This is a genomic window from Pseudomonas fluorescens, assembly GCF_040448305.1.
GTDB lineage: Bacteria > Pseudomonadota > Gammaproteobacteria > Pseudomonadales > Pseudomonadaceae > Aquipseudomonas > Aquipseudomonas fluorescens_BH.
Genome location: NZ_CP148752.1, coordinates 4,537,798 through 4,653,140, shown reverse-complemented (window position 1 = coordinate 4,653,140; position 115,343 = coordinate 4,537,798). Strand labels below are relative to the sequence as shown.

Sequence of the window (115,343 nt, the reverse complement as noted above, 5' to 3'; positions counted from 1 at the left end):
CAGCGACCGCTTCTTCGATGTACCACCGATGCCGGGTTCAGGTGCCTCGGCGCTGGTACGCTTCGACATCATGGAAGGCCTGTCGGGTTCATCCCACGGTGACTTCCTGCGCGGTGACAGCACAGATGCGACATCGCTGCCCACCGCGGGTGCAACCGGCAGTGTGCTGACCAACATCAGCCTGATCAACGGTCTGTCTGATTTGCTGGCAGCCGGAGCTACGTTCTTCGACGGCGGCAACATCATCCTCGGTGGCAGCGGCAGCGACCTCATCGAAGGTCGCGGCGGTGACGACATCATCGACGGTGACAAGTGGTTGAACGTACGCATCAGCGTACGGGCAAACGCTGATGGCACCGGCGCGGAAATCGCCACGTTCGACAGCATGGAGCCGTTGGTGCCGTTCATGCTGAACGGTACCTACAACCCGGGCCAGCTGGTCATCGTGCGGGAGATTCTGACCGGCACTGACAGCTTCGACACCGCGGTGTACTCCGGTAATGCGTCGGAGTACACAGTCGCTGTCGATGGCAACGCTGTCGTTGTGACCGACCTGGTGGCGGGCCGTGATGGCGTCGATCGCCTGACGGGCATCGAGCGCCTGCAGTTCGCTGACCTGGCGCAGTCGTCCGGTGTTGGCACCGTCTTGAACAGCGGTCCCGTGGGACGTCTGGCAATCCTCGATGCTGCCACCGGTGCGCGTAGCGATGCACCTGTCGCCGGCCAACTGTTGCGCGTCAGCTCTCAGTCGATACGCGACGCCAACAGCGCGAGTGCGGCCAATCCGACCGGCGCGATTTTCGGTCCGGTGTCTTACTACTGGCAGGTCGAAACCATTGCCGGTTCGGGCATCTATGATGACATCACCATTCTCGCCGCCGGCGAGGCATCGCGGGTGACGGGTGCCACCTACCAGGTGGCGGACGATGTCGCCGGCCTGAACATCCGCGTTCGGGCGGTGTATCAGGATGGCAGCAGTACGCTGGAGATCGTCGACTCGTCGGGGAACAACGCACCGACCGCTGGGCCGGGCATCCTCGGGTTTGCGTTTCTGAACCAGGTGTTGACCGCGGACCTGTCGACCATCGTCGACGTCGATGGCCTCAGCAATCCGCAGTTCACCTTCCAGTGGCAGGAGACCAATGGGGTCACCTTCGTCGACATCGCCGGAGCCACCGGCAGCACGCTCACGCTTGGCCAGGATCAGGTCGGTGATCAAGTGCGCGTGGTGGTCAGCTACGTGGATGACTTCGGAGTGGCCGAAAGCATTGCGTCCGACGCCACGGCCCCGGTGGCCGTCGGTGTAGTGTTTGTCGGTACCCCCGGTGTCGACATTTTTATCGGCACGCCAGGCGACGACGTGGCCAGCGGAGGTGATGGCAACGACATCCTGAACGGGCTGGGCGGCAACGACATCCTCAATGGTGACGCGGGCAATGACATTCTCATCGGGGGTGCGGGTGCCGATACCATGTCTGGAGGTCTCGGCGACGATATCTTTGAAGTCACCGACCTTGGGGACGTGGTGACCGAACTCGTCGGTGCCGGCAACGACACGGTCTGGACCTCGCTCGCGAGCTACACCCTGAGTGCCAACGTCGAAAATCTGTTTTTCGGCGGCAGCGGCAACTTCGCGGGCACCGGCAATGCGCTCGACAACACGCTCGTGGGCGGTGCGGGTATTGATGTCCTCATCGGTGCCGCAGGTGCCGACACGATGGCCGGCAGTGGCGGCAACGATGTCTACGAAGTCACCGACCTTGGGGACGTGGTGATAGAGCTCGCCGGTGCCGGCACCGACACGGTCTGGACCTCACTTGCGAGCTACACGCTGGGTGCCAACGTCGAGAATCTGTTTTTCGGCGGCAGCGGCAACTTTGCGGGCACAGGCAACGCGCTCGACAACATAATCGTGGGGGGGGCGGGTAACGACGTCCTCATCGGTGACGCAGGTAACGACACCATCATCGGTCGCGCAGGTGCCGACACGATGGTCGGTGGCGTCGGCAACGATACCTATGAAGTCGCCGACCTCGGGGACGTGGTGACCGAGCTCGCCGGTGCAGGCATCGACACGGTATGGACCTCGTTTGCGAGCTACACGCTGGGTGCCAACGTCGAGAATCTGTTTTTCGGCGGTAGCGGCAACTTTGCGGGCACAGGCAACGCACTCGACAACATAATCGTGGGCGGTGCGGGTATTGATGTCCTCATCGGTGGCGCAGGTAACGACACCATCATCGGGCGCGCAGGTGCCGACACGATGGTCGGTGGCGTCGACAACGATACCTATGAAGTCGACGACCTCGGGGACGTGGTGACCGAACTCGCCGGTGGCGGCAGCGACACGGTCTGGACCTCGCTCGCGAGCTACACCCTGGGTGCCGACGTCGAAAATCTGTTTTTCGGCGGCAGCGGCAACTTCGCGGGCACCGGCAACGGGCTCGACAACATAATCGTGGGAGGGGCGGGTAACGACGTTCTCACCGGCGGTGGCGGTAACGACGTGATGAGTGGCGAAGTCGGCAACGATACGTTCGTGTTTGCTGCCGCGGGTTTCGGCAACGATACGATCCTGAACTTCGGAGCCAATCCGGCCGGGCAGGACTTGCTCAATATCACGGCGCTGGGGATCAACAGCGCGACGTTCGCTGCCAACGTGACCATAACGGCTAACGGGGCGGACACGGTGGTAGGGATCGGGGCGGACACGATTCACCTTGTCGGCATCAACAGCGCGGCCGTTGATCAGACGGACTTCATTCTGGCCACTTGAGGTCCTGGTCAGTACTGTCGCAAGGAGCGTGGACAGCGGAGGGGAGGGCAATGGATGCCCTCCCTTTCTCCTTCCATTCAATTGCCCATTGGCTATCGGGGTGCCAGCAGCGTACTGGAACTCATCAAAGCAGGTTGGAACCGAACTGCGAAATCAAAGAAACAATGGAAAAAGGAAACCCGGCCTTGAACATTTCAGCCATCTGCGTCTTGAGCAGTCTATTGGTTTCGGTTGCGGCTTTTGCTAGTGGGGTTACTCCGCTCTTCGACCTGGATTTCACCAGATCAGCCACGGAAACACTGAAAAAACTGGACATCAACGACGCTTGTATTATCGCCGTCTCAAGTCCTGCTGCGTTTACCTTCTGCCGAGACGGATCGTCAACACTCTGGAAGTATCAGGCGTTGGATCTAGAGCAACAGGCGGCGATCCAGATTGGTCAAAAGCGCTCTTCGGCGGATGATCAGCGAATTACCGTTGAAGAAATCGATAGCGCTGCCTGCGAGGAGGATCACCTTGAGCTATTGGTTAATCCGACTATTACGCGTGGACTTGTCCTTGGCCTGATCACCCTGTTTCTGGTGCTAGGCATCCGACACACTTACCGGGCAATCCTGTATTGCCGTTATGACCACACCAGGTTTTCGAAGTCCGGCTGGCAGCGGTTGAGTGAATCCCGGTTACCGCACAATTCAACGGTTATGGCATTGGCCGCGTGGGGTGTAGTTGCAACTATGGCGTTTGCTTACTTTGGATTTTGGGCATGACCACAGATGACGATTAAGTAACTTGATTCACGCCCTGATTGATTCAATTGATACTGCGTTGCGGCCTGCTTGACGTGGTGGCCGGATTACCGCGGAATACGCAGTTGGAGCTGGCTCTGGATGAGAGTCGCTCGCTATTGTGCATGTTATGGGATGTATAATAACTAGCGGATCCAATATGCAGTTGTAAAAGTGCATGTAGTCAAGCAGGCCAGTTGTGGTGGGGCATAGAGTGAAAGTTGGCTCATTACTGTCGCTTCAGGCGCACTTGCGCTACGCACCGTTTGTCGGTGGTTTGCTCAAGAAATGAACATTGGAGCGTCTGTGGCCTCTGATTCCTAAGCACGTCAGTCATGACCTGCCCCTGCAGTCGAAAAAAAGAAGTGGAAGTTGAATCTCAAGTGCAGTGAATGCACATGGGGGGTATCTGAAACTCATGGAGGTGATAAACCAGCCAGTCATTGATTTGCCAGGCGAGTCAATGAGGTTAACAGTGCCGAGTCCATGATTTGGCTTATCTTTTAGAAGTAAGGTCGTACAGAATTTTTAATAATTAAAGATTCTGTCAAGTGGTCGATCCGTACTCTCGAATAAGGTGGAGAAAATACCGTGGCGATAAATACCATTATGAGTCTGCTGGAAAATAAAGAATTCCTGGAGTTTTTGCGTCTGGGCGTTATTTACGTTCATTTGGTGGCGTGTTGTGTGGCCATCGGTTTGGTGTTGACCAGTGATGTCGCTATGGTTAGAAACCTGTTAAGGCGAAAAGTATTCGTTGAGCATGATAATGCTCACATGGAAAGTCTTCAAAGATCTGTCATCGTTTCACTAATAGCGCTGTGGATAACTGGCATCGCTGTCGTCGGTATCGATTACCTGGAAAAAGGTGTCGAGTACTTTATGAATCCAAAGCTTCAAGCCAAAGTCATTATTGTCGCGTTGCTGAGTTACAACGGCGTCCTGTTGCATCGCATGGTACTGCCAGCACTGCAAAAGGTAGGCTCCTTGCTCAATCTCGGGTTCAGTGCACGAATGCTGGCGTTGGCCTGCGGCTCGTTATCGGCAGTGTCCTGGATGTATGCCGCCATGCTGGGTGTCGGACGTCCTTTGGCCTGGAAGTATTCCCTTTCCGAACTGTTGATGGCTTATCCGGTACTGATTGCGCTGGGGTTCCTGACGATGCTGGTGTTGACCCAGCGAGCGAAACATCAGGACGACTACGTTGCGCCTGCGCGGACCGTAGCAAGCGCATGTTAAGCCGGTTCTGCGTGTAAACCTTGCGGGCTTGTCCAGAGTCCGAAAGGTAGCGACCTTCCTGGAGCAGGTTTCAACCCGGACCTGCACCGGAAGGTCGTTTTAGTTTTGAGTTGTAGCTGCTCACTTCGATCATTAAGTTGTCAGTTATGGTCATTGAGCGACAGCGTCGTGACTCTTAGTCTGTCGAACATGACTGATGGGGGCCGTAGAGCTTCCGCACTTTCCGTGATCGCTCGATGTGGAGTTACCGATGACCGCCGCTCAATACCCGCACCTGTTGGCTCCGCTGGACCTGGGTTTCACCACGCTGCGCAATCGCACCCTGATGGGGTCGATGCACACTGGCCTTGAAGAGAAACCGGGCGGCTTCGAGCGCATGGCGGCGTACTTTGCCGAGCGTGCCCGTGGCGGTGTCGGCCTGATGGTCACCGGCGGTATCGGCCCGAACGATGAAGGCGGCGTGTATTCCGGCGCGGCCAAGCTGACGACCGAAGAAGAAGCGCTGAAACACCGCATCGTGACCCGTGCCGTGCACGACGCAGGCGGCAAGATCTGCATGCAGATCCTCCACGCCGGTCGTTATGCCTACAGCCCGAAACAGGTTGCGCCAAGCGCGATCCAGGCGCCGATCAACCCGTTCAAGCCCAAGGAGCTGGACGAGGAAGGCATCGAGAAGCAGATCAGCGATTTCGTCACCTGCTCGGTACTGGCACAAACCGCCGAGTACGACGGCGTGGAAATCATGGGTTCGGAAGGCTACTTCATCAACCAGTTCCTCGCGGCCCACACCAACCACCGTACCGACCGCTGGGGCGGCAGCTACGAAAACCGTATGCGCCTGCCGGTGGAAATCGTTCGTCGCGTGCGTGAAGCGGTCGGCCCGAACTTCATCATCATTTTCCGCCTGTCGATGCTCGACCTGGTCGAAGGCGGCAGCACCTGGGAAGAGATCGTGCAACTGGCCAAGGCCATCGAGCAGGCCGGCGCGACGATCATCAACACCGGTATCGGCTGGCACGAAGCGCGGATTCCGACCATTGCCACCAAAGTGCCGCGCGCGGCCTTCAGCAAGGTAACGGCCAAGCTGCGTGGTTCGGTCAATATTCCGCTGATCACCACCAACCGCATCAACACCCCGGAAGTGGCCGAGCAGATCCTGGCCGAGGGCGATGCCGACATGGTGTCCATGGCGCGGCCGTTCCTCGCCGACCCGGATTTCGTCAACAAGGCCGCTGAAGGCCGCGCCGATGAAATCAACACCTGCATCGGTTGCAACCAGGCCTGCCTCGACCACACCTTCGGCGGCAAGTTGACCAGTTGCCTGGTCAACCCGCGTGCCTGCCACGAAACCGAACTCAACTACCTGCCCGTGCAGCAACTGAAGAAAATCGCTGTGGTCGGTGCCGGCCCGGCCGGTTTATCCGCCGCGACCGTGGCCGCCGAGCGTGGCCATCAGGTGACGCTGTTCGATTCGGCCAGCGAAATCGGCGGTCAGTTCAACATCGCCAAGCGCGTTCCGGGCAAGGAAGAGTTCTTTGAGACCATTCGCTACTTCAACCGCAAGTTGCAGACCACCAACGTCGAGGTGTGCCTGAACACCCGCGTCGACGTAGCCGGGCTGGTCGAGGGCGGCTACGACGAGATCATTCTGGCCACCGGCATTGCGCCGCGCCTGCCGGCCATTGCGGGGGTGGAAAACGCCAAGGTGCTGAGCTATCTGGACGTGATCCTGGAGCGCAAACCGGTCGGCAAGCGCGTCGCGGTGATTGGTGCCGGTGGTATCGGTTTCGACGTCTCCGAGTTCCTTGTGCATGAAGGCGTCGCTACCAGTCAGGATCGCGCCGCGTTCTGGAAGGAGTGGGGCATCGATACACACCTTGAAGCGCGCGGCGGTGTTGCCGGTGTCAAGGCTGCGCCCCATGCCCCGGCCCGCGAGGTGTTCCTGCTGCAACGCAAGAAATCCAAGGTCGGTGATGGCCTGGGCAAGACCACCGGCTGGATTCATCGCACCGGCCTGAAGAACAAACAGGTGCAGATGCTCAACAGCGTCGAATACCTGAAGATCGACGACGAAGGCCTGCACATCCGCATCGGCGAAACCGGCGAAGCTCAGGTGCTGCCAGTGGACAACATCGTGATTTGCGCCGGGCAGGATCCGCTGCGCGAGTTGCATGACGGTCTGGTGGCGGCGGGGCAGAGCGTGCACCTGATCGGCGGTGCGGATGTCGCGGCAGAACTGGATGCCAAGCGGGCGATCAATCAGGGTTCGCGGTTGGCGGCGCAGTTGTAATCCACATCGTTTGGGTTCACACCACAAGTCGGCTGTTAAGATGCCGGATCTTTCCATAGATCCGGCATCATGCTTTCTCCTCCAGACAATTGGCTTCTTCAAGCCCCCCTCGACCCCCTTTACCTCGACTGGCTGACTCAAGCCGGCATCGAAGTGGCGATCCTGCGCCTGGACCAGATCGACCCGCTGATCAGCGGCAACAAATGGTTCAAGCTCATCGAACACCTGAAAACCGCCGACCGCCTGGGGGCCGAAGGCATCATCAGTCTCGGTGGCGCGCACTCCAATCATCTCCACGCGTTGGCGGCAGCGGGCAAGCGTTTCGGCTTTTCCACCGTCGGCCTGTTGCGCGGGCATCCTCAGCAAACCCCGACGGTCAAGGACTTGCAGGCGTTCGGCATGCAGTTGCACTGGCTGGGCTACGCAGGCTATCGAGCGAGGCATGAAGCGGGCTTCTGGCAACCCTGGCAAACCCGCTATCCGACGTTGCATCCGGTGCCTGAAGGGGGCGGTGGTTTGCCTGGCGCCCTGGGTTGCATGCAATTGCGGGCCAGCGTTTGCGCGCAATTGGAGGGCTTGGGCTGGAGCGACTATGACGGCTGGTGGCTGGCCTGTGGAACCGGCACGACGCTGGCCGGCCTGGTGCTGGGTGAAGCGGGGGATCATCCGGTGTACGGCGCCCTGGCAGTGCCTGATGACCACGGGGTAGCGCAGCAGGTCGAGAGAATCGTGCAGGAAGCGGGTGTGGTCGATGCGGCGTATGAGCTGTTCGAGGCCAGTCGCGGCGGGTTTGCCAAGGTTGATCCGCTGCTGCTCGACTTTATCGAACAGACAGAGCAGGCGGGAAATATTCCACTGGAGCCGCTGTATACCGGCAAGGCACTCATGGCCCTCAAGCAACAAGTCGAGGCGGGGAAGTTCGCCCGGGGCACTCGGCTGATATTCGTCCACACGGGCGGCTTGCAAGGGCGGCGGGGGTTCAACTCACAAGTCTGAAAGTCACCGAAAACCAATGTGGGAGCGAGCCTGCTCCGGGCGGCGTTCCGACGATGGCGGTATATCAGTCGACAAATGCGCCGAATGCAACACCCTCATCGCGAGCAGGCTCGCTCCCACATTGGAATTCATTGGTCTCAGGTATCGCGGTTCACCCGCTTGGGCATCATCCGCAGCAAGGTGTTATCGCCCACCACATAATGGTGATACAGCCCAGCCACGGCATGCAGGCCGATCAGCCAATAGCCGATAGTGCCGCCGAGTTCGTGCCAGCCCTGGAGTTGTTTGGCCAGGTCCTTGTTTTCCGCGATCAGCATCGGCAGGTCGACACCGTAGAACATCACCTGATTGCCTTTGGCGCTGGTGACCAGCCACCCGAGAATCGGCGTGACGATCATGAAAATGTACAGCGCCCAGTGCATCAGCCTGGCCAGCGTCGTTTGCCAGTGCGGTGAGGCCGGGAAGATCTGCGGCGCCGGGCCGAGGCTGCGGGCGAACAATCGCAGCCAGACCAGAACGAATACGGTCAGGCCGAGCATGAAGTGTGATTCGACGATCAGCGTGCGCCCGCCACTGCCCTTGGGAAAGAACCCGCGAAACTCGATACAGGCGTAAACCAGCACCAGCAGGACCAGCATCAACCAATGCAGCGCGATCGATACGGTGCTGTAGCGCGACTCGGAGTTTTTCCACGGCATACGGTGTTCCTCAGAGGTCCGGTTTAAAGCCACCGTTCTTGTCCGACGGTGTGCTCTAACTGTAATCCTGTTTCACCGGGTTTGCCTGAGGCGATTGGTCGCTGGATGCTCGAATACACGGAAAAAAACCTGTAGGAGCGAGCCTGCTCGCGATGGTCGTCAACGATGACGCTGGCAGCCTGACACCCAGCGGTGTCCTGGCGTTCATCGCGAGCAAGCTCGCTCCTACAGGGAGTTGCGTTTTTTAGCTCGACTGCGGCATTTCACCGTTGGCCAGGCGCCTGTTGATGTCGGCGATCACTTCCGGCAGATCAGTGATGGTGTCGATCATGTAGTGCGGGCGCGAACCTTCGAACATTGCGTGGATGCGCTTGCGCTCGCTGTCCAGTTGGTCGCTGCCCAGGGCGCGATAACCTTCGTAGTCCAGGCCCAGGGCGTTACCGGAGCAGATCAGCGCGACGGTCCACATGCCGGCGCGGCGACCCTCGAGAATGCCCGGCACGGTGTCATCGATCTTCACGCATGCGGCGACATCGTCAATGCCCAGGGCGATGACGTTGGCCAGCGCCTGGGCGGGCCATGGGCGGCCATTCGGGACTTCGTCGGTGGCGACCACGTGATCGGCGACGTAGCCGTTGGTGGCGGCCAGTTCGACCACTTTGTCCATGACCTGCTTCGGGTAACCGGAGCAGGAACCGATCCTGATCCCTTGCTGGCGCAGGTTGGCGATGGTCTCCAGCGCCCCCGGAATCAGCGCCGAGTGTTCGGCGATTTTTTCGATCTGCAGCGGCATGAAGCGTTGGTAAATCGCCGTGACGTCATCGTCGGTCGGCGTGCGGCCGAACACTGCGCGATAGCGTTCGGCAACTTGCGGCTGATCGCACAGGGTGCGGATGTGGTCCCACTTGCCCATGCCCATCGGGCCACGGGCCTCTTCGATGGACACCTGGACGTCGAACTCGGCGAAGGCCTCGACGAAAATCTGCGTCGGAGCGAAGGAGCCGAAGTCGACCACGGTGCCGGCCCAGTCGAGGATGGCGGCTTGCAGTTTGGTTGGGTTGGAGTAGTTCATGGCAATTAAATTCCTGTAGAAACTGACTATTGGAGAGCAGCTTTTACTGTGGGAGCGAGCTTGCTCGCGATGGCGGTCTTTCATCCAGCATGTGTGTCGACTGACCTGGCCTTATCGCGAGCAGGCTCGCTCCTACAGGGGGATTGCGGTGTGGATCAGATTTCCAGCACTTCCATCTCACGCAACACTTCAGCAATCGCCGCCACCGCTTCGCGCATTTCGGCGGGTTGGACATGGCCGATGCAGCCGACGCGGAAGGTTTCGACCTGGGTCAGTTTGCCGGGGTAGAGGATGTAACCCTTGGCCTTGACCCGTTCGTAGAATTCCTTGAACGCGTAGCGCGGATCTTTCGGGGCGTGGAAGGTGGCGATGATCGGCGCCTGGATAGCCGCCGGCAGGAAGCTGCGCAGCCCCAGTCTGCCCATCTCTTCCATCAATGCCTGGCAGTTGGCGGCGTAGCGTTCGTGCCGCGCCGGCAAGCCGCCTTCTTCGTTGTATTGCAGCAGGGCTTCGTGCAGCGCCGCGACCACATGGGTCGGCGGGGTAAAGCGCCACTGGCCGGTCTTGGCCATGTAGGCGTGCTGGTCCTGCAGGTCCATCGCCAGCGAATGCGAGTTACCGACGGCGTTGGCCAGGGACTCTTTGCGAGCGAAGACAAAACCCATGCCCGGCACGCCTTCCAGGCATTTGCCCGAGGCGGCGATCAGTGCGTCGAACGGCACTTGTTGCGCATCCACTGGCAGGGCGCCGAAGGAGCTCATGGCGTCGATGATCAGGCGCTTACCGTGTTGCGCAATGACCTGGGCGATCTCTGGCAGCGGATTGAGGATGCCGGTGCTGGTTTCGCAGTGAATCAGGGCAACGTGGGTGATGTCTTGATCGGCACGCAGCAGGCGGTCGACGTCGGCGGCGGTGGTCGGTTCGTCTTCGGCGGTTTCGAAAGTGCTGTAGGAGCGGCCGAGCACTTCACAGATTTTCGCCAGGCGTTTGCCATAGGCGCCGTTGATCAGTACCAGAATCTTGCCGTCCCGAGGCACCAGCGTGCCGATCGCTGCCTCGACCGCGAAGGTGCCGCTGCCTTGCAAAGGCACACAGTGGTGGGTGGCGGCGCCGTTGATGATCGCCAGCAGTTGCTCGCAGAGGCTGGCGGTCAGTTGATTGAAACGGTCATCCCATGAACCCCAGTCAACCATCATTGCCTGACGGGTGCGGGCCGACGTGGTCAACGGGCCGGGGGTGAGCAGGATGGGTTCGGCAGTACTCATTCTCGTGTCCTCGCAATCGATGGGATGAAGCGTTGGTGCCTAAATTGCAATTTGCCGTGTTATCAATCAAATTGTTTGTTGTTATGCCAGTCATCAGTGAGGGTTATTAATGAACCTGTTTCAGCTGCGCGCCTTCGATGCCGTGGCCCGGGAAGGCAGCTTTACCCGGGCGGCGGCGCGGCTGTTCATCAGCCAGCCGGCGGTTACCGGGCACATCAAGGCCCTTGAGGAGCACTACCAGATCACCCTGCTGCGCCGCACCGCCCGACGCGTGGAACTGACAGAGGAGGGCACCAAACTGGCGGCAATCACCCGGGCGATGTTCGGCCTGGCCGAAGAGGCGCAGGTGATGCTCGAAGCCAACCGGCAATTGCTGACCGGGCGCCTGGAGGTGGCGGCGGATGGTCCGCACATGGTCATGCCGATGCTCGCCAGCCTGCGGGCGCGTTATCCAGGGATCACGGTGAACCTGCGCCTGGGCAACGCCCAGGAAACCCTGGCGGCGTTGTTGTCCGAACATGCCGACGTGGCGGTGCTGACCGAAGTCGAGCCGCGCAAGGGCTTGCATCTGCAGGCGCTGAACGAATCACGGATTTGCGCGCTGGTGCCCGATGGGCATCCTTGGGCGCAGAAAACCAAAGGCGTGCAGCTCAAGGAGCTGGATCAGGTGATCATGGTGCTGCGCGAACCGAGTTCGATTACCCGGCGCACCTTCGATGAGGCGTGCGCCCAGGCCAAGGTCAATCCACGGGTGTTGCTGGAACTGGACAGCCGCGAAGCGGTGACCGAGGCGGTGGCCGCCGAACTGGGGGTGGGGGTGGTGTCGTCGGTGGAGGTCAGCCACGACCCGCGGGTGGCGGCGGTGCCGATCATTGGCGAGGGGTTGGTGAATCGGCACATGATCGGGTGCATGGAGCGGCGACGGGATTTGCGGTTGATACAGGCGTTTTTCGGGTTGGCGCCTGCCAGGTAGATCGAGTCGCCTGCATCGCTAGCAGGCTAGCTCCCACAGTGGTCCTGTGTTGCCTGCATAATCTGTGGTCAACGCAAATCTCCTGTGGGAGCTAGCCTGCTAGCGATGGGGCCGGGCCTGCTTATACAAGACTCTCGCGCACCATCTCCAGAAAAGTCGCCACCACCCGCCGCGAACTCTGCTCGCGCAAGCACACCAATGTCTCGGTCAGCCTGCGTTTGCAATCAGTAATCGGCAACGCACACACCCGCGAATCCGCACCAAACTCGGCAGCCGACACAACGCCCACCCCAATCCCGACCACCACCGCCTCTCGCGCCGCCTCCCGACCTTCAACCTGAATTGCCGGGCGAATGCGGAACCCGGCACCGGCCATTTCCTCCTCCAGCGTCTGCCGGGTCACCGAACCGATTTCCCGCAACACCAGTGGCGTGTCATCGAGGTCCGCGAGGGTGATGGATTCGCGCTCAGCCCACGGATGATTACGCGACACGAACGCCACCATCGGGTCGTTACGCAGGGGCAGGGAAATCAGGCGTTCATCGCTGACGTCACGGCCCAGCAACGCCAGGTCGGCCTGATAGTTGAACAGTCGAAACAGCGATTCATCGGTGTTGCCGGTTTCGATCTTCACGCTGATCCCAGGGTAGCGTTCGCAGAATCGGGCGATCTGCGGCAGCACGTGGATCGGTGCATCCACCGCCAGAATCAGGCTACCGGTCTGCAGGGCCTGGGAGTCCTGAAGCAGTTCCTGGGCCTCGGCTTCGATGACAAACAATTTCTGCGTCACGCCGAGCAGGCGCTCGCCCAGATCAGTCAGGCGCACGGAACGCTTGTTGCGGTGAAACAGCAAAACCCCGTAGCGCTCTTCGAGTTTGCGCACCTGGTCGGAAATCGCCGGTTGCGTCAGAAACAGGCGCTCGGCGGCCTTGGTAAAGCTTCCATGCACCGCCACGGCATGGAAAGCTTTGAGCTGGGCGTGGGACACCGACATGGGAATCTCCAGTAACAAGCTGAGCTTATATTTGAAATACGATAAATCGATTTCACTTATTAATCAGTAATTGTTTTTATCCACCTCAGCCCCGCTGACTGGTCAGTCGAACAGCAGCGGGTGCCATGAGCCTGTGCGTGCAACTACAGGACTCATCTGACCGGTATTCGCCGTAGGGACAGGGCGATATCGCAGTGCTCAACAATAAAAACACAGGCGTTTTCTTCCAATTCTGCCGGCACACTCACACCCTGAGGTCAGAACCACAATGAACAAGCACATCGGCACCATCAAGCGTTGGCGCGTGCAGATCTTCGCGATCACCTGGCTCGCCTACGCCGCGTTCTACTTCACCCGCAAAGCCTTCTCGGTCGCCAAGCTCGGTATTGGCGAAGACCCGACCTTCATGCTCGACAAAATGACCATGGCCAACCTCGACGCCATCTACCTGACGGCTTACGCCGTCGGTCAGTTCACCTGGGGCATCCTGGCCGACCGCTTCGGGCCGCGGGTGGTGGTGCTCGGCGGGTTGGTGATTTCCGCCGCCGCGGCGCTGGTGATGGGCAACTTTGCAACGATACCGATTTTCGCTACCTGCATGCTGATACAAGGCCTGGCGCAGTCCACCGGTTGGTCGGGGCTGTGCAAGAACCTCGGCAGCTTCTTTCCCTCCGAACAACGCGGACGGGTATTGGGCCTGTGGAGTTCCTGCTACGCCTTTGGCGGTCTGGTGGCCTCGCCGTTTGCCGGTTGGTGGGCGTACACGCTCATTGGCAGCTGGCATGCGGCGTTCATTTCCAGTGCGGCGGTGGTTGGGCTGGTCGCCGTGCTGTTTTTTATTTTTCAACGCAACAAACCGGAAGACGTCGGCTTGCCGGCGGTGGAGCCGGAGCCTGAGCTGACCGCCGAACAGGCCGACGCGCAAAGCAAAATCAGCATGTGGGAGCCGTTGAAGGAAATCCTGCGCAACCGCACCGTGCTGGTGCTGGGGTTGGCGTACTTCATGCTCAAGCCGGCGCGTTACGCGATTCTGCTGTGGGGGCCGGTGATCGTCTTCGAGCAGATGCCCTCGGTGGGCAAGGTCGGCGCGGCGATCATTCCGACCGCGTTTGAACTGGCCGGGTTGCTCGGGCCGATCCTGATTGGCCTGGCCTCGGACAAATTGTTCGGCGCCCGGCGCATGCCGGCCTGCGTGATCAGCCTGTTGGCGCTGACGGTGTCCCTGGCGTTTTTCATGGGCGCCCTGCATACCGGCAGCGTGCTGCTGGTGGTGGCACTGCTGTTCGTCATGGGCCTGACCCTCTACGGGCCGGACTCGATGATCAGCGGCGCGGCCGCCATCGACTTCGGCACCGCCAAGGCCGGCGCCACGGCAGCCGGTTTCGTCAATGGCTGCGGCTCGGTCGGGGCGATCCTCGGCGGGCTGCTGCCGGGCTACTTCGACACCGTTACCGTGTTCATCGTCTTCGCCGGCTGCGCCATGTTCTCGGCGCTGGTGTTGATCCCGCACTGGAACAGCCGCCCCGGTGGCCTGGGTACTCACTTCGCCTACGTACCCAATAAAGCGATGACCATCAAACCCCTGCGTACCTGAATCCTGTCCCTCGTCGCCTGCTGCACCTGCGGCAGGCTGGCGTGTGGGCCACTGACCGGAGATTGACCCCATGAGACCCTTTTGGCTGGACCAGGCCTTGAAGGCTGATGCATCCGAAACCTGTCCGCCACTGGAAGGCGACACCCGCGTCGACGTGTGTATCGTCGGCGGTGGGTACACCGGGTTGTGGACCGCGATCATGCTCAAGGAGCAGAACCCCGAGCTCGATGTGTTGCTGATCGAAGCGGACATCTGCGGTGCCGGGGCCAGTGGACGCAATGGCGGTTGTGCGTTGTCGTGGTCGGCCAAGTATTTCACCCTTGAGCGTTTGTTTGGCGTCGAAGAAGCCGTGCGCCTGGTCAAGGAGTCCGAGCGCAGCATCCATGCCATCGGCGCCTTCTGCGAACAGTATGCGGTGGACGCCGATTACCGTCTCGACGGTACCCTCTACACCGCGACCAACCGCGCTCAGGTCGGCTCGACCGACGCTGTGATCGCGGCGCTGGAGCGCAACGGCATCAACTCGTTCACCCAGCGGCCGGTGGCCGATGTGCAGCGCATGGCCGGTTCCAGCAAGCACCTGGAAGGCTGGTTTTCCCCGGCCGCGGCCAGTGTGCAACCGGGAAAACTGGTGCGTGGCTTGCGCCGGGTAGCCCTGCAACTGGGGGTGAAGATTCATGAAAACACCGCGATGACCGGGTTGGAGGAGGGCCGGCCGGCGGGTATTCAAACCCGCAACGGCACCATTCGTGCCGACCGCGTGGTGCTGGCGATGAACGCCTGGATGGCCCGGGCGTTCCCGCAGTTCGAACGTAGCGTGGCGATCGTTTCCAGCGACATGCTGATCACCGAGCCTCGACCGGACCTGCTCAACGACATCGGCTTGACCAGCGGCGTCACGGTGCTCGATTCGCGGATTTTCGTGCACTACTACCACAACACCCCGGACGGCCGGATCATGCTGGGCAAGGGCGGCAATACCTTCGCCTATGGCGGGCGCATGCTGCCGGTGTTCGATCAACCTTCGCCTTACGCCGGTTTGTTGCAGAACAGCCTGGCGGATTTCTTCCCGGCGTTTGCCGACGTCAAGGTCGAAGCGACCTGGAATGGTCCGTCGGACCGTTCGGTGACCGGGCTGCCGTTTTTCGGACAGATGAGCGCCAGTGGCAATGTTTTCTACGGTTTCGGCTACTCCGGCAGCGGCGTCGGGCCCTGCCACATGGGCGGGCAGATTCTGGCATCGATGGTCCAAGGCCTGGACAACCCCTGGACCCGTTCGCCGCTGGTCAACGGACCGCTGGGCTTTTTCCCGCCGGAGCCGATTCGCTACATCGGCTCGCTGATGGTGCGCAACGCCATCCGCCGCAAGGAGCGCGCGGAGGATCACGGGCGTCGGCCACGGCATCTGGACGTGCGCCTGGCGAAGTTCGCCGCGGCGGCCGGCAAGGCTGACAAGGGCTGAGCGTCAGGGCGCAAAGTCCGAGCGGGTGAGCAGCCAGTCGAACAGTAGGCGGGTATCGCCACGGGGTTCATGCGGACGAGGGCGGCGAGGTTGTGGCCGAGGGCCCATGGCCGTACAGAGCACCGGGCGGTCCGGGTCACTGTCGAGGAAAATCACCAGTACCTCGCTGCCAGCCACGGGCAAGCGGGCCGGATCGATCCAGTCCTCGGCGGTGGTCAGCGCCAGCGGTAGCCACAGGCCGTCGGACGCCTCTGCGGCTGATGGTGTGGCGGGCCAGAGGTTCACCTGAACCCGGCCATCCTCGTCCACTGTCGCCGGTTGCCCGATCGGGCCGCACACCTGGCCGGGCTGATACCCGGGGATACTCGGCCTGGGTTGTTTGAGCGCTGGCCTGAACACGGTCGACCAGGGGATGGCGCTGAATTGATTGCGGTAACCCGGGGCCATGTCGGGTGTGTCGTCGAGCAGAATGGATGAATGACGACCCTGATGGCGGATTTCGGTGACCAGCCATTGATCATTGAAATTCGCCAGCGGGTGCTCGGCCACCTGCAGGATCCAGCCACTGCGTAATGCCCCCTGGTTGCTTTGACCGTGGATCTGCAGGTGTCGACAGCGCAGGCGTTCCAGTTGTCGACGGCTGAGCTGGTCGCGATGTTGTTGTTCGCCAGCGAGACAGTGCCTCGCCGTGGCGAACGAGTGATTGGCTGCGCCTTCGCTGATGTCCGCTGCACCCGGATTCCTGGCGCCTGGGCGCACAGGTGAGAGCGGGGCATCATGGCGCTGGAACAGTTCGCTGATCACAGGTTCGCGGTGTTCGCCGAGGGCGTCGCTGCTCATCGACATGAGCAGTGGTTCCTGGGGAAAACTCAGGCTGTCATCGGCCAGCACCAGCACATGGCCGTTGCGTTGATGCTCGAAGTGATAGTGGATGCCTTCTTCCTCGCACAGCCGTTGCAGCAGCGCCAGGTCGGTTTCTTCGTACTGAATGCAAAAAGGTCGCAGGGGATAGTGCCCGGTTGCCAGTTCAAAGCGATAGCTGCCGGCGGTCAACCCATGCTCCTCCAGCAACTGGCGCAGGATCATGGGCACGCTGGCACGCTGGAAAATACGTCGGCATCGTTGCTGTTCCAGCGACTGGACACGGGGCACCAGCACCAGTCTGTAAGCGACCCGGTACGCGCTTCGATGTTCACAACTGGCGCTGTGCAGCACGCCATGAATGCCTTGGTCGTGGCCGAATTCGAGGAACGCCGGTTGTTGCAGTAATTGTTCAAGGTTCAGGGCCGGTGCCAGCCCGATAACCTCGATGTCGAATCGATAGGGCTGGTTGAGTGCTTCATGACCACTGAACCGGACCACCTGAAAACTCAGGTCGTCGTCGAGAAGCGTCAGGGTGGTAGGACTTTCCTTGTCGTTGTGCATCGAACACGCTGCTGCCGTGGAATTAGGGCGCAAAGCGTACGAAACCCCAGCGCTTTGCGGGCATCGCAAATCGACATTTCAGAATCGCCCTACAACCGCTGGTGAAGATGTCGATGCAAGTCGGGATTTTTTGGTCGATTGCCAACTTTAGGCCGTATAAACTTGTGCAAAGCGTCGGCCAAAAGATGTCTCGGCGCCACAGATGCCACAGATAAGAGAGTGAGAAATGGGCGCACAGTGGAAGGTTAAACACAAAGAAGCGGCAGCCAATGCCAAGGGCAAGATCTTCGGCAAACTGGTGAAAGAAATCACCATTGCTGCGCGCAATGGCGCTGATATTGCTACCAACGCGCACTTGCGCCTGGTGGTTGAACAGGCCAAGAAAGCTTCGATGCCCAAGGAAACACTGGATCGCGCCATCAAGAAGGGCGCGGGCCTGCTGGGCGAAACCGTGCAGTACCATCGCGTGACCTATGAAGGGTTCGCCCCGCATCAGGTACCGTTGATCGTTGAGTGCGTGACCGACAACATCAACCGCACCGTCGCCGAGATCCGCGTGGCGTTCCGCAAGGGCCAGCTGGGGGCATCCGGTTCGGTGGCCTGGGACTTCAACCACGTCGGCATGATCGAAGCGTCGCCCGACACCCCGGACGCCGATCCGGAAATGGCCGCCATCGAAGCCGGTGCACAGGATTTCGAGCCGGGTGAAGAGGGTGCAACCCTGTTCCTGACCGAGCCGACCGACCTCGACGCGGTACAGAAAGCCCTGCCGGAACAAGGCTTCACCGTGCTGTCGGCCAAACTGGGCTACCAGCCGAAAAACCCGGTCAGCGGCCTGAGCGATGAGCAGATGGCGGAAGTCGAAGCGTTCCTCGAAGGCCTCGATAACCACGACGACGTGCAGGACATGTTTGTCGGCTTGGCGGGTTAAGTCTTTGTGTCAAGACGGCTCTGTTGTCTGGCAGGCCGTCATCGCGAGCAGGCTCGCTCCCACAGTTGACCGAGTTGCCTGGTCGGGCGCGATCTAATGTGGGAGCGAGCCTGCTCGCGATTGACCGCGCAGCGGTCACCAACCATTCAATTCCTGAACGATCTCGTCAAAACCAGGCCGCGCCAACACTTGCGGCTGACAGCAACGCTGTTCCAGATCTTCCAGCACCCTCCGCTGTTCAGCGCTCAGACCCGAATCAACCCGCTCCAGCAATTCCCCCAACAACACCCCGAACGCCCGCACCTCGATCCGTTGCAAGGCACGGCTTTCCAGGCTGTCGGAAATCCCGTGGAACGACGCCGCGCCAAAATCCCCCAGCAAGCAGTCACCCTGTTCATTCCACAGAATATTATGCCCGTAGAGATCGCCGTGGGTGATGCCATGGCCGTGCAAGTGTTCGGCCACCGAGGCAATGCCCGAGGCAATGCGCAGCGCCACCGCCGCACTGAAACGCAAGTCATCGGGGTAAATGTCGCGGCTGCATGATGCCAGGCTCGGCAGGCTGGCGAGGTTGCGAAAACTCGGCGGGATCAACTGCATGACCAGCCCGGCGGTTTGCTGCGGGTGATCGACAATCCGCCCTTCGACGCGAATCAGGTTCGGGTGCAGGCCGGCGGTGATGCAGGCGTTCATCTCGTGCAGCGGTGAGCCATCGCTGGTCATTTCGCCCTTGTAGAGCTTTACCGCAACGGCCATGGGCGGCTGGTCGGCCGGTTGCCAGACGGCCTGATGAATCACCCCGGACGCCCCTTCGCCGAGTTTTTTCTCCAGGTGCAATGCCGACCAGTCAATGCGCGGTGTGGCGCCGAGGGCGGCGGCATCGGCTTCGGTTTCCAGCGGGTTACCGGCATAGGCCAGCCAGGTCAGGCTCGGCAGCGTCAGCAGCCATTGTGGCAGCTCGGTAAGCTGGTTGGCGGCGATGCGGATCAGTTCCAGTCGATGACAATTGCGCATCGACTCCGGCAATGCCCGCAGGCGGTTACCGGCAAGCATGAGCTTTTGCAGGTATGGCCGCTCTCCCAACTCGCTCGGCAGCGTCTCGATGCAGTTGTCGGTCAGGATCAGCCAGCGCAGCAGCGGTGGCAGTGCCGCTGCGGGCACGTGGGCGATACGGTTGGCCTTGAAGCCGATCATCGTCAGTGCAGCGCATTGGCCCAGGCAGGCCGGAAGCTCGGTGAAGCGGTTATCGGAACAGAACAGCACGCGCAAACGGGTCAGGCGATGCAAATCCTCTGGTAGCGCGCTCAGAGCATTGCCGCTGAGGTTGAGCACTTCCAGCGAATCCGCCAGATCGAAGATCTCCTGGGGAAACTCGGTCAGGCCTTCTGCCAGATCCAGCCGCGTGATGCCCGACAACTCGCCGGCGCGCAATTGAGCAAGGGTATGCATGAGCAGATTCGCCATTAACCAAGGGGAGGGCGCGGGGCCCCGGAAATGCGCGACATGATACCGGGAAAGATGTGGGAGCGAGCCTGCTCGCGAAGAGGCCATTCAATACAACAAAAAAATATCGCTTATGCCGGTTCGCTGACTTCTACCAGTTGCCCCAATCGGCTGCGGGTGCGCGCCAGATCAATGGCATCGCCACCCAGGCTTTCGCGCAATGAGTGCTGCCCGAGCAATGTCAGGTGCTTGTCCTGGTCGTACAGCACGTCGATGAGATTGATAAAACGCTGCTGGGCGGCAATCGTGCAATCGCCCAGCAGTGGCAGTTCATCGATAATCCAGCAGTCGAACTGGCGGCACAGCTCCAGATAATCCATCACCGCCGTGGGCTGATCGCACAACTCGGTGAAGGTAAAACCGATGCCGCGCCCTTCGCACAATTGCGCTCGCAAGTGCCGGGTGCCAACCGGCAACGAAATCGGCATGGTATTGCGCTTGGGCAGGTTCAGCGATTGTCGCTGCGCCACGCTCGCCGGCCAGACGTAGTGACCTTGAGTGAACAACTGATGCGCATGGGTCCGGGCCTGGCTGCGATAGTCGTGCGGCCCGCCGACTTCCATCACCTGCATGCGCGCATGGATCAAGTCGATCACCGGTTTGAAGCGTGCGTGATACAGCGGATTGGGCAGCAGGCCTTCGGGCGGATAATTGGAGGTCACCAGCAACAGGATGCCGCGCTGGAACAGTGCCTTGAACAACCGGGTGATGAGCATCGCATCGCCGATGTCGTGCACATGGAACTCATCGAAACACAGCACCCGGCAATCGCTGAGCAGTTCATCGAGGGTGATCGCCAGGGCGTCGGCCTGTTCGCGGTGCTCAAACATGCCCTGATGCAGCTGGGCGAAAAACTGATGGAAGTGCAGGCGTTGTTTTTGCGCGAGGGGAATGGCCCGGAAAAAACCGTCGAGCAGCCAGCTTTTGCCGCGCCCCACGGCACCATGCAGGTAAAGACCCGGAAGGGGTTTCGCCGCAGCACCCATCAGCATGCAGGCATGCCGGGTCATGCAGTCGATCACCCGCTGTTGGCTGTGACTGAGGGTGTAGCCCTGGGCATGGGCCTGTTGGTGAAAGTAGTCGTGGATGACTTGGCCTGCCGCAGCGCTGCCAGCAGCCGGTGCCTTGCCGAGAAGGCGACGCAACGTTTGCCAGCGCGATTTGATTGGCGAACGGTTGGGCGGTCGAACGGCCACTGGGATATCACCTCTGGTGTGCGGGCAGGTTCTTTGTGCTGCGGCGGCATAGTGTAACCAGAGCAGGGAATCTGCTTCCAGCGGTGTCGGCATATCCGGGCGCCGTCATTGGGTTCTAAAGGAACACCGCAAACCCTGTGGGAGCGAGCTTGCTCGCGATAGCGGTCTGTCAAGCAACATCTCAGTGATTGTCAGGCCGTCATCGTCGGAACGCCGCCCGGAGCAAGCTCGCTCCCACAAGGTTATGCCAATGTCCAGGCCACTGTGCCTGGCCAGTGACCTAGCGCTCGATACTGCGGTTCCATCGCGCACTCCATGCCGGACGTTGTTCGTTGACCTGATCCCAATCCACGGCAATCGCCGTATCGAGGTACTGTTTCATGGCTTCGACCTGACCATGGGTTCGCTCGGTGGTCGGGGTGTTGGGGTTGGACGGAATCTGGTCGCCATCCTCGAGTGCGACGGCCTGGGCTTCGGGGGTCAGCAAGAAGGCGGCAAGTTTTTGCGCCAGCTCCGGTTGCGTGTTGTTGGCGATTGCGCATTCGGCGACGTTGAGTACCACGGCGCCTTCCTTCGGCTGTGCGTATTCCACTGGCATGCCCTTGAGCTTCAGAGCCGTCACCTGGGTGGGCGTCAACGGGAACAGCGCCGCTTCGTCGGTCTGAAGCATTTCGGAGATCTTCGCCGAGCTCGGAATGTATTCCAGCACGTTACGCCCAACGGTGTTCGGCCAGGCCTTGAAACCAGGGTCGACATTGGTTTCAGTGCCGCCCTGAATCCGGTTGAACATCAGGAAACCGTGCAAGCCGAACGTCGAAGAGGCCATTGACTGGAACACCAGTTTGTCCTTGAAGCGCGGGTCGGCCATGTCCATCCAGGAGGTCGGCGCGCTCCAGCCTTTTTCTTTGAACAGCCGGGTGTTGTATGCCAACCCGGTGACCCCCAGGCTGACCGCCACGGCCTGGTCCTTGATCCGTCCCTTGGCCGGAATCTGTTCCAGCGTCGGGCTGTCTTCGAGTTTGTCGCACAGGCCCATGGAGATCGCGCGGTACATGATGCCGTCGTCGAGGAACATCACGTGCATCTGCGGGTTGCCCTTGCTGGCCTGGACCTTGGCCAGGATATCGGCTGAAGTGCCCGGCACGATCACCACTTTGACGTTGTTCGCCTTCTCGAAAGCCGGCAGCACCTTGTCGGCATAGAGCCGCTCCATGGTCCCGCCGTTCATGCCCAGATAAAGTGTCGGCTCGGCCTGGGCCTGAGTGACCGTGAGCAGAGCGCTCACGCAAGACAAACCGAGCAGTGCACTGCGTTTGACGTTATTCATTGGCGCGACCTTCCTCTATCAAGCTACGGAGATGGAGTGAAACCGGGTGATGGAAAACGCATCCAGCGACGTCTTTGACGCGCCGCTACAGATGATTTCGGTGAGCGCCTGGCCCACCGCGGGACCGATCTGGAAACCGGCGCCGGCAAAGCCGAACGCGTGCAACAGACCGGGTTGGGTACCACTGTGGCCGATCACCGGTTGGCGATCGGGTAGATAACCTTCGGTGCCGCTCCAGGTACGAATCGCCTGGGCACCTTCAAGAAACGGATAGAGCTCGACGGCCTGGCGGAGTATTTCCAGCACTGCGCCTTGACCGGGGCGGGCGCGGGCCTCGTCGAGGGCAAAGCCCTGGCCGCCGCCCAGTACGCAATTTCCCCGGGTAACCTGACGGGCATAAATACCTCCGCCCTCGACGCCGGTGCTGGCATCCATCACCAGCGGCAACGGTTCGGTGACCAGCATCGCCGGGTGACCTGAATACATCGGCACCGGTTCGCCGAACTGCGTGGCCAGGCTGCCGGCCCAGGCTCCGGCGCAGTTCAACAGCCAGGGTGCACGCCATTCCAGGCCAGTTTGCGTACGTACACGAAATCGTTGCCCGTCATGTTCTACAGCGCTCACCGCGCATTGTTCGTAAACCTGCGCACTCTGTTGCCGCGCCGCCCGAGCGAACGCCGGAGACACCAGGCGCGGGTTGGCGTGACCATCGTCAGGGCAATAGGACGCGCCTGTCGCCACGTCTCCAACCCACGGAAAACGTGCGCGCAATTGGGTTCGGTCGAGCACTTGCAGATCGAGACCGAAACCCCGACTGCTATCGGCATAGTCCTGCAGGGCTTGCAGATCGTTGAGGCTGCGGGCCAGTTTGAGGTGACCGCTACGCTGGTATTCGCCGTCGATGCCGATCAGTTGTGGCAACTGCGCCCAGATTTCGTGGGCCTTTTGCGACAGTGGCAATTGCGCCAGGGGACGACCCTGACGCCGCACACCGCCGTAGTTCACGCCGCTGGAATGTGAGCCGCAAAAATCCCGTTCCAGCAGCGCCACGCGCCGGCCGGCCCGACTGAGAAACAGGGCGGCGCTTGCACCAACAATGCCACCGCCAATGATGACTGCATCGACCTCGCTCAAGGCTCGATCTCCAGGCCAAACGGCAGCGGTTTGATCGGTGCTTGGGCGCGCAACCGGCCGATATCGGACACGGCGCGCTGGCTCTGGCAGGCAATGATTTCTGCTGCTGCGGCACCGCACATCCGACCCTGGCAACGACCCATGCCGACACGACAATGAGCCTTTACCCGGTTTATTTCCCAATGACCTTCGCGCACCACGTCGCGAATATCCCCGGCGCGTACTTCTTCACAGCGACAGACCATCACGTCATCGGCGAGACCCGCGGCCCAGTTGTCGGGAAATGTAAAGGCGCGTTCGAGGCCCTGACGAAATTCGCCAATGCGTTCCAGGCGGTGTTCCAGTTGCGCAGGGCGCTGCGCCGGAATCAGGCAACCCATATCTTCGAGCAATGCCAAAGCGGCGCGCTCACCGGCCATTTCCGCCGCGTCCGCACCCATGATACCGGCGCCGTCGCCCGCCAGATAAACCTCGGCGACACTGCTGCGGCCCGCACGGTCACGCTGGGGCAGCCAGGCGCGATTGAGCGGGTTCCAGGCGAACTCACAGCCGAGCAGATCGGCCAGTTGGGTTTCACTGCGCAGGCCGTGAGCGAAGGCCACCGCGTCGCAGTCGAGTGAATGGTTGCCCTTGGCGTTGGACCAGAACAGCGATTGCACGCGTTGCTCGCCGTGGATGGCTGCCAGTGTCGCGCCTTGATGCACAGAGATGCCGTGCGCGGTCAGCCAGCCGCGGTAATAAATGCCTTTGGCCAACGTGGACGGTTGCGCCACCAGTCCGGGCAGGGCGCGAGCTTGTGCGCTGAAGGGTGAGCTGTCGAGCACCGCGACCACGTTGGCGCCAGCCTTGGCGTATTGATAAGCGACCAGGTACAGCAACGGGCCGCTGCCGGCAAACACCACGTGTTCGCCGATGGCGCAGCCCTGGAACTTCAAGGCGATTTGCGCCGCGCCGAGGCTGTAGACCCCCGGCAATGTCCAGCCCGGTACGGGCAGAATCCGGTCGGTGGCGCCGGTGGCGACGATCACCCGGGAGAACTCCAAGCGTGCTGCGCGGCCGTTCTGCAAGGTGTCGAGGGCGCCGTCTTCGGCATTCCACACCAGGGTTTCGGGGCGGTAATCGATTAGTTCGCGCAGTGCGTCAATCGTCTGATGCAGCGCATTGGCTTTGCCTGCTTCAAAACCATACAGCTTGACCGGCGATCGTTTGAAATTGGCCGGTTGACGCCGATAAATCTGCCCGCCGCCGCGTGCGGCTTCGTCCAGCAGCACCGGACGCACGCCATGGGCAACCAGCGTTTGTGCCGCACGAATGCCCGCCGGACCGGCGCCGACGATGACCACAGACTTCATACTCTCATCCCCACAAGGGATTCGGTTTCTGCAGATGGAATGTTTGTTCATAACGATCGCCCCGGTTCGCGACAGACCTGCTGCCCGGCTTCGAGCAGCGTCGAGCAGGCGCGCACCCGGCGGCCATCGCCCAGTCGCACCCAGCAGTCCTGACAGGCCCCCATCAGGCAGAAGCCGGCGCGGGGTTCGGCGCTGAAGTCGCTGCCGCGCAGGTGTTCGCTGCAAGTCAGCACGGCGGTCAGCACGGTATCGCCGAGCAAACCGCTGGCGGGATGGCCGTCGAGGGTAAAGTCCAGGGCCGGGCGGTCAGCTTCGGCCAGTCGTTTCAGCAGAGCCATGGCGCCCTCATTGTTTACCCACCAGAACCCGATCCAGGCCGTAGACCCGATCAAGCAGAATCATCGTCAGCGCGGTCAACGCAATCACCAGTGCCGACACCGCCGCCATCATCGGGTCGATGGATTCAGTGGCGTACACGTACATGCGCACCGGCAGGGTTTGTGTGGCCGGCGAGGTGACGAAAATCGACAGCGTGACTTCGTCGAAACTGTTGATGAACGCCAGCAACCAGCCACCGGCCACCCCCGGCAGAATCATCGGCAGGGTGATCTGGCGGAACAGCGTGAAGCGCCCGGCACCCAAGGATTGCGCGGCGTGTTCGGCGCTGCGATCCAGGCCAATGGCCGAGGCCAGCACCAGACGCAGCACATACGGTGTAATCACCAGCACGTGGGCAAAGATCAGCCAGACGAAGCTGCCATTGACACCCAGCAACGCAAACAGGCGCAGCAACGCCACACCGAGTACCAGGTGCGGAATAATGATCGGCGACAGAAACAGGCCGTTGAGAAAGTCTCGACCGGGAAACTCGAATCGGGTGATCGCCAGCGCGGCGGGCACCGCGATCAGCGTCGCCAGGGTGGCGGCACTGAACGCTAGGATCAGGCTGTTGTAGAACGCATCGACAAAATCGGCACGCTCGAACACCGCGCGAAACCAGCGTAGAGAGAACTCCGTGGTCGGCAGGCTCAGGGTGTTTTCCGGAGTGAAGGCCACAAGGCAAACCACCACCAGCGGCGCCATCATGAACAACACCACCAGGGTATGAAACAGCAGGGCGAAAGGACCGTTCCTGGACATGACGAATTATCCCAATGACTTCTTGTAGCGGCCTTCGATCATGCGATTCCACGACAGCATGATCAGCAGGTTGATGAGCAGCAGAGCCACGGCAATGGCCGCGCCCATGGGCCAATTGAGTTCCGACAGGTACTGGTCGTAGATCAGCGTGGCAACCATCTTCAGCCGACGACCGCCGAGTAGTCCGGGGATCGCGAAAGAACTGGCGGCCAGGCCAAACACGATCAATGTGCCGGACAACACACCGGGCATGACCTGTGGCAGCACGACCTGGCGAATTACCGTGAAGTGACTGGCGCCCAGCGACTGCGCGGCTTGTTCGGCGGCGGGATCGAGTTTCTGCAGCGAGGTCCAGACCGGAATGATCATGAACGGCAACATCACATGGACCAGCGCAATCACCACCGCGAACGGCGTGTAGAGCAGCTTCATCGGTGAGCCGCCGAGGGCTTGCAGGGTCTGGTTGACCAGGCCGTCGGCGCCGAGCAACAGGCTCCAGCCGAAGGCGCGCACCACCACCGAAATCAGCAGCGGAGTGAGGATCAGAATCAGAAAAATCGAGCGCCAGGGGGTGCCCATGCGGCTGAGGATGTAGGCCTCGGGCACGCCGATCAGCACGCAGAGCAATGTGGTCAGGGCGCTGATCCACAGGGTGCGCAGAAAGATCTCGTAGAAATACGGATCGCCCAGCAGGTTGCTGTAGTGCTCGACGGTGTAGGCGTCGCCGTTGATCCCCGAGTTGTAGTCAAAGACGTTGAATGACAGCACCAGGGTCAATCCCAGCGGGATGATCAGCAAACTGAGGTACAAGGCCAAGGCCGGTGCAGACAGCCAATACCCCTGGCGTCCCTGGCGGGTGGCGGTGATCGTACTCATGCTGGCACCTCGTCGACACTCAGCACTCGCAGCAGCGCCGCGTCCCAGTCCAGACCGACTGCAGTGCCTTCGTTCAACGGTGCCGAGCCATCGTTGCGGCGCACCACGCAGAGTTCGCCCAGGCTTGTCCCGACGCCGTACAGCCATTGGCTGCCGAGGAAAAACCGACTGACGATCTTGCCTTGCAAACGACCGTGGCCAGCATCGCGCAGATCGATTTTTTCCGGCCGCAGGCTCAGGGTCAGATCGCCATTGCCAACACTGCACACCTGAACCATACCGGCACCATTGCGCTCGCCGGGCAACAGATTGGCCTTGCCGACGAATCCGGATATGAACTCGGTGCGCGGGTGTTCGTAGAGGGTGTAGGGCGCGTCGATCTGGGTGATGCGCCCGGCCTGCATCACCACGACACGGTCGCTGATGGACAGCGCTTCCGACTGGTCGTGGGTGACCATCAGCGTGGTGATTGCAACTTCGCGCTGGATGCGGCGGATCTCGAATTGCATCTCTTCGCGTAGATTGGCGTCGAGGTTGGACAGTGGTTCATCCAGCAAAAGCACCGGCGGCTGAATCACCAGGGCGCGGGCCAGGGCGACGCGCTGGCGCTGGCCACCGGAGAGCTCCCGCGGGTAACGCTCGGCGTGCTGATTCAGGCGCACCAGTTTCAGTACCCGGTCGACTCGCTGCTGGATATCAGCGTTCGGCACTTTGCGCATGCGCAGGCCGAAGGCGACGTTGTCCTTGACGGTCATGTGCGGGAACAGTGCGTAGCTCTGGAACACCACCCCCAAACCCCGGCTGGCGGGTTTGGCGTGGGTGATGTCGCGGCCATCGAGCACGATGCGCCCGCTGGTGACTTCGACGAAGCCGGCAATCATTTGCAGGGTGGTGGTCTTGCCGCACCCAGAGGGACCAAGCAAGGACACGAATTCACCTTTCTCGACCGAGAGGTCGGTGGCGACGACGGCGTCGATTTCGCCGTAGCGTTTGCAGAGTTTTTCAAGTTGCACAAAAGCCATGACTGCGCTCCACCTGAGATTGTTATGCGTCACCCAAAGGCGCGCTTTTTTGTATGGGCAGATACGAAAAGATGTTGCCGGGGTGCGTGGCGCTCAACTTGAGTCGGCTGCCGCTGTTGTTCGAATCGCCCCTGTCTGGACGCAGAGTAGGACGAAGACTAGGATGGGCTCAATGGCCTATTTCACTGAGGCGATGACTATTTTAAGTTTTATTCGATCAGTAAATTAATAATCGGAAAACAAGATGCCAGATTCCATTGAGCGGAATGAAAACAAAAATGAAGTCGGTGTCGGCGCCGTCTCAAGATTGTTTGCGGTACTGCGAACACTGGGTGATACCGTCGAGGGCGGCGAGCGGGTGACGCAACTGGCGCAGCGCATCGGTTTATCGCAACCGACCACGCACCGGTTGCTGCGCAGCCTGATGGACGAGGGCATGGTCGAGCAGGATGCGCGCAGTAAACGCTATCGCCTGAGCCTGGATTTTTTCGCTCTGGCGGCTCGTGCGGGCAACACCGGAAACTTGCGTGAACTGGCACGGCCGGCGCTGCTTAGACTCTCGGCGTCGCTGGGTGATTCGTTGTTTTTGCTGGCGCGCTGCGGCTTTGATGCGATCTGTCTGGACCGCAGCGAAGGGCCGTTCCCGATCCGCACCTTTACCGGGGATATCGGCGGGCGTGTGGCGCTGGGCGTGGGGCAGGGCAGCCTGGCGATTCTGGCGTTTCTGCCGGAGGAGGAGCGCGACACCGTCATCCATTACAACTTGCCGCGCCTGAAAGACTTCCACCTGTATGACGAGGTGTTCCTGCGCTCGGAAGTCGAAAACGTGCGCGCCCTGGGTTACGCCGGGCGCAATACCGGCGTGCTGCAGGGCATGGCCGGGGTGGCCGTGCCGATTCTCGATCGTGAAGGTCGCGCGGTGGCGGCGTTGAGTGTGGCGACCGTGAGTGACCGATTGGGACCGGATCGCCTGCCGACGGTGGTGGACATGCTCAAGCGCGAAGCGGCGCTGATCGGGCCGCGGATCAATCCGTTCGACCCGCTGTTGCGCCGGCCTTCGCAGGTGTTTGGGCAAGGATGAAAAGATCGCAGCCTGCGGCAGCTCCTACAGGTTCATGTGTACATCTGTAGGAGCTGCCGCAGGCTGCGATCTTTTGATCTGTCAGAACTGGGTGGTCTGTTTAAGCATCTGCGCCGTCGCTGTATCCGCCGGGCTGACCATCGCATAGTTGTAGCCACTTCCGGACCAGTACTCGGCCTGCAACTCGCCATCACTGCGACTGCCCCTGGGCAGCAGGAAGTTTTTCGGCCCTGGCGGGCGCACGTAGAAGCTGATTTTCTGCCCGCTCTGGTTCTCGTAAATCACCATCGCCGCAGGGCCTTGCTCGGTACTCAGCAAACGCCCGCTGGCCGGCTTGAACCCGGCACCCGAGAGGTCGGGCAGGCGATTGGCCTGGGTGAAGTAGCGGTCGAGCCAACCCTGCATGTCGCCGTCGTCGCCGACTTTGTAATCCGCCGGCAGGATGCCTTGCTGGGCAATCAGGCGATACGCCTGCAGGGCATCGGTCATTGGAAGCTGGGGGGGCGCCAGTGTCATCTCCCGCGCTTGCCAACCGCTGAAACCGCCAACGCTGACGGCAACGAGCAACACCGCGGCACTGGCCAGGTGTCGACGGGATTGGCGTTTGAGGCGCTGGCGAATCACGGCCGGATCCAGGTCCGGGTTCGAGGGTTGTTGCAAGGCACCACTCAGGGCTGCGCGCAGTGTCTGGGCATCCTGCTGCCAGGCGCGCACTTGCGCGGCCACCTCCGGTTCAGCGGCCAGAAAAGTCTCCACCAGACGTCGGTCGGCGTCGCTCAGTTGGTGGTCGACGTAGGCGTGCAGGTCTCGTTCGCTGGGGGGCATGCTGATCATTTGAGTCTCCGCAGGGATGGGCGGTTGATTTCGCCATCGCTGAGTTGGCGCAGGGCCTGGCGAGCCCGGGACAGGCGGGACATCACGGTGCCGGTGGGTACGTCGAGAATCCCGGCGACCTCTTTGTAGCTCAGGCCTTCCACCGACACCCAGAGAAGCAGCGCGCGTTGCTCGGTGGGCAGTTGATCGAAAGCGCTGAGGGTCGATTGAGCGATAACGGTGCGCTCCACCGAGGGTTGGGCATCGTCACGCCCGGTGAAGAATTCAAGCATGCGCGCATAGCGCCGGGAGCGGCGGTGCGCATCGAGAAACTGCCGATAGACAATCGAGAACAGCCAGGCGCGCAAGTCGCCCTCGGCGCGTTTGCCAGCCCAACTCGACAGTGCCCGCTCCAGGCTTGCCTGCACCAGGTCGTCAGCGCTGCTGGTGTTGCGCGTCAACGACACGGCAAAACGTCGCAATCTTGGAATGATTTCCCTCAGTTGTTCGTCGATATCGTTCATGAAGTTCTGACTAGTCGCTACGCTTGGGACTAGGAAGACGTCCGGTACCGGAGGTTATTCCACGTCAGAAAAAATAAACACCGCATGTGGGAATAAACCTGCATGCGGTTCGTCTGCTTGATTCTTCTCATTTGTGGCCGATGGCCCTGGAGTCTTTCATGGTAGATCGATCATCACCGCCAACCCGGCCACCCTTGAGTGCGGCGAGCCTGACGTTGCGTCTGGCTGGCATCGCCGTGGTCGTTGCCGCCGTGGCGGGGGCGTTTGCCTACGTCAACGGCACCTTTGACCCACAGCGCCTGACCCCGAAGAAACTGATCAATGTGCTGGAAACCAACAATGGCGTGCATCCGGGCTTCCGTCGCAACCATTCCAAAGGTGTGTGCGTGATCGGGCATTTCGAGAGCAGCCTTGATGCGCGCAGCTATTCCACCGCTCAAGTGTTCAACGAAGCACGGACACCGGTGGTGGGGCGTTTCGCCTTGGGGTCCGGTAACCCTTACGCGCCGGACAGTGCCGTGCCGATCCGCAGCATGGCCTTGCGCTTCACTCAGGCCAACGGCCAGCAGTGGCGCACCGGGATGAACAGCATGCCGGTGTTCCCGGTGGGCACGCCCGAGGCGTTCTATCAATTGCAGCAGGCGCAGTCGCCGGACCCGGCTACCGGCAAGCCAAACCCGACCGCGGTTCCGGCGTTTTTCGGTGCGCATCCGGAAGCTGCACCGTTCCTGGCCTGGATCAAGACCGCCAAGCCGTCAGCCAGTTACGTCACGGAGACCTATAACAGCGTCAACGCGTTTTATCTGGTGAGCGCCGCCGGACAACGCCAGGCCGTGCGCTGGAGCATGGTGCCAGTGGCTCAAGATACGCCGGGTGCAGCGGCGCCGGAGGGGGCCGATTTTCTGGAGAAAGACCTGGTTCAGCGTATAGCCGCAGGGCCGTTACGTTGGCAGTTGAACATCATCCTGGCCAATCCCGGCGATCCAGTGAACGACGCCAGCAAAGCCTGGCCTGAAGGGCGCAAAGTGTTGAACGCGGGCACGCTGGTACTGGAAAAAACCCAGCCGCAACTCAATGGCGAATGCCGTGACATCAATTACGATCCGCTGGTGTTGCCTGCCGGGATCGAAGGTTCCGAAGACCCGTTGCTCGCAGCTCGTTCAGCCGGTTACGCCAATTCCTACCTGCGTCGCACCAGCGAAGTCAGCCAGTTGCCCGCCGCCAAACAGGAGGCCCAGCAATGAGCACTCAACCGAACCACTTCGCTCCATTGGCGCGTCTGCTGCACTGGCTGATGGCGCTGATGATCATCGCCATGCTGTTTATCGGCGCCGGCATGGTCGCCTCGGTGTCCGAGCGGCATGAATGGCTGATTCATCTGCACAAACCCTTGGGCGTCGCGATCTTGCTGTTGGTGATCGTGCGCCTGGTGGTGCGTTTCTCCACCACGCAACCACCTCTGCCGGCGGACATGCCGGGTGTGCAAGTACTCGCGGCCAAGGCCTCGCATGTCTTGTTGTATGCATTGATGCTGGTTTTGCCGCTGCTGGGCTGGGCGATGATTTCGGCCTCTGGCGAACCGGTGATGCTCAGCAGCTCGCTGCAATTACCGTCGATTGTGCCGGCCAATGCACAGGTGTTTGCGTTTTTGCGCAAGGCGCATGGGTATCTGGCGTATTTGCTGTTTCTGACCGTGTTACTGCATTTGGCGGCAGCGTTGTTTCACGGCTGGGTGCGTCGCGATGAGGTGCTGGACAGCATGTTGCGGGGTAAGGATCGAGGGTGATCTCGCTGGACTGTGATTTGGCTTTTGTCACACAGCGATCATCTGCCCACCTGTCAACTCTGACAGTTTCGCTGATCTGAAAAAGCACGTTCAATGCTCAAAGACTGCAGTGGTCCCGAACGGGGCCAGTCGAACAGCACTGATCGTGCCATTCAGGGAGACGAACCATGTTCAAGACTGCAGGTGTGGGTTCCATGCGACGCGCTTTTTCCGGGCTGTCGTTAGTGTGTTTGGCTGTGATTCTCGGTGCCTGTGCACATCCGCCGACGACTGATTCCGTGGAACCGAAAAGCCGGGTTGTCGAAAATGTTGCGAGTAAATCGACAGCAGAGTTATATGCGGATTTGATTGCGCCAGCGGTTTTCGAACGTTCGAGTTCAAAGGTCATTGGTGGTTACACCGTTGAGAGCGGTAAGTTGCGGATGCGGGATAAGTCCGAGGGTTCGCTGGTAACGGTGCGTTCGTCTGATGGAAGCTTGATGGCATTGATTAATAGGCCGGGACTATTCGGTTCTTTACACGTTGATAGTAAGGGCGCAAGTAGTTTCACTCCAGAACCTGAGGTTAATACTGATATAGAGGACGTTGTCCCCAATCCGAATGAAAAAATCGCCACTGCACCTGTGGATTCAACTATAGCAGAACACTATGTTGTCGATGTGCTAATGGGGTATTCCAAGGCAGGGGTTATTAGAGCAGGTGGTGATGCGCATGCGGATGCGCTGGCCAAGATAGAATTAGTCAACCTGATGCTACGCAATTCATTGGTGGACAATGTTTCACTGAGACTGGTGGGTATTCAGATTGTTGAGGATGATTACCCCATTACATCAGAAACTCTAGGGAAAATACGTACAATTTTTGCCGAGGGTATGGCCAAGTTTGAGCCAGACGTTACGTACGGCAATTTTGCTTATATTGTGCCAGGAGGGGCAATCGGATGGGGATGGACGCCTGGTGGTTCTGCTATCGGTGTATCTAGTAGCGCTTCGACATTCGCTCATGAGATTGGCCACAATGCGGGCAGTAGTCACTGCAACGTAAACGGCGTGAATAACTATCGTTTTGGATATTTTAATGGAAAATCGCGAAGTATCTTATGTAGTGGCCCAAACTCACTTTATTATTCGACACCGGCCGTTATCGATCAGTACGGTTTGCCGTTAGGGAATGCTGTAACCGCCGATACAGCACGTGTCTGGCGCGAAAATGCTGTGCGGCTATCCTCTTACGCTCCACCCCAATCCCCACCAACCGCTCCAGCTGACTTTGCCAAAGTGAGCTCAACCGCTAGCACAATTACATTTATCTGGAGTGCATCACCTAAAGCAGTTCGATATGAAATATACAGCGTGAAAAATATTGGGAGCCCGCTGCCAAAAAAAATTGGAGACAGTACGGCGTTAACGTTTACCGCAACCAATATTTTAGGGGAGGCACTGTACTTCGTTAAGGCTGTCAGCTTTGTTGAAATGGTTTCACCGCCGAGCAATTCCGTCGTTACAACGCCGTAAAGCTCAGGAGGGTGACATGACCTTGTCAGTTCATGTCACCGTTAAACCAACTAGCGCAAGCTCTCGACGATATCCGCCACCGTGGTCAACACATCCTTGCCCAACTGCTTCGAACGCTTGCCCGACCAACCGGTTTCCGCGTTCGGATGGTCGTCGTGATCTTTGAACGGCATTTCCAGGGTCAGCGACAGGCAGTCGTATTTCTGACCCACACTGTTGCAGGCCAGCGTCATATTGGCCTGACCCGGTTCGTCTCGGGTGTAGCCGTACTTGGTCTGGAAGTCTTTGGTGGTGTGCTTCAGGTGGCTGCGGAAGTGCTCTTCAAGCTTTTCGATCCGCGGTGTGTAACCCGGATTGCCTTCGCACGCAGCGGTGAAGACGTGGGGAATTTCCTCGTCACCATGCACGTCGAGGAACATATCGACGCCGTACTTTTCCATCTGTTGCTGAACGAACAGGACTTCCGGGCTGGTCTCCTGGCTGGCGTTCTGCCAGGCGCGATTGAGGTCCTGGCCCATGGCGTTGGTGCGCAGGTGGCCGTGGAAAGCACCATCCGGGTTCATGTTTGGCACCAGGTACAGGTCGGCGCTGGACAGCAGTTTATTCAGCACAGGGTCGTCGTGTTTTTCCAGACGTTCGATCACGCCTTCCATGAACCACTCGGCCATGTGTTCGCCCGGATGTTGCTGGGCAATCATCCACACCTTGCGTCGGCCTTCGGCCCCGGTGCCTTTGCGCAACAACTGGATGTCGCGGCCTTCGACACTTTTGCCGGTGGACAACAACTCGGTACCGGCCTTGCTCAGCGCCTGCTCGATCAGCCAGTCGTGGCGGCCACGGCTGTAGGGTTCGAAGTAGGCAAACCAGGCGTGAGTCTGTTCGGCTTCGAGGCTGAAGCGCAGGCAGTCGCCTTCAAAAATGGTCGGTACGCGGAACCAGTTGACGTGATCGTAGGACGCCACCGCCTGATAACCGGTCCAGGCCTTGTTATAGGAGGATTGGCTGGCATTGTTCAGGCGAAACCAGTGCTCCTGACCGACGTGCAGGCCGCTGGCCTTGAAGTGGAACCACTGGAAATGTGCACTGCGGGTGTCCGGGCGAATGGCCAGAAGCGGTTTGAGCGGATCGCTGATGTCGATGACTTGGATATTGCCGCTGTCGAAGTTGGCACTGATGTCGAAAGAGGATTTAGCCACGGCCATAATCGGGTCCTGAATATGATTATTATGGCGGCTACTTTACACGCAAGAGTGGGGTGAAACCGAGGGAAATTGCGGGGTGCAGAGGTGGGGGGCGTCTTCCTTGACGCCGTCGCAGCTTAGAGACTGTGCGATTGATTCTCAAGTGCTATCTGTCGCTGGTTTCAACCCATGATGCCGGGCTTCTCTTGCCAATCGGCATTCTTTTGATATCATCCGCGCGCATCGAATTTGCGGTACCCAAAGACTTCATTAGCCTGAAGCCAAAGCCAGAAAACTGGCAAAAAAAGACCCGGCAAAAAGCCGGGTCAAAAACCGTGATTAGCCTGATGAGGAGATAGTCCGGGAGACCGACCTAAGGTCACCTGGTCCATCGACTGATCTCGCGATCAGTTGGTGCAATAATAATCATTCTCGTTTGCAGGTCAAGCGTTTTTACCTGCCCAACAGGAAAATTCTTTCCTGTCCTCTCGATTTGCCTTCTTACCTCAACCGTTTTCATACTTCTCCAGTGATCGATCGACCATCGCCTTGGCCATGTCGATCATGTGCACCGTCGAAAACGCCAGGTCGCGATTCGCACCTTGCAGGTGATTGGCTGACTCGTACGCGGTGGCGGCAGCACAGCGCAACAGGTCCAATGCATGGACCAGCGCCTCTTCGCCGCTGATATTGCGGTTCACATCAAAAAAACGCGGCTCGGCCACTTCCTCCGAAATAGCTGGTTTCAAGTAATAGTCCAGCGCGCGTTGTGCCGCCGCTGAGCCCAGGGGGGAAGTGAAAGTGGTGTCGATTTGCATGTCCGGCAGGTCATTGGTGGGTTGGTTCATGGCGATGGCAAGCTCCGTGTTAGATTCAGATCCGTGAATCGATCCTAATACGAACTGTATTTGTGACGATAATTTAAATACTACATTTTGTGTTTTGATGGCCGGAGTCGCCCACGTATCGTGCCGCACATGGATAAATGGATTGAATTGGTCAAGGCCAAGATGAGTGAACTCAAAATCACTCAAGAGATACTCGCCGAGCGCCTCGGGATGTCCCAGGGCGGCATTGGCCACTGGCTCAACAAACGTCGTGAACCCGGCATCGAAGACATGAACCGTGTGCTGCGGGCGCTGGGCCTTGAGTTTCTCGAAGTGGCGCTGGTGATCCGGGAACCGCAGGCGTCAACGGATGACGAAATCCCCCTGACACAGAAGTACAACCCGTACTTTCGCTACCCGGTCAGTGACTGGCGCGAACCTGCCGAAGTGCGCGACGGCGAGGTCCCGGCGTACGGAAAAGGGCACTTTGAACTGTCCGATTACCACGCCCGGGGGCCGGCATTCTGGTTGAGAGTGGCAGGCGATGCGATGACCGCACCCAGTGGCATCAGCATCCCGGAAGGCATGCTGATTCTGGTGGACCCGGCGGTGGACGCCGAGCCTGGCAAACTGGTCATTGCCCAGTGGCCGGGCAGCGCCGAAGCCACGTTTCGCAAGCTCATCGAAGAGGGCGGGCAGCGTTATCTGGTCCCGCTCAATCCGACGTATCCGAAAGCCTTGTACGCCGAAGAATGTCGAATCATCGGCGTAGTGGTTCAGGCAACAGCCAGGTTCTGATCAGATCGGTCCTCGCGGTGTGTAGGACCGATCTTCATTTCACGCTTCTTCCAGTTCTACCAGTGCACTGCCTTCGCTGACCATCTCGCCTTCCTGGCAATATAGCGCCTTGATCACCCCTGCATGGGGCGCGCGGATGCTGTGCTCCATCTTCATGGCCTCAAGTACCACCAATTGCGCCCCGGCTTCGACCGATTGCCCGGCCTCCACCAACACACGGACGATGCTGCCGTTCATGGGTGCGGTCAGCCCGCCGTGATGGCTGTGGCTGGCCTCGACGGCGCTGATCGGGTCGTAAGCCTCGATGCGGTGCAACTCGCCATCCCACTGCAAGTACACATGTTCGCCACGGCGTATTGCGCGGTGTTGACGGCGCACGCCAGCCTGCTCGGTCAGCAGATGCTCGCCCGTGAGCCGAGCGCTGTGGGCATTGATGTCGCCCAGCGTCAGCGCCCGGTCCTGGCCTTCACAACTCAGATGCAGGGTGATCTCTCTCGGCAATCCAGCGCGCAGCCCGTTACCCGCCGCCCATGGCGAACTCGGGTCATCGGCGCGGGTGGCAGGCGGCTGGCTCTGGGCAAACGCCTGGGCGGCGGCTTGCCAGAAGTCATCGCTGAGTTCCGCTGGGGCCGGCAGCAACTGCTCCTGATAGCGCGGAATGAAGCCGGTATCCAGTTCGGCTGCGGCAAATGCCGGGTGGCCGATGATGCGTCGCAGGAAGTTGATGTTGGTCTTCAACCCGCCAATGGCGAATTCGTCGAGCATGCTCAGCAGGCGCAAACGCGCTTGTTCACGATCCTCGCCCCAGGCAATCAACTTGCCGAGCATCGGGTCGTAGAAGGGCGAAATTTCATCGCCTTCTTCAACGCCGCTGTCCACTCGTCGTCCCGGCCCCTGGGCGGATTCGCGATACAACTCCAGACGACCGGTCGCCGGCAGGAAATCATTGCCCGGGTCTTCGGCATACAGCCGCACTTCGATCGCGTGACCCACCAGCGGCACCTGGTCCTGAGTCATCGGCAAGGCTTCGCCACGAGCCACGCGAATCTGCCAGGCCACCAGGTCGAGGCCGGTGATGGCTTCGGTGACCGGGTGTTCCACTTGCAGACGCGTGTTCATCTCCATGAAGAAGAATTCGCCGCGCGCATCCAGCAGAAACTCCACGGTGCCGGCACCGACATAACCGATGGCCTGGGCCGAACGCACGGCGGCTTCACCCATGGCCTGACGTAATTCCGGGCTCAGGCCCGGTGCTGGCGCTTCTTCGACGACTTTCTGGTGTCGACGCTGAATCGAGCAGTCACGTTCGTTGAGGTATAGGCAGTTGCCGTGTTGGTCGGCGAACACCTGGATTTCCACGTGACGCGGTTTGAGCAGGTACTTCTCCACCAGCATCCGCGAGTCGCCGAACGACGATTGCGCTTCACGCTGGGCCGAGGCCAGGGCTTCGGCCAGTTGGCTGACGTCCTCGACCACTTTCATGCCTTTGCCACCGCCACCCGCGGTGGCTTTGAGCAGCACCGGGTAGCCGATGCGTTCGCAGGCGGCGCGGAAGGTTTCCAGGTCCTGGGCTTCGCCGTGATAACCGGGCACCAGTGGCACGCCAGCGGTTTCCATCAAGGCTTTGGCGGCGGACTTGCTGCCCATGGCGTCGATGGCCGAGGCGGGCGGGCCGAGGAATATCAGGCCGGCGTTTTCGATGGCGCGGGCGAACCCGGCGTTCTCGGATAAAAAGCCATAGCCGGGGTGAATCGCCTGGGCGCCGCTGGCCTTGGCGGCGGCGATCAGTTTGTCGATCTGCAGATAGCTGTCGGCGGCTTTGCTGCCACCGAGGTCGACCCGAATGTCAGCTTCGCGGCTGTGCCGGGCGTCACGGTCGGTGGCGCTGTGCACGGCCACGGTGGTCAGGCCCAGGGCCTTGGCGGTACGCATCACCCGGCAAGCGATTTCGCCACGGTTGGCCACCAGCAGGGTGGTGAGGACAGGTGCGCTCATCAACGGGGCTCCTTGGTGGTTTGTGCTTGCCAGTTCGGCGGACGTTTTTGCAGGAAGGCGCGCAGGCCTTCCTGGCCTTCGGGGCTGACGCGGATGCGGGCGATGGCGTTTTCGGTGTAGCGGCGCAATGCCGGGGTCAGTGAGCCGTCGCCGACTTCGCGCAACAGGTCCTTGCTGGCGCGCATCGCGGCCGGACTGTTGAGCAGCAGATTGTCGATCCACTGCTCGACTTTCTGTTCCAGTTCGGCACTTGCATAGCTCTCCGACAACAAACCGATTTCCCGCGCCCGTTGCCCGCCGAAGCGCTCAGCGGTCAAGGCATAGCGACGGGTCGCGCGCTCGCCAATGGCTTGCACCACGAACGGGCTGATCACCGCCGGTGCCAGGCCGATGCGTACTTCCGACAGGCAGAACTGCGCATCATCGGCACCGATGGCCATGTCGCAGCAACTGATCAGGCCCAGCGCGCCACCAAAGGCTGCGCCTTGCACCACCGCCAGGGTCGGAATTTTCAGTTTGGCCAGGTTGTACATCAACTCCGCCAGTTCCCGGGCGTCATCGAGGTTGGTGGCGTAATCGAGCTCGGCCGATTGCTGCATCCAGGCCAGGTCGGCGCCGGCGCTGAAATGCTTGCCGCGACCGCGCACGATCAGAAACCGAAGGCTGGCGTCACTCGCGACTTTGTCGAGGGCGAGGATCAGTTCGCGGATCATTTCGGCATTGAAGGCGTTGTTCTTTTCTTCACGGCTGAGCCACAGCGTGGCAAAACCACGGGGGTCGGTCAGCAGTTCGAGGGTGTTGAAGTCGCTCATATTCGTCCGTCTCCACGGTCCTTGTAGGAGCGAGCTTGCTCGCGATGGTTTACAGGGCGGCGCGTTTATTCAGAAAACACGCGTTATCGTTAACGTCCATCGCGAGCAAGCTCGCTCCTACAAAAAAATCACATCCGGAACACGCCGAAGCGGCTCGGTTCGATTGGCGCGTTCAACGACGCGGACAAGGTCAGGGCCAGTACGTCTCGGGTCTGGGCCGGGTCGATGACACCGTCGTCCCACAGGCGCGCGCTGGAATAGTAGGGGTGACCCTGTTCTTCGTACTGGTCGAGGATCGGTTGCTTGATCTCGGCTTCCTGTTCGGCGCTGAAACCCTGGCCGCTGCGTTCAGCCTGTTCGCGCTTGACCTGCACCAGCACGCCGGCCGCCTGTTCGGCGCCCATCACGCCGATGCGCGCATTCGGCCACATCCACAGAAAACGCGGATCGTAGGCGCGACCGCACATGCCGTAGTTACCGGCGCCGAAGCTGCCGCCGATGATCACGGTGAACTTCGGCACCTTGGCGCAGGCCACGGCGGTCACCAGTTTTGCGCCGTGCTTGGCGATGCCGCCGGCCTCGTACTTCTGGCCGACCATGAAGCCGGTGATGTTCTGCAGGAACAGCAGCGGGATGCCGCGCTGGCACGCCAGTTCGATAAAGTGCGCGCCTTTTTGCGCGGCTTCAGCGAACAGGATGCCGTTGTTGGCGAGGATGGCGATCGGGTAACCGTGCAGGTAAGCAAAACCGCAGACCAGTGTCGTCCCGAACAGCGCCTTGAACTCGTCGAACACCGAACCATCCACCAGCCGTGCAATCACTTCGCGCACGTCAAACGGTTGCTTGGCGTCGGCCGGGACCACGCCGTACAACTCGTCGCTGCTGTAGAGCGGGGCGATCGGCGTGCGTTGCTGAACTTCACCCAGCTTGCGCCAGTTGAGGTTGGCGACGCTGCGGCGTGCCAGTGCCAGGGCGTGTTCATCGCTCTCGGCGTAATGGTCGGCCACCCCGGAAATCTTGCAGTGCACATCGGCCCCGCCAAGGTCCTCGGCACTGACCACTTCACCGGTTGCGGCTTTCACCAGCGGCGGGCCGGCGAGGAAGATCGTCGCTTGATCGCGGACCATGATCGCTTCGTCGGCCATCGCCGGTACATAGGCGCCGCCAGCGGTGCAGGAACCCATGACCACGGCAATCTGCGGAATGCCCATGGCGCTCATGTTGGCCTGGTTGAAGAAGATCCGCCCGAAGTGCTCGCGGTCCGGAAACACTTCATCCTGGCGCGGCAGGTTGGCGCCGCCCGAATCCACCAGATAGATGCACGGCAGGCGATTCTGCTGGGCGATGGTCTGGGCGCGCAGGTGTTTTTTCACCGTCAGCGGGTAGTACGAGCCACCTTTTACCGTGGCGTCGTTGGCGACGATCATGCACTCGACGCCTTCCACACGGCCGATCCCGGCAATCACGCCAGCGGCGGGGACGTCTTCGCCATACACCTCGTACGCCGCCAGTTGGCTGATCTCCAGAAACGGCGAACCCGGATCGAGCAGGCGGTTGATGCGCTCGCGAGGCAGCAGTTTGCCCCGCGAGGTGTGGCGTTCCTGTGCCTTCGGGCCGCCACCTTGCGCCACTTGGGCGAGCAGGGTGTGCAACGCGTCGACCTGCTTGAGCATCGCCGCGCTATTGGTGGCGAACTCCGCTGAACGGGGGTTGAGCTGGGTATGCAGGGTAGCCATGGACAGCTCCGTTTAGCGGGTTTCGTTGAACAGTTCGCGACCGATCAGCATGCGACGGATCTCACTGGTGCCCGCGCCGATTTCGTACAGCTTGGCGTCACGCAACAGACGGCCGGCGGGGAATTCATTGATGTAGCCGTTGCCGCCGAGAATCTGGATCGCGTCGAGGGCCATTTGCGTGGCGCGTTCGGCGCTGTAGAGGATCACGCCGGCGGCGTCCTTGCGTGTGGTTTCGCCGCGCTCGCAGGCCTGGGCCACAGCGTACAGGTAGGCGCGGCTGGCGTTGAGTTGGGTGTACATGTCGGCGACCTTGCCCTGGATCAGCTGGAATTCGCCGATGCTTTGGCCGAACTGCTTGCGGTCGTGGATGTACGGCACGATCAGGTCCATGCACGCCTGCATGATCCCGGTCGGGCCGCCTGAAAGAACGACGCGCTCGTAGTCGAGGCCGCTCATCAGCACTTTCACACCGCCGTTGAGCACACCGAGGATGTTTTCTTCCGGCACTTCGACGTCATCGAAGAACAGCTCGCAGGTGTTCGAACCGCGCATGCCGAGCTTGTCGAACTTGTTGCTGCGGCTGAAGCCTTTCCAGTCGCGCTCGACGATGAAGGCGGTGATGCCGTGGGGGCCCTTTTCCAGGTCGGTTTTGGCGTAGATCACATAGGTGTTGGCGTCCGGACCGTTGGTGATCCAGGTCTTGCTGCCGTTGAGCACGTACTTGTCGCCACGTTTGTCGGCGCGCAGTTTCATCGATACCACGTCGGAACCCGCATTCGGCTCGCTCATGGCCAGGGCGCCGATGTGCTCGCCGCTGATCAGCTTGGGCAGGTACTTGGATTTCTGTTCGTGGTTGCCGTTGCGGTTGATCTGGTTAACGCACAGGTTGGAGTGAGCGCCGTAGGACAACGCCACCGAGGCCGAGCCGCGGCTGATTTCTTCCATGGCCACCACGTGGGCCAGATAACCCAGGCCGGCACCGCCGTACTCTTCCGGCACGGTAATGCCCAGCAGGCCCATGTCGCCGAACTTGCGCCACAGGTCGGCGGGGAACAGGTTGTCGATGTCGATCTGAGCGGCGCGCGGGGCGATCTCCTTGGCGACGAAGGACTGGACCTGATCGCGCAGCATGTCGATGGTTTCACCGAGGGCAAAGTTCAGGGATGGATAGCTCATGGGTCACCTTTTGGCTTTTTTGTCGGTTGGTGAGACTGTCAATGGGTTCTCACCTTTACGTTAACGTAAGCCTGTGACGAATGGCTGTCAATCACCCTTTACGTTAACGTCAACTTGAGCGAGAGTAGAGCCAGTTCAAGATAGAACGCGGACCCATCCTGTGGGACCGCCGGTAGCCCATAAATAAAGACAATAGGGGTCGTCATGGATCAACCCAGTGCAAGCCCGCAACGCAGTTACACCCGTGGTTCCCAGGACAAAGCCTTGCTGGCGATGACCATTGGCCAGGCATTCGACAACACGGTTGCGCAGTACCCGGACGGGGAGGCGCTGGTGGTGCGCCATCAGCAGCTGCGTTACACCTGGCGGCAATTGGCCGAGGCTGCGGATCTGAACGCCAGAGCACTGCTGGCGCTGGGGCTGCAAGCCGGGGACCGCCTCGGTATCTGGGCGCCGAACTGTGCGCAGTGGTGCATCAGCCAGATTGCCACTGCGAAAATCGGCGTGATCCTGGTCAACATCAATCCCGCGTATCGCAGTTCCGAACTCGAATACGTGTTGAAGCAGTCCGGCTGCCAATGGCTTGTGTGTGCCGGGGCCTTCAAGTCCTCGGACTATCACGCGATGCTGCAAGGCCTGGTGCCGGAGTTGGCCGAGCAATCCATTGGCAAGTTGCAGAGTGAGCGGTTGCCGGAGTTGCGTGGCGTCATCAGCCTGGATGCGCAGCCACCGTCGGGATTCCTGCCCTGGTCGCAACTGGCCGATCTGGCGGGCAGCGTGACGGTCGAGCGACTGCATGAACGCCAGGACAGCCTGCATTTCGATCAGCCGGTGAATATCCAGTATACCTCCGGCACCACTGGTTTCCCCAAAGGCGCGACCCTCAGTCACTACAACATTCTCAACAACGGCTACATGGTCGGCGAAAGCCTCGGCCTGACCGCCGCAGATCGCCTGGTGATCCCGGTGCCGTTGTATCACTGCTTCGGTATGGTCATGGGCAATCTTGGCTGCATCACCCATGGCAGTACGATGATTTACCCGAACGACGCATTCGATCCGTTGCTGACCCTCGGCACCGTGGCCGAAGAAAAAGCCACTGCGCTGTACGGCGTACCGACCATGTTCATTGCCATGCTCGATCAACCTCAGCGTGCCCAGTTCGACCTGTCGAGCCTGCGCACCGGAATCATGGCAGGCGCAACCTGTCCTATCGAGGTGATGCGCCGGGTCATCAGCGAAATGCACATGAGCGAAGTGCAGATTGCCTACGGCATGACGGAAACCAGTCCGGTGTCGTTGCAGACCGGTCCTTCAGACGACCTGGAACTGCGCGTGACCACCGTCGGCCGCACGCAGCCGCAACTGGAAAGCAAGATTATCGACGAGGCGGGCAACCTGGTACCGCGCGGCACCATCGGCGAGCTGTGCACCCGCGGTTACAGCGTGATGCTCGGCTATTGGAACAACCCCGAAGGCACGGCAGACGCCATCGATCAGGCAGGGTGGATGCACACCGGTGACCTGGCGAGCATGAACGACGAGGGTTACGTGTGCATTGCCGGGCGCAACAAGGACATGATCATCCGTGGCGGTGAGAACATCTACCCACGGGAGCTGGAAGAGTTTTTCTTCACTCACCCGGCTGTTGCGGATGTGCAGGTGATCGGCATTCCTTGCTCGCGCTACGGCGAAGAGATCGTCGCCTGGATCAAGTTCCACCCCGGCCACAGCGCCACCGAACAAGAGCTGCAAACCTGGTGCAAGGAGCGCATCGCGCACTTCAAGACGCCGCGTTACTTCAAGTTCGTCGAGGAGTTTCCGATGACGGTGACTGGCAAGATCCAGAAATTCCGGATGCGTGAGATCAGTATCGAGGAGTTGCGCGGGACTCGGGGCTGACCACAATCCCCTGTGGGAGCGAGCTTGCTCGCGATAGCGGAAGTACATTCAGAAGATCTGTCGACTGAACCACCGCAATCGCGAGCAAGCTCGCTCCCACAGTGTCTTGCACAGTTTTCAGAATCGCAGACAGCACAAAGGGGAGCCGAAGCTCCCCTTTAATTTTCGTTGCGCGTGCTCTTTTTTTATTATTGAGGGTCGGTCTGTTGTTGTTTTTGGCAACCGTTGCCCTTTACCGCTGTTTTTGGCGATCCCCATCCGGGATCAAGAGCAAACGTATTTTTTTGAGCGCTGATCTACTTTTTCGCTAAGCGATCCAACCAGTACGGGAGCTACCTGAGGGTAGTTTTATTATTCTCTGTCCGGTTGCGGGTAACTCCGAAAAGCACCCTGAAAAGCACATCTTCTCCAAAAAAATCTGTTAGCTGCGTCTCTGCCGTGTTGTTTTTGTTATGTCAGAGTCGTTACGTCTTGTTTTTATTAGGTTTGCCGCAATTTTTTTTATTCTTGTTGTGCGATAGAGATAGCAGGAGGCGTGCCAACTTTTAAAAAGCCTTTAAAATCAATGCTTTACGAATTTGTAGGGTTTTGCGTCTCAGGCAAAACCCTACATTTTGTTTCCGTGTTACTCGCTTACGCCCACGTTTCAGACACAGCGGTAACACCAGGACACACTCGGCGCACTCACTGTGCGCTGCGGGCCTTGGCCACGCGGGAGCCGGTAGGGCGACCCAGTACGGTACAAATCTGCTGACCAGCGAGCAGCAAGGCGTCGAGGTCGATTCCGGTGTCGATGCCCAGGCCGTTGAGCAGGTAAACCACGTCTTCGGTGGCGACGTTACCGCTGGCACCCTTGGCATAGGGGCAGCCGCCGAGACCGGCGATGGAGCTGTCGAACACCGAGATGCCTTCCAGCAGGCTGGCGTAGATGTTGGCCACTGCCTGGCCGTAGGTGTCGTGGAAGTGCCCTGCGAGCTTCTCCCGGGGCACATCCTTCGATACCACTTCAAACATCCTGCGGGTTGCGCCAGCGGTGCCGGTGCCGATGGTGTCCCCCAGCGAGACCTCATAGCAGCCCATGGCATAGAGCTCGCGGGCGACCACGGCGACCTGCTCCGGGGCGACGTTACCTTCATAGGGGCAGCCCAGCACACAGGACACATACCCGCGCACGGTCACACCATGTTGTCTGGCGGCCTCCATGATCGGCCCGAAACGCTCCAGGCTTTCGCTGATCGAGCAATTGATATTGCGCTGGGAAAACGCTTCGGATGCCGCGGCGAATACGGCCACTTCCTTGACCCCGGCGGCGAGGGCATCTTCGAAGCCGCGCAGGTTGGGGGCGAGCGCGCCGTAGACCACGCCCGGTTTGCGCTGGATCTGCGCGAAGACTTCGGCGGAGCCGGCCATCTGCGGCACCCACTTGGGCGACACGAAACTGCCGACTTCTATATAGCCGAGCCCGGCTGCGGTCAGCGCATCGACCAGTTGTACCTTGTCGGTAACACTGATGGGTTGGGCTTCATTTTGCAGGCCATCGCGTGGGCCGACTTCGACGATGCGTACGTGGGTGGGGAGGGACATGGGGTTCGACCTGTTGTTATTGTCTGAATGCGCTGAGAACCCTGTGGGAGCGAGCTTGCTCGCGATGAGGGCATCACATTCAACATTTTTGGTGACTGACACTCCGCTATCGCGAGCAAGCTCGCTCCCACAGTGGATAGTGTGGATTTACTGAACCGATTCCTGGCTTTTGAGCGTCTGCTCCAGCGCCTGCACGCAGCGCTCTTCGGCGGTATCCAGTTCAAGCTTCATCTGTTCGATGTCCAGCAACTGCTGTTCAAGCTGTTCACGGCGCTCGCTGATTTTCGCCAGCATGCTGTGCAGTTGCTTGGTGTTACCGCTGGACGGGTCGTAGAGCTCGATCAGCTCGCGGCATTCAGCCAGGGAGAAACCGATGCGCTTGCCCCGCAGGATCAGTTTCAGGCTGACCTTGTCGCGGGGCGAGTAAATGCGTTCCTGGCCGCGGCGCTCGGGGCTGAGCAGGCCTTGCTCTTCATAAAAGCGAATGGCGCGGGTGGTGATGTCGAGCTCGCGGGCGAGATCGGAAATGCTGTAGGTCTGGCTGCTCATGGGCGCGCTCGCAAAAGGTCATGGCGCTAAGCTAATGGCAGGTTGACGTTTACGTCAAGGGGCATGGATTTTCGCTGCTCTTGCTGGCCTCATCGCGAGCAGGCTCGCTCCCACAGTGGTTCTTCATTGAACTCAATATCTGTGTACGACAAATATCCCTGTGGGAGCGAGCCTGCTCGCGATAGGGGCACCTCGGTATCAAGCCCTATACCTTCTCGAGCTTTTTCTCCTGCGCCGTCACCTGCTGGCACAACTCGATCATCTGCTCGCGCATCCAGCGGTTCGCCGGGTCCTGGTCAGTACTTTCGTGCCAGTAAAGGTGGGTTTCCACCGGCGGCACATCGTTGACCGGCAGATAAAAGGCGTGCAGGTCGTTACGGCGGGCGAAGCGTTCCGGCACGGTCATGACCATGTCGGTCTGCTGCAACACCTGCGAGGCCATCAGGTAATGCTGGGAGCGCAGGGCGATCTTGCGCTGGATGCCCATCTTGCCCAGCGCCAGGTCGACATAGCCGAGGCCGCTGCGGCGGCTGGAAATATGGATGTGGGTCAGGCCCAGGTAATCATCCAGCGTGAGTTTCTCCTTGCCCGCCAGCGGATGCCCCTTGCGCATGGCGCACACGTAGCGGTCCTCCATCAACTTGACGTGACGCACCTGCGGGTCGGTGTTGAGCGGCGCATCCACCGCGAAGTCGAGGCGACCGGCCGCTAGCTCCTTGGTGGTTTCGCGGCGTTTGGACAGGAAGCTTTCGATGATCACCGCCGGCGCCAGGCGACGCAGGCGCTGGAACAGTAGCGGCAGGATCACCGCTTCTGTCAGGTCGGTCATGCTGATGCGGTAAGTCTTGACGGCTTGCTGCGGGTTGAAAATGCGGCTTTCCTGCACTGACACGCGCAGCAGCGAGAGCGCGTTACGCACCGGGCCGATGATGTTCTGGGCCATTGGCGTCGGCACCATGCCCTGGGCGGTGCGCACGAACAACGGGTCGTTGAAGGTCTCGCGCAGCCGGGCCAGAGCGTTCGACACCGCTGGCTGGGTAATGCCCACAATCTGCCCGGCACGGGTCAGGTTGGCTTCGGTGTAGATCGCGTCGAAGACGATGAAAAGGTTGAGATCGACCTTGCTCAGATTCATTACGCGGCTCTCTTATTGTGTGGGCGGGCTGGTCTTGATGATCAGCCGATCATATATCGGTGATGAATGTTTATACACGCCGAGAATAGGCTAGGTAAATTATCAACGCTGTTCTAGCATCGATTGCATGACCTAAACAACCTCCCCCAAGAAGGTATCTCGCTCATGGATTTCGCTTATTCGCCCAAGGTTCAGGAACTGCGTGAGCGCGTAACAGCGTTCATGGACACCTACGTTTATCCCGCCGAAGCCGTGTTCGAGCGTCAGGTCGCTGAGGGCGATCGCTGGCAGCCGACCGCGATCATGGAAGAACTCAAACTCAAGGCCAAGGCCGAAGGCCTGTGGAATTTGTTTCTGCCTGAGTCCGAACTGGGTGCCGGGTTGACCAACCTCGAATACGCGCCGCTGGCGGAAATCATGGGCCGCTCGTTGCTGGGACCAGAGCCGTTCAACTGCTCGGCTCCGGACACCGGCAACATGGAAGTGCTGGTGCGTTACGCCAACGAAGAGCAGAAACAACGCTGGCTCGAACCCTTGTTGCGCGGCGAGATCCGCTCGGCATTCGCCATGACCGAACCGGATGTCGCATCCTCCGACGCCACCAACATGGCCGCCCGTGCCGTGCGCGATGGCGACGAGTGGGTGATCAACGGCAAGAAGTGGTGGACGTCGGGTGCTTGCGACCCGCGCTGCAAAATCCTGATCTTCATGGGCCTGAGCAATCCGGATGCGCCGCGTCATGCCCAGCACTCGATGATTCTGGTGCCGGTGGATGCACCCGGTGTGAAGATCGTGCGTCCGCTGCCGGTGTTCGGTTATGACGATGCACCTCATGGGCACGCCGAAGTGCACTTTGAAAACGTGCGGGTGCCGTACGAAAACGTCCTGTTGGGCGAAGGACGCGGCTTCGAAATCGCACAAGGTCGCCTCGGCCCTGGCCGGATTCACCACTGCATGCGTTCGATCGGCATGGCCGAGCGCGCGCTGGAACTGATGTGCAAACGCTCGGTGAGCCGCACGGCGTTCGGCAAGCCGCTGGCACGCCTGGGCGGCAACATCGACAAGATCGCCGACTCGCGGATGGAAATCGACATGGCACGCCTGCTGACGTTGAAAGCGGCGTACATGATGGACACCGTCGGCAACAAAGTGGCGAAAAGCGAGATCGCGCAGATCAAGGTCGTCGCGCCGAACGTTGCGTTGCGGGTGATCGACCGGGCGATCCAGATCCATGGCGGGGCAGGGGTTTCCAACGATTTCCCGCTGGCCTACATGTACGCGATGCAGCGCACCCTGCGCCTGGCCGATGGCCCGGACGAAGTGCACCGTGCGGCGATCGGCAAGTTCGAAATCGGCAAGTATGTGCCGAAGGAGATGATGCGTAGCGGGCATTAAGACCGCGGCGCCTGCCATTCGCGAGCAGGCTCGCTCCCACAGGGTTATCACTGGACCTGTGGGAGCGAGCCTGCTCGCGAAAGCGTCAGCCGATTCAACACAACAGTATCAGACTCAATACACCCAAACCTCAACCCGCCGATTCTTGATCCTTCCCTCATCGGCGCTGTTGGCCGCCACCGGCATCTGCGCGCCGAATCCGCGAATCTCGCGAAACACCACGCCGCTCTTCACCAACTCCCGCCGTACCGCCATGGCCCGCAGCTTCGACAACAGATCGGCGCGTGCCGGGTCGCTCTTGGCATCGCCAAACCCCACCAACGTGACCTGACCATCGGTCTTGCCGTGCTGCTTTATATAGTCGAGCACTCGCGTCAGGTCTTGCCGCGCCTTGTTGTCCAGGCTGGCACTGCCTTCCTCGAAGCGAAAATTCACCGACAGCCGTTGAGCATGTCGACTCAGCGCCTGATAACCCTCGGGCATCAACGCATTGGGGGTAACGGCCATGGCCTGGACGGTTTGGGCAACAAAGCCGTTCGCTGCGACTATGGCCTGGCCGTTGCTGCTTTGGGCAAAGGCCACCAGAGCGTCAGCCCAGGGATTTTTCCCGTTGGGTGGCAGGTAGAAGAACAACCGACGGGACAGCGGATAATCTTCCGTGGCAATCAAGCTGTTGAGCGGCAGCATGGCTTGTGATTGACCGTCGACAATGGCCACGGCCCTGGCCTGGCGCACATAGGGCAAACCGATAAAACCGATGCCTTGCGGGTCTGCGCTGACCGCATCAGAGAGTTGTTCGCTGGACTCGAAGCGTTTCGCCGCGCTGCCGAGGGTTTTCCCTCGGCCGCTGAGGACCAGTTCCTTGAAGGTGTCGTAGGTCCCGGACTGATCATCCCGCGCATATAGATGAATCGGCCCGCCGCGACCGCCGATGTCTTCCCAGGATTTCACCTCACCACTGAAAATACGCGCCAGTTGCAGGGTGTCGAGCTGGATCAGCGGATTGTCCGGGTGAAGGATGATCGCCAGGCCGTCGATGGCAATGACCTGTTCGGCGCTCGGGCTTTTCAGGTCACCGAGCGATTGCAGGCTGGCCAGTTCGCTGTCCTTGATCGGGCGTGACGAGGCGGCAAGATCGGCGCTGCCTGCTTTGAGTGCAGTGAAACCGGTGCTGGAACCATGGGCCGCCACCTCCACCACGACCCGATGGCCCTCAGCGGTTTCGCCGACGATGCGCAGTTCGTTGGCGGTGTCCCGGGTTTCGCGGTGGATCCTGCGCAGGCCCTGTTCACTCAGCAGACCCTCGACCAGCGCCGGTCCCAATGCCGCGCCGATGGTGTTGGAGCCCTGAATCCGCAGCACCGGGCCGTGTTCGGGTGTCGGCAAGTCTCCGGCCGAGACCGCCTGCGGCCAGCCCGTGCACAGCATCAACAGGAACAACACGCGCAGCATCATGCCGGCACCTTACATAGCCAAAGGAGGTGCCGGGAGATTAAGTCAGTAACGTTTCCGAAAAATGACACTTTCTCATGTGGGGGGTGATGCAGCCGTCAGGGATCAGCTCAACTCAAGCCAGATCGGCGCATGGTCCGAGGGTTTTTCCATGCCGCGCAGTTCGTAGTCCACCCCCGCGGCCTTCACCCGTGGCAGCAAGCCGTGGGAGGCGAGGATCAGGTCGATACGCAGGCCACGCTTGGGTTCGTCCTCGAAGCCACGGCTGCGGTAGTCGAACCAGCTGAAGGTGTCGGTCACGTCCGGGTTCAGGTGGCGGAAACTGTCGACCAGGCCCCAGTTCTTCAGGCGGGCCATCCACTCGCGCTCTTCCGGCAGGAAGCTGCATTTGCCGGTTTTCAGCCAGCGCTTCATGTTGTCCGGGCCGATGCCGATGTCGCAGTCTTCCGGGGAAATGTTCACATCGCCCATCACCACCAGCGGCTGGTCGTTCTTGAACTGGCTTTCCAGCAATTGCTGCAAGTCGCTGTAGAAACGTTCCTTGGCCGGGAATTTGGTCGGGTGGTCGCGGCTTTCGCCCTGTGGGAAGTAGCCGTTCATGATGGTCACCGGCACGCCGTTGGCGTCGGCGAAGGTGCCCCAGATGAAGCGCCGCTGAGCGTCTTCTTCATCGGTGGCGAAGCCTTTATGCAGGGCCAGTGGCTCCTGGCGCGAGAGCAGGGCGACGCCGTAATGGCCTTTTTGCCCGTGGAAGTACACGTGATAACCCAGGGCCTGCACCTCGGCCAGCGGGAACTGTTCGTCGTGGACCTTGGTTTCCTGCAAGCCGATCACATCGGGCTGGTGCTTTTCGATCAGCGCCGCCAGCTGATGGGGACGGGCGCGCAGCCCGTTGATGTTGAAGGAGACGATCTTCATGGTCGGCAGTCCTGGCAAAAGGGCGATGCTAGCTGACATGTGGGAATCGGGCCAGTGTGGGGTGAGGGGATTTACTGGGTTCTGTCAGATCTGTGTAGGCAGTCCTGGCCCCTTCGCGAGCAAGCCCGCTCCCACAGTGTGTTGTATCGTCCACAGAATTTGCTCACACCACGGCACCTGTGGGAGCGGGCTTGCTCCGGGCGGCGTTCCGACGAAGGCGATTTCATTGCCTACACTCATTTCGGATCTGTAAGGAACTGTGTCAGCACCGACAGGCTCGTAACAACAAGAGCGCAGCCACCCGAGCTGTGCCAGGGAGATCATCCGTCATGCCCGAAACCGCCATCGCCGATATTCACATGCTCGACAGCGGCTACACCCGCGAAGCGCGTTCGCTGCTGTACCAGGCTTATCGACACGAGCCGACTTTCGGCTATTTGTTCGAAGCCGAACGCCCCGGTTACGAACAGCGGGTTCGCGCCACCGTGCGTGAGCTGGTGACCCAGCATTTTCTCCAGGATCTGCCAGCCATTGGCCTGCTGGTCAACGACCGCTTGATCGGCATCGCCCTGATCGCACCGCCGCAACGCCGCCTTGGCGTCACCGAAAGTTGGGCCTGGCGCCTGCGCATGGTGCTCAGTACAGGGTTTCGCTGCACCCGTCGCTACCTCGAATATCACGCTGCCGTGGAGGCCTGCGTGCCAAACGACTCGGTGCACGTCCTGCCATTGCTGGGGGTGCATCCACAATTCCAGGGCAAACATTTCGGCGAGCAGTTGCTGCAAGCCGTGCACAACTGGTGCGCGGTGGATGAAAACTCCCAGGGCGTGATCCTCGACACCGGGAATCCGCGTTATCTGGAGTTCTACAAGCGTCAGGGCTACGAGGAAATCGGTGAGGTCGCCGTAGGACCGATTCGCGAGCACGTATTTTTTCACCCCAATCCCCAGGTGTTGCATACCGCATCGGCTTAAGTGACGAACTTTCCGGGCATGTCAGGCTCTATCACGCTCTCAAGCTCGTGATAGCATCCGCGCCTATGAAGTTTCCAGGAAGAATTACCAGCGGTGTGCTGATGCTGATGACCAGCTGCGCAGCGCTGGCACAAAGTGAATTGGATGTACGGATCAAGCCGTCCAATGATGAGCTGAAAGCCAATATCGAAGGCTATATCGGCAGCCTCGGCGATCGCGATGAAGAAGCGTTGCTGCGCTTCAGCCGTGGCGCCGAAGAACAGGCGCGCAAGGCCTCCCAGGCCCTGGGTTATTACCAGCCGCACATCGACAGTGAAGTGAAGGGCGGCGAAAAGCCGCGCCTGGTGCTTACGGTCGACCCCGGCGAGCCGGTGCACCTGCGCAACGTCACGGTGCGTGTCGACGGTCCGGCAGCCTCCCTCAAGTCCTTTCGAATCCCCAAGAACGACGCGCTCAAGCCCGGCGCCGTGCTCAATCATGGGCATTACGAGGACGCCAAGCGGCTGATCCAGAATCAGGCTTCGCGTTATGGCTTTTTCAGCGGCCGGTTCACCCGTTCAAAACTGTCGGTCGACCCGCGTGCCGGCGTCGCCGATATCGAACTGATCTATGAAAGCGGTCCGCGTTATACCTTGGGCAAGGTTAGTTTCGAGGGCGATACGCCGTTCGATGACGAGCTGCTGCAACGCATGGTGCCGTTCAAGGCCGGTACGCCGTATGACTCGGAACTGATCGCCGAGCTCAATCAGAACCTGCAATCGAGCGGCTACTTCGAAGGCGTGCGCGTGGACGCGGCGCCCGCGGCGTCCAAGGACGATGCGATCCCGGTGGACGTCAAGCTCGAAACCCGCAAGCCCCGGACCATGAGCCTGGGCCTTGGCTTTTCCACCGACGTCGGTCCACGGGCCAAGGCCAACTGGACCCGGCACTGGGTCAACGCGCAAGGGCACAGTTATGGCTGGGAAACCGAAGTCTCGGCACCTCGGCAAAACGTCGGGCTATTCTACGACATTCCGCTGGACCCGCCACTGACCGACAAACTGCGTTTTGCCGGTGGTTACCAGAATGAAGAAATCGCCGATAAGGACAGCCGCAGCAAGCTGCTGACCCTGGGCCCCGAGTGGCACAGCAAATTGCCCAGTGGCTGGCAACGGGTAGTGTCGCTGAAGTGGCAGCGCGAGGACTACCAACTGGGCGACGACTCGGGACTGAGTACCTTGCTGATGCCAGGTGTGAGCTATTCGTACCTCAAAAGCGACAACCGCATCGACCCGCATAACGGCTATCGCCTGCAATTCGAATCCAAAGTGGCCAAGGAAGGCCTGGGTTCCGACAGCAACCTGCTCTACGGCACGGCATTGGTCAAGGGCCTGACCACGGTGTTTGACAACCATCGTTTCCTCGGGCGGGTGCAGGTCGGCGGCAGTGCCACCAACGGCTTCAAATCAGTACCGCCATCGCTGCGCTTCTTCGCCGGTGGCGATCAGAGCGTGCGCGGTTACGACTATCAGAGCCTGTCCCCGGAAAACTCCGACGGTGAGCGCATCGGTGGCCGCTACATGGTGGCCGCCAGCGCGGAGTATCAGTATTCCATCGCCGAAAAATGGCGGATCGCAACCTTTGTCGATCAGGGCAACTCCTTCAACACTCTCGAACTGCCGAACCTCAAGACCGGGGTCGGTATCGGCGTGCGCTGGGTCTCGCCGGTGGGGCCGATCCGCCTCGACCTGGCCCATGCGCTGGACGACGATGGCGGCATTCGACTGCACTTTTCCATGGGGCCTGAGCTGTGAAGCGTGGTTTGAAAGTAACGCTGCTGACGATGGCGGCACTGTTGATGCTGGTTGTCCTGACGCTGGCCACGGTGCTAGGCACGGCGACGGGCAGCCGCTGGGCGTTGGGCTTCGTTCCGGGGTTGACCCTGGAAAACTTCCAGGGCCGGTTGGGCGGGCAGTGGAGTGTCGACCGGGTGCTGTGGCAACGGGCCGACAACCGGGTTGAGCTGAGCAAGGTGATTTTTGCCTGGTCGCCGTTGTGCCTGACGCGCATGACTTTGTGCATCGAGCAATTGCAGGCCGATCAGGTCAGCCTGACGTTCCCGCCGGGTGCCGAAGAGCCAGACAGCGGCCCGATCACGCTCCCGGAGCTCAAGTTGCCGTTGGCCATCGAACTGGGGGAGATCAAGGTCGGCAGCCTGTTGTTCAACGGCAGCGAAGAACTCAAGGGTTTGCAACTGGCGGCGCACTGGACGACGGCCGGTTTGAAGATCGACGCGGTGTCGATACAGCACGATGACCTGAATCTGAACCTGTCCGGTCTGCTGCAACCCTCCGGCGACTGGCCCCTTAGCGCCGAAGGCAAGCTGACCCTGTTGTCGACGCCTGAACCCCTGGCGCTGGCATTGAAGATCGACGGCGACCTGCTGAAGACCCTGAGCCTGAAAGCCGACAGCAGCGGTTACCTCAACGGGCAACTGAGCGGCGAACTGCAACCGCTGGTGGAAAACCTGCCGGCCAAGGTGCGGATCACCGCCGACGGCTTCAAGCCCGGTGCCGATCTGCCGGACACCCTGCAACTCAATCAGCTTGAACTCACGGGTGCTGGCGACTTGAAGAACGGCTACGCGCTGCTCGGCAAAGCCACGTTGCCCGCCGAGCAAGGGCCAGTCGCCCTGGCGCTGCAAGGCAAGGTCGACGCCAATGGCGCACAGATCGCTGTGCTGGACCTGATCGCCAACGACAAGCAAAGCCTCAAGCTCACAGGGCTTGTGGATTGGAGCAAGGGCCTGAGCGCCGAGGCGAAGATCGACTGGCTGGACTTCCCGTGGCACAGGCTCTATCCGCTCATCGACGAACCGCAAGTAGCGCTTCGCACGTTCACCGGCGAAGTTTCTTACACCGACGGCAAGTACCTCGGTCATTTTGACGCGGCGGCGGATGGCCCAGCCGGCGCTTTCACCCTGGCCAGTCCGTTCGCGGGCGACCTGACGAAAATCTACCTGCAACAGATTCAACTCCAGGCCGGGCAGGGCAAGGCCGAAGGGCACCTGAACCTGCAATTCGCCGATGGCATTGCCTGGGACACCGCGCTGGACTTGTCGGCGATCAACCCGGCGTACTGGGTCGCGGAGCTGCCGGGCACACTGGCCGGGCCGTTACGCAGCACCGGCGAAATGAAGAATGACACGCTCAGCCTCAATGCCGACCTGGACCTCAAGGGCAAACTGCGCGGGCAACCGGCGGTGATCCAGGCCAAGGCCGATGGCCGTGGTGAGCAATGGAACTTCAACGCCCTGCAAGTTCGCCTCGGCGATAACAGCATCACTGGCAAGGGCAGTCTGCAACAGAAACTCGCCGGCCAGATCGATCTCAAGCTGCCGCGCCTGGCCCAGCTCTGGCCGCAGCTGCGCGGCCAGCTCAATGGCCGCGTGGATGTCGCCGGCACGCTCAAGGCGCCCCAAGGCAAGTTTGACCTGCAAGGCTCGCAACTGGCTTTCCAGGACCATCGCCTGCAAAGCCTGAACCTGGACGCCACGCTGGACAGTGCGCAACGGGCGAAAATCGGCCTCAAGGGCAGCGGCATCCGGGCGGGCGACACTTCACTGGGAACCCTGACCGCCAGCGGCCAGGGCGACATCAAGAACCAGAAGTTGAGCCTCGATCTGCAAGGGCCAAAGCTGAAACTGGCGCTGGGGCTGGACGGTGCGCTGGACAAAGGCAATTGGCGCGGACGCCTGGCCAGCGGTGATATCCAGGCCGGTGGCCAGGACTGGAAGCTGCAAGGGCCGGCGAAACTCGAACGCCTGGCGGACGGCAAAATCAACTTTGGCGCCCACTGCTGGGCATCCGGCCAGGCCAGCCTGTGCGGTGAGGACTCGCGCCTGATGCCCGAGCCGAAGCTGCGTTATCACCTCAAGCAATTCCCGATCGACAGCCTCGCGCAGTGGTTGCCGAAGGATTTCGCCTGGCAGGGCCGACTCAACGCCGACCTGCAACTGGACCTGCCGGCCAGTGGCCCGAATGGCCAGGTCAGCGTCGATGCCGGCGGCGGCACGTTGCGCATCAAGGACAAGGACCAGTGGCTGGACTTCCCGTACCAGACCCTGAAACTCACCAGCAAACTCACGCCCAAGCGCATCGACACCGAGCTCAATTTTGTCGGCGGCAAACTCGGCGAGCTGATGGTGCAGGCGCAGCTCAATCCATTGCCGCAAAACAAACCGTTGAGCGGCTCGTTCCGCTTGAGCGGGCTGGACCTGTCGGTGGCGCGACCGTTTGTGCCCATGGTTGAAAAGCTGGCCGGGCGCCTGAATGGCAGTGGCACGATTTCCGGTGGGCTGTTGGCGCCACAGGTCAATGGCAGCCTGCAACTCAGCGACGGCGTAGTTGCCGGGCCTGAATTGCCGATGGAACTGCAAAACCTGCACGTTCAAGCGCTCATCGCCGGTGAAAGCGTGCAACTGAACGGCGGCTGGAACAGCGGCAAGGCCGGACAGGGCAGCCTGAACGGCAACATCGCCTGGGGCAAGGTGCTGGCGGTGGATCTGGCGCTCAAGGGTTCGCAGTTGCCGGTCACCGTCGAGCCTTACGCCAAGCTTGAGGTCGCACCGGACCTGAAAATATCGATGAAGGATGGCGAGTTGGCCATCGCCGGCAAAGTGCTGGTGCCCAAGGGCGAAATCACCATTCGCGAATTGCCGCCATCGACGGTCAAGGTCTCCGATGACACGGTGATCATTGGTCAGCAAACCGAGGAGGGTAAACCGCCGCTGGCGATGAAGATGGACATCGAAGTGCTGGTCGGCGAGGACAAGCTGAGCTTTGCAGGATTTGGCCTGACGGCGAATGTGCAGGGGCATGTGCACATCGGCGACAATATGGACACCCGTGGCGAGCTGTGGCTCAACGACGGGCGTTATCGCGCCTACGGCCAACGGCTTTCGGTGCGCCGGGCACGCTTGCTGTTTGCCGGACCCATCGATCAGCCGTACCTGGACATCGAGGCCATTCGCAAGACCGGCGACATCATCGCCGGCATTCGCCTCAGTGGCAGCGCTGAGCAGCCGACCACACAGATCTTTTCCGAACCGGCCATGAGCCAGGAGGAGGCCCTGTCCTATCTGGTGCTCGGGCGTCCGCTGAGCAGCAATGGCGAGGACAACAACATGCTCGCCCAGGCGGCCCTCGGTCTGGGCTTGATGGGCAGTTCCGGGGTGACCAGCGGCATCGCCAAGAACCTGGGCATCCAGGACTTCCAGCTCGACACCCAGGGTAGCGGTACTGCCACCAGTGTGGTGGCCAGCGGCAATATTTCCGAGAAGCTCAGCCTGCGCTATGGCGTCGGCGTGTTCGAACCGGCCAACACCATTGCCTTGCGCTACAAGCTGAGCAAAAAGGTCTACCTCGAAGCCGCCGGCGGCGTGGCCAGTTCGCTGGACATCTTCTACAAGCGGGATTTCTAATTCTCAATCAAGCGGCGGTTCGGCAATCCGGTTTGCCTGCTCAGGCGGCCTGATAGCCGGCGTTTGCTTTGTTGACTGAGTACATATCCGTTTCTTCGGTAACGGCGGCTTATGGTTTCGCCCTGACGGCGACTCACTTTTTTTACAAACGCCTAAAAAAAGTAAGCAAAAAAACGCTCGCCCCGAACGTACGGCCCCTCGCTAAGGCTCGGGGTTCCTTCGCTCCGGCATTCATCCGGGGGGGGCGGGTGGATCAAGATCAAGAGCTGCAGGCGAGCTAACGCTCGGCCTGTTGAGTGGTGAAAAGTGTGGGGGGGGACGCCGAACCGCTTTTGCTCTTCTGTAGGAGCGAGCTTGCTCGCGATGGCGGTGGATCAGTCAACAAAGATGTTGAATGTTAATCCGCTATCGCGAGCAAGCTCGCTCCCACAGGGATCTCCTACAGCCTTCAGTTCGCGGGGGCTGCCAGTTGGGGGGGCGGAGTGAAATCAAACGGCGCCAGCGCAAACCCTTGCTCATCCACCTGCAACGCCCACCCCTGGCGATCCCAATCCCCCAGCACAATGCGCCTGGCCGCTTGCTCGCCAAGCTGCAACTTGTGAATCGCCGGACGGTGGGTGTGGCCATGGATCAAGGTCTTCACGCCGTATTCCTGCATGATCCGCGGGATCTCTTCAGGCGTGACATCGACGATGTCGTTGGCCTTCATCCGCGTTTGCGCGCGGCTTTCACTGCGCAGCTTGCGCGCCAGCTTGTGCCGGGTGCGCAGCGGCAGATGCCGCAGAATGAACAGGGTGATCGGGTTGCGCAGGTAGCGACGCAGCTTCATATAGGCTTCGTCGCGGGTGCAGAGGCTGTCGCCGTGCATCAGCAGCACCGGCTCGCCGTTGAACTGCACGACACTCGGATCCTTCAACAAGGTGCAGCCGGCTGCTTTGCAGAAGGCCTTGCCGAGCAGGAAGTCGCGATTGCCGTGCATCAGGAAAATGACCGTGCCGCTGTCGCTGAGGTCGCGCAGGGCCTGGCAGATGGAACGCTGGAAGGGTGTCATGGCGTCGTCGCCAATCCACACTTCGAAAAAATCGCCCAGGATGTACAACGCACTCGCCGAGCGGGCGCGTCCGGCGAGCAAATCCAGAAACGCCCGGGTAATGTCCGGGCGCTCCTCTTCCAGATGTAAATCTGAAATAAGCAGTATCACTCAATGATCTCGGCTTTCTCGATGATCACGTCGTCTGCTGGTACGTCCTGGTGGCCGGACTTGGAAGTGGTGGCCACGCCTTTGATCTTGTCGACAACGTCGGTGCCAGCGGTCACTTTACCGAATACCGCGTAGCCCCAGCCCTGAACGTTCTTGCCGCTGTGGTTCAGGAAGCTGTTGTCCGCCACGTTGATGAAGAACTGTGCGGAAGCCGAATGCGGCTCCATGGTGCGGGCCATGGCGACGGTGTACTTGTCGTTGGAAAGACCGTTGTCAGCTTCGTTCTGGATGCTTGGGCGCTTGTCTTTTTTTTCTTTCATGCCTGGCTCGAAACCGCCGCCCTGGATCATGAAGTTACCGATGACACGGTGGAAAACGGTGTTTTCGTAGTGACCGGCTTTAACGTACTCAACGAAGTTGGCCACGGTGATCGGGGCTTTGTCGGCGTTCAGTTCGAGGACGATGTCGCCATGGTTGGTAGTCAGTTTGACTTGGGTCATGATCGGTACTCTTTTGAGATGAAGCATATCTAAGGAATTCGTGGTGTTGGAACATCACGTCCCGCCACCGGTTCAGCCTTTTTGGCCAAGGTGCGCAGTTTAGCGTGCCAGACGCGAAATTCGAGGCTGTTTTTTCATTTGCGGCCTATTAAATGCGACGGTTTACAGAGTGCGCTCTGTCAGGTACTTGACGGCATCGGCTATGATAGCGGCTTTGTTTTGTCCGGCCTTCATTACGGCCACGCACTTGTACGTTCAAGGATCCTATGAGCAAGCCCACTGTCGACCCTACCTCGAATGCCAAGACCGGCCCTGCCGTGCCGGTCAACTTCCTGCGGCCGATCATCCAGGCAGACCTGGACTCGGGCAAGCACACGCAGATCGTCACCCGTTTCCCGCCTGAACCCAACGGCTACCTGCACATCGGCCACGCCAAGTCGATCTGCGTGAACTTCGGCCTGGCCCAGGAGTTCGGTGGCGTCACGCACCTGCGTTTCGACGACACCAACCCGGCCAAGGAAGACCAGGAATACATCGACGCGATCGAAAGCGACGTCAAATGGCTGGGCTTCGAATGGTCCGGCGAAGTGCGCTACGCCTCGCAGTATTTCGACCAGTTGCATGACTGGGCGGTGGAGTTGATCAAATCCGGCAATGCCTACGTCGACGACCTGACCCCTGAGCAAGCCAAGGAATACCGTGGCAGCCTGACCGAGCCGGGCAAGAACAGCCCGTTCCGCGACCGCAGCGTCGAAGAGAACCTGGACCTGTTCGCCCGCATGAAAGCCGGCGAGTTCAAGGACGGTGCACGGGTGCTGCGGGCCAAGATCGACATGGCCTCGCCGAACATGAACCTGCGTGACCCGATCATGTATCGCATCCGTCACGCTCACCACCACCAGACCGGCGACAAGTGGTGCATCTATCCGAACTACGACTTCACCCACGGACAGTCGGACGCCATCGAAGGCATCACCCATTCGATCTGCACCCTGGAGTTCGAAAGCCACCGTCCGCTGTACGACTGGTTCCTCGACAACCTGCCAGTGCCGGCGCACCCGCGCCAGTACGAGTTCAGCCGCCTGAACCTGAACTACACCATCACCAGCAAGCGCAAGCTCAAGCAGCTGGTCGATGAAAAGCACGTCAACGGCTGGGACGACCCGCGCATGTCCACGCTGTCGGGTTTCCGCCGCCGTGGCTACACGCCGAAATCGATCCGCAACTTCTGCGAAATGATCGGCACCAACCGTTCCGACGGCGTGGTCGACTTCGGCATGCTCGAATTCAGCATCCGTGACGACCTCGACCACAGCGCCCCGCGCGCCATGTGCGTACTGCGTCCGCTGAAAGTCGTGATCACCAACTACCCGGAAGGCCAGGTCGAGAACCTCGAACTGCCGTGCCACCCGAAAGAAGACATGGGCGTGCGCGCACTGCCGTTCGCCCGTGAAATCTACATCGACCGTGAAGACTTCATGGAAGAGCCGCCGAAGGGCTACAAGCGCCTGGAACCGGCCGGTGAAGTGCGTCTGCGTGGCAGCTACGTGATCCGCGCCGACGAAGCGATCAAGGACGCCGATGGCAACATCGTCGAACTGCGCTGCTCGTACGATCCGGACACCCTGGGCAAGAACCCTGAAGGCCGCAAGGTCAAAGGCGTGGTCCACTGGGTACCGGCTGCGGCCAGCGTCGAGTGCGAAGTGCGTCTGTACGATCGTCTGTTCCGTTCGGCCAACCCCGAGAAGGCCGAAGACAGCGCCAGTTTCCTGGACAACATCAACCCTGATTCGCTGCAGGTACTCACCGGTTGTCGTGCCGAGCCTTCGCTGGGCAACGCACAGCCGGAAGACCGTTTCCAGTTCGAGCGCGAAGGTTACTTCGTTGCTGATTTGAAGGACTCGAAACCAGGTCAGCCGGTATTCAACCGTACCGTGACCCTGCGTGATTCGTGGGGCCAGTGATTCAAGGACTTAACGTGCTAACGATCTACAACACGCTCACCAAGAGCAAAGAAGTCTTCAAGCCGCTCGATGGCAACAAGGTGCGCATGTACGTGTGCGGCATGACCGTGTACGACTACTGCCACCTGGGCCACGGCCGCAGCATGGTCGCGTTCGACCTGGTGACGCGCTGGTTGCGCTTCAGCGGTTACGACCTGACCTACGTGCGTAACATCACCGACATCGACGACAAGATCATCAACCGGGCCTTTGAGAACGGTGAGTCGTTCGAAGCGTTGACCGAGCGCATGATCGCGGCGATGCACGAAGATGAAGCGCGCCTGAACATCAAGAAGCCGGACATGGAGCCGCGTGCCACCGATCACATCCCGGGCATGCACGCGATGATCCAGACCCTGATCGACAAGGGTTACGCCTACGCCCCGGGCAATGGCGACGTGTACTACCGCGTCGGCAAGTTCATGGGCTACGGCAAGCTGTCGCGCAAGAAGATCGAAGACCTGCGCATCGGTGCCCGCATCGAAGTCGACGAGTCCAAGCAGGACCCGCTGGACTTCGTGCTGTGGAAAGCTGCCAAGCCGGGCGAGCCAAGCTGGGAATCGCCTTGGGGCGCCGGGCGTCCGGGCTGGCACATCGAATGCTCGGTGATGTCCACCTGCTGCCTGGGTGAAACCTTCGACATTCATGGCGGCGGCAGCGACCTCGAGTTCCCGCACCATGAAAACGAAATCGCCCAGAGCGAAGCGGCCACCGGCAAGACCTACGCCAACGCGTGGATGCATTGCGGCATGATCCGTATCAATGGCGAGAAGATGTCCAAGTCCTTGAACAACTTCTTCACCATTCGCGACGTGCTCGACAAGTACCACCCGGAAGTCGTGCGTTACCTGCTGGTGTCGAGCCACTACCGCAGCGCGATCAACTACTCGGAAGACAACCTCAAGGACGCCAAGGGTGCCCTGGAGCGTTTCTACCATGCGTTGAAAGGCCTGCCGAACGTTGCACCTGCTGGCGGCGAAGCTTTCGTCGAGCGTTTCACCCAGGTGATGAACGACGACTTCGGCACGCCGGAAGCCTGCGCGGTGCTGTTCGAGATGGTCCGCGAGATCAACCGCCTGCGCGAGAGCGATCTGAACGCAGCGGCCGGTCTGGCAGCCCGTTTGAAAGAACTGGCCAGCGTGCTGGGTGTGTTGCAGCTTGAGGCTGATGATTTCCTGCAAGCCGGTGCCGAAGGGCGCGTGGATGCAGCCGAAGTCGAGGCGTTGATCGCAGCGCGCCTGGCGGCACGTGCCGGCAAGGACTGGGCCGAATCCGACCGCATCCGCGACCAGCTCACCGCCATGGGCGTTGTGCTGGAAGACGGCAAGGGCGGCACGACCTGGCGTCTGGCTGACTGATTGCTTGATCCGCTGTAAAACAAAACCCGCCTTGTGCGGGTTTTTGTTTTTTGGGGGGGCTGCTGTTTTTGAGGTGCCTGAGCTGACGTAATCGCGAGCAGGCTCGCTCCCACATTGGATTTTCGCCAGGTTTGAGTTCTGTGGACGACACAGATCCCCTGTGGGAGCGAGCCTGCTCGCGATGGACTCAAGCCAAGTACCGCCAGTGCGGCTCACCTGTCATTCAGCCTGCCGCAACCGCTTGTAAAGGGTATTGCGGCTGACCCCTAGGCGCCTTGCCAGATACGAAATATTCCCCCCCGCCGCCTGCAACTGCCGGTTCAAATCCTCGGCATCATTCAGATCCACGGCCAACGGTTCCGGCGTATCGACCGGCTCCATTTCCAGGTCGACAAAAAAATCATCCGGCAAATGCTCCGGCTTTATCGGTTGTTCCTCCGCCATCGCCAGCGCTACCTGCATCACACTGCTGACCTGGCGCAAATTCCCCGGCCACGGGTGACGGTCGAACAGCTCCAATACCTCGCGGCTCAGTCCAGCCCATTGGCTGGGTTCGCGATGCTGTTCCCAGAGACGTTTAAACAGCGCCTCTTTATCGCTGCGCTCTCTTAACGGTGGCAGTTCCAGGGTCAGGCCGCCGATGCGGTAATACAGGTCTTCACGAAACCGCCCCAGTTGTACCTGTTCGCGCAACGAGCGATTGGTCGCGGAAATGATACGCAAGTCCACCGGGAACAACTCGCTGCTGCCCACTGGCTGCACGCAACGCTCCTGCAACACCCGCAACAGTCGTGCCTGGGTCGGCAGCGGCATGTCGCCGATTTCGTCGAGGAACAGCGTGCCTTTGTCAGCCTTGCGGATCAGCCCGATGCTGCCTTTCTGATTGGCACCGGTGAACGCGCCTTTCTCATATCCGAACAACTCGGACTCCACCAGTTCGGCGGGAATCGCTGCACAGTTGACGGCGATGAACGCTTGTTTGCTGCGCGAGCTGGCCTGATGCAGGGCTTTGACGAACACTTCCTTGCCGACCCCGGTTTCACCGTGGATCAGCAACGGAATGTCTTTTTCCAGCAAGCGCTCGGCCTGACGCACGGCTTTTTCCACGCGACTGTCGCCGAAATGCAGGGAGTTGAGGCTGATGGCCGCGAGTGCAGTTACAACCGGCTCGGTGAATACTCGTGGTTGAATTGATGCCTGTTTCGGCCGCTTCAACAGGCACTGAAAGCGGTTGCGCCCCGAGGTTTGCAGGGCGAAGGGCAGGCCTTCTGGCTGGTTGAGCAACTCCAGCAGCGAGACCTTGAACAGGCTTTCGACACTGACCCGCGACAGGCTGATGCCCAGCAGATTGTCGGCCCGGCGATTGGCCGACAGCACCTGGCCGGTCTCATCGAAGATCAGTAACCCGGCCCATTGGCTGTCGAGGTTGTTCAGCCCGGTGTTGAACGTCAGCTGGAAATGCTGGCCATGGAACAGGTTGAGGATCAGCCGGTTTTCCACGGTCTGGCTCATCATCTTGACCATGCCCAGGGTGTGGGAGGGCGGCAGGTAGCTGTCGCTGGAAACGTCCAGCACCGCGATCACCTTGCGCTCGGCATCGAAAATCGGCGCGGCGGAACCGGTCATGAAGCGGTTGGCCTTGAGGAAATGTTCATCGTGCTCGATGTGTACCGCTTGTTCGCAGGCCAGGGCGGTGCCTATGGCGTTGGTGCCGGTGCAACGTTCCATCCAGCTGGCGCCGGCGCTGAAACCCCGGGCCAGTTTGGGTTCGATAAAGCGCTGGGTGCCCCAGGACGTGAGCACCTGGCCCTGATGGTCGGCGAGCATGATCAGGCAATTGGAGTTGCTCAGGATGTTCTCGTAGTAGGGCAGCACTTCCTGATGGGTGGTTTGCACCAGTGAATGCTGGCTCTCCAGCAGTTGCGCGATGCCCGCGGCCGGCAATTGGTCGAATGCCGGCGCGCTCTGATGACTGAGGCCGAACGCGCGGCAACGGGACCAGGAGTCCTGGATGATGGCGTCGTGGGACAACGGCGATGCGGGTGCGGCCATGGCAGTCGATCTCTGGGCAAGCTTTTATTGTTGTTATGGGTAGTACTGCAGCATAAATCTATGAAGGCGGTGAGTTCCATGTGGGAGCGAGCTTGCTCGCGATGAGGCCGTGCCAGACAACATTAATGTCGTCTGACCCACCGCTATCGCGAGCAAGCTCGCTCCCACAAGTACTGCCAAGCCAGTCCAAAGTATCCGTAGAGTGTTGTTCACTATTGTTCACTGTCAATGGGTGAACTGTTCAATTGTTCATTTCAGATTGTTCATTTGTGTTCAGCAACGAACGTGTTTTTGCCGTCTTCTTCTGGAATTTCAAGCTGAATCAACAGCTTGAGTTTTTTGGCACGGATGTCGCTTTAGAGCTCCGGTCGCTTGACTCCAATAATAAAAAGGCCGAGCCATGTCACTCACCCTGGAGCACGTCAGCCGCACCGTCGAGGGCCAGACCTGGATCGACGATGCCAACCTGAGTTTTGAACCCGGTTCCTTCAACGTTTTGCTGGGGCGCACCTTGTCCGGCAAGACCAGCCTGATGCGCCTGATGGCCGGTCTGGACAAGCCCGACAGCGGCCGCATCCTGATGAACGGCGTCGACGTCACCCAACGCCCCGTGCGCCTGCGCAATGTGTCGATGGTCTATCAGCAGTTCATCAACTACCCGACCATGACGGTGTTCGACAACATCGCCTCGCCGCTGCGTCAGGCCGGTGTATCCAGCGAAGTGATCCAGAACAAGGTGCTGGAAACCGCGAAGATGCTGCGCATCGAGAAGTTTCTCAAGCGCTATCCGCTGGAGCTTTCCGGCGGTCAGCAACAACGCACGGCCATGGCCCGGGCGCTGGTCAAGGATGCCGAGCTGATCCTGTTCGACGAGCCGCTGGTCAACCTAGACTACAAGTTGCGCGAAGAACTGCGCCAGGAAATGCGCGAGCTGTTCAAGGCGCGCCACACCATTGCGATCTACGCCACCACCGAGCCCAACGAAGCCCTGGCCCTGGGTGGCACCACCACCATTCTTCACGAAGGCCGGGTGATCCAGAGCGGCCAGTCCGCCTCGGTCTATCACCAGCCGCAAACGGTGCTGGCGGCGGAGCTGTTCTCCGAGCCGCCGATCAACCTGATGCCGGGACGCATTGCCGGCAACGAAGTGAGTTTCGCCAACTTCGTGCATTTCCCGCTGAACGTCGATCTGCGCCCGGTGGGCGAGGGCGAGTTCCGTTTCGGCGTGCGGCCCAGCCATATCTCGCTGGTGCCGAGCAACGACGATGACCTCGAATTGGCGGTGACCGTCGAAGTCGCGGAAATCAGCGGCTCGGAAACCTTCCTGCACGTGCGCAACGAGCACTTCCTGCTGGTGCTGCACTTGCCGGGTGTCCACGAATACGACGTCGATGCGCCGATCCGCATCTACATCCCCACCCATAAACTGTTTGTGTTCGATACGCAGGGGCGGCTGGTCCAGGCGCCGGGCCGGCGTGTCACGAGGGTTGCCTGATGGCCGAAATCCGTTTGCAGAACCTCGCCCACAGCTACACCAAGACCCCGGCGGGACCGGAGGACTATGCGATCCGCGAGATGGACCACATCTGGGAACAGGGCGGCGCCTACGCGTTGCTCGGTCCATCGGGCTGCGGCAAATCGACCTTGCTCAACATCATTTCCGGTCTGCTCAGCCCGTCCCAGGGCCATGTGCTGTTCGACGGCAAAGCGGTCAACAACCTGACCCCGGAAAAGCGCAACATCGCCCAGGTTTTCCAGTTCCCGGTGGTCTACGACACCATGACGGTGTTCGACAACCTGGCCTTCCCGCTGCGCAATCAGGGCATGGCCGAGGCCAGGGTGCATAGCAAGGTGCAGGAAATCGCCGAAGTCCTCGACCTGCAGAACCTGCTGAGCAAAAAGGCGCGCAACCTCACCGCCGACGAAAAACAGAAAGTTTCCATGGGCCGCGGGCTGGTGCGCGACGACGTGTCGGCGATCCTCTTCGACGAGCCGCTGACGGTGATCGACCCGCACCTGAAGTGGAAACTGCGGCGCAAGCTCAAGCAGATCCACGAGCAGTTCAACATCACCATGGTCTACGTCACCCACGATCAGCTGGAGGCCTCGACCTTCGCCGACAAGATTGCGGTGATGTACGGCGGGCAGATCGTGCAGTTCGGCACGCCAAGGGAATTGTTCGAGCGCCCGAGTCACACCTTTGTCGGCTACTTCATTGGCAGCCCCGGGATGAACCTGATCGAGGTGCAGCCACAACCGGGCGGTGTCGGTTTCGCCTCGACGCACCTGCCGCTGTCCGAGGCCATGCAGCAGCGTATTGCTGAATCGGAGTGGAAAACCCTGAAGGTCGGCATTCGTCCGGAGTTCGTCCATGTGTGGGACGAAGCCTTTGATGACGCGCTGCGGGCACAGGTCGTACACGTCGAAGACCTGGGCACCTACAAGATCATGAGCCTCGACCTCGATGGTGCGCCCCTGAAGGTGCGCCTGGCCGAAGACAAACCGGTGCCGCAAGGCACGGCGTACATCAGTTTTCCGGCGCAGTGGTTGATGGTCTACGCCGATGAATTCCTGCTCGAAGCCAATGCCAACCAAGAGGCGCAGCCATGAACAAGGTGCAGAACAACAAGGCCTGGTGGCTGGTGCTGCCGGTGTTCCTGCTGGTGGCGTTCAGTGCGGTGATCCCGATGATGACCGTGGTCAACTATTCGGTGCAGGACATCTTCGACCAGTCCAGCCGCTACTTCGTCGGCGCCGACTGGTACAGGCAGGTGCTGCTCGATCCACGCCTGCACGACTCGTTGCTGCGCCAGTTCATCTACTCGGCCTGCGTGCTGCTGATCGAAATCCCCTTGGGCATCGCCATCGCCCTGACCATGCCGACCAAGGGCCGCTGGTCGTCGGTGGTGCTGATCATCCTGGCGATTCCGTTGCTGATCCCGTGGAACGTGGTCGGCACCATCTGGCAGATCTTCGGTCGGGCCGACATCGGTCTGCTGGGGGCGAGCCTCAAGGCCATGGGCATCAGCTACAACTATGCGGCGAACACCATGGACGCCTGGGTCACCGTGCTGGTGATGGACGTCTGGCACTGGACGTCGCTGGTGGCGCTGTTGTGCTTCTCCGGCCTGCGGGCGATTCCGGATGTGTATTACCAGGCGGCGCGGATCGACCGGGCTTCGGCCTGGGCGGTATTCCGGCACATTCAGTTGCCCAAGCTCAAGAGTGTGCTGCTGATCGCCGTGATGCTGCGCTTCATGGACAGTTTCATGATCTACACCGAGCCGTTCGTGCTCACGGGCGGCGGTCCGGGCAATTCCACGACCTTCTTGAGCCAGACCCTGACGCAAATGGCGATCGGGCAGTTCGACCTGGGGCCGGCAGCGGCATTCTCGCTGGTGTACTTCCTGATCATCCTGTTGGTGTCCTGGCTGTTCTACACCGCCATGACTCACTCCGACGCCAACCGCTGAGGCCCGCCATGAGCAAGAGAAAGCTTGTTCCACTGCTGCTCTACATCCTGTTCCTGCTGGTGCCGATCTACTGGCTGCTGAACATGTCCTTCAAGAGCAACAGCGAAATCCTCGGCGGTCTGACGTTGTTCCCCCAGGATTTCACCTTCCACAACTACAAGGTGATCTTCACCGACCCGAGCTGGTACACCGGTTACCTCAACTCGTTGTACTACGTGAGCCTGAACACGATCATTTCCCTGACCGTGGCCTTGCCAGCGGCCTATGCGTTCTCGCGCTACCGCTTCCTCGGTGACAAGCACCTGTTCTTCTGGCTGCTGACCAACCGCATGGCGCCACCGGCGGTGTTCCTGCTGCCGTTCTTCCAGCTGTATTCCTCGATCGGCTTGTTCGATACCCACATCGCCGTGGCCCTGGCCCACTGCCTGTTCAACGTGCCGCTGGCGGTGTGGATTCTCGAAGGCTTCATGTCCGGCGTGCCCAAGGAAATCGACGAAACCGCCTACATCGATGGCTACAGCTTTCCCAAGTTCTTCGTGAAGATTTTCATCCCGCTGATCGGCTCCGGCATCGGCGTCACGGCGTTCTTCTGCTTCATGTTTTCCTGGGTCGAACTGCTGCTGGCGCGAACCCTCACCTCGGTGAACGCCAAGCCCATCGCGGCGGTGATGACCCGCACCGTCTCGGCGTCGGGCATCGACTGGGGTGTGTTGGCGGCGGCGGGGGTGTTGACCATCCTGCCGGGCATGCTGGTGATCTGGTTTGTTCGCAACCACGTGGCCAAGGGCTTTGCCCTGGGCCGGGTATGAGGAACTGATGATGGAATGGATGAGTTGGACCGTCCCGACGGCTGCATTCTTCAGCGTGATTGCCCTGATCCTGGTGGTCATGACCACTTGGGAGTTGCGTTCGCCGAGCATCCTTCGGCGTGGTTTTCTGCCGATTGCCACCACCCGTGGTGATCGCTTGTTCATCGGTCTTCTCGGCAGCGCCTACCTGCACTTGCTGGTAATCGGCGTCACCGACTGGAGCATCTGGGTCGCCTTCGCGATGTCCCTGGTGTGGCTGTTGGCTGTGATGCGTTGGGGCTAGTCGAATCGCTCGGCAATGTTGCTCCGAAACTCAATAAGGAGGTCTCTATGTTCGACAAAAACAATAAGCTGCGACATAGCATTTCATTGGCAGCCATGCTGGCACTCAGCGGTTTGAGCGCGTCTGCCTGGGCCGATGCCTATGAAGACGCCGCGAAGAAATGGATCGGCAGTGAATTCAAGCCATCCACCCTGACGGCCGATCAACAACTCGAAGAGCTGAAGTGGTTCATCAAGGCGGCCGAGCCGTTTCGCGGGATGAGCATCAAAGTGGTCTCGGAAACCATTGCCACCCACGAGTACGAATCCAAGGTGCTGGCCAAGGCCTTCACCGAGATCACCGGGATCAAGCTGACCCACGACCTGCTGCAGGAAGGCGACGTGGTGGAAAAGCTGCAGACCCAGATGCAATCGGACAAAAACATCTATGACGGCTGGGTCAACGACTCGGACCTGATCGGTACGCACTTCCGCTACGGCAAGACCGAATCGATCACCGACCTGATGGCCAACGAGGGCAAGAACTTCACTTCGCCAACCCTCGACATCAAGGACTTCATCGGCATCTCCTTCACCACCGCGCCGGACGGCAAGATCTATCAGTTGCCCGACCAGCAGTTCGCCAACCTGTACTGGTTCCGCGCCGACTGGTTCGAACGCGCGGACCTCAAAGCCAAGTTCAAGGAAAAGTACGGCTACGAGCTCGGCGTACCGGTGAACTGGTCGGCCTATGAAGACATCGCCAAGTTCTTCAGCGAAGACGTCAAGGAGATCGATGGCAAGCGCGTCTACGGGCACATGGACTACGGCAAGAAAGACCCGTCGCTGGGTTGGCGTTTCACCGACGCCTGGTTCTCCATGGCCGGCGCTGGCGATAAAGGCATACCCAACGGCTTGCCGGTGGACGAGTGGGGTATCCGCGTCGAGGATTGTCATCCGGTCGGCTCCAGCGTGACCCGCGGAGGCGACACCAACGGCCCGGCAGCCGTGTATGCGACCACCAAGTACGTGGACTGGATGAAAAAATACGCGCCACCGGAAGCGGCGGGAATGACTTTCTCCGAATCAGGTCCCGTGCCATCCCAGGGCAACATCGCCCAGCAGATCTTCTGGTACACCGCGTTCACCGCCGACATGACCAAACCGGGCCTGCCGGTGATGAATGCCGACGGCACGCCGAAATGGCGCATGGCGCCTTCGCCGAAAGGTCCGTATTGGGAGGAGGGCATGAAACTCGGTTATCAGGACGCCGGTTCCTGGACGTTCATGAAGTCCACGCCTGAGAAACAGAAACTCGCGGCCTGGCTCTACGCGCAGTTCGTGACCTCGAAAACCGTGTCGCTGAAGAAAACCATCGTCGGCCTGACGCCGATCCGCGAATCGGACATCAACTCGCAAGCCATGACCGACCTGGCGCCGAAACTCGGTGGCCTGGTGGAGTTCTACCGTAGCCCGGCCCGCGTGCAATGGACCCCGACCGGGACCAACGTGCCTGATTATCCTCGCCTGGCACAACTGTGGTGGAGCCACATCGCCGAAGCCGCCAGCGGCGAGAAAACCCCGCAACAGGCACTCGACGGCCTGGCCAAGGATCAGGACGCAATCATGACCCGTCTGGAACGCTCGAAGGCACAAGCCACCTGCGCCCCGAAAATGAACCCCGAGCGTGACGCGCAATACTGGTTCGACCAGCCGGGCGCACCGAAGCCGAAACTGGCGAACGAGAAGCCTAAGGGCGAGACCGTGAGCTACAGCGAACTGCTGAAATCGTGGGAGGCGGCGCGTAAGTAAGTTGGTTGTATTGTGAAAGGCGAACGGCACCGGAAGGTGCCGTTTTTGTTGGTGTCTGTTACACCGTCATCGCGAGCAAGCTCGCTCCCACAGTGTCCGAGGGTGACCGCAGATTTTGTGTACGACACAAAACCTGTGGGAGCGAGCTTGCTCGCGATGAGGGCATTGAGGGCAGTAGGGCTCTCTGAGCAGCATTACTTCTCAAAAACAATGACCCGTGGCGAGGGAGCTTGCTCCCGCTGGACTGCGCAGCAGGCCCCTTTCGCAAGTTCCGGTCTATCTGGTAGAGAGCGAAGATCTCAAATTCTGGCGACTGCTTCGCAGCCGAGCGGGAGCAAGCTCCCTCGCCACAAAAAACGGCACCCGAAGGTGCCGTTTTTGTTTACTGCCGAATGACTCTAAGCGATCAACCCGCAAGGCCCGACTGTTGAACCAGGTTCAGCAGCGGTTGTGGGTACAGGCCGAGGAAGAACGCCAGTACCGCAATCGCCAGCAGCATCACGCCGCCTGCGCGTTGTTCCCAGTGCAGTTGGGCGTCGACGCGACGCAGGTTTGGCTCGATCAGGAACAGGGTGACCATCACACGCAGGTAGTAGAACACGCCGATGGCGCTGCCCAGTACCAGGGAACCGACCAGCCACCACTGGTGCGACTCGACACCGGTGGCGATGATGTAGAACTTGCCGATGAAGCCCGCGGTCAGCGGGATACCGGCCAGGGACAGCATCATCACGGTCAGTACGGCGGTCAGGTACGGACGGCGCCAGAACAGGCCGCGGTATTCGTACAGGGCGTCTGCGTCACGGCCTTTGTACGGCGAGGACATCAGGGTGATCACACCGAAAGCGCCGAGGCTGGTGATCACGTAGGTGACCAGGTACACGCCGATGGCTTCCACGGCCAGACCCTTGCTCGCCACCAGGGCGATCAGCAGGTAGCCGAAGTGGGCGATGGACGAGTAACCCAGCAGACGCTTGAGGTTGCTCTGGGTCAGGGCCAGCAGGTTACCGAACAGGATCGACGCGATGGCGATGATGGTCAGCACGTTGCTCAGCACGCCGCTGCTCGCCACTGGCGAGATCTGGAACAGGCGCACCATCACCGCGAACACAGCCACTTTGGAAGCGGTAGCCAGGAACGCTGCGACCGGCGCCGGAGCACCCTCGTAAACGTCCGGAGTCCATAGGTGGAAGGGTACCAGCGACAGCTTGAACGCCAGACCGATCAGCATCATGCCCAGGCCCAGTTGTGCCAGCGAGCTTGGCAGACCGGTAGCCGCCAGCGCCTGACCGATGCCGACGAAGCTCAGGGAACCGGCGTCAGCGTAGAGCAGGGCCATACCGAACAACAGGAACGCGGAACCTGCCGCCGACAGCACCATGTACTTGATACCGGCTTCCAGCGAGCGCTTGTTGAAGAAGGCATAGGCCACCAGACCGTAGACCGGTACCGAGAGCAGTTCCAGACCGATGAACAACCCGGCCAGGTGCTGCGCGCTGACCAACACCAGGCCACCGGCGGCGGCCATCAGGATCAGCAGGTAAAGCTCTTCACGGTTGCCCGGGTAGCCCGTGCCGCCATCGCCGAGGTAGGCGTGGGCGAGGGTTACACAAGCGAGGGTGGCGACCAGGATCAGCGCCATGTACAGGCAGGCGAACGAGTCGATCTGCAGCAACGGAGTCACAGCCAGGGGCGCGACTTTTAAGGCAGGCAGGATCGACAGCAATGCCAGGTTCAGACCCGCCACCGACAGCAGGAAGGTCTGGGAGTGGTTGCGGCGCCAGGCAATCGCCAGCATCACCACGATGATCGTGGCGCTGGTGATCAACAACGGCGCTAGCGCGATAAAGTGTTGAGTCGTGAATTCCATAGCGCTCTTACCGGGCCGAAGCGAGTTGAGTGAAGGCGGTGCCGATCCACTGCTGCACGCCATGCATCGTAGCGGCAGAGGTGTCGAGGAACGGTTGCGGGTAAACACCGATGTAGATCACCAACGCCGCAAGACCGGCTACCATGATCAGTTCGCGACCGTCCATGCCATGCAGCACCGCGTCCGATTTGGACGGGCCGAAGAAGGCACGGTGGATCATGATCAGCGAGTAGACCGAACCGAACACCAGGCCGGACGTCGCGATCACGGTGACCCATGGGGCACTGGCAAAGGTGCCGATCAGGATCAGGAACTCTCCGACGAAGTTACCGGTCGCCGGCAAGCCCAGCGACGCGGCGGCGAAGAACAGGCTGAGGGCTGGCAGGTAAGCGATCTTCGACCACAGGCCACCCATTTCACGCATGTCGCGGGTGTGGGTGCGTTCGTACAACTGGCCACTCAAGATAAAGAGTGCCGCGGCCGACAGGCCGTGCGCCAGCATTTGCATCACCGCGCCCTGCAGCGCCAGTTGGCTGCCGGAGTAGATGCCGATCAGAACGAAGCCCATGTGGGAAACGGACGAGAAGGCAATCAGACGCTTGATGTCAGTTTGCGCGAAGGCCAGGAACGCACCGTAGAAGATCCCGATCAGACCCAGAGTCATGGCGATCGGCGCAAACTCGGCCGACGCATTCGGGAACAGCGGCAGGGCGAAACGCAGCAGACCGTACGCAGCAGTCTTCAGCAAGATACCGGCGAGGTCGACGGAACCTGCGGTCGGCGCCTGGGCGTGAGCGTCAGGCAGCCAGGAGTGGAACGGTACGACCGGCAACTTGACCGCGAAAGCGATGAAGAAACCGAGCATCAGAATGTACTCGGTGGTCAGCGACATCTTGGTTTTCAACAGATCGGCGTAGTTGAAGGTAATCACGCCGGTGTCGTTGAAGTTGACCAGTACCAGGCCCAGGATCGCCACCAGCATGATCAGGCCGGAAGCCTGAGTGAAGATGAAGAACTTGGTCGCCGCGTAGATCCGGGTTTTCTTGCCGTCCGAAGAACTGTGACCCCAGAGCGCGATGAGGAAGTACATCGGCACCAGCATCATTTCCCAGAAGAAGAAGAACATGAACAGGTCGAGGGCGAGGAACACGCCGACGACACCGCCCAGGATCCACATCAGGTTCAGGTGGAAGAAGCCCACGTGACGCTGGATCTCTTTCCACGAGCAGAGTACCGAGAGGACACCCAGCAGACCGGTCAGCAGGATCATCAACAGGGACAGGCCGTCGAGGGCCAGGTGCACATTGATGCCGAAACGCTGGATCCAGACGTGTTTGAACTCAATCACCCAGGTCGGATCGGCGCCTGGCGCCGGGGCAAATGAATAGTCACCGTTGGCCCACAGCCAGAGGCCGAGGGAGAGCAGCAGGGACATGGTGATCAGCGCAATCCAGCGCGGGAGAGTGGCGCCGAAGCGCTCACCCATCCAGCACAGCAGGCCGCCGATGAAGGGGATCAGGATTAGCCAGGGCAGAATCATGACGGGCTCGTTTCCTTTCGCAAATTCGCAAGGTTCATATCAGACCGCTACCAGCACGACGGCGCCAATGACCAGCACGGCACCAGCAGCCATCGAGGCGGCATACCAACGCAGTTGACCGGTCTCGGTACGGCTCAGGGCGGTGTGACCGCCTTTGGCCATGCGCGGGATCAGACCGATGGTCTGGTCGAGCGGGTCTTTGCGCAATACATGGATGATCGCAAGGTAAGGCTTGACGAACAGTTTGTCGTAGATCCAGTCGAAGCCCCAGGCAGCGAACCACCAGGCCGAAAGGAGGCGGCCGATGCCGCTGTTGGCGACGGCAGTGACGAAGCGACGCTTGCCGAGGAACAGCAGCGCGGCCAGCAGGATACCGGCCAGGGCGATGGCGCCCGAAGCGATTTCCAGGCTGTGCTTGGCTTCGCCGCCAGCATGGCCGACGCTTTCCGGCAGTACGCCGTGCAGCGGTGGAACGATCATCGCGCCGATGGCGGTGGACAATACGATCAGCACCGACAGTGGCAGCCAGTGGGCAATGCCGTGACCGGCGTGGGCTTCGGTCTTCGCTTCACCGTGGAACGCGATGAAGATCAGGCGGAAGGTGTAGAGCGAAGTCATGAACGCGCCGACCAGACCTGCATAGAGCAGACCGTTGTTGCCGCTGGCGAACGCTTCCCAGAGGATTTCGTCCTTGGAGTAGAAGCCCGCAGTCACCAGAGGCAGGGCCGCCAGGGCCGCGCCGCCGACGATGAAGCTGGCGTAGGCCAGTGGCAGTTTCTTCCACAGACCGCCCATCTTGAAGATGTTCTGCTCGTGGTGGCAGGCAACGATCACCGAACCGGACGCAAGGAACAGCAGGGCCTTGAAGAAGGCGTGGGTCATCAGGTGGAAGATCGCGCCATCCCAGGCACCAACGCCCAGGGCCAGGAACATGTAGCCGATCTGGCTCATGGTCGAGTAGGCGAGGATACGCTTGATGTCGGTCTGGACCAGGGCTGCAAAGCCTGCGAGAACCAGGGTCACGCCACCGACGATTCCTACTAGATGCAGGATCTCCGGCGCCAGGGTGAACAGGCCGTGGGTACGGGCAATCAGGTAGACGCCAGCGGTTACCATGGTTGCGGCGTGGATCAGTGCCGAAACCGGAGTCGGGCCGGCCATCGCATCCGCCAGCCAGGTTTGCAGCGGCAGTTGTGCGGATTTACCGACAGCACCGCCCAGCAGCATCAGGGTGGCCATGACCATCCAGAAGTCACCGGACTGGAATTTCTGCGGAGCCAGCACCAGCAGTTCCTGAACGTTCAGGGTGCCCAGTTGGGCAAACAGAATGAACAGGCCGATGGCCATGAACACGTCACCGATACGGGTCACGATGAAGGCTTTGAGTGCGGCGTTACCGTTGTTGCGATTGCTGTAGTAGAAACCGATCAACAGGTACGAGCACAGGCCCACGCCTTCCCAGCCGAAGTACAAGAACAACAGGTTATCGCCCAATACCAGGAACAGCATGCTGGCGATAAACAGGTTGGTGTAGGCGAAGAAGCGCGAGTAACCGGCTTCACCGCGCATGTACCAGGAGGCGAACAGGTGGATCAGGAAGCCGACGCCAACCACCACACCGAGCATGGTCACGGACAGACCGTCCAGGTACAGGGCGAAGTTCGGCGTGAAGCCTTCCACCGCCATCCACTGCCACAACACCTGGGTGTAGTGACCGCCTTCCGGCGGGGCGACGTTGAACTGCCAGATCACATAGGCCGCGACGATCGCCGACAGGCCAATGGAGCCGACGCCGATCAGCGCCGAGAGGTTTTCCGAGAGGCGTCCCCGGGAGAACGCCAGCAGCACAAAACCGATCAGAGGGAACAGGAAAGTCAGATAGAGAAGGTTCATCCGCGCATCTCACTGGCAGCGTCGATATCGAGCGTGTGGAAGCGGCGATACAGTTGCAGCAGGATCGCCAGGCCAATACTGGCCTCGGCGGCTGCCAGGCTGATCACCAGGATGAACATGATCTGTCCATCCGGCTGCGCCCAGCGGCTACCGGCAACGATGAACGCCAAGGCGGAGGCATTCATCATGACCTCCAGGCTCATCAGCACGAAGAGAATGTTGCGGCGGACCATCAGGCCGACCAGACCGAGGCAGAACAGGATGCCGGCGACCGCCAGACCATGCTCCATGGGGATAGCAGGCATCGTCATTGCTCCTTGGCTTCGTTGCGGCCCAAGTGGAACGCCGTGACGGCTGCGGCGAGCAGCAGCATCGAGGCGAGTTCGACCACCAGCAGGTAAGGACCGAACAGGCTGATGCCCACGGCCTTGGCGTCTACGGTGGTGTGGCCGATGGCTTCACCGGTCTGGTGGGAGAACAGCACATACAGCAGTTCCACCAGCAGCAGCGCGGCGAGGAGGACCGGGCCGCCCCAGATACCGGGCTTGAGCCAGGCGCGCTCTTGCTGAGCCGAGGCCGGACCCAGGTTCAGCATCATCACCACGAACACGAACAGCACCATGATGGCGCCAGCGTAGGCGATCACTTCCAGTACACCGGCGAACGGCGCGCCGAGGGCGAAGAACGTCATCGCCACGGCGATCAGCGAAATGATCAGGTAGAGCAGGGCGTGCACAGGGTTGGTGTTGGTGATCACGCGAAGCGTGGACACCACAGCGATACCCGATGCGAAATAGAAAGCGAATTCCATCTTTCTTCCTTAAGGCAGCAAGCTCTTCACGTTGATCGGTTCGGCTTCATTCTGCGCGGAGCCTTTCGGCTTCCCGGCAATCGCCATACCTGCAACACGATAGAAGTTGTAATCAGGGTTTTTGCCGGGGCCGGAGATCAGCAGATCTTCTTTCTCGTAAACCAGGTCCTGACGTTTGAACTCGGCCATCTCGAAATCCGGTGTCAGCTGGATCGCGGTGGTCGGGCAGGCTTCCTCGCAGAGGCCGCAGAAAATGCAGCGCGAGAAGTTGATGCGAAAGAACTCCGGGTACCAGCGACCGTCTTCGGTTTCAGCTTTCTGCAGCGAGATGCAACCGACCGGGCACGCCACGGCGCACAGGTTGCAGGCTACACAACGCTCTTCGCCGTCGGGGTCACGGGTCAGGACGATACGCCCACGAAAGCGCGGCGGCAGGTACACCGCCTCTTCCGGATACTGCAGCGTGTCGCGCTTGCGGAAGGCATGGCTGAAGATCATCACCAGGCTGCGAAGCTGGGTGTAGAAGCCATGCACGATGTCAAATATGTACTTCATGATTCTCTATCCTCACTGAGCCGCGACGGCGGGCGTGTTGAGCAACACGATCGCAGCGGTCACCAGCATGTTGATGAGGGTCAGCGGCAGGCAGAACTTCCAGCTGAAATCCATCACTTGGTCATACCGTGGGCGCGGAATCGAGGCGCGCAGCAGGATGAAGAACATGATGAAAAACGCGGTTTTCAGAGCGAACCAAATGAACGGGATCTGCGGCAGGATGCCGAACGGACCGTGCCAGCCACCGAAGAACAGGGTTACCAGCAGAGCCGAGATCAGCACGATGCCGATGTACTCGCCGACGAAGAACATGCCCCATTTCATGCCGGCGTATTCAATGTGGTAACCGTCGGCCAGTTCCTGTTCCGCTTCCGGCTGGTCGAACGGGTGACGGTGAGTCACGGCGACGCCAGCGATGAAGAAGGTCAGGAAACCGAAGATCTGCGGAATGACGAACCACAGGTTCTGCGCTTGATACTCAACGATGTCGCGCATGTTGAACGAGCCAACCTGGATCACGATGCCCATCAGCGACAGGCCCATGAACACTTCGTACGACACGGTCTGTGCCGAGGCCCGCAAGCTGCCCAGCAGGGCGAACTTGTTGTTGCTCGACCAGCCGGCGAACAACACCGCGTAGACCGACAGGCCCGCCATGGCGAAGAAGAACAGGATGCCGATGTTGATGTCCGCGACACCCCAGGTCGGGGTGATCGGGATGATTGCGAAGGCAATCAGCAAGGCGCTCATGGCCACGACCGGCGCCAAAGTGAAGATCACTTTGTCGGCGAACGGCGGAGTCCAGTCTTCCTTGAAGAACATCTTGATCATGTCGGCCGCGATCTGGAACGCGCCGAACGGACCGACGCGGTTCGGACCGTAACGGTCCTGCCAGAGGGCGAGCAGACGACGCTCGACCCAGCTCAGCAGAGCACCGCAAACCACTACGGCGAGCAGAATCACCACGGCCTTGAGGACCGCGATGATCACGTCGATCACTTCAGGAGTGAACAAGGTCATTGAGCTGCCTCCTGCAGACCGTCAACGGATTTGCCAAAGATCGCTGGCGGAATGCCGGCGATGCCCGCAGGCAATGCCACCAGACCGGCGCCCAGCTCTTCATTGATACGCAGTGGCAGGCGCAGGGTCTGGCCAGCCACATTCAGGCTCAGCATGGCACCGTCATTGACGCCCAAACGGTCGGCTTCAGACTTGGCCAGTGCAACATAAGCAGCTGGAATGCGTTCCTGAACCGGAGCGGCTTTCGAAGAGTTCTCTTCGCTGCCGAACAGGTGGAAGAACGGCACAACCTGCCAGGTGCCCTGGGCTGGGTTGAACGCGCGCGGAACACTGGCGAACCAGTTCAGCGAGTCACCAGTGCTTTCGATCAGGCGGGTGCCCGGGTCGCCAGCGCGGATATGACCACCGACTTCGTCCTGGAACTTGTTCCAGGCTTGCGGCGAGTTCCAGCCCGGAGACCAGGCGAATGGCACTTGCTGACGCGGCTCGGCCGAGCCCGAGTAACCTTCCATGGAGAAGGCGAACGCGGTGTCCTTGTCCTGCGGGGTACGTGGCTCGTGCACGCTGATATCGGCGCGCATGGCGGTACGACCAGAGTAACGCAGCGGTTCACGGGCCAGTTTCATGCCCTTGATGCGGAACGCGGCGGACGGTGCGGCATCGACGATGCGGTTCAGGATCGAAGTGCTGGAAGCGACGGCGGCGGTGGCGTGGTCCAGTTGGGTCCAGTCGATCGGCTGGTTCAACAGGGTCGCGCGCAGGGCATGCAGCCAGCGCCAGCCTTCGTGAACCAGGATGCTCGCGTCCATGTACTTCGGATCGAAGACCTGGAAGAAGCGCTGGGCGCGCCCTTCCTGGCTGACCAGGGTGCCGTCGCCTTCAGCGAAGCTGGCGGCTGGCAGAACCAGGTGCGCGCGATCGCTGGTGGCAGTCTTCTGATGGTCGGCGACGATCAGCACTTTGGCGGCGCTCAGGGCAGCATCGACCTTGGCTTTGTCGGTACGGGTGTACAGATCGTTTTCCAGCACGACAATGGCGTCGGCCTTACCGTCGATCACCGCTTGCAGCGCGGCGTCGACCGATTCGCCACCGAGCATGGCCAGGCCGAGGCTGTTGGCCTCAGGCACGATCAGGCTGATGGAACCGTTCTTCTCGCGCAGCTTCAGGGCCTTGGCGATGTTCGCGGCGGCTTCGATCAAGGCTTTGGAGCCCAGGGACGTACCGGCGATGATCAGTGGACGCTTGGCTTTGATCAGGGCGTCGGCAATGCGCTTGGCCAGCTCGAGTGCTTCGCTGTCCAGGCCTTCAACGGCTGGAGCGTTGGCGTCGAGGGCGTGAGCCACGGCGAAACCGATGCGGGCCAGGTCGTCCGGAGCGGCGTGAACGCACTCTTCGGCGATGTCGTCGAGCTTGGTTTCAGCCAGGCTTGCGATGAACAGCGGGTTCAGCGCGTGCTGGCCGATGTTCTTCACGGCGGCGTCGAGCCAAGGCTGGACGCGCATGGCGTCGGCCATGTCTTCGGCCTTGCCCTTGACCGATTGACGCAGGGACAGGGCCATACGCGCAGCAGTCTGGGTCAGGTCTTCACCGAGGACGAACACGGCGTCGTGATCTTCGATGTCACGCATGTTCGGCACTGGCAGCGGGCTGTCTTTGAGCACTTGCAGGACCAGACGGATGCGCTCCAGCTCGGCAGCTTCGATACCCGAGTAGAAATGCTCGGCGCCCACCAGTTCGCGCAGCGCGTAGTTGCTTTCGAGGCTGGCGCGGGGCGAACCGATACCGACGATGTTGCGACCGCGCAGCAGGTCGGCGGCTTTATCCAGCGCTTCGTCGAGGCTCAGCTTGGCGCCATTGGCCAGCAGTGGCTGACGCGGGCGGTCTTCGCGGTTGACATAGCCATAGCCGAAACGGCCACGGTCGCACAGGAAGTACTGGTTCACCGAACCGTTGAAACGGTTTTCGATACGACGCAGTTCACCGTAACGCTCGCCCGGGGAGATGTTGCAACCGCTGGAGCAGCCATGGCAGATGCTCGGCGAGAACTGCATGTCCCACTTGCGGTTGTAGCGCTCGGAGTGAGTCTTGTCGGTGAACACACCGGTCGGGCAGACCTCGGTGAGGTTGCCGGAGAACTCGCTTTCCAGGGTGCCGTCTTCAACGCGACCGAAGTACACGTTGTCGTGGGCGCCGTACACACCGAGGTCGGTGCCGCCTGCGTAGTCTTTATAGAAGCGCACGCAGCGGTAGCAAGCGATGCAGCGGTTCATCTCGTGGGAAATGAACGGGCCCAGTTGCTGGTTCTGGTGGGTACGCTTGGTGAAGCGGTAACGGCGCTCGTTGTGGCCGGTCATTACCGTCATGTCTTGCAGGTGGCAGTGACCGCCTTCTTCACAGACCGGGCAGTCGTGAGGGTGGTTGGTCATCAACCATTCAACAACACTGGCACGGAAGGCCTTGGATTCTTCATCTTCGATGGAGATCCAGGTGCCGTCGGTGGCAGGGGTCATGCAGGACATGACGATACGACCACGGGTGTCGTTCTCGTCGGTGTACTGCTTGACCGCGCACTGGCGGCAAGCGCCAACGCTGCCCAGGGCAGGGTGCCAGCAGAAATAAGGGATATCGAGGCCTAGCGACAGACATGCCTGTAACAGGTTGTCTGCCCCGTCGACTTCGAGCTCTTTGCCGTCTACGTGGATAGTGGCCATGGTTCAAAGTTCTTCGTTGGCCCGGTGTCAGCGGGCGTGGCTAATGGAATCTTGTTATCCGCGTGAATCAACACAGCCGTTAAAGGCGTCATCACACGAAAAGCGAAGGGCACGGACCCTTCGCCTTTTTTAAGCGTTTACGCGCCGACCAGGATCGGCCTTGCCAGAGGCGGGACGGCGGCGCTGACAGGCGCGATACCGGCTTCGAACTCTGGACGGAAGTATTTGATTGCGCTGCCCAACGGCTCCACGGCGCCCGGTGCGTGAGCACAGAAGGTCTTGCCTGGGCCGAGGAAGCCGACCAGACCCAGCAGGGTCTCGATGTCGCCTGGCTGGCCTTCACCGTTCTCGATGGCCATCAGGAGCTTGACGCTCCATGGCAAGCCATCGCGGCACGGGGTGCAGAAGCCACAGGATTCGCGAGCGAAGAACTGCTCCATGTTGCGCAGCAGGGACACCATGTTGACGCTGTCGTCCACCGCCATGGCCAGGCCGGTACCCATGCGGGTGCCCACTTTGGCGATGCCGCCGGCGTACATTTGTGCGTCCAGGTGTTCCGGCAACAGGAAGCCGGTACCGGCGCCGCCAGGCTGCCAGCACTTGAGCTTGTACCCGTCGCGCATGCCGCCGGCGTAGTCTTCGAACAGTTCGCGACCGGTGACGCCAAACGGCAATTCCCACAGACCAGGGTTCTTGACCTTGCCGGAGAAGCCCATGAGCTTGGTGCCCATGTCTTCGCTGCCTTCGCGGGCCAACGATTTGTACCAGTCCACGCCGTCGGCGATGATCGCCGGCACGTTGCACAGGGTCTCGACGTTGTTCACGCAAGTCGGCTTGCCCCACACGCCAACGGCGGCAGGGAAGGGCGGCTTGGAGCGCGGGTTGGCGCGACGGCCTTCGAGGGAGTTGATCAGTGCGGTTTCTTCACCGCAGATGTAACGCCCGGCGCCGGTGTGGACGAATAGCTCGAAATCAAAACCCGAACCCAGGATGTTCTTGCCCAGCAGGCCCGCTGCCTTGGCTTCTTCCACGGCACGGTTCAAGTGCTTGGCCGCGGTGGTGTACTCGCCACGCAGGAAGATGTAGCCACGGTAGGTTTTCAGTGCGCGGGCACTGATCAGCATGCCTTCGATCAGCAGATGGGGCAGTTGCTCCATCAGCATGCGGTCTTTCCAGGTGTTGGGCTCCATTTCATCCGCGTTGCACAGCAGGTAGCGGATGTTGATGGACTCGTCCTTGGGCATCAGGCCCCACTTAACACCCGTGGGGAAGCCTGCACCGCCGCGACCCTTGAGGCCGGAATCTTTCACGGTCTGGACGATGTCGTCCTGAGCCATGTCGGCGAAGGCCTTGCGCGCAGCGGCGTAACCGTTCTTGGCCTGGTACTCGTCGAGCCATACGGCTTCGCCGTCGTCACGCAAACGCCAGGTCAGCGGGTGAGTCTCGGCCGAACGCTTGATGAGGTTGGCCGGACCGAAGGAAGTCAGGGTCATACGTAGCCCTCGAGCAATTTGGCAACGCCTGCTGGCTGCACATCACCGAAAGTGTCGTCGTCGATCATCAACGCCGGCGCCTTGTCGCAGTTGCCGAGGCAGCAGACCGGCAGCAGGGTGAAACGACCGTCGGCGGTGGTCTGACCCAGGCCGATGCCGAGCTTGCTCTGGATTTCGCTGACCACGGACTCGTGGCCGCCGATGTAGCAGACCATGCTGTCGCAGACGCGAATGATGTGACGGCCCACTGGCTGACGGAAGATCTGGCTGTAGAAAGTGGCCACGCCTTCAACGTCGCTGGCCGGGATGCCGAGGATCTCGCCGATGGCGTACAAAGCGCCGTCCGGCACCCAGCCACGTTCCTTCTGGACGATCTTCAGGGCTTCGATCGACGCCGCGCGCGGGTCTTCGTAGTGATGCAACTCGTGCTCGATGGCCGAGCGCTCGGTTTCACTCAAGGTGAAACGGTCTGTCTGGATAAGCGTGCTGTTCATGCTTAGCGGTCCACGTCGGCCATAACGAAATCGATACTACCCAGGTACGCAATCAAGTCCGCGACCATGCTGCCTTTGATCACCGAAGGGATCTGCTGCAGGTGCGGGAAGCTTGGGGTGCGAATCCGGGTGCGGTAGCTCATGGTGCCGCCATCGCTCGTCAGGTAATAACTGTTGATGCCCTTGGTCGCTTCGATCATCTGGAAGGATTCGTTGGCCGGCATGACCGGGCCCCACGAAACCTGCAGGAAGTGCGTGATCAAGGTTTCGATGTGCTGCAGGGTGCGCTCTTTCGGAGGCGGCGTGGTCAGCGGGTGATCCGCCTTGTACGGGCCTTCCGGCATGTTGCGCAGGCACTGGTCGATGATCTTGATGCTCTGGCGCATCTCTTCGACGCGCACGATGCAACGGTCGTAGGCATCGCCATTGGCCGCCAGCGGCACTTCGAACTCGAAGTTCTCGTAGCCGGAGTACGGGCGCGCCTTACGCAGGTCGAAATCGCAACCAGTGGCGCGCAGGCCGGAACCGGTGACGCCCCATTCCAGGGCCTCTTTGGTGTTGTAGTCGGCGACGCCGATGGTCCGGCCGCGCAGGATGCTGTTGTCCAGTGCGGCTTTCTGGTATTCGTCCAGACGCTTTGGCATCCACTCGACGAAATCCTTGACCAGTTTTTCCCAACCGCGCGGCAGGTCGTGGGCGACGCCACCGATGCGGTACCAGGCCGGGTGCAGACGGAAGCCGGTAATGGCCTCGATCACCGTGTACGCCTTCTGGCGGTCGGTGAAGGTGAAGAACACCGGGGTCATGGCGCCGACGTCCTGGATGTAGGTACCCAGGAACAGCAGGTGGCTGGTGATCCGGAAGAACTCGGCCATCATGATGCGGATGACGTCGACCTTCTCCGGCACCTTGATGCCGGCCAGCTTCTCGACCGAGAGCACGTACGGCAGGTTGTTCATCACGCCGCCGAGGTAGTCGATACGGTCGGTGTACGGGATGAAGCTGTGCCAGGACTGACGCTCGGCCATCTTCTCGGCACCACGGTGGTGGTAACCAACGTCAGGCACGCAGTCGACGATTTCTTCGCCGTCCAGCTGCAGGATGATGCGGAACGCACCGTGCGCGGACGGGTGGTTCGGGCCGAGGTTGAGGAACATGTAGTCCTCGTTCGGGCCGGAACGCTTCATGCCCCAGTCTTCAGGCTTGAAGCGCGCGGCTTCTTCCTCGAGCTGTTGCTTGGCCAGGGTCAGGCTGAACGGATCGAACTCGGTGGCACGGGCCGGGAAGTCCTTGCGCAGCGGGTGACCTTCCCAGGTCGGCGGCATCATTATGCGCGACAGATGCGGGTGGCCTTTGAAGTCGATGCCGAACATGTCCCAGACTTCACGCTCGTACCAGTTGGCGTTCGGCCAGATGCTGGTGACGGTCGGCAAGCTGAGGTCGCTCTCGGACAAGGCGACTTTGATCATGACGTCACTATTACGTTCGATCGACATCAAGTGATAGAACACGGAGAAGTCGACGCCGTTCGGCAGCCCTTGACGCTTGGTGCGCAGACGCTCGTCCACGCCGTGCAGGTCATAGAGCATGACGTACGGCTTGGGCAGGTTGCGCAGGAAGCTCAGGACTTCGACGAGTTTGGCGCGGGCAACCCAAAGCACCGGCATGCCGGTGCGGGTAGCCTGGGCGGTGAACGCCTCCGGGCCAAAACGGTTGTTCAGTTCGACGACCACATCCTGGTCGTCTGCCTTGTAAGGCGGGATGTACAGAGCACTGCCTGTAGTCATGGTTATTTTATCGCTTTCGGTCAACGTAAAGAATGAAGCCAGTTTCTCGTTCTATTAAAGAAGCAGATCTGGATCAGACTTCGTCGGGGCTGCGCAGGTTGGTTACCTGAATACGCTGTTCGCGGCGCTTTTCCTTTTCGGAAGGCATCTCGGCGCGGTACACGCCTTGATCGCCAACGACCCAGGAAAGTGGACGACGCTCCTGGCCAATCGACTCCTGCAACAGCATCAAGCCTTGCAGGAAAGCCTCAGGGCGGGGCGGGCAGCCAGGCACGTAGACGTCCACGGGCAGGAACTTGTCCACCCCTTGAACGACGGAGTAGATGTCGTACATGCCACCGGAGTTGGCGCACGAACCCATGGAGATGACCCATTTAGGCTCGAGCATTTGCTCGTAGAGACGCTGAATGATCGGCGCCATCTTGATGAAGCAGGTACCGGCGATAACCATGAAATCCGCCTGACGCGGCGATGCCCGGATAACCTCGGCGCCAAAGCGCGCGATGTCGTGGGGCGCCGTGAAGGCGGTGGTCATTTCCACGTAGCAGCACGAAAGACCGAAGTTATACGGCCACAGGGAGTTCTTGCGCCCCCAGTTGATCGTGCCGTTAAGCACGTCTTCGAGCTTGCCCATGAAAATGTTTTTGTGGACTTGATCTTCTAACGGATCGGAAACGGTTTCCCGCTGGCCAATCGGATACTGCTCGTTAGGAGCATCGGGGTCGATCCTGGTGAGATTGTATTGCATTGCCAAAGCCTCATTGTTTCAGCTTCGCTTGCCGCTTGCGCCGAGCTTCCGGAGCCCAGTCAAGGGCGCCCACTCGGAATAGGTAGACAAGGCCTGCCAACAGAATTGCTATGAAAACGAGAGCTTCGACGAATCCGGTCCAGCCGCTTTCGCGGACGGACACAGACCATGCAAAGAGAAAGAGGGCTTCGATATCGAAGATCACGAAGAGCATCGCGACCAGATAGAATTTGGCTGAGAGCCGCAAGCGGGCGCCACCTGTAGGTAGCATGCCGGACTCGAACGGTTCGTTTTTGCTGCGGCCCCAGGCTTTTGACCCGAGGAGGCTGGAAACACCGAGCATGAAGGCACAGAGGCCGACAACGCCTAGAAGGAAAATGGCAAAGCCCCAGTTGTGGGCCATGAGTCCTGTCGCTTCGGGCATGCTGGTAATCCTTAACAGAGAGCAAAGGTCTCTGAGCTTGAAAAGAAACAAAAGCAGTGACGATATGTCGCAGCAATCAATCCCGCTGATTTTATGGCTAAACACCCGGCAAGTAAAATTCCTATAGCGAAATTTATTATAGGAATAAGGACATAGCGCGATTCAAAAACCCCGCAGGCCTTGCGCCTTGGGCATTAGCCGGCATTTCGTCAATTATGTTTTGTAGGGAATGTAACGAACATTGTTTGCGCTAAATGATAATCAGTATTGTTTGGCGTGGTTTTTAAACTGCTTGTCCGCCGGGTACTCGGGAAGTTGTCTTATATGTGCGTAACTGCAAGTAGCGGCGGAGTGCGTTTTAGCGGATTTTTCTGACAGTCGCACCGCTCTGGATCAATGATTTGCTGCAAGCACCACCGCCTCCCCTGTGGGAGCGAGCCTGCTCGCGAAAGCGGTCTGTCAGGCAATATCTCTGCTGGATGTGCCGGCCTCTTCGCGAGCAGGCTCGCTCCCACAGGGTCTCTCTGTGTTCATGAGAAATCCCAGGCAAAAAAACGCCCCGAACCAGTCGGGGCGTCAGATGTGCAGCGCTGCGGTTAGCTTTCTATTCGGCCCGCAGCGGCTGATGTCTCAGGCGAAGCAGATCAGTGGAACTGTTCTTCTTCAGTCGAACCGGTCAGCGCGGTTACCGAGGACGAGCCACCCTGGATCACGGTGGTCATGTCGTCGAAGTAGCCGGTGCCCACTTCCTGCTGGTGCGCCACGAAGGTGTAACCCTTGGAGGCGTCAGCGAACTCCTGCTCTTGCAGCTTCACGTAGGCAGTCATGTCGTTGCGGGCGTAGTCGTGCGCCAGGTTGAACATGCTGTGCCACATGTTGTGAATGCCGGCCAGGGTGATGAACTGGTGCTTGTAGCCCATGGCGGACAGTTCGCGCTGGAACTTGGCGATGGTCGCGTCGTCCAGGTTTTTCTTCCAGTTGAAGGAAGGCGAGCAGTTGTACGACAGCAGTTGGTCCGGGTATTCCTTCTTGATCGCTTCAGCGAAGCGACGAGCCTCGTCCAGGTCTGGCTTGGCGGTTTCGCACCAGATCAGGTCGGCGTACGGAGCGTAGGCCAGGCCGCGAGCGATGGCCTGGTCCAGACCGGCGCGCACCTTGTAGAAGCCTTCCTGGGTACGTTCGCCAGTCACGAATGGCTGGTCGTACGGGTCGCAGTCGGACGTCAGCAGGTCGGCAGCGTTAGCGTCGGTACGGGCCAGGATGATGGTCGGAGTACCGGCAACGTCAGCAGCCAGGCGGGCAGCGGTCAGCTTCTGTACGGCTTCCTGGGTAGGAACCAGTACCTTGCCGCCCATGTGGCCACATTTCTTCACGGAAGCCAGTTGGTCTTCGAAGTGAACGCCGGCGGCGCCTGCTTCGATCATGCTCTTCATCAGTTCGTAGGCGTTCAGTACGCCGCCGAAACCGGCTTCAGCGTCAGCAACGATAGGAGCGAAGTAGTCGATGTAGCCGTCGTCGCCCGGGTTCTTGCCGGCTTTCCACTGGATCTGGTCGGCGCGACGGAACGAGTTGTTGATGCGCTTGACCACGGTTGGCACCGAGTCCACCGGGTACAGCGACTGGTCCGGGTACATCGATTCGGCGGAGTTGTTGTCCGCAGCCACTTGCCAGCCCGACAGGTAGATCGCCTGGATGCCGGCCTTGACTTGTTGTACGGCCTGGCCGCCGGTCAGGGCGCCCATGCAGTTGACGAAATCTTTCTCAGGACGGAAGGCTGGCTTGGCACCCTGGGTCACCAGGTTCCACAGCTTCTCGGCGCCCATTTTTGCAAAGGTGTGCTCAGGTTGAACCGAGCCACGCAGGCGGACGACGTCAGCAGCGGAGTAAGTGCGTGTCACGCCTTTCCAGCGCGGGTTTTCAGCCCAGTCTTTTTCGAGGGCTGCAATTTGCTGTTCGCGTGTCAGTGCCATGGGAGATAAACCTCGTCGCGTCTTTATGAAAAGTTGTTCTGCGGTGGAAAATTCCTGCGCTCGCTGACCAGAAGCTTAAGCGGTCAAGTCGGATTCGGCGGGGAGGGCGACGGGATGAACGATCGGCTCGAGGGGAAGTGAGCAGGTAAAGGCGAACTGCGGGCGCATTCAGGCGTCGTGGGCCTTGGTGCGAACAACAGTGTGGTGCCGGGTTACCTATTACGCTTCCGTCCCTCGGGACAACTTCGTTCCAGTCGACAACCTCGTCAAACACACCTTGTGGGCGGTACAGACACGAAGCGGTTCGCGGGGGTAGGTGCGAACATCGCCTCGAAGGCCCTTGCCAGGGCCTCTGATTAGCGGGAGCGAGGCCATCATGCCTTTGCTTTTTTGGCTCGTCAAACGTTTTGTAGTGCTTTTTTTAAGGCACTACATCTTTGGTCTAATACGACTCGTCAGTCAGTTTTTGGTGCTTTAGTCCAGGGTGTCGACTTTCACCCGCAAAGTCATGTCGTTGCGGCTCTGGGTCGAGTAGCTGCGGGTCTGGCCCTGTTTGTCGGCCTGGGTCTGGCCGTTGACCCCGGCCAGCAGGATCCACTCACCGAGGTGGCCGGTGACGGTTGTGTCGGTGCTTTGTACGTTCACTACATCGGGACGTTCCTGGCTCATGCGGTCACGGTTGGTACTGACCGACAGGTGAACGATGTCACCGGTGACGTTTGCGGTGACATAGAAGCCCTGGGTGACGTTGCGGTATTCGGTCTGGCTGCGCAGGTCGCCGTAGGAATCGGTCTGCGAGCTGGTCAACGGCACGCTCTGGCCGACCTGGATCAGCGCCGGTGCGCCTTCGCTGGCCTGCACTTGCTGAACGCCGCCGTCGCGGCTGTCGGTGCTGTAGTTGATGATGCGGGTCTGGCTTGGCTTGGCGCCGTTCACCGAATAACCCTCGTCACCCTGGAAGTTGTTGTCGCTGGTGTCGACGGTGATCAGCAGGCGCTTGGGCGCCGTGTCGAGTTGCGAAAGAAGGGCTTTAAGTTCGTCGATCTTGCGCTGATCGGCGTTGACGATGAGTTGATTTCCGTAGGCGCTGACCTGTCCGTCCTTGCCGACGAAATCTTGCGCCACCGGCAGCAGGTCGGCGCTGGTGTGGTACTTGAGGGGCACAATTTCTGTGGCTGCCATCACCGAAAAACTGCAACCGAGCAGCAAGGTGGTGAGCAGGGTGCGTAGGGACATGTCCGTTATCTCCGCGTTCTGAAACTTGATATTGCCAGTTTGTCGGCCTGGCGTGGCGCTAGTTGAATCGTAGACAGCAAAACGCCCCGGCATCGGTTGATGGCAGGGCGTTTTGTGGTGTTTCGTCGGGCCTCATCGCGAGCAAGCTCGCTCCCACAGGGATCAATGGTGTTGCCAGAATCTTCAGCAACTCACAGATCTATTGTGGGAGCGAGCTTGCTCGCGATGGCGGCACCCGGGTCTTAAGCCGAGTGCCGCACCATGTCCACATGTGGAATCCCGGCTTCCAGGAACTCCTCACTGACCATGTGAAAGCCCAGGCGCTCATAGAATGCCGTGGCCTGGACTTGAGCGCTGAGCATCTGCTGCTTGAGTCCGCGCTCTTCGGCTTCACCGATGACCGCTTGCATCAGTGCATCGCCGACTTTCAGGCCGCGCCAGTCCTTGAGTACCGACACCCGGCCGACGTGGCCGTCGGGCAGCAGGCGGGCGGTGCCAATCGGAAAGTCGCCTTCGTAAGCGAGGAAATGCACTGCATCAATGTCATCGGCGTCCCATTCCAGTTCTGGCGGAACGGATTGCTCGGCGACGAACACCGTCTCACGAATGCGCCGGATCTCGGCGTTGTCCTTCTGCCAGTCTGCGACACGAACGTGAATCTTATTCATCGGCAAACCCCAGGCTTCCTTGCTTGACCAGTTCGCACAGCAGGCCGCGGCCGTCTTCGTCGCTCAGCCAGTCGCCAAGGTTGTCGGCGTGCAGCGAGTCGGCGGCGCAGATCATCTTCAGCAGTTCGCGCAGTTTGCCCGGAAGGTAACGGCTCTGGCCGCTGGCGAACAGCAGCAGGTCGTCATCGACTTCAGACCACGCCAGGCGAGCGCTCGGGTTGCGAACCAGGATCGCGCCTTGCTCCAGGGCGGACATGAAGTCCTCTTCTTCGACGTCTTCCGGGCCCACCACCAGTTCCGGGTAGCGTGGCTCGGTCATGAACTGGCCGAACCAGGTCAGCAGCAGGCGCTCGTCGCTCATGTGCTCGGCCAGCAGGCCTTTGAGGCGGTCGAGTGCGTCGCGCTGGATCTGGTGAGGATCGGCAGTCGGCAAGGCGTCGGCGTCGGTGTAGCGTTCTTCGTCCGACAGGAACTGGCTGAGGAAGTCGGTGAAGTGGGTCAGCACTTCAGCGGCGCTCGGTGCACGGAAGCCGACCGAGTAGGTCATGCATTCATCGACGGCGACGCCGCAATGGGCCAGACGCGGTGGCAGGTAGAGCATGTCGCCCGGTTCCAGCACCCACTCATCGGTGGCTTCGAATTCGGAGAGGATGCGCAGGTCGGCGTGGGCCAGCATCGGGCTCTCGGTGTTGCACATCTGGCCGATCTTCCAGTTGCGCTTGCCGTGGCCTTGCAGCAGGAACACGTCGTAGTTGTCGAAGTGCGGACCAACGCTGCCACCCGGTGCGGCGTAGCTGATCATCACGTCGTCGATGCGCCAGCTCGGCAGAAAGCGGAAATTTTCCAGCAGTTCGCTGACTTCCGGGACGAACTGATCCACGGCTTGCACCAGCAGGGTCCAGTCACGTTCAGGCAGCTTGCTGAATTCATCTTCGGCGAACGGGCCGCGACGCAGTTCCCACGGACGCTCGCCATTCTCGATGATCAGTCGCGATTCGACTTCTTCTTCCAGCGCCAGGCCGGCCAGTTCGTCGGCGTCGATCGGGCTTTCGAAATCAGGAATCGCCTGGCGGATCAACAGCGGCTTTTTCTGCCAGTAGTCGCGCAGGAATTCCCGTGCCGTGATGCCGCCCAGAAGTTGAAGAGGAATATCAGGATTCATGTGTAACCTATTGAAAAAATGCACTTTTCAGACGGGAATAAAAACGCCCGGCGCGGCCGGGCGTCTTAAAAGGGTCTAGCGGTCGATCAGATGCGCTTGGCTTGTTCTACAGCGTTGCCGATGTAGTTCGCCGGGGTGAGCAATTTCAGCTCGGCCTTGGCGGCGGCTGGCATGTCCAGGCCGTCGATGAAAGTCTGCAGTGCTTCAGGGCTGATGCCCTTGCCGCGGGTCAGTTCTTTCAGCTTTTCGTACGGGTTTTCGATGTTGTAGCGACGCATCACGGTCTGGATCGGCTCGGCCAATACTTCCCAGCAGGCGTCCAGGTCAGCGGCAATCTTCTGCTCGTTGAGCTCAAGCTTGCTGATGCCCTTGAGGCTGGCTTCGTACGCGATCACGCTGTGGGCGAAGCCGACACCGAGGTTGCGCAGTACGGTGGAGTCGGTCAGGTCGCGCTGCCAGCGGGAGATCGGCAGTTTGCTCGCCAGGTGCTGGAGCAGTGCGTTGGCGATACCCAGGTTGCCTTCGGAGTTTTCGAAGTCGATCGGGTTGACCTTGTGCGGCATGGTCGACGAGCCGATTTCGCCAGCGATGGTGCGCTGTTTGAAATAACCCAGGGAGATATAGCCCCAGATGTCGCGGTCGAAGTCGATCAGGATGGTGTTGAAACGGGCAATCGCGTCGAACAGCTCGGCAATGTAGTCGTGCGGTTCGATTTGCGTGGTGTACGGGTTGAAGCCCAGGCCCAGTTCGTCTTCGATGAAGGCGCGGGCGTTGGCTTCCCAGTCGATCTCAGGGTAGGCCGACAGGTGGGCGTTGTAGTTGCCGACAGCGCCGTTGATTTTGCCCAGCAGCGGCACGGCAGCCACTTGGGCGATCTGGCGCTCCAGGCGGTAAACCACGTTCGCCAGTTCTTTGCCCAGGGTGGTCGGCGAGGCCGGTTGACCGTGGGTGCGCGACAGCATCGGCACGTCGGCGAAACGGATCGCCAGTTCGCGGATGGCGTTGGCGGTCTGGCGCATCAGCGGCAGCATTACGTCATCACGGCCTTCGCGCAGCATCAGGGCGTGGGACAGGTTGTTGATGTCCTCGCTGGTGCAGGCAAAGTGGATGAATTCGCTGACCTTGGCCAGTTCAGGCAGCTTGGCCGCTTGCTCTTTTAGCAGGTATTCGATGGCCTTGACGTCGTGGTTGGTGGTGCGCTCGATCTCTTTGACGCGCTCGGCGTGCTCCAGAGAGAAGTTTTCCGCCAGGGTGTTGAGCACAGCGTTGGCTTCGGCGGAGAACGCCGGCACTTCACTGATGGCAGGGTGAGCGGCCAGGCGCTGGAGCCAGCGCACTTCAACCAGGACGCGGGCACGGATCAGGCCGTACTCGCTGAAAATTGGGCGCAGGGCCTGGGTTTTGCCGGCGTAGCGGCCGTCAACAGGGGAAACCGCAGTGAGCGAAGAAAGCTGCATGGGGTGTTCTCGGACAGTCGGGCAACGAAATGGGGCGCGTATCATACATGAAAAAATCCGCCGGTCCGTCGCCAACTGACCGGCGTATTACGCGTATTGCTAAGTTCGGTGCTGTCGATGCGGGTTATTCGTTACGCATCAAGGGGTAAAGCTCTTTGAGCAATTTGCGGCGGCTGACCACCAGCTGCCAGCGATGACCACCCAACTGCCGCCACAGGCGCGCCGAACGAATCCCGGCCAGCAGCAGGGCGCGGATTTTCGAGGCGTTGCTCGGTTGTTGCAGGTTGCGCATGTCGCCGTGCACTTGAATGCGTTGGCGCAGGGTGCTCAGGGTGTCCTGGTACAGCGCGCCGCAGGCGGCGACAACGTTTTCGTGGGCCGGGCCGAAGTGTTCGACCTGGGACTGAATCTGCGGCAGGCGTTTGCCGATCACGTCGAGCATGTCGTTGCGCTTGGCCAGCTGACGCTCAAGGCCGAGCATGGCCAGGGCATAACGCAGTGGCTCGCGCTGCAGGGCGCTTGGATCGCGTTCGAGGGCGCCGATCAGCGCACGGTAGCCTTCACGCAGGTTGATGTCGTCGCCGCCGTAAACCTCCAAAGTGTCCTTGGGGTCGCGAATCAGCAGGCTGCCGAGCATGCAGGTCAGACCGGCTTCGTTGGTCTGGCCGGTCTTGGCAATCCTGTCCACCAGCACTGCGGCGAGAAACACGCCGCCCAGTGCCGTCAGTTGCTCCTGAATCGGGTTCATAGGGCTTGGCCCTTGCTCGTCCACGGCTCGGCTACTTCAATCACACCGCCGCCGAGGCAGATTTCACCGTCGTAGAACACCACGGACTGGCCCGGAGTGACCGCGCGTTGCGGATCATCGAAGGTCGCGCGATAACCGGTGGCGGTTTTTTCCAGGGTGCACGGTTGGTCGCTCTGGCGATAACGAACCTTGGCGGTCAGCTTGCGTGGCTGGCTCAGGTCGATCGGGTTGACCCAGTAGATATCGGAGGCGAGCAGGGCGCGGGAGAACAGCCACGGGTGATCATTGCCCTGGCCAACGATCAGCTCGTTGTGTTCCAGGTCCTTGATCAGCACGTACCACGGCTCGTCACTGGCATCTTTCAGCCCGCCAATGCCCAGGCCCTGACGCTGACCAATGGTGTGGTACATCAGGCCGTGGTGGCGGCCGATGATTTCACCTTCGGTGGTCTTGATCTCGCCCGGTTGCGCTGGCAGGTATTGCTTGAGGAAGTCGCTGAAGCGGCGCTCGCCGATAAAGCAGATCCCGGTGGAATCCTTCTTCTTCGCGGTCGCCAGTTCGTATTTCTCGGCAATGGCGCGCACTTGCGGTTTTTCCAGCTCGCCGACCGGGAACAGGGTCTTGGCGATCTGCTCAAAGCCGACGGCGTGCAGGAAGTAGCTCTGGTCCTTGTTCGGGTCCAGGCCCTTGAGCAGTTCGGTGCGGCCGTCGATGTCGCGGCGACGCACGTAGTGACCGGTGGCGATCAGGTCGGCGCCAAGCATCATGGCGTAGTCGAGGAACGCCTTGAACTTGATCTCGCGGTTGCACAGGATGTCCGGGTTCGGCGTGCGTCCGGCCTTGTATTCGGCGAGGAAATGCTCGAATACGTTGTCCCAGTACTCGGCGGCGAAGTTGGCGGTGTGCAGCTTGATGCCAATCTTGTCGCACACGGCTTGAGCATCCGCCAGGTCATCCATGGCGGTGCAGTATTCCGTTCCATCGTCTTCTTCCCAGTTCTTCATGAACAGGCCTTCCACCTCATAGCCCTGCTCAATCAGCAGGAGGGCGGAAACGGAAGAGTCCACGCCGCCGGACATGCCGACAATGACGCGCTTCTTTTGTGTGTCAGAAGGGGCTGGATCACGCATAGGGATTCAATGAGTGTCTTGAAAAAGGACGCGATTCTATCAGGCTCGGGCCTGCATGGCTAAAGAGAAGGACGGATCAATTCGAGGCCGAAGTGTTGGCCTGCCAGATAGTCGTCGATGCAGCGGATAATCAGCTCGCTGCGCCAGTTGTCGCGCTGCTCGATTAATTCGTCGCGGGTCAACCACTTGGCGCCGACGATGCCATCGTCCAGTTGATATTCCGCGTGGTGTTTCAGCGGTTTGGCGATGAAGCAGACCCGCTGGTACGTCACGCCGTTGCTCGGTGCGGTGTAGAGGTAAATGCCCAGTACGCCGGTGGGTTCGACGTCCCAACCGGTTTCCTCGAGGGTTTCACGGACGGCGGCTTCGGTCAGGGTTTCGTTCGGGTCCAGATGACCGGCGGGTTGATTGAGCACTATGCGCCCGTGCTTGAGTTCTTCGACCATCAGGAAGCGACCGTTGTCTTCGACGATAGTGGCGACGGTGATGTGGGGTTTCCAGTCCATAAACTTCCTCATATTCCAAAGATGAAGCGCATTCAAATGTGGGAGCGAGCCTGCTCGCGATAGCGGAGGGCCAGTCGACATCAATGTTGAATGGTATACCGCTATCGCGAGCAGGCTCGCTCCCACAGGGGTTCGGTGTCCACATTTGAGTTGTAGCAAACACCAAAAACACAAACCCCGGCACAGGGCCGGGGTTTGTGATGTTCCCTTACAACCTTAAACCAGCGCAGCAACTGCCGCGTTGAAGGTTGCGCTTGGGCGCATGGCCTTGCTGATCAGCTCGGCGTCGGCGTGGTAGTAACCGCCGATGTCTACTGGCTTGCCTTGAACGGCGTTGAGTTCGGCAACGATGGTCGCCTCGTTCTCGGTCAGGGTCTTGGCCAGGGTCGCGAACTGCGCTTGCAGTGCAGCGTCTTCGGTCTGGGCAGCCAGGGCTTGAGCCCAGTACAGCGCCAGGTAGAAGTGGCTGCCGCGGTTGTCGATGTTGCCGACTTTGCGCGATGGCGACTTGTTGTTGTCCAGGAACTGGCCGGTGGCCTGGTCCAGGGACTTGGCCAGAACCAGCGCCTTGGGGTTGTTGTAGGTCTCGCCCAGGTGTTCCAGGGACGCGGCCAGGGCCAGGAATTCACCCAGCGAATCCCAGCGCAGGAAGTTTTCTTCCAGCAGCTGCTGAACGTGCTTCGGAGCCGAACCGCCGGCGCCGGTTTCGAACAGGCCACCGCCGTTCATCAGCGGCACGATCGACAGCATCTTGGCGCTGGTGCCCAGTTCCATGATCGGGAACAGGTCGGTCAGGTAGTCGCGCAATACGTTGCCGGTCACCGAGATGGTGTCTTTACCTTCGCGGGTGCGCTGCAGGGTGTACTTCATCGCGTTGACCGGTGCCATGATCTGGATGTCCAGGCCGGCAGTGTCGTGATCCTTCAGGTAAGCCTGAACTTTCTCGATCACTACGCCGTCGTGGGCGCGCATCGGGTCCAGCCAGAAGATCGCCGGGGTCGCGCTTGCGCGAGCACGGTTGACGGCCAGTTTGACCCAGTCCTGGATCGGCGCGTCTTTGGTCTGGCACATGCGGAAGATGTCGCCGGCCTCGACAGCCTGTTCCATCAGCAGGGTGCCCTTGCTGTCGGTGACGCGAACCACGCCGTCAGCCTTGATCTGGAAAGTCTTGTCGTGGGAGCCGTACTCTTCGGCTTTCTTCGCCATCAGGCCAACGTTCGGCACGCTGCCCATGGTGGTCGGATCGAACGCACCGTTGGCTTTGCAATCTTCGATCACAGCCTGGTAGATGGTGGCGTAGCAGCGATCCGGGATCACGGCCTTGGTGTCGTGCAGCTGACCGTCGGTGCCCCACATCTTGCCGGAGTCACGGATCATCGCCGGCATCGAGGCGTCGACGATCACGTCGCTCGGCACGTGCAGGTTGGTGATGCCTTTGTCGGAGTTGACCATCGCCAGGGAAGGGCGAGCGGCGTAGACCGCCTGGATGTCAGCTTCGATGGCCGCTTGCTGTTCAGCAGGCAGGGCCTTGATGCGAGCGTACAGGTCGCCGATGCCGTTGTTCAGGTTGAAGCCGATCTGTGCCAGCACGTCAGCGTGCTTGGCCAGTGCGTCTTTATAGAACTCGGCAACGATCTGGCCGAACATGATCGGGTCGGAGACCTTCATCATGGTGGCTTTCAAGTGAACCGACAGCAGCACGCCTTGTGCCTTGGCGTCTTCGATTTCGGCCGCGATGAAGCTGCGCAGGGCGTTTTTGCTCAATACAGCGCAATCGAGGATCTCACCGGCTTGTACGCTGGTCTTTTCTTTCAGGACGGTGGCGGTGCCGTCTTGAGCGATCAGTTCGATCTTCACGGCGTCAGCGGCGTCGATCAGGGCGGCTTTTTCGCTGCCGTAGAAATCGCCGGTGCTCATGTGTGCGATGTGGGACTTGGAGTCCTTGGCCCAGGCACCCATTTTGTGCGGGTGCTTGCGTGCGTAGTTCTTGACCGACAGCGGAGCGCGGCGGTCGGAGTTGCCTTCACGCAGAACCGGGTTTACAGCGCTGCCCTTGATCTTGTCGTAGCGCGCCTTGGCTTCTTTGTCGGCGTCGCTGGTGACGGTCTCAGGGTAGTCCGGCAGTGCGTAGCCCTGAGCTTGCAGCTCTTTGATCGCGGCTTGCAGTTGTGGAACCGAAGCGCTGATGTTCGGCAGCTTGATGATGTTGGCTTCAGGCGTAACGGCCAGGGCGCCCAGTTCGGCGAGGTGGTCGGCTACGGCTTTGTCACCCAGTTGCTCGGGGAAGCTGGCCAGGATGCGCCCTGCAAGAGAGATATCGCGGGTTTCAACGGCGATATCAGCCGAGGCGGTGAACGCCTCTACGATAGGCAACAGTGAATAGGTGGCGAGGGCAGGAGCTTCGTCGGTGAAGGTATAGATGATCTTCGAGCGGGTGGGCATATTCGGATTAACTCTCTCTTCTTTGCTAAAGCGTGCGCAGAAACTCGAGGGCGCCGGGTAAGCGCGTTCGTTTCAAAGTCATCCATGAGCCGAATATCGAGGTTTCGTTGCTGTGATGTTGGGTGCATCAGTGGGGTGTCAAGCAGCCGGGCTGCGGTAACAGACCGGCTTATCGGGCCGAAACACTCGTCGTAGAGCTGTTCAGTCCGTCGTGACCCTTTAGTCAGCGGCGGCATTATACATAGGTAGCTGGCAATCTGCCGATGGTTCATACGCAACGAATGTCGTCCATTGGTCTAAAGGTCGCAGGGGCAAGTCGGGCGTAGAGTCATTCGTCGTGCTTGATTTTGGCGTTTTTCCCTTTGCTTTCAGGCTTGTAGCGCACGAGTTGCAAGGCTTTGCGCCAGATCGATGGAACATAGGGTTTGCGCGCCGATTCAACTGGGTTACGCTCGAACCAAGCCAGATGTTCAATCCAATCAATGGAGTTCAGCATGGGTTACAAGAAGATTCAGGTTCCAGCCGTCGGCGACAAAATCACCGTCAATGCAGACCATTCTCTCAATGTTCCTAATAACCCGATCATCCCCTTCATCGAAGGCGACGGCATTGGTGTCGACATCAGCCCGGTCATGATCAAGGTTGTCGATGCTGCTGTTAAGAAGGCTTACGGTGGCGAGCGCAAGATTTCCTGGATGGAAGTGTACGCCGGGGAGAAAGCGACTCAGGTTTACGATCAGGACACCTGGCTGCCTCAGGAAACCCTGGACGCGGTCAAGGATTACGTGGTTTCCATCAAGGGCCCGCTGACCACCCCGGTCGGTGGCGGCATCCGTTCCCTGAACGTGGCCCTGCGTCAGCAACTCGACCTGTACGTCTGCCTGCGCCCGGTGCGCTGGTTCGAAGGCGTGCCTAGCCCGGTCAAGAAGCCAGGCGATGTCGACATGACCATCTTCCGCGAGAACTCCGAAGACATCTACGCTGGCATCGAGTGGAAGGCCGGCACGCCGGAAGCCACCAAGGTCATCAAGTTCCTGAAGGAAGAAATGGGCGTTACCAAGATCCGTTTCGACGAGAACTGCGGTATCGGCGTCAAGCCGGTGTCCCTGCAAGGCACCAAGCGTCTGGCACGCAAGGCCCTGCAATATGTGGTCGACAACGATCGCGATTCGCTGACCATCGTGCACAAAGGCAACATCATGAAGTTCACCGAAGGTGCCTTCAAGGAATGGGCCTACGAAGTGGCGGCTGAAGAGTTCGGCGCGACCCTGCTCGACGGCGGTCCGTGGATGCAGTTCAAGAACCCGAAAACCGGCAAGAACGTTGTCGTCAAGGATGCCATCGCCGACGCCATGCTCCAGCAGATCCTGCTGCGTCCGGCCGAGTACGATGTGATCGCAACCCTGAACCTGAACGGTGACTACCTCTCCGACGCCCTGGCGGCGGAAGTGGGCGGTATCGGTATCGCGCCGGGTGCCAACCTGTCCGACACCGTGGCCATGTTCGAAGCCACCCACGGTACGGCACCGAAGTACGCCGGCAAGGACCAGGTCAACCCCGGTTCGCTGATCCTGTCCGCTGAAATGATGCTGCGCCACATGGGCTGGACCGAAGCGGCCGACCTGATCATCAAGGGCACCAACGGCGCGATTTCCGCCAAGACCGTGACCTATGACTTCGAACGTCTGATGGAGGGCGCCAAGCTGGTGTCGTCTTCCGGCTTCGGCGATGCGCTGATCTCGCACATGTAAGAAAACGCAGGCACACAAAAACCGCCTGATTCAAGTATTTGAGTCAGGCGGTTTTTTTATGGCGGGATGACGGTGTGGGCTTAAACTGTAACGGTCTGTTGCGGGGCGGATGTCGTCGCTTTCGAAGCATCAACCGGGTTGCCAATGTTGATCGCGTGCAGGCCTTTGGGGCCCTGGATGATGTCGAATACGACAGCTTGCCCGGCTTTCAGGGTTTTATAACCTTCCATCTGGATGACGGAGTAGTGGGCAAACAGGTCTTCTGTCTTGCCGTCCTCGATGATGAAACCGTAACCCTTGGCGTTGTTGAACCATTTGACCTTGCCGCTGACCTTGCCGCCTGACATACCCAACTCCCTCTGCAACAGACTCCATCACTGGAGTATCATCCAGTACATCCGCAGTCGAATCTGTAAATAAGATTGACTCCGCGGACCTTTTTTACCCACTGTGGGCTCTATTGGTTGTAACACCGTTTTGCCGATAGTCAAGCTGACCCGGCAGTCGGAGTTGAAAACGCTGATAGCCGCCCCCACCACTGTATTTGAACAACTGACGAACCTTTCTTTCCATGCATGCAATCAGCCAGATTCGACTAACATTCAATCAGGATCGCCCTGATTTACACGACGACGATTCCGCAGGCATTGCTGTTCAGGAGGCAAAGCCTGCACTACAGGCGCCGCCGATGTACAAGGTGGTTTTGTTCAACGATGACTACACACCGATGGATTTCGTCGTCGAAGTGCTCGAGGTGTTTTTTAACCTGAATCGCGAGCTGGCGACCAAGGTCATGCTGGCCGTCCACACAGAAGGGCGGGCAGTATGTGGAGTGTTTACCCGTGACATCGCCGAGACCAAGGCCATGCAGGTCAACCAGTACGCCAGGGAAAGCCAGCATCCGCTACTCTGTGAAATCGAGAAGGACGGTTAATCGCCGACCACTTGGGTATGAGGTGAAGCTATGTTAAACCGCGAGCTCGAAGTCACCCTCAATCTTGCCTTCAAGGAGGCACGTTCGAAGCGTCATGAATTCATGACCGTCGAACACCTCTTGCTGGCCCTATTGGACAATGAGGCTGCCGCCACCGTTTTGCGTGCGTGCGGCGCGAACCTCGACAAACTCAAGCATGACCTGCAGGAGTTCATCGACTCCACCACGCCATTGATTCCCGTGCATGATGAGGATCGCGAAACCCAGCCAACCCTGGGCTTCCAGCGTGTACTGCAACGTGCTGTGTTTCACGTACAGAGCTCGGGCAAACGCGAAGTGACTGGTGCCAACGTGCTGGTCGCGATCTTCAGTGAGCAAGAGAGTCAGGCGGTGTTCCTGCTGAAACAGCAGAGCGTCGCCCGTATAGATGTCGTCAACTACATCGCCCATGGCATTTCCAAGGTGCCGGGGCATGGCGATCACTCTGAAGGTGAGCAAGATATGCAGGACGACGAGGGCGGTGAGTCTTCTTCCTCAGGCAATCCCCTGGATGCTTATGCCAGCAACCTCAACGAACTCGCGCGCCAGGGGCGCATTGATCCGTTGGTAGGTCGTGAGCTGGAAGTCGAGCGCGTCGCGCAGATCCTGGCGCGTCGTCGCAAAAACAATCCGCTGCTGGTGGGCGAGGCGGGCGTGGGTAAAACCGCGATTGCCGAAGGCCTGGCCAAGCGCATTGTCGACAACCAGGTGCCGGACCTGCTGGCCAACAGCGTGGTTTACTCCCTCGACCTGGGGGCCTTGCTGGCCGGTACCAAGTACCGTGGCGATTTCGAGAAGCGCTTCAAGGCGTTGCTCAATGAGCTGAAAAAACGTCCGCAGGCGATCCTGTTCATCGACGAGATCCACACCATCATTGGTGCGGGTGCCGCGTCCGGTGGCGTCATGGATGCCTCGAACCTGCTCAAGCCACTGCTGTCCTCGGGTGATATCCGCTGCATCGGGTCCACAACGTTCCAGGAGTTTCGCGGGATCTTCGAGAAGGACCGTGCTTTGGCTCGGCGCTTCCAGAAGGTCGATGTGTCGGAGCCTTCGGTGGAAGACACCATTGGCATTCTGCGCGGCCTGAAGGGGCGTTTCGAAAGCCATCACAATATCGAATACAGTGATGAAGCCCTGCGCGCGGCTGCCGAACTGGCTTCGCGTTACATCAATGACCGTCATATGCCGGACAAGGCCATCGACGTCATCGACGAGGCGGGTGCCTACCAGCGCCTGCAACCGGTCGAGAAGCGTGTTAAGCGCATCGAAGTGCCACAAGTCGAGGACATCGTCGCGAAAATCGCGCGGATTCCGCCAAAGCACGTCACCAGTTCCGACAAGGAGCTGCTGCGTAACCTCGAGCGTGACCTGAAATTGACCGTATTCGGTCAGGATGCCGCGATCGACTCGCTGGCGACCGCGATCAAGCTGTCCCGTGCTGGCCTCAAGTCCCCTGACAAGCCTGTCGGTTCGTTCCTGTTCGCAGGGCCTACCGGTGTCGGTAAAACCGAAGCGGCGCGTCAGTTGGCCAAGGCCTTGGGTGTCGAGCTGATTCGTTTCGACATGTCCGAGTACATGGAGCGCCACACCGTATCGCGTCTGATCGGTGCGCCTCCGGGTTATGTCGGATTCGATCAGGGCGGTCTGCTCACCGAAGCCATCACCAAGCAGCCACACTGCGTGCTGTTGCTCGATGAGATCGAGAAGGCGCATCCGGAAGTCTTCAACCTGCTGTTGCAGGTGATGGACCACGGTACGCTGACCGATAACAACGGGCGCAAGGCGGATTTCCGTAACGTGATCGTCATCATGACGACCAACGCCGGTGCCGAGACCGCAGCCCGCGCTTCGATCGGTTTCACCTATCAGGATCACTCGTCCGATGCGATGGAAGTGATCAAGAAGAGCTTCACGCCGGAATTCCGCAACCGTCTGGACACCATCATCCAGTTTGGTCGCCTCAGTCATGAGGTCATCAAGAGTGTGGTGGACAAGTTCCTTACCGAGCTTCAGGCGCAGCTGGAAGACAAGCGTGTGTTGCTGGAAGTCACCGATGCAGCCCGCAACTGGCTGGCCGAAGGTGGCTACGATGCGGCAATGGGTGCTCGCCCAATGGCTCGCCTGATCCAGGACAAGATCAAGCGTCCGCTGGCGGAGGAGATTCTCTTTGGCGAACTGGCCGAGCATGGCGGTGTAGTGCACATCGACATCAAGGACGGGGAGCTGACCTTCGAGTTCGAGACCACGGCCGAGATGGCCTGACGTTCAGAAGCAAAACAAAAAGGCGCCGTGAGGCGCCTTTTTGTTGTCTTGAAGAAATTCACCGAGCCCCTGTGGGAGCGAGCTTGCTCGCGATGGCGGCGTGTCAGCTTGCGCATTTGTTGAATGTGCCACCCTCATCGTCGGAGCGCCGCCCGGAGCAAGCTCGCTCCCACAGGGTTTTGTGTTGTGGTCGCTAAATCGCAGACAAACAAAAACGCCCGGCATGAGCCGGGCGTCTTGTATTGACTTGATTAGCGGGCGCGGTAAGTGATGCGCCCTTTGCTCAAGTCATAGGGAGTCAGCTCTACGCGCACTTTGTCGCCGGTAAGAATACGGATGTAGTTCTTGCGCATCTTGCCGGAGATGTGCGCGGTTACGACGTGCCCATTTTCCAACTCCACACGAAACATGGTGTTGGGCAGGGTGTCGACGACAGTGCCTTCCATTTCGAAGCTGTCTTCTTTCGACATGCAGTAAAGCCCTCGGTGTCCAATGAATGGCCCGGTGCAACTGCGCCAGGCAAAAGCGGCGTGCATTGTGCCCGAAAAGTGGGGTTTAAGCCAAGGGGTTTAGGGCCGGCTCTAGTTTAGAACGACCCAGCGCTGATTAATCAGCAACTCAATAGGGCGATATTGAGTCTTGTAGTTCATTTTTTTGCAGTTTTTGATCCAGTAGCCGAGGTAGACCGCATCCAGCCCCAGCCGCCGGGCCTCGGCGATTTGCCAGAGGATTGCATAGCGCCCAAGGCTGCGGCGCTCTTCGGCCGGTTCGTAGAAGGTGTAGACCGCCGAAAGACCGTTCGGCAGTAAATCGGTGACGGCGACGGCCAGCAGCTGGCCGTTCAGGCGGAACTCGTAAAATCGGGAAAACGGCAGGTCCCGCACCAGGAATGTCGAAAACTGGTCGCGACTCGGCGGGTACATATCGCCATCGGCGTGACGCTGTTCGATATAGCGCTGGTAAAGGTCGAAGTACTCTTCGTTGAAGCCGGGCCTGGCCGGACGCACCTGCAAATCCACGTTGCGCTTGAAGATGCGTTTCTGTTGCCGGTTGGGCGTGAACTGCCCCACGGGAATGCGCGCCGGAACGCACGCATTGCAATTCTGGCAATGCGGCCGATAGAGATGATCGCCACTGCGACGAAACCCCATCTCCGACAGGTCTGCGTAGACATGCACATCCATGGGCTGACTAGGGTCGAGGAACAGGGTTGTGGCCTGCTCATCGGGCAGATAACTGCAAGAGTGCGGCTGAGTGGCATAGAACTTCAAACGCGCCAACTCGGTCATGATCAACCCTCGGGATAATGCTTTTGAATAAGTGTAAGCCACCTGCGCAAAAGTCGCTCAGCAAACCCAGGTGGCATGGTTGGGTTGGTCAAGGTGCCTGACCAGATAATCGGCAAACTCGCGGCGCGCAATCGCCCGGGCGCCCAGGCTATGCAGGTGGTCGGTGGGCATTTGGCAGTCGATCAGCACGAAGCCTGAGTCTTTCAGATGCCGAACCAGTGTGGCAAAACCGAATTTCGAGGCGTTGTCAGCGAGGCTGAACATGGACTCGCCGAAAAACAACTGGCCCATTGCCAGGCCATACAATCCGCCGACCAGTTCATCCCCGTCCCACACTTCCACCGAGTGCGCGTGTCCGCGCCTGTGCAGCTCGATGTAGGCGTCCTGCATGGCCTCGGTGATCCAGGTGCCATCTGCGTAATCCCGGGGGGCGGCACAGGCACGGATGACGGCCGCAAAATCCTCGTCAAAGGTCACTTGGTAGCGTTGTTGGCGCAGCAGTTTGTTCAGGCTGCGCGAGACGTGCAATTCGTCTGGAAACAGAACCGTGCGCGGGTCCGGTGACCACCAGAGGATCGGCTGGCCTTCGGAAAACCATGGGAAGCAGCCGTGGCGATAAGCCGAGATCAGCCGATCGGCGGACAGATCGCCACCGGCAGCCAGCAACCCGTTGGGGTCGCGCATGGCCTTTTCCAGCGGTGGGAAATGCAAGGTGTTGCGTTGTAACCAGGTCAGCATGGCATCCGGACTTACAGAAGGGGAGGGCAGTGGCGGGTTTTGGCCCGCCATAAAGTTTGCCTTCAAACGGTTGGAATGTCGTCGAGGTATTTTTCGGCGTCCAGTGCCGCCATGCAACCGGCCCCGGCAGACGTAACGGCTTGGCGATAAACGTGGTCGGCCACGTCACCGGCGGCAAACACACCTGCAATCGCCGTAGCGGTGGCATCGCCTTCGCTGCCACCCTTGACCAGCAGATACCCGTCGCGCATTTCCAGTTGGCCCGTGAACAGGTCGGTGTTGGGTTTGTGGCCGATGGCGATAAACACCCCGGCCAGCGGCAGCTCTTTGGTTTCACCCGTTTGGCTGTCCCGCAGGCGGGCGCCGGTCACGCCACGGGCATCGCCGAGCACTTCGTCCAGGTTCTGGTTCCAGTGCAGGCGGATATTGCCATTGGCGGCTTTTTCGAAGAGTTTGTCCTGGAGGATCTTCTCCGAGCGCAGCTTGTCGCGCCGATGCACCAGGTGCACTTCCTTGGCGATGTTAGACAGGTACAAGGCTTCCTCGACCGCCGTATTACCGCCGCCGACCACCGCAACCACCTGATTGCGATAGAAAAATCCATCACAGGTCGCGCATGCCGACACGCCTTTGCCGGCGAACGCTTCTTCCGACGGCAGGCCCAGGTATTGCGCGCTGGCGCCGGTGGCAATGATCAGCGCGTCGCAGGTGTAGGTGCCGCCATCGCCGATCAGTTCGAACGGCCGTTGTTGCAACTTGGCGGTGTGGATGTGGTCGTAAACGATCTCGGTGGCAAAGCGTTCGGCATGTTTTTGCATGCGATCCATCAGCACTGGTCCGGTCAGGCCTTCAACGTCGCCTGGCCAGTTATCGACTTCGACGGTGGTGGTGAGCTGGCCACCTGCCTGTATGCCGGTAATGACAACGGGCTTGAGGTTGGCGCGGGCGGCATAAACGGCCGCGCTGTAACCGGCGGGGCCAGAGCCCAGGATAATCAGGCGTGAATGCTTCGCTTCGCTCATAAAAACACCTCATAAGCCTTTGTCACAAAAGAGAATGCATGCTCAAATTGAACAGCATGTCATGTGCTGTTGACTATGCTACACCCAAGGGTCTCAAGCATGGCGTCGTGCGTACAAACCCGTACAATGCCCTGCGTGTTACATATATTCAGTGCGCGCCATGTTTATAAAAACCGGGGCGCAGTGTTAAAAGTAGTCCCGGTAACGCGTGTTAACTTTTTTACCTGCCTGGATTGGGCAGTTTTTCGGCAGTTTTTATAGTCATTCAACAGATGGACGCGCCCATGGCGCAGGAAAAGAAGCGTTTTGAAGAAATCCACCGCAGCACCTAAACCAGCCGTCGTACCGCTCTGGCGCCAGCACTTGCACTACCGACTCAAGGAAGGTGCGCTGATCGCCATCGGTGCCTTGTGCCTGTTCCTGATGATGGCCTTGTTGACCTATGGCAAGGATGATCCGGGCTGGAGTCATAACAGCAAGATCGACGACGTGCAGAACTTCGGCGGGCCAGCGGGCTCCTACAGCGCCGATATCCTGTTCATGGTGCTGGGTTACTTCGCCTACATCTTCCCGTTGCTGCTGGCCGTCAAGGCGTACCAGATCTTCCGCCAGCGTCACGAGCCGTGGCAGTGGAGCGGCTGGCTGTTCTCCTGGCGCCTGATCGGCCTGGTGTTCCTGGTGCTGTCGGGCGCCGCCCTGGCCCATATCCATTTCCATGCCGCGACCGGTCTGCCGGCCGGTGCGGGCGGTGCGCTGGGGGAAAGCCTCGGCGAACTGGCCAGGAACGCCCTGAATATCCAGGGCAGCACGCTGTTGTTCATTGCCTTGTTCCTGTTCGGCCTGACTGTGTTTACCGACCTGTCGTGGTTCAAGGTGATGGACATCACTGGCAAGATCACCCTCGACCTGTTCGAACTGTTCCAGGGCGCCGCCAATCGCTGGTGGGCGGCCCGTACCGAGCGCAAACAACTGGTCGCCCAGTTGCGTGAAGTCGACGACCGTATGGATGAAGTGGTCGCGCCGAGCGTCACCGACAAGCGCGAGCAGGCCAAGGTCAAGGAACGTCTGATCGAACGTGAGCAAGCCCTGAGCAAGCATATGTCCGAGCGTGAGAAGCAGGTGCCGCCGGTGATTGCGCCCGCGCCGCCAAAGCCCGTCGCACCGAGCAAGCGCGTGGAGAAAGAGAAACAGGCGCCGCTGTTCGTCGACAGCGCCGTGGAAGGCACCTTGCCACCGATCTCGATTCTCGATCCGGCGGAAAAGAAACAGCTCAATTACTCGCCTGAATCCCTGGCTGCGGTTGGCCACTTGCTGGAAATCAAGCTTAAGGAATTCGGCGTTGAAGTCACGGTGGATTCGATTCACCCGGGCCCGGTGATCACCCGTTACGAAATCCAGCCGGCCGCCGGGGTCAAGGTCAGCCGTATTTCCAACCTGGCCAAAGACCTCGCGCGCTCACTGGCCGTGACCAGCGTGCGCGTGGTGGAAGTGATTCCGGGCAAGACCACGGTCGGTATCGAGATTCCCAACGAAGACCGGCAGATCGTGCGTTTCTCCGAGGTGTTGTCGACCCCAGAGTATGACAACTTCAAGTCCCCGGTCACCCTGGCCCTGGGCCACGATATCGGCGGCAAGCCGGTCATCACTGACCTTGCGAAAATGCCGCACTTGCTGGTGGCCGGTACCACCGGTTCCGGTAAGTCGGTGGGTGTGAACGCGATGATCCTGTCGATTCTGTTCAAGTCCGGCCCGGAAGACGCCAAGCTGATCATGATCGACCCGAAAATGTTGGAACTGTCGATCTACGAAGGCATTCCGCACCTGCTGTGCCCGGTGGTCACCGACATGAAGGACGCCGCCAACGCCCTGCGCTGGAGCGTTGCCGAGATGGAGCGGCGCTACAAGCTGATGGCCAAGATGGGTGTGCGAAACCTGTCGGGCTTCAACGCCAAGGTCAAGGAAGCCCAGGACGCCGGCGAGCCGTTGAGCGATCCGCTGTACAAGCGCGAAAGCATCCACGACGAAGCGCCGCTGCTGCAAAAGCTGCCAACCATCGTAGTAGTAGTCGACGAATTCGCCGACATGATGATGATCGTCGGCAAGAAGGTTGAAGAGCTGATTGCCCGTATCGCGCAAAAGGCTCGTGCGGCCGGTATCCACTTGATCCTTGCGACCCAGCGTCCGTCGGTGGATGTGATCACCGGCCTGATCAAGGCCAACATCCCGACCCGCATGGCGTTCCAGGTATCGAGCAAGATCGACTCGCGGACCATCATCGACCAGGGCGGCGCCGAACAACTGCTGGGCCACGGTGACATGCTCTACATGCCGCCGGGCACCAGCCTGCCGATTCGTGTTCACGGTGCTTTCGTGTCCGACGATGAGGTTCACCGCGTGGTGGAAGCCTGGAAACTGCGGGGCGCGCCGGAGTACAACGACGACATTCTCAATGGCGTCGAAGAGGCGGGCAGCGGCTTCGAAGGCAGCAGCGGTGGCGGCGACGGAGACGATCCCGAGGCCGACGCGCTGTACGACGAAGCGGTGCAGTTCGTGCTGGAAAGCCGTCGCGCCTCCATTTCCGCGGTTCAGCGCAAGCTGAAGATCGGCTACAACCGCGCCGCGCGCATGATCGAAGCCATGGAAATGGCCGGGGTCGTGACGTCCATGAACACCAACGGTTCGCGTGAAGTCCTGGCCCCGGGCCCGGTGCGCGACTGACCCGAGTATGAAAAGGGTGGTGCCTTTGGCCCCACCCGCACTCCCACGAATGTTATGAGGACTCCCATGCGTCTGATCCGCATGCTGTTGCTGCCGGTACTGGCCTTGACCACGCTCCAGGCTAACGCCGATGACAAGGACGTGGCACGCCTGACCCAACTGCTGGAAAAATCCCAGACCCTGACTGCACGCTTCTCGCAACTGACCCTTGATGGCACCGGCACCCAGTTGCAGGAAACCGCCGGTGAGATGTCGCTGCAGCGTCCGGGTCTGTTCTACTGGCACACCGATGCGCCGGCCGAACAGACCATGATCTCCGATGGCAAGAAAGTCACCCTGTGGGACCCGGACCTGGAACAGGCCACCATCAAGAACCTCGACCAGCGCCTGACCCAGACCCCGGCCTTGCTGTTGTCCGGTGACGTGTCCAAGATCAGCCAGAGCTTCGACATCAGCTCCAAGGAAGCCGGCGGCGTGATCGATTTCACCCTCAAGCCGAAAACCAAGGACACCCTGTTCGACAGCCTGCGCCTGTCGTTCCGCAATGGTCTGGTCAATGATATGCAACTGATCGACAGCGTCGGCCAACGCACCAATATCCTGTTCACCGGGGTAAAGGCCAACGTGCCGATCCCGGCGTCCAAGTTCAAGTTCGACATCCCCAAGGGTGCGGATGTGATCCAGGAGTAAGGGCCGACACAAAACCCCGTGGGAGCGAGCCTGCTCGCGATGGCGTCCGGTCAGTCAGCATTGATGTCGAAAGTAATACCGCTATCGCTAGCAGGCTAGCTCCCACAGGGGGCTGCGGTGTTCAAATCTTGCAGTGAGGTTTCACCCGATACTATGGATCTGTTTCGCAGCACCCCCATCGCCCAGCCCTTGGCCGCCCGACTGCGTGCGGCCAATCTGGACGAGTACGTCGGTCAGGAACACGTGCTCGCTCGCGGCAAGCCCTTGCGTGAGGCGCTGGAGCAGGGTGCCCTGCATTCGATGATTTTCTGGGGGCCGCCGGGTGTGGGCAAAACCACCCTGGCGAGATTGCTCGCGGAAGTCTCGGATGCGCACTTCGAAACGGTCTCGGCGGTGCTGGCCGGGGTCAAGGAGATCCGCCAGTCGGTGGAAATCGCCAAGCAGCAGGCCGCGCAGTACGGCCGCCGCACCATCCTGTTTGTCGACGAAGTGCATCGCTTCAACAAGTCCCAGCAGGATGCGTTCCTGCCCTACGTTGAGGACGGCACGCTGATTTTCATCGGCGCAACCACGGAAAATCCCTCGTTCGAGCTCAACAACGCCTTGCTGTCACGGGCGCGGGTCTATGTGCTGAAAAGCCTCGACGAAGCGGCCCTGCGCAAACTGGTGCACCGCGCGCTGACCGAAGAGCGCGGTCTGGGCAAGCGCAACCTGACCCTCAGCGACGAAGGCTTCCAGATGCTGCTGTCGGCCGCCGATGGCGATGGTCGGCGCCTGCTCAACCTGCTGGAAAACGCTTCGGACCTGGCGGAAGACAACAGCGAAATCGGCACCGACCTCCTGCAAAGCCTGCTCGGCGACACCCGCCGGCGGTTCGACAAGGGCGGCGAAGCGTTCTACGACCAGATCTCCGCGCTGCATAAATCGGTGCGCGGCTCCAACCCTGATGGTGCGCTGTACTGGTTTGCGCGGATGATCGACGGCGGTTGCGACCCCTTGTACCTGGCCCGGCGCGTGGTGCGCATGGCCAGCGAAGACATCGGCAATGCCGACCCGCGCGCCCTCAGCCTGTGCCTGGCGGCCTGGGAAGTGCAGGAGCGCCTCGGCAGCCCCGAAGGCGAACTGGCGGTGGCCCAGGCCATTACCTATCTGGCCTGCGCGCCGAAAAGCAACGCGGTGTACATGGGCTTCAAGAGCGCACTGCGCGCCGCCGCCGAACACGGCTCGCTGGAAGTGCCGCTGCACCTGCGCAACGCGCCGACCAAGCTTATGAAGCAGCTGGGTTATGGCGATGAATACCGTTATGCCCACGATGAGCCGGACGCCTATGCCGCCGGCGAAGACTATTTTCCGGAAGAACTCGACCCGATCCCGTTCTATCAACCGGTGCCCCGTGGCCTGGAATTGAAGATCGGCGAAAAACTCAATCACCTGGCGAAACTCGACCGTTTAAGCCCAAGGCAGCGGAGAAAATAGTGCTTCCCTTGATCGTTGCGGTTTCCGTCGGCGGGATGGCCGGTACGTTGTTGCGCTTTGCCACGGGCAACTGGATCAACGCGAATTGGCCGCGGCACTTCTATACCGCGACGCTGGCCGTTAATATCGTGGGCTGTTTGCTGATCGGCGTTCTATACGGTCTGTTTTTGATACGCCCGGAGGTGCCCATCGAGGTGCGTGCCGGGTTGATCGTCGGCTTCCTCGGAGGGCTGACGACTTTTTCATCCTTTTCACTGGATACGGTGCGCCTGCTGGAAAGCGGGCAAGTACCGCTGGCCCTGGGCTATGCGGCGCTCAGCGTATTCGGCGGGCTGCTTGCCACCTGGGCCGGCCTGTCCTTGACCAAACTTTGATAAACGAGAAACCGACATGCTCGATTCCAAACTGTTACGTAGCAACCTTCAGGACGTAGCGGACCGCCTGGCATCCCGTGGCTATACCCTGGATGTTGCGCGCATCGAAGCGCTGGAAGAACAGCGCAAGACCGTCCAGACCCGCACCGAAGCACTGCAGGCTGAACGTAATGCGCGCTCCAAATCCATCGGTCAGGCCAAGCAGCGCGGCGAAGACATCGCGCCGCTGATGGCGGACGTCGAGCGCATGGCGGGCGAATTGAGCGCCGGTAAAGTCGAACTGGACGCGATCCAGACCGATCTGGACTCGATCCTGCTGGGTATCCCCAACCTGCCGCACGAATCGGTACCGGTCGGCGAAGACGAAGACGGCAACGTCGAAGTGCGCCGCTGGGGCACCCCGACGGCCTTCGATTTCCCGGTTCAGGACCACGTGGCCCTGGGCGAGAAGTTCGGCTGGCTGGACTTTGAAACCGCCGCCAAGCTGTCCGGCGCCCGTTTCGCCCTGCTGCGCGGCCCGATCGCTCGTCTGCATCGCGCCCTGGCACAGTTCATGATCAACCTGCACGTCACCGAGCACGGCTACGAAGAGGCTTACACGCCTTATCTGGTCCAGGCCCCGGCGCTGCAAGGCACCGGCCAGCTGCCGAAGTTCGAAGAAGACCTGTTCAAGATCGCGCGCGAAGGCGAAGCTGATCTGTACCTGATCCCGACCGCCGAAGTGTCGCTGACCAACATCGTCGCCGGCGAAATCGTCGATTCGAAACTGCTGCCGATCAAGTTCGTCGCTCACACGCCATGCTTTCGCAGTGAAGCCGGCGCATCGGGCCGCGACACCCGCGGCATGATCCGTCAGCACCAGTTCGACAAGGTTGAAATGGTGCAGATCGTCGAGCCGTCGCAGTCGATGGAAGCGCTGGAAGGCCTGACCGCCAACGCCGAGAAAGTCCTGCAGTTGCTGGAGCTGCCTTACCGCACCCTGGCGCTGTGCACCGGCGACATGGGCTTCAGCGCGGTCAAGACCTACGACCTGGAAGTGTGGATCCCGAGCCAGGACAAGTACCGCGAAATCTCGTCGTGCTCCAACTGCGGCGACTTCCAGGCCCGCCGCATGCAGGCGCGTTTCCGCAACCCGGAAACCGGCAAGCCGGAACTGGTACACACCCTGAACGGCTCCGGTCTTGCCGTCGGTCGTACCCTGGTGGCGGTGCTCGAGAACTATCAGCAGGCCGACGGTTCGATCCGTGTGCCTGAGGTCCTCAAGCCATACATGGGTGGCCTCGAGGTTATCGGCTAAATGAACTATCTGCCGCTGTTTCACAACCTTCGCGGCAGTCGTGTGTTGGTCGTCGGCGGGGGGGAGATTGCCTTGCGCAAATCCCGCCTGCTGGCCGATGCCGGTGCGCTGCTGCGGGTGGTTGCACCTGAAATCGAACCGCAACTGCGCGAACTGGTTGCCGGCAGCGGTGGCGAGTGCCTGTTACGTGGCTATGCCGAGGCGGATCTGGACGGTTGCGGGCTGATCATTGCCGCCACCGACGACGAAACGCTGAACGCACAAGTCTCCGCCGATGCCCATCGGCGTTGCGTGCCAGTCAACGTGGTGGACGCGCCAGCCCTATGCAGCGTGATCTTCCCGGCGATCGTCGACCGCTCTCCGTTGATCATTGCAGTGTCCAGCGGCGGCGATGCGCCAGTGTTGGCACGTTTGATCCGCGCCAAGATCGAAACCTGGATTCCTTCCACCTACGGTCAACTGGCCGGTCTGGCGGCGCGATTCCGTCATCAGGTCAAAGGCCTGTTTCCGGATGTGCAGCAGCGTCGGGCGTTCTGGGAAGATGTTTTCCAGGGCCCGATTGCCGACCGCCAGCTGGCCGGGCAGGGCGGTGAAGCCGAGCGCTTGCTCCAGGCGAAAATCGATGGCGAAGCGCCAGTGGCGACCGGTGAGGTCTATCTGGTGGGCGCAGGGCCAGGTGACCCGGACCTGTTGACGTTCAAGGCATTGCGTCTGATGCAGCAAGCCGACGTGGTGCTGTACGACCGTTTGGTCGCACCGGCGATTCTCGAGCTGTGCCGTCGCGACGCCGAGCGGGTCTACGTCGGCAAGCGACGAGCCGATCACGCGGTGCCGCAGGATCAGATCAACCAGCAATTGGTGGATTTGGCCAAACAGGGCAAGCGTGTGGTGCGGTTGAAGGGCGGTGATCCGTTCATCTTCGGTCGTGGTGGTGAGGAGATCGAAGAACTGGCGGCCCATGGCATCCCGTTCCAGGTCGTGCCGGGGATCACGGCGGCCAGTGGTTGCGCGGCCTATGCCGGGATTCCGCTGACCCACCGCGATTATGCGCAATCGGTGCGTTTCATCACCGGGCACCTCAAGGACGGCTCCAGTGATTTGCCATGGGCCGATCTGGTGGCCCCGGCGCAAACCCTGGTGTTCTACATGGGACTGGTGGGCTTGCCGATCATCTGCGAGCAGTTGATCAAGCATGGTCGCGGTGCCGATACCCCGGCAGCGTTGATCCAGCAGGGCACCACGGTCAACCAGCGGGTGTTTACCGGCACCCTGGCGGACCTGCCACGGCTGGTGGCGGAGCATGAAGTGCATGCGCCGACATTGGTGATCGTGGGTGAAGTGGTGCAACTGCGTGAGAAACTGGCGTGGTTTGAAGGGGCTCAGGGGCAGGTCTAGAGACCGAGTCGGTCGAGCGCGACCCCGGCCCATTGCGAGCAGGCTCGCTCCCACATTTGATTTGTGAACGACACAAATCAAATGTGGGAGCGAGCCTGCTCGCAATGGGGCCTTCAAAACCTGTACAAATCTCAAGCTCTGCGCCAAACCCCTTTCCCACTCAACCGCTCCCGATCATGGGCCGCGGTAAAGTCCTGCTCCGGCCCTTTCGGCACCACACCTGTCGGATTGATAGTGCGATGGCTGGCGTAGTAGTGGTTCTTGATGTGAGTGAAGTCCACCGTCTCGGCAATCCCCGGCCACTGGTAAATCTCCCGCAGCCAGTTCGACAGGTTCGGATAATCGGCAATCCGCCGCAGGTTGCACTTGAAGTGCCCGTAGTACACCGCATCGAAGCGAATCAGCGTGGTGAACAGGCGGATGTCCGCTTCGGTCAGGTACTCGCCAGCCAGGTAGCGGTTGGCCCCCAGCAGCAGTTCCAGGCGGTCCAGTTCGGCAAACACCTCATCGAAGGCTTCTTCATAAGCCTGTTGCGAGGTGGCAAATCCGGCGCGGTACACGCCATTGTTCACCGCCGGATAAATCCGCTCGTTCAGCGCATCGATCTCTCCGCGCAGCGGCGCCGGGTAGAAGTCCAGGTCGTTACCGGTCAGATCGTCGAAGGCGCCATTGAGCATGCGGATGATTTCCGATGATTCATTGTTGACGATGCGCTGGTGCTGTTGGTCCCACAGCACCGGTACAGTGACGCGGCCGGTGTAGTTGGCGGTGTCGGCGGTGTAGCGCTGGTGCATGAAGTCGAAGTGATCGAGCTTGTCGCCGGTCGAGCCGAGGTGCTGGTCGAAGGTCCAGCCGTTTTCCAGCATCAACCAGCTGACCACCGAAACGTCGATCAGGTTTTCGAGGCCTTTGAGTTTGCGCAGGATCAGCGTGCGATGGGCCCACGGGCAGGCCAGGGACACGTACAGGTGATAGCGCCCGGGCTCGGCCGCAAAACCACCGACGCCGGTCGGTCCCGGCTTGCCGTCAGCGGTCAACCAGTTGCGACGCTGCGCCTGTTCACGCTGGAACGCGCCGTCCTTGCTGCTTTCGTACCACTTGTCCTGCCAGCGGCCATCCACTAACAAACCCATGTTCAAGACTCCCGAAACCCATAATCGATGGAGTCGAGTCTATTCCGATGAGTTCGAACAAAAAGCGCAAAGATCGGGCGCGAATGATCGGTTAAATCGATTTGTCTCGCGCGACCCAGTATTTTTCAGCGGTTTCGAAGGCCTGATCGCGGCTCTGTCCGAGGCCACGCAGGGCCAGGGCCATGGTCGAGATCAGGGCCATTTGCGGGTAGCTGTCGACCACATCGCCACGCCAGACCGCTTTCAAATGTTCAGGCTCAAGCGAGGCAGGTTTGACGTGACGCTGCGCCGACAACTGCGGCCATTCCTCGTCCCAGCTCTCGCCGCCGGTGGTGCCGTACAGGTGGCTGTCGGCGTCCGGGTTGATCTCGATCTCGCCGCCATCGCCCTTGATCACGATGGCGGTGTCACCCAGCAGGCCGCTGGCA

Annotated in this window: 96 protein-coding genes (2 of these 96 only partly in view); 36 read left to right on the top strand and 60 right to left on the bottom strand. The window is 60.2% G+C overall.

Features of this window, described 5'->3' with window-relative positions; translation table 11 throughout:
- The 5 genes from WHX55_RS21115 to WHX55_RS21095 form a co-directional block, all read left to right on the top strand.
- A protein-coding gene (locus WHX55_RS21115) for a peroxidase family protein (RefSeq protein WP_353741233.1) crosses the window boundary here: on the top strand, positions 1 to 2,776 show its 3' portion. The gene continues 7,907 nt to the left of window position 1, outside the view; only the last 2,776 of its 10,683 coding nucleotides appear in the window; its start codon lies beyond the left edge, outside the window; the stop codon is at positions 2,774 to 2,776.
- A 50-nt stretch (positions 2,777 to 2,826) separates the two neighbouring features.
- Positions 2,827 to 3,543 carry a hypothetical protein gene (locus WHX55_RS21110; protein ID WP_353741232.1) on the top strand — a complete coding sequence of 239 codons (717 nt, stop codon included), beginning with the start codon at positions 2,827 to 2,829 and terminating at the stop codon, positions 3,541 to 3,543.
- A 609-nt stretch (positions 3,544 to 4,152) separates the two neighbouring features.
- Positions 4,153 to 4,800, top strand: a complete 648-nt coding sequence (locus WHX55_RS21105; protein ID WP_150758959.1) for a hypothetical protein — start codon at positions 4,153 to 4,155, stop codon at positions 4,798 to 4,800.
- A 250-nt stretch (positions 4,801 to 5,050) separates the two neighbouring features.
- Positions 5,051 to 7,090 (top strand): NADPH-dependent 2,4-dienoyl-CoA reductase, encoded by a 2,040-nt coding sequence (locus WHX55_RS21100; RefSeq protein WP_353741231.1) that lies wholly within the window; start codon positions 5,051 to 5,053, stop codon positions 7,088 to 7,090.
- A gap of 69 nt (positions 7,091 to 7,159) precedes the next feature.
- Positions 7,160 to 8,086 (top strand): pyridoxal-phosphate dependent enzyme, encoded by a 927-nt coding sequence (locus WHX55_RS21095; RefSeq protein ID WP_353741230.1) that lies wholly within the window; start codon positions 7,160 to 7,162, stop codon positions 8,084 to 8,086.
- A gap of 137 nt (positions 8,087 to 8,223) precedes the next feature.
- Here the strand turns inward: WHX55_RS21095 and WHX55_RS21090 are convergent, their stop codons facing one another.
- The 3 genes from WHX55_RS21090 to WHX55_RS21080 all read right to left on the bottom strand — a co-directional run bounded on the left by WHX55_RS21090 (position 8,224) and on the right by WHX55_RS21080 (position 11,121).
- The gene (locus WHX55_RS21090; protein WP_353741229.1) at positions 8,224 to 8,784 is read right to left on the bottom strand and encodes a cytochrome b; all 561 of its coding nucleotides are present in this window, start codon (positions 8,782 to 8,784) and stop codon (positions 8,224 to 8,226) included.
- A gap of 244 nt (positions 8,785 to 9,028) precedes the next feature.
- Entirely contained in the window at positions 9,029 to 9,856 is an 828-nt protein-coding gene (gene phnX, locus WHX55_RS21085; RefSeq protein WP_353741228.1) for a phosphonoacetaldehyde hydrolase, read from the bottom strand.
- Positions 9,857 to 10,011: 155 nt separating this feature from the next.
- Positions 10,012 to 11,121, bottom strand: coding sequence for a 2-aminoethylphosphonate--pyruvate transaminase (locus WHX55_RS21080; protein WP_353741227.1), 1,110 nt, complete (start codon positions 11,119 to 11,121; stop codon positions 10,012 to 10,014).
- Between the two features lie 109 nt (positions 11,122 to 11,230).
- Between WHX55_RS21080 and WHX55_RS21075 the strand changes: the two genes are divergently transcribed.
- On the top strand, positions 11,231 to 12,094 hold the full coding sequence (locus WHX55_RS21075; protein ID WP_150753023.1) for a LysR substrate-binding domain-containing protein: 864 nt from the start codon (positions 11,231 to 11,233) through the stop codon (positions 12,092 to 12,094).
- 121 nt (positions 12,095 to 12,215) lie between these two features.
- Here WHX55_RS21075 and WHX55_RS21070 read toward each other — a convergent pair whose 3' ends face one another.
- Positions 12,216 to 13,088, bottom strand: a complete 873-nt coding sequence (locus tag WHX55_RS21070) for a LysR family transcriptional regulator (protein WP_150758954.1) — start codon at positions 13,086 to 13,088, stop codon at positions 12,216 to 12,218.
- 268 nt (positions 13,089 to 13,356) lie between these two features.
- Between WHX55_RS21070 and WHX55_RS21065 the strand changes: the two genes are divergently transcribed.
- Together WHX55_RS21065 and WHX55_RS21060 are read left to right on the top strand one after the other, a co-directional pair.
- A complete protein-coding gene (locus WHX55_RS21065; RefSeq protein WP_150758953.1) occupies positions 13,357 to 14,682 on the top strand; it encodes an MFS transporter in 1,326 nt (441 codons plus the stop codon).
- Between the two features lie 70 nt (positions 14,683 to 14,752).
- Positions 14,753 to 16,144: an FAD-dependent oxidoreductase gene (locus WHX55_RS21060; RefSeq protein ID WP_353741226.1), complete on the top strand. Its 1,392-nt coding sequence runs from the start codon at positions 14,753 to 14,755 to the stop codon at positions 16,142 to 16,144.
- A gap of 3 nt (positions 16,145 to 16,147) precedes the next feature.
- Here the strand turns inward: WHX55_RS21060 and tssI are convergent, their stop codons facing one another.
- On the bottom strand, positions 16,148 to 17,569 hold the full coding sequence (gene tssI, locus WHX55_RS21055) for a type VI secretion system tip protein TssI/VgrG (protein ID WP_353741225.1): 1,422 nt from the start codon (positions 17,567 to 17,569) through the stop codon (positions 16,148 to 16,150).
- A gap of 226 nt (positions 17,570 to 17,795) precedes the next feature.
- On the opposite strand from tssI, the gene WHX55_RS21050 reads away from it, so the two are divergent.
- Entirely contained in the window at positions 17,796 to 18,500 is a 705-nt protein-coding gene (locus tag WHX55_RS21050) for a YebC/PmpR family DNA-binding transcriptional regulator (protein WP_008051121.1), read from the top strand.
- Between the two features lie 135 nt (positions 18,501 to 18,635).
- Here the strand turns inward: WHX55_RS21050 and WHX55_RS21045 are convergent, their stop codons facing one another.
- The 9 genes from WHX55_RS21045 to WHX55_RS21005 form a co-directional block, all read right to left on the bottom strand.
- Complete coding sequence (locus WHX55_RS21045) at positions 18,636 to 19,949, bottom strand: leucine-rich repeat-containing protein kinase family protein (protein ID WP_353741224.1); 1,314 nt, start codon at positions 19,947 to 19,949, stop codon at positions 18,636 to 18,638.
- 125 nt (positions 19,950 to 20,074) lie between these two features.
- On the bottom strand, positions 20,075 to 21,199 hold the full coding sequence (gene zapE / locus WHX55_RS21040) for a cell division protein ZapE (protein ID WP_353741223.1): 1,125 nt from the start codon (positions 21,197 to 21,199) through the stop codon (positions 20,075 to 20,077).
- A 280-nt stretch (positions 21,200 to 21,479) separates the two neighbouring features.
- A complete protein-coding gene (locus WHX55_RS21035; protein WP_353741222.1) occupies positions 21,480 to 22,526 on the bottom strand; it encodes an ABC transporter substrate-binding protein in 1,047 nt (348 codons plus the stop codon).
- Positions 22,527 to 22,544: 18 nt separating this feature from the next.
- The gene (locus tag WHX55_RS21030; protein WP_353741221.1) at positions 22,545 to 23,660 is read right to left on the bottom strand and encodes an FAD-dependent oxidoreductase; all 1,116 of its coding nucleotides are present in this window, start codon (positions 23,658 to 23,660) and stop codon (positions 22,545 to 22,547) included.
- Positions 23,657 to 25,012 (bottom strand): FAD/NAD(P)-binding oxidoreductase, encoded by a 1,356-nt coding sequence (locus tag WHX55_RS21025; RefSeq protein WP_353741220.1) that lies wholly within the window; start codon positions 25,010 to 25,012, stop codon positions 23,657 to 23,659. Before WHX55_RS21025 ends, WHX55_RS21030 begins: the two co-directional genes overlap by 4 nt.
- A 47-nt stretch (positions 25,013 to 25,059) precedes the next feature.
- Complete coding sequence (locus WHX55_RS21020; RefSeq protein ID WP_223444668.1) at positions 25,060 to 25,350, bottom strand: (2Fe-2S)-binding protein; 291 nt, start codon at positions 25,348 to 25,350, stop codon at positions 25,060 to 25,062.
- A gap of 7 nt (positions 25,351 to 25,357) precedes the next feature.
- Positions 25,358 to 26,152, bottom strand: a complete 795-nt coding sequence (locus tag WHX55_RS21015) for an ABC transporter permease (RefSeq protein WP_108219103.1) — start codon at positions 26,150 to 26,152, stop codon at positions 25,358 to 25,360.
- A gap of 6 nt (positions 26,153 to 26,158) precedes the next feature.
- Complete coding sequence (locus tag WHX55_RS21010) at positions 26,159 to 27,028, bottom strand: ABC transporter permease (protein ID WP_353741219.1); 870 nt, start codon at positions 27,026 to 27,028, stop codon at positions 26,159 to 26,161.
- Positions 27,025 to 28,050, bottom strand: coding sequence for an ABC transporter ATP-binding protein (locus WHX55_RS21005; protein ID WP_353741218.1), 1,026 nt, complete (start codon positions 28,048 to 28,050; stop codon positions 27,025 to 27,027). The genes WHX55_RS21010 and WHX55_RS21005 overlap by 4 nt, the downstream gene beginning before the upstream one ends.
- Before the next feature lie 244 nt (positions 28,051 to 28,294).
- Here WHX55_RS21005 and WHX55_RS21000 point away from each other — a divergent pair, with 244 nt between their 5' ends.
- Positions 28,295 to 29,131 (top strand): IclR family transcriptional regulator, encoded by an 837-nt coding sequence (locus tag WHX55_RS21000; RefSeq protein ID WP_353741217.1) that lies wholly within the window; start codon positions 28,295 to 28,297, stop codon positions 29,129 to 29,131.
- Positions 29,132 to 29,212: 81 nt separating this feature from the next.
- Here the strand turns inward: WHX55_RS21000 and WHX55_RS20995 are convergent, their stop codons facing one another.
- Together WHX55_RS20995 and WHX55_RS20990 are read right to left on the bottom strand one after the other, a co-directional pair.
- Positions 29,213 to 29,965 carry an anti-sigma factor gene (locus WHX55_RS20995; protein ID WP_353741216.1) on the bottom strand — a complete coding sequence of 251 codons (753 nt, stop codon included), beginning with the start codon at positions 29,963 to 29,965 and terminating at the stop codon, positions 29,213 to 29,215.
- Complete coding sequence (locus WHX55_RS20990) at positions 29,962 to 30,468, bottom strand: sigma-70 family RNA polymerase sigma factor (RefSeq protein ID WP_150753016.1); 507 nt, start codon at positions 30,466 to 30,468, stop codon at positions 29,962 to 29,964. The genes WHX55_RS20995 and WHX55_RS20990 overlap by 4 nt, the downstream gene beginning before the upstream one ends.
- Positions 30,469 to 30,626: 158 nt before the next feature.
- Here WHX55_RS20990 and WHX55_RS20985 point away from each other — a divergent pair, with 158 nt between their 5' ends.
- From WHX55_RS20985 to WHX55_RS20975, 3 genes are all read left to right on the top strand, one after another.
- Positions 30,627 to 31,712, top strand: coding sequence for a catalase family peroxidase (locus WHX55_RS20985; protein WP_150725900.1), 1,086 nt, complete (start codon positions 30,627 to 30,629; stop codon positions 31,710 to 31,712).
- A complete protein-coding gene (locus WHX55_RS20980) occupies positions 31,709 to 32,254 on the top strand; it encodes a cytochrome b/b6 domain-containing protein (RefSeq protein WP_150753014.1) in 546 nt (181 codons plus the stop codon). The genes WHX55_RS20985 and WHX55_RS20980 overlap by 4 nt, the downstream gene beginning before the upstream one ends.
- 167 nt (positions 32,255 to 32,421) lie before the next feature.
- Positions 32,422 to 33,768, top strand: a complete 1,347-nt coding sequence (locus WHX55_RS20975) for a hypothetical protein (RefSeq protein WP_353741215.1) — start codon at positions 32,422 to 32,424, stop codon at positions 33,766 to 33,768.
- Between the two features lie 50 nt (positions 33,769 to 33,818).
- Here WHX55_RS20975 and WHX55_RS20970 read toward each other — a convergent pair whose 3' ends face one another.
- Both WHX55_RS20970 and WHX55_RS20965 read right to left on the bottom strand, forming a co-directional pair.
- On the bottom strand, positions 33,819 to 34,970 hold the full coding sequence (locus WHX55_RS20970) for a M14-type cytosolic carboxypeptidase (RefSeq protein WP_353741214.1): 1,152 nt from the start codon (positions 34,968 to 34,970) through the stop codon (positions 33,819 to 33,821).
- Between the two features lie 485 nt (positions 34,971 to 35,455).
- Positions 35,456 to 35,797 carry a DUF3077 domain-containing protein gene (locus WHX55_RS20965; RefSeq protein ID WP_150725904.1) on the bottom strand — a complete coding sequence of 114 codons (342 nt, stop codon included), beginning with the start codon at positions 35,795 to 35,797 and terminating at the stop codon, positions 35,456 to 35,458.
- 129 nt (positions 35,798 to 35,926) lie between these two features.
- Between WHX55_RS20965 and WHX55_RS20960 the strand changes: the two genes are divergently transcribed.
- Positions 35,927 to 36,574, top strand: coding sequence for an XRE family transcriptional regulator (locus tag WHX55_RS20960; RefSeq protein WP_151214454.1), 648 nt, complete (start codon positions 35,927 to 35,929; stop codon positions 36,572 to 36,574).
- 39 nt (positions 36,575 to 36,613) lie between these two features.
- Here WHX55_RS20960 and WHX55_RS20955 read toward each other — a convergent pair whose 3' ends face one another.
- The 4 genes from WHX55_RS20955 to WHX55_RS20940 form a co-directional block, all read right to left on the bottom strand.
- Complete coding sequence (locus tag WHX55_RS20955; protein ID WP_353741213.1) at positions 36,614 to 38,569, bottom strand: acetyl/propionyl/methylcrotonyl-CoA carboxylase subunit alpha; 1,956 nt, start codon at positions 38,567 to 38,569, stop codon at positions 36,614 to 36,616.
- A complete protein-coding gene (locus WHX55_RS20950; RefSeq protein ID WP_150758942.1) occupies positions 38,569 to 39,381 on the bottom strand; it encodes a gamma-carboxygeranoyl-CoA hydratase in 813 nt (270 codons plus the stop codon). The genes WHX55_RS20955 and WHX55_RS20950 overlap by 1 nt, the downstream gene beginning before the upstream one ends.
- Positions 39,382 to 39,509: 128 nt before the next feature.
- Positions 39,510 to 41,117: a carboxyl transferase domain-containing protein gene (locus WHX55_RS20945; protein WP_353741212.1), complete on the bottom strand. Its 1,608-nt coding sequence runs from the start codon at positions 41,115 to 41,117 to the stop codon at positions 39,510 to 39,512.
- Between the two features lie 12 nt (positions 41,118 to 41,129).
- Positions 41,130 to 42,293: an isovaleryl-CoA dehydrogenase gene (locus WHX55_RS20940; RefSeq protein WP_007946948.1), complete on the bottom strand. Its 1,164-nt coding sequence runs from the start codon at positions 42,291 to 42,293 to the stop codon at positions 41,130 to 41,132.
- Positions 42,294 to 42,497: 204 nt separating this feature from the next.
- Between WHX55_RS20940 and WHX55_RS20935 the strand changes: the two genes are divergently transcribed.
- The gene (locus WHX55_RS20935) at positions 42,498 to 44,195 is read left to right on the top strand and encodes an AMP-binding protein (protein WP_353741211.1); all 1,698 of its coding nucleotides are present in this window, start codon (positions 42,498 to 42,500) and stop codon (positions 44,193 to 44,195) included.
- Between the two features lie 684 nt (positions 44,196 to 44,879).
- On the opposite strand, the gene WHX55_RS20930 is transcribed toward WHX55_RS20935, so the two are convergent.
- The 3 genes from WHX55_RS20930 to WHX55_RS20920 all read right to left on the bottom strand — a co-directional run bounded on the left by WHX55_RS20930 (position 44,880) and on the right by WHX55_RS20920 (position 47,463).
- The gene (locus WHX55_RS20930; protein WP_151214452.1) at positions 44,880 to 45,779 is read right to left on the bottom strand and encodes a hydroxymethylglutaryl-CoA lyase; all 900 of its coding nucleotides are present in this window, start codon (positions 45,777 to 45,779) and stop codon (positions 44,880 to 44,882) included.
- A gap of 147 nt (positions 45,780 to 45,926) precedes the next feature.
- Entirely contained in the window at positions 45,927 to 46,328 is a 402-nt protein-coding gene (locus WHX55_RS20925; protein WP_007992801.1) for a MerR family DNA-binding transcriptional regulator, read from the bottom strand.
- Positions 46,329 to 46,533: 205 nt separating this feature from the next.
- Complete coding sequence (locus WHX55_RS20920; RefSeq protein WP_150725911.1) at positions 46,534 to 47,463, bottom strand: LysR family transcriptional regulator; 930 nt, start codon at positions 47,461 to 47,463, stop codon at positions 46,534 to 46,536.
- Between the two features lie 165 nt (positions 47,464 to 47,628).
- Between WHX55_RS20920 and WHX55_RS20915 the strand changes: the two genes are divergently transcribed.
- Complete coding sequence (locus tag WHX55_RS20915; RefSeq protein WP_008053616.1) at positions 47,629 to 48,858, top strand: acyl-CoA dehydrogenase; 1,230 nt, start codon at positions 47,629 to 47,631, stop codon at positions 48,856 to 48,858.
- Between the two features lie 114 nt (positions 48,859 to 48,972).
- On the opposite strand, the gene WHX55_RS20910 is transcribed toward WHX55_RS20915, so the two are convergent.
- On the bottom strand, positions 48,973 to 50,313 hold the full coding sequence (locus WHX55_RS20910) for a phosphate ABC transporter substrate-binding/OmpA family protein (protein WP_353741210.1): 1,341 nt from the start codon (positions 50,311 to 50,313) through the stop codon (positions 48,973 to 48,975).
- Positions 50,314 to 50,415: 102 nt separating this feature from the next.
- Complete coding sequence (xthA, locus tag WHX55_RS20905; RefSeq protein ID WP_150725913.1) at positions 50,416 to 51,228, bottom strand: exodeoxyribonuclease III; 813 nt, start codon at positions 51,226 to 51,228, stop codon at positions 50,416 to 50,418.
- A 329-nt stretch (positions 51,229 to 51,557) separates the two neighbouring features.
- Between xthA and WHX55_RS20900 the strand changes: the two genes are divergently transcribed.
- From WHX55_RS20900 to WHX55_RS20890, 3 genes are all read left to right on the top strand, one after another.
- Entirely contained in the window at positions 51,558 to 52,202 is a 645-nt protein-coding gene (locus WHX55_RS20900; RefSeq protein WP_151214450.1) for a GNAT family N-acetyltransferase, read from the top strand.
- A 65-nt stretch (positions 52,203 to 52,267) separates the two neighbouring features.
- Positions 52,268 to 53,995 (top strand): autotransporter assembly complex family protein, encoded by a 1,728-nt coding sequence (locus WHX55_RS20895; RefSeq protein WP_353741209.1) that lies wholly within the window; start codon positions 52,268 to 52,270, stop codon positions 53,993 to 53,995.
- On the top strand, positions 53,992 to 57,663 hold the full coding sequence (locus tag WHX55_RS20890; protein ID WP_353741208.1) for a translocation/assembly module TamB domain-containing protein: 3,672 nt from the start codon (positions 53,992 to 53,994) through the stop codon (positions 57,661 to 57,663). Before WHX55_RS20895 ends, WHX55_RS20890 begins: the two co-directional genes overlap by 4 nt.
- Positions 57,664 to 58,111: 448 nt before the next feature.
- Here WHX55_RS20890 and lpxH read toward each other — a convergent pair whose 3' ends face one another.
- Positions 58,112 to 58,864, bottom strand: a complete 753-nt coding sequence (lpxH, locus tag WHX55_RS20885; RefSeq protein WP_150753693.1) for a UDP-2,3-diacylglucosamine diphosphatase — start codon at positions 58,862 to 58,864, stop codon at positions 58,112 to 58,114.
- Positions 58,861 to 59,364, bottom strand: coding sequence for a peptidylprolyl isomerase (locus WHX55_RS20880; protein ID WP_046037821.1), 504 nt, complete (start codon positions 59,362 to 59,364; stop codon positions 58,861 to 58,863). Before WHX55_RS20880 ends, lpxH begins: the two co-directional genes overlap by 4 nt.
- 266 nt (positions 59,365 to 59,630) lie before the next feature.
- Between WHX55_RS20880 and WHX55_RS20875 the strand changes: the two genes are divergently transcribed.
- Positions 59,631 to 61,328, top strand: coding sequence for a glutamine--tRNA ligase/YqeY domain fusion protein (locus WHX55_RS20875; protein WP_150725919.1), 1,698 nt, complete (start codon positions 59,631 to 59,633; stop codon positions 61,326 to 61,328).
- A gap of 14 nt (positions 61,329 to 61,342) precedes the next feature.
- The gene (gene cysS / locus WHX55_RS20870) at positions 61,343 to 62,725 is read left to right on the top strand and encodes a cysteine--tRNA ligase (RefSeq protein WP_150753692.1); all 1,383 of its coding nucleotides are present in this window, start codon (positions 61,343 to 61,345) and stop codon (positions 62,723 to 62,725) included.
- Between the two features lie 219 nt (positions 62,726 to 62,944).
- On the opposite strand, the gene WHX55_RS20865 is transcribed toward cysS, so the two are convergent.
- Positions 62,945 to 64,777 (bottom strand): sigma-54-dependent Fis family transcriptional regulator, encoded by a 1,833-nt coding sequence (locus WHX55_RS20865; RefSeq protein WP_353741207.1) that lies wholly within the window; start codon positions 64,775 to 64,777, stop codon positions 62,945 to 62,947.
- A 400-nt stretch (positions 64,778 to 65,177) separates the two neighbouring features.
- On the opposite strand from WHX55_RS20865, the gene WHX55_RS20860 reads away from it, so the two are divergent.
- Genes WHX55_RS20860 through WHX55_RS20835 form a run of 6 tightly spaced genes read left to right on the top strand, consistent with a single transcriptional unit; the run spans position 65,178 to position 71,132 of the window.
- Positions 65,178 to 66,272, top strand: a complete 1,095-nt coding sequence (locus WHX55_RS20860; RefSeq protein WP_150725922.1) for an ABC transporter ATP-binding protein — start codon at positions 65,178 to 65,180, stop codon at positions 66,270 to 66,272.
- The gene (locus WHX55_RS20855) at positions 66,272 to 67,387 is read left to right on the top strand and encodes an ABC transporter ATP-binding protein (RefSeq protein WP_353741206.1); all 1,116 of its coding nucleotides are present in this window, start codon (positions 66,272 to 66,274) and stop codon (positions 67,385 to 67,387) included. Before WHX55_RS20860 ends, WHX55_RS20855 begins: the two co-directional genes overlap by 1 nt.
- A complete protein-coding gene (locus WHX55_RS20850) occupies positions 67,384 to 68,250 on the top strand; it encodes a sugar ABC transporter permease (protein WP_150725924.1) in 867 nt (288 codons plus the stop codon). Before WHX55_RS20855 ends, WHX55_RS20850 begins: the two co-directional genes overlap by 4 nt.
- An 8-nt stretch (positions 68,251 to 68,258) precedes the next feature.
- Positions 68,259 to 69,059, top strand: coding sequence for a carbohydrate ABC transporter permease (locus tag WHX55_RS20845; protein WP_150758931.1), 801 nt, complete (start codon positions 68,259 to 68,261; stop codon positions 69,057 to 69,059).
- Positions 69,060 to 69,069: 10 nt separating this feature from the next.
- Complete coding sequence (locus WHX55_RS20840) at positions 69,070 to 69,342, top strand: DUF2160 domain-containing protein (protein ID WP_095943787.1); 273 nt, start codon at positions 69,070 to 69,072, stop codon at positions 69,340 to 69,342.
- A gap of 47 nt (positions 69,343 to 69,389) precedes the next feature.
- Positions 69,390 to 71,132 (top strand): ABC transporter substrate-binding protein, encoded by a 1,743-nt coding sequence (locus WHX55_RS20835; RefSeq protein WP_151214444.1) that lies wholly within the window; start codon positions 69,390 to 69,392, stop codon positions 71,130 to 71,132.
- Between the two features lie 406 nt (positions 71,133 to 71,538).
- On the opposite strand, the gene nuoN is transcribed toward WHX55_RS20835, so the two are convergent.
- The 23 genes from nuoN to WHX55_RS20720 all read right to left on the bottom strand — a co-directional run bounded on the left by nuoN (position 71,539) and on the right by WHX55_RS20720 (position 98,293).
- The gene (nuoN, locus tag WHX55_RS20830) at positions 71,539 to 73,002 is read right to left on the bottom strand and encodes an NADH-quinone oxidoreductase subunit NuoN (RefSeq protein ID WP_353741205.1); all 1,464 of its coding nucleotides are present in this window, start codon (positions 73,000 to 73,002) and stop codon (positions 71,539 to 71,541) included.
- A gap of 7 nt (positions 73,003 to 73,009) precedes the next feature.
- Positions 73,010 to 74,542 carry an NADH-quinone oxidoreductase subunit M gene (gene nuoM / locus WHX55_RS20825; RefSeq protein WP_150725929.1) on the bottom strand — a complete coding sequence of 511 codons (1,533 nt, stop codon included), beginning with the start codon at positions 74,540 to 74,542 and terminating at the stop codon, positions 73,010 to 73,012.
- 39 nt (positions 74,543 to 74,581) lie between these two features.
- Positions 74,582 to 76,435, bottom strand: coding sequence for an NADH-quinone oxidoreductase subunit L (gene nuoL / locus WHX55_RS20820; RefSeq protein ID WP_353741204.1), 1,854 nt, complete (start codon positions 76,433 to 76,435; stop codon positions 74,582 to 74,584).
- Positions 76,432 to 76,740, bottom strand: a complete 309-nt coding sequence (nuoK, locus tag WHX55_RS20815; protein ID WP_007946416.1) for an NADH-quinone oxidoreductase subunit NuoK — start codon at positions 76,738 to 76,740, stop codon at positions 76,432 to 76,434. Before nuoK ends, nuoL begins: the two co-directional genes overlap by 4 nt.
- A gap of 2 nt (positions 76,741 to 76,742) precedes the next feature.
- Positions 76,743 to 77,246 carry an NADH-quinone oxidoreductase subunit J gene (gene nuoJ / locus WHX55_RS20810; protein WP_046037836.1) on the bottom strand — a complete coding sequence of 168 codons (504 nt, stop codon included), beginning with the start codon at positions 77,244 to 77,246 and terminating at the stop codon, positions 76,743 to 76,745.
- A 9-nt stretch (positions 77,247 to 77,255) separates the two neighbouring features.
- Complete coding sequence (nuoI, locus tag WHX55_RS20805; protein ID WP_150725931.1) at positions 77,256 to 77,804, bottom strand: NADH-quinone oxidoreductase subunit NuoI; 549 nt, start codon at positions 77,802 to 77,804, stop codon at positions 77,256 to 77,258.
- A 9-nt stretch (positions 77,805 to 77,813) separates the two neighbouring features.
- Positions 77,814 to 78,821 carry an NADH-quinone oxidoreductase subunit NuoH gene (nuoH, locus tag WHX55_RS20800; RefSeq protein ID WP_150725932.1) on the bottom strand — a complete coding sequence of 336 codons (1,008 nt, stop codon included), beginning with the start codon at positions 78,819 to 78,821 and terminating at the stop codon, positions 77,814 to 77,816.
- The gene (nuoG, locus tag WHX55_RS20795; RefSeq protein ID WP_151214443.1) at positions 78,818 to 81,532 is read right to left on the bottom strand and encodes an NADH-quinone oxidoreductase subunit NuoG; all 2,715 of its coding nucleotides are present in this window, start codon (positions 81,530 to 81,532) and stop codon (positions 78,818 to 78,820) included. Before nuoG ends, nuoH begins: the two co-directional genes overlap by 4 nt.
- 137 nt (positions 81,533 to 81,669) lie before the next feature.
- Positions 81,670 to 83,025 (bottom strand): NADH-quinone oxidoreductase subunit NuoF, encoded by a 1,356-nt coding sequence (gene nuoF, locus WHX55_RS20790; protein ID WP_150725934.1) that lies wholly within the window; start codon positions 83,023 to 83,025, stop codon positions 81,670 to 81,672.
- Positions 83,022 to 83,519, bottom strand: coding sequence for an NADH-quinone oxidoreductase subunit NuoE (nuoE, locus tag WHX55_RS20785; protein ID WP_008020715.1), 498 nt, complete (start codon positions 83,517 to 83,519; stop codon positions 83,022 to 83,024). The genes nuoF and nuoE overlap by 4 nt, the downstream gene beginning before the upstream one ends.
- Positions 83,520 to 83,521: 2 nt before the next feature.
- Entirely contained in the window at positions 83,522 to 85,306 is a 1,785-nt protein-coding gene (gene nuoC / locus WHX55_RS20780) for an NADH-quinone oxidoreductase subunit C/D (protein WP_150725935.1), read from the bottom strand.
- Positions 85,307 to 85,379: 73 nt separating this feature from the next.
- Positions 85,380 to 86,054 (bottom strand): NADH-quinone oxidoreductase subunit B, encoded by a 675-nt coding sequence (locus WHX55_RS20775; RefSeq protein WP_007970441.1) that lies wholly within the window; start codon positions 86,052 to 86,054, stop codon positions 85,380 to 85,382.
- A gap of 10 nt (positions 86,055 to 86,064) precedes the next feature.
- On the bottom strand, positions 86,065 to 86,478 hold the full coding sequence (locus WHX55_RS20770) for an NADH-quinone oxidoreductase subunit A (protein WP_003223812.1): 414 nt from the start codon (positions 86,476 to 86,478) through the stop codon (positions 86,065 to 86,067).
- 644 nt (positions 86,479 to 87,122) lie between these two features.
- Positions 87,123 to 88,448, bottom strand: coding sequence for an isocitrate lyase (aceA, locus tag WHX55_RS20765; RefSeq protein ID WP_034146910.1), 1,326 nt, complete (start codon positions 88,446 to 88,448; stop codon positions 87,123 to 87,125).
- Positions 88,449 to 88,922: 474 nt separating this feature from the next.
- Positions 88,923 to 89,684, bottom strand: a complete 762-nt coding sequence (locus WHX55_RS20760; protein WP_353741203.1) for a secretin N-terminal domain-containing protein — start codon at positions 89,682 to 89,684, stop codon at positions 88,923 to 88,925.
- A gap of 242 nt (positions 89,685 to 89,926) precedes the next feature.
- Positions 89,927 to 90,352 carry a GNAT family N-acetyltransferase gene (locus WHX55_RS20755; RefSeq protein ID WP_032829897.1) on the bottom strand — a complete coding sequence of 142 codons (426 nt, stop codon included), beginning with the start codon at positions 90,350 to 90,352 and terminating at the stop codon, positions 89,927 to 89,929.
- On the bottom strand, positions 90,345 to 91,514 hold the full coding sequence (locus WHX55_RS20750) for a cupin domain-containing protein (RefSeq protein ID WP_150755572.1): 1,170 nt from the start codon (positions 91,512 to 91,514) through the stop codon (positions 90,345 to 90,347). The genes WHX55_RS20755 and WHX55_RS20750 overlap by 8 nt, the downstream gene beginning before the upstream one ends.
- 86 nt (positions 91,515 to 91,600) lie before the next feature.
- A complete protein-coding gene (gene purB, locus WHX55_RS20745) occupies positions 91,601 to 92,971 on the bottom strand; it encodes an adenylosuccinate lyase (RefSeq protein ID WP_102699199.1) in 1,371 nt (456 codons plus the stop codon).
- A 124-nt stretch (positions 92,972 to 93,095) separates the two neighbouring features.
- Entirely contained in the window at positions 93,096 to 93,719 is a 624-nt protein-coding gene (hflD, locus tag WHX55_RS20740; protein ID WP_150755573.1) for a high frequency lysogenization protein HflD, read from the bottom strand.
- Positions 93,716 to 94,849, bottom strand: coding sequence for a tRNA 2-thiouridine(34) synthase MnmA (gene mnmA / locus WHX55_RS20735; protein ID WP_150758925.1), 1,134 nt, complete (start codon positions 94,847 to 94,849; stop codon positions 93,716 to 93,718). Before mnmA ends, hflD begins: the two co-directional genes overlap by 4 nt.
- 59 nt (positions 94,850 to 94,908) lie before the next feature.
- Complete coding sequence (locus WHX55_RS20730) at positions 94,909 to 95,355, bottom strand: NUDIX hydrolase (RefSeq protein WP_150755574.1); 447 nt, start codon at positions 95,353 to 95,355, stop codon at positions 94,909 to 94,911.
- Between the two features lie 216 nt (positions 95,356 to 95,571).
- Positions 95,572 to 97,797 carry an NADP-dependent isocitrate dehydrogenase gene (locus WHX55_RS20725; RefSeq protein WP_150758924.1) on the bottom strand — a complete coding sequence of 742 codons (2,226 nt, stop codon included), beginning with the start codon at positions 97,795 to 97,797 and terminating at the stop codon, positions 95,572 to 95,574.
- A gap of 328 nt (positions 97,798 to 98,125) precedes the next feature.
- Positions 98,126 to 98,293 (bottom strand): hypothetical protein, encoded by a 168-nt coding sequence (locus WHX55_RS20720; protein WP_353741202.1) that lies wholly within the window; start codon positions 98,291 to 98,293, stop codon positions 98,126 to 98,128.
- Between WHX55_RS20720 and icd the strand changes: the two genes are divergently transcribed.
- A complete protein-coding gene (icd, locus tag WHX55_RS20715) occupies positions 98,292 to 99,548 on the top strand; it encodes an NADP-dependent isocitrate dehydrogenase (protein WP_057399856.1) in 1,257 nt (418 codons plus the stop codon). The genes WHX55_RS20720 and icd overlap by 2 nt on opposite strands.
- 80 nt (positions 99,549 to 99,628) lie before the next feature.
- On the opposite strand, the gene cspD is transcribed toward icd, so the two are convergent.
- Positions 99,629 to 99,895, bottom strand: a complete 267-nt coding sequence (gene cspD, locus WHX55_RS20710) for a cold shock domain-containing protein CspD (protein WP_150755576.1) — start codon at positions 99,893 to 99,895, stop codon at positions 99,629 to 99,631.
- Between the two features lie 224 nt (positions 99,896 to 100,119).
- On the opposite strand from cspD, the gene clpS reads away from it, so the two are divergent.
- Together clpS and clpA are read left to right on the top strand one after the other, a co-directional pair.
- Positions 100,120 to 100,482: an ATP-dependent Clp protease adapter ClpS gene (gene clpS, locus WHX55_RS20705; RefSeq protein WP_015094394.1), complete on the top strand. Its 363-nt coding sequence runs from the start codon at positions 100,120 to 100,122 to the stop codon at positions 100,480 to 100,482.
- A 30-nt stretch (positions 100,483 to 100,512) separates the two neighbouring features.
- The gene (clpA, locus tag WHX55_RS20700; protein WP_056723817.1) at positions 100,513 to 102,783 is read left to right on the top strand and encodes an ATP-dependent Clp protease ATP-binding subunit ClpA; all 2,271 of its coding nucleotides are present in this window, start codon (positions 100,513 to 100,515) and stop codon (positions 102,781 to 102,783) included.
- Positions 102,784 to 103,034: 251 nt separating this feature from the next.
- Here clpA and infA read toward each other — a convergent pair whose 3' ends face one another.
- From infA to trxB, 4 genes are all read right to left on the bottom strand, one after another.
- Positions 103,035 to 103,253, bottom strand: a complete 219-nt coding sequence (gene infA / locus WHX55_RS20695; RefSeq protein WP_002553999.1) for a translation initiation factor IF-1 — start codon at positions 103,251 to 103,253, stop codon at positions 103,035 to 103,037.
- A gap of 111 nt (positions 103,254 to 103,364) precedes the next feature.
- Positions 103,365 to 104,072, bottom strand: a complete 708-nt coding sequence (locus WHX55_RS20690; protein ID WP_046037862.1) for an arginyltransferase — start codon at positions 104,070 to 104,072, stop codon at positions 103,365 to 103,367.
- A 57-nt stretch (positions 104,073 to 104,129) separates the two neighbouring features.
- Complete coding sequence (gene aat, locus WHX55_RS20685; protein ID WP_150755577.1) at positions 104,130 to 104,810, bottom strand: leucyl/phenylalanyl-tRNA--protein transferase; 681 nt, start codon at positions 104,808 to 104,810, stop codon at positions 104,130 to 104,132.
- A gap of 62 nt (positions 104,811 to 104,872) precedes the next feature.
- On the bottom strand, positions 104,873 to 105,832 hold the full coding sequence (gene trxB / locus WHX55_RS20680) for a thioredoxin-disulfide reductase (RefSeq protein ID WP_150755578.1): 960 nt from the start codon (positions 105,830 to 105,832) through the stop codon (positions 104,873 to 104,875).
- Positions 105,833 to 106,138: 306 nt separating this feature from the next.
- Here trxB and WHX55_RS20675 point away from each other — a divergent pair, with 306 nt between their 5' ends.
- From WHX55_RS20675 to cysG, 6 genes are all read left to right on the top strand, one after another.
- Positions 106,139 to 108,550, top strand: a complete 2,412-nt coding sequence (locus WHX55_RS20675; RefSeq protein WP_150755579.1) for a DNA translocase FtsK — start codon at positions 106,139 to 106,141, stop codon at positions 108,548 to 108,550.
- A 66-nt stretch (positions 108,551 to 108,616) separates the two neighbouring features.
- Positions 108,617 to 109,240 carry an outer membrane lipoprotein chaperone LolA gene (gene lolA / locus WHX55_RS20670; protein WP_150755580.1) on the top strand — a complete coding sequence of 208 codons (624 nt, stop codon included), beginning with the start codon at positions 108,617 to 108,619 and terminating at the stop codon, positions 109,238 to 109,240.
- Positions 109,241 to 109,393: 153 nt separating this feature from the next.
- Entirely contained in the window at positions 109,394 to 110,716 is a 1,323-nt protein-coding gene (locus tag WHX55_RS20665; RefSeq protein ID WP_353741201.1) for a replication-associated recombination protein A, read from the top strand.
- The gene (gene crcB, locus WHX55_RS20660) at positions 110,716 to 111,090 is read left to right on the top strand and encodes a fluoride efflux transporter CrcB (protein ID WP_056723806.1); all 375 of its coding nucleotides are present in this window, start codon (positions 110,716 to 110,718) and stop codon (positions 111,088 to 111,090) included. The genes WHX55_RS20665 and crcB overlap by 1 nt, the downstream gene beginning before the upstream one ends.
- A 16-nt stretch (positions 111,091 to 111,106) precedes the next feature.
- Complete coding sequence (gene serS, locus WHX55_RS20655) at positions 111,107 to 112,387, top strand: serine--tRNA ligase (RefSeq protein WP_046037868.1); 1,281 nt, start codon at positions 111,107 to 111,109, stop codon at positions 112,385 to 112,387.
- Complete coding sequence (gene cysG, locus WHX55_RS20650; protein ID WP_353741200.1) at positions 112,388 to 113,782, top strand: siroheme synthase CysG; 1,395 nt, start codon at positions 112,388 to 112,390, stop codon at positions 113,780 to 113,782.
- A 131-nt stretch (positions 113,783 to 113,913) separates the two neighbouring features.
- Here the strand turns inward: cysG and WHX55_RS20645 are convergent, their stop codons facing one another.
- Together WHX55_RS20645 and WHX55_RS20640 are read right to left on the bottom strand one after the other, a co-directional pair.
- The gene (locus WHX55_RS20645) at positions 113,914 to 114,915 is read right to left on the bottom strand and encodes a glutathione S-transferase family protein (RefSeq protein ID WP_151214437.1); all 1,002 of its coding nucleotides are present in this window, start codon (positions 114,913 to 114,915) and stop codon (positions 113,914 to 113,916) included.
- 91 nt (positions 114,916 to 115,006) lie between these two features.
- On the bottom strand, positions 115,007 to 115,343 hold the final stretch of the coding sequence (locus WHX55_RS20640) for a glycosyl transferase family protein (RefSeq protein WP_150758921.1). Its footprint extends 665 nt past the window's final position; only the last 337 of its 1,002 coding nucleotides appear in the window; its start codon lies off the right edge, out of view; it ends in the stop codon at positions 115,007 to 115,009.

Excerpts from the sequence above, each read along its gene's own strand:
- WHX55_RS20775 (WP_007970441.1), bottom strand. The coding sequence starts at position 86,054 with ATGCAATACAATCTCACCAGGATCGACCCCGATGCTCCTAACGAGCAG.
- clpS (WP_015094394.1), top strand. The coding sequence starts at position 100,120 with ATGCATGCAATCAGCCAGATTCGACTAACATTCAATCAGGATCGCCCT.
- WHX55_RS21015 (WP_108219103.1), bottom strand. The coding sequence starts at position 26,152 with ATGTCCAGGAACGGTCCTTTCGCCCTGCTGTTTCATACCCTGGTGGTG.
- serS (WP_046037868.1), top strand. The coding sequence starts at position 111,107 with ATGCTCGATTCCAAACTGTTACGTAGCAACCTTCAGGACGTAGCGGAC.
- WHX55_RS21005 (WP_353741218.1), bottom strand. The coding sequence starts at position 28,050 with ATGGCTTTTGTGCAACTTGAAAAACTCTGCAAACGCTACGGCGAAATC.
- nuoF (WP_150725934.1), bottom strand. The coding sequence starts at position 83,025 with ATGACCCTGACTTCCTTCGGTCCGGCCAACCTCATCAAGCGTTCGGCC.
- hflD (WP_150755573.1), bottom strand. The coding sequence starts at position 93,719 with ATGAACCCGATTCAGGAGCAACTGACGGCACTGGGCGGCGTGTTTCTC.
- WHX55_RS21070 (WP_150758954.1), bottom strand. The coding sequence starts at position 13,088 with ATGTCGGTGTCCCACGCCCAGCTCAAAGCTTTCCATGCCGTGGCGGTG.
- WHX55_RS20990 (WP_150753016.1), bottom strand. The coding sequence starts at position 30,468 with ATGAACGATATCGACGAACAACTGAGGGAAATCATTCCAAGATTGCGA.
- WHX55_RS20895 (WP_353741209.1), top strand. The coding sequence starts at position 52,268 with ATGAAGTTTCCAGGAAGAATTACCAGCGGTGTGCTGATGCTGATGACC.
- WHX55_RS20995 (WP_353741216.1), bottom strand. The coding sequence starts at position 29,965 with ATGATCAGCATGCCCCCCAGCGAACGAGACCTGCACGCCTACGTCGAC.
- nuoK (WP_007946416.1), bottom strand. The coding sequence starts at position 76,740 with ATGCCTGCTATCCCCATGGAGCATGGTCTGGCGGTCGCCGGCATCCTG.
- xthA (WP_150725913.1), bottom strand. The coding sequence starts at position 51,228 with ATGAAGATCGTCTCCTTCAACATCAACGGGCTGCGCGCCCGTCCCCAT.
- aceA (WP_034146910.1), bottom strand. The coding sequence starts at position 88,448 with ATGGCACTGACACGCGAACAGCAAATTGCAGCCCTCGAAAAAGACTGG.
- WHX55_RS21010 (WP_353741219.1), bottom strand. The coding sequence starts at position 27,028 with ATGAGTACGATCACCGCCACCCGCCAGGGACGCCAGGGGTATTGGCTG.
- WHX55_RS20730 (WP_150755574.1), bottom strand. The coding sequence starts at position 95,355 with ATGGACTGGAAACCCCACATCACCGTCGCCACTATCGTCGAAGACAAC.
- WHX55_RS20645 (WP_151214437.1), bottom strand. The coding sequence starts at position 114,915 with ATGGGTTTGTTAGTGGATGGCCGCTGGCAGGACAAGTGGTACGAAAGC.
- WHX55_RS20725 (WP_150758924.1), bottom strand. The coding sequence starts at position 97,797 with ATGCCCACCCGCTCGAAGATCATCTATACCTTCACCGACGAAGCTCCT.
- WHX55_RS21095 (WP_353741230.1), top strand. The coding sequence starts at position 7,160 with ATGCTTTCTCCTCCAGACAATTGGCTTCTTCAAGCCCCCCTCGACCCC.
- nuoG (WP_151214443.1), bottom strand. The coding sequence starts at position 81,532 with ATGGCCACTATCCACGTAGACGGCAAAGAGCTCGAAGTCGACGGGGCA.
- WHX55_RS20720 (WP_353741202.1), bottom strand. The coding sequence starts at position 98,293 with ATGCTGAACTCCATTGATTGGATTGAACATCTGGCTTGGTTCGAGCGT.
- WHX55_RS20690 (WP_046037862.1), bottom strand. The coding sequence starts at position 104,072 with ATGACCGAGTTGGCGCGTTTGAAGTTCTATGCCACTCAGCCGCACTCT.
- WHX55_RS20950 (WP_150758942.1), bottom strand. The coding sequence starts at position 39,381 with ATGAGCGACTTCAACACCCTCGAACTGCTGACCGACCCCCGTGGTTTT.
- phnX (WP_353741228.1), bottom strand. The coding sequence starts at position 9,856 with ATGAACTACTCCAACCCAACCAAACTGCAAGCCGCCATCCTCGACTGG.
- WHX55_RS21045 (WP_353741224.1), bottom strand. The coding sequence starts at position 19,949 with ATGCATACCCTTGCTCAATTGCGCGCCGGCGAGTTGTCGGGCATCACG.
- cspD (WP_150755576.1), bottom strand. The coding sequence starts at position 99,895 with ATGTCAGGCGGCAAGGTCAGCGGCAAGGTCAAATGGTTCAACAACGCC.
- WHX55_RS20850 (WP_150725924.1), top strand. The coding sequence starts at position 67,384 with ATGAACAAGGTGCAGAACAACAAGGCCTGGTGGCTGGTGCTGCCGGTG.
- nuoM (WP_150725929.1), bottom strand. The coding sequence starts at position 74,542 with ATGATTCTGCCCTGGCTAATCCTGATCCCCTTCATCGGCGGCCTGCTG.
- nuoJ (WP_046037836.1), bottom strand. The coding sequence starts at position 77,246 with ATGGAATTCGCTTTCTATTTCGCATCGGGTATCGCTGTGGTGTCCACG.
- WHX55_RS20845 (WP_150758931.1), top strand. The coding sequence starts at position 68,259 with ATGAGCAAGAGAAAGCTTGTTCCACTGCTGCTCTACATCCTGTTCCTG.
- WHX55_RS20865 (WP_353741207.1), bottom strand. The coding sequence starts at position 64,777 with ATGGCCGCACCCGCATCGCCGTTGTCCCACGACGCCATCATCCAGGAC.
- WHX55_RS20985 (WP_150725900.1), top strand. The coding sequence starts at position 30,627 with ATGGTAGATCGATCATCACCGCCAACCCGGCCACCCTTGAGTGCGGCG.
- tssI (WP_353741225.1), bottom strand. The coding sequence starts at position 17,569 with ATGCACAACGACAAGGAAAGTCCTACCACCCTGACGCTTCTCGACGAC.
- WHX55_RS20915 (WP_008053616.1), top strand. The coding sequence starts at position 47,629 with ATGGATTTCGCTTATTCGCCCAAGGTTCAGGAACTGCGTGAGCGCGTA.
- WHX55_RS20945 (WP_353741212.1), bottom strand. The coding sequence starts at position 41,117 with ATGGCTACCCTGCATACCCAGCTCAACCCCCGTTCAGCGGAGTTCGCC.
- WHX55_RS20750 (WP_150755572.1), bottom strand. The coding sequence starts at position 91,514 with ATGAATCCTGATATTCCTCTTCAACTTCTGGGCGGCATCACGGCACGG.
- WHX55_RS20970 (WP_353741214.1), bottom strand. The coding sequence starts at position 34,970 with ATGGCCGTGGCTAAATCCTCTTTCGACATCAGTGCCAACTTCGACAGC.
- WHX55_RS20965 (WP_150725904.1), bottom strand. The coding sequence starts at position 35,797 with ATGAACCAACCCACCAATGACCTGCCGGACATGCAAATCGACACCACT.
- WHX55_RS21110 (WP_353741232.1), top strand. The coding sequence starts at position 2,827 with ATGGATGCCCTCCCTTTCTCCTTCCATTCAATTGCCCATTGGCTATCG.
- WHX55_RS20960 (WP_151214454.1), top strand. The coding sequence starts at position 35,927 with ATGGATAAATGGATTGAATTGGTCAAGGCCAAGATGAGTGAACTCAAA.
- WHX55_RS21000 (WP_353741217.1), top strand. The coding sequence starts at position 28,295 with ATGCCAGATTCCATTGAGCGGAATGAAAACAAAAATGAAGTCGGTGTC.
- nuoH (WP_150725932.1), bottom strand. The coding sequence starts at position 78,821 with ATGACCTTGTTCACTCCTGAAGTGATCGACGTGATCATCGCGGTCCTC.
- WHX55_RS21020 (WP_223444668.1), bottom strand. The coding sequence starts at position 25,350 with ATGGCTCTGCTGAAACGACTGGCCGAAGCTGACCGCCCGGCCCTGGAC.
- purB (WP_102699199.1), bottom strand. The coding sequence starts at position 92,971 with ATGCAGCTTTCTTCGCTCACTGCGGTTTCCCCTGTTGACGGCCGCTAC.
- WHX55_RS20900 (WP_151214450.1), top strand. The coding sequence starts at position 51,558 with ATGCCCGAAACCGCCATCGCCGATATTCACATGCTCGACAGCGGCTAC.
- nuoC (WP_150725935.1), bottom strand. The coding sequence starts at position 85,306 with ATGACTACAGGCAGTGCTCTGTACATCCCGCCTTACAAGGCAGACGAC.
- WHX55_RS20925 (WP_007992801.1), bottom strand. The coding sequence starts at position 46,328 with ATGAGCAGCCAGACCTACAGCATTTCCGATCTCGCCCGCGAGCTCGAC.
- WHX55_RS20935 (WP_353741211.1), top strand. The coding sequence starts at position 42,498 with ATGGATCAACCCAGTGCAAGCCCGCAACGCAGTTACACCCGTGGTTCC.
- WHX55_RS21090 (WP_353741229.1), bottom strand. The coding sequence starts at position 8,784 with ATGCCGTGGAAAAACTCCGAGTCGCGCTACAGCACCGTATCGATCGCG.
- nuoL (WP_353741204.1), bottom strand. The coding sequence starts at position 76,435 with ATGAACCTTCTCTATCTGACTTTCCTGTTCCCTCTGATCGGTTTTGTG.
- WHX55_RS21050 (WP_008051121.1), top strand. The coding sequence starts at position 17,796 with ATGGGCGCACAGTGGAAGGTTAAACACAAAGAAGCGGCAGCCAATGCC.
- WHX55_RS20855 (WP_353741206.1), top strand. The coding sequence starts at position 66,272 with ATGGCCGAAATCCGTTTGCAGAACCTCGCCCACAGCTACACCAAGACC.
- WHX55_RS20880 (WP_046037821.1), bottom strand. The coding sequence starts at position 59,364 with ATGACCCAAGTCAAACTGACTACCAACCATGGCGACATCGTCCTCGAA.
- WHX55_RS20835 (WP_151214444.1), top strand. The coding sequence starts at position 69,390 with ATGTTCGACAAAAACAATAAGCTGCGACATAGCATTTCATTGGCAGCC.
- WHX55_RS20840 (WP_095943787.1), top strand. The coding sequence starts at position 69,070 with ATGGAATGGATGAGTTGGACCGTCCCGACGGCTGCATTCTTCAGCGTG.
- aat (WP_150755577.1), bottom strand. The coding sequence starts at position 104,810 with ATGCTGACCTGGTTACAACGCAACACCTTGCATTTCCCACCGCTGGAA.
- cysG (WP_353741200.1), top strand. The coding sequence starts at position 112,388 with ATGAACTATCTGCCGCTGTTTCACAACCTTCGCGGCAGTCGTGTGTTG.
- nuoN (WP_353741205.1), bottom strand. The coding sequence starts at position 73,002 with ATGGAATTCACGACTCAACACTTTATCGCGCTAGCGCCGTTGTTGATC.
- lolA (WP_150755580.1), top strand. The coding sequence starts at position 108,617 with ATGCGTCTGATCCGCATGCTGTTGCTGCCGGTACTGGCCTTGACCACG.
- WHX55_RS20920 (WP_150725911.1), bottom strand. The coding sequence starts at position 47,463 with ATGAATCTGAGCAAGGTCGATCTCAACCTTTTCATCGTCTTCGACGCG.
- nuoE (WP_008020715.1), bottom strand. The coding sequence starts at position 83,519 with ATGAACAGCACGCTTATCCAGACAGACCGTTTCACCTTGAGTGAAACC.
- WHX55_RS20760 (WP_353741203.1), bottom strand. The coding sequence starts at position 89,684 with ATGTCCCTACGCACCCTGCTCACCACCTTGCTGCTCGGTTGCAGTTTT.
- WHX55_RS21060 (WP_353741226.1), top strand. The coding sequence starts at position 14,753 with ATGAGACCCTTTTGGCTGGACCAGGCCTTGAAGGCTGATGCATCCGAA.
- clpA (WP_056723817.1), top strand. The coding sequence starts at position 100,513 with ATGTTAAACCGCGAGCTCGAAGTCACCCTCAATCTTGCCTTCAAGGAG.
- icd (WP_057399856.1), top strand. The coding sequence starts at position 98,292 with ATGGGTTACAAGAAGATTCAGGTTCCAGCCGTCGGCGACAAAATCACC.
- WHX55_RS20975 (WP_353741215.1), top strand. The coding sequence starts at position 32,422 with ATGTTCAAGACTGCAGGTGTGGGTTCCATGCGACGCGCTTTTTCCGGG.
- WHX55_RS21025 (WP_353741220.1), bottom strand. The coding sequence starts at position 25,012 with ATGAAGTCTGTGGTCATCGTCGGCGCCGGTCCGGCGGGCATTCGTGCG.
- mnmA (WP_150758925.1), bottom strand. The coding sequence starts at position 94,849 with ATGCGTGATCCAGCCCCTTCTGACACACAAAAGAAGCGCGTCATTGTC.
- WHX55_RS20665 (WP_353741201.1), top strand. The coding sequence starts at position 109,394 with ATGGATCTGTTTCGCAGCACCCCCATCGCCCAGCCCTTGGCCGCCCGA.
- WHX55_RS20875 (WP_150725919.1), top strand. The coding sequence starts at position 59,631 with ATGAGCAAGCCCACTGTCGACCCTACCTCGAATGCCAAGACCGGCCCT.
- WHX55_RS21075 (WP_150753023.1), top strand. The coding sequence starts at position 11,231 with ATGAACCTGTTTCAGCTGCGCGCCTTCGATGCCGTGGCCCGGGAAGGC.
- WHX55_RS20770 (WP_003223812.1), bottom strand. The coding sequence starts at position 86,478 with ATGCCCGAAGCGACAGGACTCATGGCCCACAACTGGGGCTTTGCCATT.
- WHX55_RS20940 (WP_007946948.1), bottom strand. The coding sequence starts at position 42,293 with ATGAGCTATCCATCCCTGAACTTTGCCCTCGGTGAAACCATCGACATG.
- infA (WP_002553999.1), bottom strand. The coding sequence starts at position 103,253 with ATGTCGAAAGAAGACAGCTTCGAAATGGAAGGCACTGTCGTCGACACC.
- WHX55_RS21065 (WP_150758953.1), top strand. The coding sequence starts at position 13,357 with ATGAACAAGCACATCGGCACCATCAAGCGTTGGCGCGTGCAGATCTTC.
- WHX55_RS20910 (WP_353741210.1), bottom strand. The coding sequence starts at position 50,313 with ATGATGCTGCGCGTGTTGTTCCTGTTGATGCTGTGCACGGGCTGGCCG.
- WHX55_RS20955 (WP_353741213.1), bottom strand. The coding sequence starts at position 38,569 with ATGAGCGCACCTGTCCTCACCACCCTGCTGGTGGCCAACCGTGGCGAA.
- WHX55_RS20860 (WP_150725922.1), top strand. The coding sequence starts at position 65,178 with ATGTCACTCACCCTGGAGCACGTCAGCCGCACCGTCGAGGGCCAGACC.
- WHX55_RS21080 (WP_353741227.1), bottom strand. The coding sequence starts at position 11,121 with ATGAGTACTGCCGAACCCATCCTGCTCACCCCCGGCCCGTTGACCACG.
- WHX55_RS20930 (WP_151214452.1), bottom strand. The coding sequence starts at position 45,779 with ATGTCCCTCCCCACCCACGTACGCATCGTCGAAGTCGGCCCACGCGAT.
- WHX55_RS21100 (WP_353741231.1), top strand. The coding sequence starts at position 5,051 with ATGACCGCCGCTCAATACCCGCACCTGTTGGCTCCGCTGGACCTGGGT.
- WHX55_RS20755 (WP_032829897.1), bottom strand. The coding sequence starts at position 90,352 with ATGAATAAGATTCACGTTCGTGTCGCAGACTGGCAGAAGGACAACGCC.
- WHX55_RS21035 (WP_353741222.1), bottom strand. The coding sequence starts at position 22,526 with ATGAATAACGTCAAACGCAGTGCACTGCTCGGTTTGTCTTGCGTGAGC.
- WHX55_RS20980 (WP_150753014.1), top strand. The coding sequence starts at position 31,709 with ATGAGCACTCAACCGAACCACTTCGCTCCATTGGCGCGTCTGCTGCAC.
- trxB (WP_150755578.1), bottom strand. The coding sequence starts at position 105,832 with ATGAGCGAAGCGAAGCATTCACGCCTGATTATCCTGGGCTCTGGCCCC.